At 73.6% G+C, this 94,006-nt stretch carries 85 protein-coding genes and 1 pseudogene; 39 read left to right on the top strand and 47 right to left on the bottom strand.

Annotated features, from left to right (window positions below; translation table 11 throughout):
• Positions 1–126: 126 nt before the first annotated feature.
• The 3 genes from ACIQIB_RS19685 to ACIQIB_RS19695 are packed head-to-tail and all read right to left on the bottom strand — an operon-like array spanning position 127 to position 3,508.
• A complete protein-coding gene (locus ACIQIB_RS19685; RefSeq protein ID WP_363612680.1) occupies positions 127–864 on the bottom strand; it encodes a succinate dehydrogenase/fumarate reductase iron-sulfur subunit in 738 nt (245 codons plus the stop codon).
• Positions 861–2,807, bottom strand: coding sequence for a fumarate reductase/succinate dehydrogenase flavoprotein subunit (locus tag ACIQIB_RS19690; RefSeq protein WP_363612682.1), 1,947 nt, complete (start codon positions 2,805–2,807; stop codon positions 861–863). The genes ACIQIB_RS19685 and ACIQIB_RS19690 overlap by 4 nt, the downstream gene beginning before the upstream one ends.
• Complete coding sequence (locus tag ACIQIB_RS19695; protein WP_363612684.1) at positions 2,804–3,508, bottom strand: succinate dehydrogenase cytochrome b subunit; 705 nt, start codon at positions 3,506–3,508, stop codon at positions 2,804–2,806. Before ACIQIB_RS19695 ends, ACIQIB_RS19690 begins: the two co-directional genes overlap by 4 nt.
• Positions 3,509–3,604: 96 nt before the next feature.
• Between ACIQIB_RS19695 and ACIQIB_RS19700 the strand changes: the two genes are divergently transcribed.
• Positions 3,605–4,567, top strand: coding sequence for a LysR substrate-binding domain-containing protein (locus ACIQIB_RS19700; RefSeq protein ID WP_363612686.1), 963 nt, complete (start codon positions 3,605–3,607; stop codon positions 4,565–4,567).
• Positions 4,568–4,642: 75 nt separating this feature from the next.
• Here the strand turns inward: ACIQIB_RS19700 and ACIQIB_RS19705 are convergent, their stop codons facing one another.
• From ACIQIB_RS19705 to ACIQIB_RS19720, 4 genes are all read right to left on the bottom strand, one after another.
• On the bottom strand, positions 4,643–5,131 hold the full coding sequence (locus tag ACIQIB_RS19705) for a glutathione peroxidase (protein ID WP_363612688.1): 489 nt from the start codon (positions 5,129–5,131) through the stop codon (positions 4,643–4,645).
• Positions 5,132–5,302: 171 nt separating this feature from the next.
• Positions 5,303–6,322, bottom strand: coding sequence for an acetamidase/formamidase family protein (locus ACIQIB_RS19710; RefSeq protein WP_400652775.1), 1,020 nt, complete (start codon positions 6,320–6,322; stop codon positions 5,303–5,305).
• Positions 6,319–7,770 carry an APC family permease gene (locus ACIQIB_RS19715; RefSeq protein WP_400652777.1) on the bottom strand — a complete coding sequence of 484 codons (1,452 nt, stop codon included), beginning with the start codon at positions 7,768–7,770 and terminating at the stop codon, positions 6,319–6,321. Before ACIQIB_RS19715 ends, ACIQIB_RS19710 begins: the two co-directional genes overlap by 4 nt.
• 161 nt (positions 7,771–7,931) lie before the next feature.
• The gene (locus ACIQIB_RS19720; protein ID WP_400759301.1) at positions 7,932–9,044 is read right to left on the bottom strand and encodes an ABC transporter substrate-binding protein; all 1,113 of its coding nucleotides are present in this window, start codon (positions 9,042–9,044) and stop codon (positions 7,932–7,934) included.
• Positions 9,045–9,103: 59 nt separating this feature from the next.
• Between ACIQIB_RS19720 and ACIQIB_RS19725 the strand changes: the two genes are divergently transcribed.
• A complete protein-coding gene (locus ACIQIB_RS19725; protein WP_363612696.1) occupies positions 9,104–9,565 on the top strand; it encodes a MarR family transcriptional regulator in 462 nt (153 codons plus the stop codon).
• Positions 9,566–9,629: 64 nt separating this feature from the next.
• Here the strand turns inward: ACIQIB_RS19725 and ACIQIB_RS19730 are convergent, their stop codons facing one another.
• Positions 9,630–10,118: a pyridoxamine 5'-phosphate oxidase family protein gene (locus ACIQIB_RS19730; protein ID WP_363612698.1), complete on the bottom strand. Its 489-nt coding sequence runs from the start codon at positions 10,116–10,118 to the stop codon at positions 9,630–9,632.
• Positions 10,119–11,091: 973 nt separating this feature from the next.
• On the opposite strand from ACIQIB_RS19730, the gene ACIQIB_RS19735 reads away from it, so the two are divergent.
• Positions 11,092–12,612: a SulP family inorganic anion transporter gene (locus ACIQIB_RS19735; RefSeq protein ID WP_363612760.1), complete on the top strand. Its 1,521-nt coding sequence runs from the start codon at positions 11,092–11,094 to the stop codon at positions 12,610–12,612.
• 174 nt (positions 12,613–12,786) lie between these two features.
• On the opposite strand, the gene ACIQIB_RS19740 is transcribed toward ACIQIB_RS19735, so the two are convergent.
• Positions 12,787–13,275, bottom strand: coding sequence for a DoxX family protein (locus ACIQIB_RS19740; protein WP_363612700.1), 489 nt, complete (start codon positions 13,273–13,275; stop codon positions 12,787–12,789).
• A gap of 256 nt (positions 13,276–13,531) precedes the next feature.
• Here ACIQIB_RS19740 and ACIQIB_RS19745 point away from each other — a divergent pair, with 256 nt between their 5' ends.
• The gene (locus ACIQIB_RS19745; protein ID WP_363612702.1) at positions 13,532–14,113 is read left to right on the top strand and encodes a TetR family transcriptional regulator C-terminal domain-containing protein; all 582 of its coding nucleotides are present in this window, start codon (positions 13,532–13,534) and stop codon (positions 14,111–14,113) included.
• 198 nt (positions 14,114–14,311) lie between these two features.
• Positions 14,312–15,073 carry an SDR family NAD(P)-dependent oxidoreductase gene (locus ACIQIB_RS19750; RefSeq protein WP_400759304.1) on the top strand — a complete coding sequence of 254 codons (762 nt, stop codon included), beginning with the start codon at positions 14,312–14,314 and terminating at the stop codon, positions 15,071–15,073.
• 91 nt (positions 15,074–15,164) lie between these two features.
• Here the strand turns inward: ACIQIB_RS19750 and ACIQIB_RS19755 are convergent, their stop codons facing one another.
• Positions 15,165–15,434, bottom strand: coding sequence for a helix-turn-helix transcriptional regulator (locus tag ACIQIB_RS19755; protein WP_363612706.1), 270 nt, complete (start codon positions 15,432–15,434; stop codon positions 15,165–15,167).
• Between the two features lie 126 nt (positions 15,435–15,560).
• Between ACIQIB_RS19755 and map the strand changes: the two genes are divergently transcribed.
• Positions 15,561–16,328, top strand: a complete 768-nt coding sequence (gene map / locus ACIQIB_RS19760) for a type I methionyl aminopeptidase (protein WP_400759477.1) — start codon at positions 15,561–15,563, stop codon at positions 16,326–16,328.
• 51 nt (positions 16,329–16,379) lie between these two features.
• Here map and ACIQIB_RS19765 read toward each other — a convergent pair whose 3' ends face one another.
• Positions 16,380–17,279, bottom strand: a complete 900-nt coding sequence (locus tag ACIQIB_RS19765; RefSeq protein WP_400652786.1) for a hypothetical protein — start codon at positions 17,277–17,279, stop codon at positions 16,380–16,382.
• Positions 17,276–18,325 (bottom strand): SPFH domain-containing protein, encoded by a 1,050-nt coding sequence (locus tag ACIQIB_RS19770; protein WP_400652788.1) that lies wholly within the window; start codon positions 18,323–18,325, stop codon positions 17,276–17,278. Before ACIQIB_RS19770 ends, ACIQIB_RS19765 begins: the two co-directional genes overlap by 4 nt.
• 131 nt (positions 18,326–18,456) lie before the next feature.
• Between ACIQIB_RS19770 and ACIQIB_RS19775 the strand changes: the two genes are divergently transcribed.
• From ACIQIB_RS19775 to ACIQIB_RS19785, 3 genes are all read left to right on the top strand, one after another.
• Positions 18,457–19,518, top strand: a complete 1,062-nt coding sequence (locus ACIQIB_RS19775; RefSeq protein ID WP_400759308.1) for a hypothetical protein — start codon at positions 18,457–18,459, stop codon at positions 19,516–19,518.
• A gap of 75 nt (positions 19,519–19,593) precedes the next feature.
• Positions 19,594–20,145: an alpha/beta hydrolase gene (locus ACIQIB_RS19780; protein WP_400759311.1), complete on the top strand. Its 552-nt coding sequence runs from the start codon at positions 19,594–19,596 to the stop codon at positions 20,143–20,145.
• 10 nt (positions 20,146–20,155) lie between these two features.
• A complete protein-coding gene (locus tag ACIQIB_RS19785) occupies positions 20,156–22,432 on the top strand; it encodes a transglycosylase domain-containing protein (protein ID WP_400759314.1) in 2,277 nt (758 codons plus the stop codon).
• Between the two features lie 64 nt (positions 22,433–22,496).
• Here ACIQIB_RS19785 and ACIQIB_RS19790 read toward each other — a convergent pair whose 3' ends face one another.
• The 3 genes from ACIQIB_RS19790 to ACIQIB_RS19800 form a co-directional block, all read right to left on the bottom strand.
• Positions 22,497–23,786, bottom strand: coding sequence for a glycerophosphodiester phosphodiesterase (locus ACIQIB_RS19790; protein WP_400759317.1), 1,290 nt, complete (start codon positions 23,784–23,786; stop codon positions 22,497–22,499).
• A 192-nt stretch (positions 23,787–23,978) separates the two neighbouring features.
• On the bottom strand, positions 23,979–24,566 hold the full coding sequence (locus ACIQIB_RS19795; RefSeq protein ID WP_400759320.1) for a hypothetical protein: 588 nt from the start codon (positions 24,564–24,566) through the stop codon (positions 23,979–23,981).
• Between the two features lie 33 nt (positions 24,567–24,599).
• Positions 24,600–25,148: an RBBP9/YdeN family alpha/beta hydrolase gene (locus ACIQIB_RS19800; RefSeq protein ID WP_400759323.1), complete on the bottom strand. Its 549-nt coding sequence runs from the start codon at positions 25,146–25,148 to the stop codon at positions 24,600–24,602.
• Positions 25,149–25,387: 239 nt separating this feature from the next.
• On the opposite strand from ACIQIB_RS19800, the gene ACIQIB_RS19805 reads away from it, so the two are divergent.
• Positions 25,388–25,954: a DJ-1/PfpI family protein gene (locus tag ACIQIB_RS19805; RefSeq protein WP_363612722.1), complete on the top strand. Its 567-nt coding sequence runs from the start codon at positions 25,388–25,390 to the stop codon at positions 25,952–25,954.
• A 210-nt stretch (positions 25,955–26,164) separates the two neighbouring features.
• The gene (locus tag ACIQIB_RS19810) at positions 26,165–27,523 is read left to right on the top strand and encodes a serine hydrolase domain-containing protein (protein ID WP_400759325.1); all 1,359 of its coding nucleotides are present in this window, start codon (positions 26,165–26,167) and stop codon (positions 27,521–27,523) included.
• 43 nt (positions 27,524–27,566) lie between these two features.
• Here ACIQIB_RS19810 and ACIQIB_RS19815 read toward each other — a convergent pair whose 3' ends face one another.
• Positions 27,567–28,823, bottom strand: a complete 1,257-nt coding sequence (locus tag ACIQIB_RS19815; protein WP_400759328.1) for an MFS transporter — start codon at positions 28,821–28,823, stop codon at positions 27,567–27,569.
• A gap of 197 nt (positions 28,824–29,020) precedes the next feature.
• Between ACIQIB_RS19815 and ACIQIB_RS19820 the strand changes: the two genes are divergently transcribed.
• The 4 genes from ACIQIB_RS19820 to ACIQIB_RS19835 all read left to right on the top strand — a co-directional run bounded on the left by ACIQIB_RS19820 (position 29,021) and on the right by ACIQIB_RS19835 (position 30,836).
• Complete coding sequence (locus ACIQIB_RS19820; protein ID WP_363612728.1) at positions 29,021–29,269, top strand: DUF2277 domain-containing protein; 249 nt, start codon at positions 29,021–29,023, stop codon at positions 29,267–29,269.
• 33 nt (positions 29,270–29,302) lie between these two features.
• On the top strand, positions 29,303–29,539 hold the full coding sequence (locus ACIQIB_RS19825; protein WP_363612730.1) for a DUF6296 family protein: 237 nt from the start codon (positions 29,303–29,305) through the stop codon (positions 29,537–29,539).
• Positions 29,540–29,609: 70 nt separating this feature from the next.
• Entirely contained in the window at positions 29,610–29,894 is a 285-nt protein-coding gene (locus ACIQIB_RS19830) for a DUF427 domain-containing protein (protein WP_363612732.1), read from the top strand.
• Between the two features lie 36 nt (positions 29,895–29,930).
• A complete protein-coding gene (locus ACIQIB_RS19835; RefSeq protein ID WP_363612734.1) occupies positions 29,931–30,836 on the top strand; it encodes a hypothetical protein in 906 nt (301 codons plus the stop codon).
• Between the two features lie 73 nt (positions 30,837–30,909).
• Here the strand turns inward: ACIQIB_RS19835 and ACIQIB_RS19840 are convergent, their stop codons facing one another.
• The 8 genes from ACIQIB_RS19840 to ACIQIB_RS19875 form a co-directional block, all read right to left on the bottom strand.
• Positions 30,910–31,263, bottom strand: a complete 354-nt coding sequence (locus ACIQIB_RS19840; protein ID WP_400652799.1) for a hypothetical protein — start codon at positions 31,261–31,263, stop codon at positions 30,910–30,912.
• Positions 31,264–31,371: 108 nt separating this feature from the next.
• Positions 31,372–31,524, bottom strand: coding sequence for a hypothetical protein (locus ACIQIB_RS19845; protein WP_363612738.1), 153 nt, complete (start codon positions 31,522–31,524; stop codon positions 31,372–31,374).
• A gap of 200 nt (positions 31,525–31,724) precedes the next feature.
• Positions 31,725–32,939: a cytochrome P450 gene (locus ACIQIB_RS19850; protein WP_400759331.1), complete on the bottom strand. Its 1,215-nt coding sequence runs from the start codon at positions 32,937–32,939 to the stop codon at positions 31,725–31,727.
• A 176-nt stretch (positions 32,940–33,115) separates the two neighbouring features.
• Entirely contained in the window at positions 33,116–33,352 is a 237-nt protein-coding gene (locus ACIQIB_RS19855; RefSeq protein ID WP_400759334.1) for a ferredoxin, read from the bottom strand.
• A 195-nt stretch (positions 33,353–33,547) separates the two neighbouring features.
• Positions 33,548–35,089, bottom strand: coding sequence for an ATP-dependent DNA ligase (locus tag ACIQIB_RS19860; RefSeq protein WP_400759337.1), 1,542 nt, complete (start codon positions 35,087–35,089; stop codon positions 33,548–33,550).
• Between the two features lie 387 nt (positions 35,090–35,476).
• Positions 35,477–35,731, bottom strand: a complete 255-nt coding sequence (locus ACIQIB_RS19865; protein ID WP_400759340.1) for a hypothetical protein — start codon at positions 35,729–35,731, stop codon at positions 35,477–35,479.
• A gap of 67 nt (positions 35,732–35,798) precedes the next feature.
• Positions 35,799–36,551 (bottom strand): SDR family oxidoreductase, encoded by a 753-nt coding sequence (locus ACIQIB_RS19870; RefSeq protein WP_400759342.1) that lies wholly within the window; start codon positions 36,549–36,551, stop codon positions 35,799–35,801.
• A gap of 242 nt (positions 36,552–36,793) precedes the next feature.
• A complete protein-coding gene (locus ACIQIB_RS19875; protein ID WP_400759345.1) occupies positions 36,794–37,375 on the bottom strand; it encodes a TetR/AcrR family transcriptional regulator in 582 nt (193 codons plus the stop codon).
• Positions 37,376–37,891: 516 nt separating this feature from the next.
• Between ACIQIB_RS19875 and ACIQIB_RS19880 the strand changes: the two are divergent.
• Positions 37,892–38,122: pseudogene (locus tag ACIQIB_RS19880) on the top strand (Tn3 family transposase); the annotation flags it as partial.
• A 202-nt stretch (positions 38,123–38,324) separates the two neighbouring features.
• Here the strand turns inward: ACIQIB_RS19880 and ACIQIB_RS19885 are convergent.
• The gene (locus ACIQIB_RS19885) at positions 38,325–39,017 is read right to left on the bottom strand and encodes a TetR/AcrR family transcriptional regulator (RefSeq protein WP_400759480.1); all 693 of its coding nucleotides are present in this window, start codon (positions 39,015–39,017) and stop codon (positions 38,325–38,327) included.
• A gap of 53 nt (positions 39,018–39,070) precedes the next feature.
• Here ACIQIB_RS19885 and ACIQIB_RS19890 point away from each other — a divergent pair, with 53 nt between their 5' ends.
• Positions 39,071–40,189 carry an NAD(P)/FAD-dependent oxidoreductase gene (locus ACIQIB_RS19890; protein ID WP_363612752.1) on the top strand — a complete coding sequence of 373 codons (1,119 nt, stop codon included), beginning with the start codon at positions 39,071–39,073 and terminating at the stop codon, positions 40,187–40,189.
• Positions 40,190–40,287: 98 nt separating this feature from the next.
• On the opposite strand, the gene ACIQIB_RS19895 is transcribed toward ACIQIB_RS19890, so the two are convergent.
• The 3 genes from ACIQIB_RS19895 to ACIQIB_RS19905 all read right to left on the bottom strand — a co-directional run bounded on the left by ACIQIB_RS19895 (position 40,288) and on the right by ACIQIB_RS19905 (position 42,531).
• Positions 40,288–40,827 carry a winged helix-turn-helix domain-containing protein gene (locus ACIQIB_RS19895; protein WP_400652812.1) on the bottom strand — a complete coding sequence of 180 codons (540 nt, stop codon included), beginning with the start codon at positions 40,825–40,827 and terminating at the stop codon, positions 40,288–40,290.
• 87 nt (positions 40,828–40,914) lie between these two features.
• Positions 40,915–42,255, bottom strand: coding sequence for an RICIN domain-containing protein (locus tag ACIQIB_RS19900; RefSeq protein ID WP_400759347.1), 1,341 nt, complete (start codon positions 42,253–42,255; stop codon positions 40,915–40,917).
• A 90-nt stretch (positions 42,256–42,345) separates the two neighbouring features.
• On the bottom strand, positions 42,346–42,531 hold the full coding sequence (locus ACIQIB_RS19905) for a hypothetical protein (RefSeq protein ID WP_400759348.1): 186 nt from the start codon (positions 42,529–42,531) through the stop codon (positions 42,346–42,348).
• A 533-nt stretch (positions 42,532–43,064) separates the two neighbouring features.
• Between ACIQIB_RS19905 and ACIQIB_RS19910 the strand changes: the two genes are divergently transcribed.
• The 4 genes from ACIQIB_RS19910 to ACIQIB_RS19925 are packed head-to-tail and all read left to right on the top strand — an operon-like array spanning position 43,065 to position 46,630.
• Positions 43,065–44,144, top strand: coding sequence for a tyrosine-type recombinase/integrase (locus ACIQIB_RS19910; protein WP_400759351.1), 1,080 nt, complete (start codon positions 43,065–43,067; stop codon positions 44,142–44,144).
• Positions 44,141–44,467, top strand: coding sequence for a helix-turn-helix domain-containing protein (locus tag ACIQIB_RS19915; RefSeq protein ID WP_400759354.1), 327 nt, complete (start codon positions 44,141–44,143; stop codon positions 44,465–44,467). The genes ACIQIB_RS19910 and ACIQIB_RS19915 overlap by 4 nt, the downstream gene beginning before the upstream one ends.
• Positions 44,467–46,035: a hypothetical protein gene (locus tag ACIQIB_RS19920; protein WP_400759357.1), complete on the top strand. Its 1,569-nt coding sequence runs from the start codon at positions 44,467–44,469 to the stop codon at positions 46,033–46,035. Before ACIQIB_RS19915 ends, ACIQIB_RS19920 begins: the two co-directional genes overlap by 1 nt.
• A gap of 43 nt (positions 46,036–46,078) precedes the next feature.
• On the top strand, positions 46,079–46,630 hold the full coding sequence (locus tag ACIQIB_RS19925) for a YciI family protein (protein WP_400759359.1): 552 nt from the start codon (positions 46,079–46,081) through the stop codon (positions 46,628–46,630).
• On the opposite strand, the gene ACIQIB_RS19930 is transcribed toward ACIQIB_RS19925, so the two are convergent.
• Positions 46,625–47,209, bottom strand: a complete 585-nt coding sequence (locus ACIQIB_RS19930; protein WP_400759483.1) for a recombinase family protein — start codon at positions 47,207–47,209, stop codon at positions 46,625–46,627. The two genes, ACIQIB_RS19925 and ACIQIB_RS19930, sit on opposite strands and share 6 nt — an antisense overlap.
• 352 nt (positions 47,210–47,561) lie before the next feature.
• On the opposite strand from ACIQIB_RS19930, the gene ACIQIB_RS19935 reads away from it, so the two are divergent.
• The gene (locus ACIQIB_RS19935) at positions 47,562–48,812 is read left to right on the top strand and encodes an MFS transporter (RefSeq protein ID WP_400652813.1); all 1,251 of its coding nucleotides are present in this window, start codon (positions 47,562–47,564) and stop codon (positions 48,810–48,812) included.
• 90 nt (positions 48,813–48,902) lie between these two features.
• Here ACIQIB_RS19935 and ACIQIB_RS19940 read toward each other — a convergent pair whose 3' ends face one another.
• Positions 48,903–49,922: a DUF4158 domain-containing protein gene (locus ACIQIB_RS19940; RefSeq protein ID WP_400759361.1), complete on the bottom strand. Its 1,020-nt coding sequence runs from the start codon at positions 49,920–49,922 to the stop codon at positions 48,903–48,905.
• Positions 49,923–50,290: 368 nt separating this feature from the next.
• Here ACIQIB_RS19940 and ACIQIB_RS19945 point away from each other — a divergent pair, with 368 nt between their 5' ends.
• The 4 genes from ACIQIB_RS19945 to ACIQIB_RS19960 all read left to right on the top strand — a co-directional run bounded on the left by ACIQIB_RS19945 (position 50,291) and on the right by ACIQIB_RS19960 (position 54,457).
• Positions 50,291–51,025: a hypothetical protein gene (locus tag ACIQIB_RS19945; RefSeq protein WP_400759363.1), complete on the top strand. Its 735-nt coding sequence runs from the start codon at positions 50,291–50,293 to the stop codon at positions 51,023–51,025.
• Between the two features lie 152 nt (positions 51,026–51,177).
• Complete coding sequence (locus ACIQIB_RS19950; RefSeq protein WP_400759365.1) at positions 51,178–51,345, top strand: hypothetical protein; 168 nt, start codon at positions 51,178–51,180, stop codon at positions 51,343–51,345.
• A 430-nt stretch (positions 51,346–51,775) separates the two neighbouring features.
• Positions 51,776–52,771 (top strand): CAP domain-containing protein, encoded by a 996-nt coding sequence (locus tag ACIQIB_RS19955; protein WP_400759367.1) that lies wholly within the window; start codon positions 51,776–51,778, stop codon positions 52,769–52,771.
• Positions 52,772–52,921: 150 nt separating this feature from the next.
• On the top strand, positions 52,922–54,457 hold the full coding sequence (locus ACIQIB_RS19960; protein ID WP_400759370.1) for a sigma-70 family RNA polymerase sigma factor: 1,536 nt from the start codon (positions 52,922–52,924) through the stop codon (positions 54,455–54,457).
• Positions 54,458–54,491: 34 nt separating this feature from the next.
• Here ACIQIB_RS19960 and ACIQIB_RS19965 read toward each other — a convergent pair whose 3' ends face one another.
• Complete coding sequence (locus ACIQIB_RS19965; RefSeq protein WP_363614401.1) at positions 54,492–54,746, bottom strand: hypothetical protein; 255 nt, start codon at positions 54,744–54,746, stop codon at positions 54,492–54,494.
• A gap of 215 nt (positions 54,747–54,961) precedes the next feature.
• Between ACIQIB_RS19965 and ACIQIB_RS19970 the strand changes: the two genes are divergently transcribed.
• Together ACIQIB_RS19970 and ACIQIB_RS19975 are read left to right on the top strand one after the other, a co-directional pair.
• Positions 54,962–56,062, top strand: coding sequence for a chemotaxis protein (locus ACIQIB_RS19970; protein ID WP_363614399.1), 1,101 nt, complete (start codon positions 54,962–54,964; stop codon positions 56,060–56,062).
• Positions 56,063–56,262: 200 nt separating this feature from the next.
• Positions 56,263–57,525 (top strand): hypothetical protein, encoded by a 1,263-nt coding sequence (locus ACIQIB_RS19975; protein WP_400759373.1) that lies wholly within the window; start codon positions 56,263–56,265, stop codon positions 57,523–57,525.
• A 249-nt stretch (positions 57,526–57,774) separates the two neighbouring features.
• On the opposite strand, the gene ACIQIB_RS19980 is transcribed toward ACIQIB_RS19975, so the two are convergent.
• The 3 genes from ACIQIB_RS19980 to ACIQIB_RS19990 all read right to left on the bottom strand — a co-directional run bounded on the left by ACIQIB_RS19980 (position 57,775) and on the right by ACIQIB_RS19990 (position 61,052).
• Positions 57,775–58,710 carry a hypothetical protein gene (locus tag ACIQIB_RS19980; RefSeq protein ID WP_400759375.1) on the bottom strand — a complete coding sequence of 312 codons (936 nt, stop codon included), beginning with the start codon at positions 58,708–58,710 and terminating at the stop codon, positions 57,775–57,777.
• The gene (locus ACIQIB_RS19985; RefSeq protein ID WP_400759377.1) at positions 58,697–59,218 is read right to left on the bottom strand and encodes a SigE family RNA polymerase sigma factor; all 522 of its coding nucleotides are present in this window, start codon (positions 59,216–59,218) and stop codon (positions 58,697–58,699) included. The genes ACIQIB_RS19980 and ACIQIB_RS19985 overlap by 14 nt, the downstream gene beginning before the upstream one ends.
• 319 nt (positions 59,219–59,537) lie before the next feature.
• A complete protein-coding gene (locus ACIQIB_RS19990) occupies positions 59,538–61,052 on the bottom strand; it encodes a M1 family metallopeptidase (protein WP_400759379.1) in 1,515 nt (504 codons plus the stop codon).
• Between the two features lie 326 nt (positions 61,053–61,378).
• Between ACIQIB_RS19990 and ACIQIB_RS19995 the strand changes: the two genes are divergently transcribed.
• Positions 61,379–62,287: a carbohydrate kinase gene (locus ACIQIB_RS19995; protein ID WP_400759382.1), complete on the top strand. Its 909-nt coding sequence runs from the start codon at positions 61,379–61,381 to the stop codon at positions 62,285–62,287.
• Between the two features lie 9 nt (positions 62,288–62,296).
• Here the strand turns inward: ACIQIB_RS19995 and ACIQIB_RS20000 are convergent, their stop codons facing one another.
• Positions 62,297–62,860 (bottom strand): 2'-5' RNA ligase family protein, encoded by a 564-nt coding sequence (locus ACIQIB_RS20000; RefSeq protein WP_400759384.1) that lies wholly within the window; start codon positions 62,858–62,860, stop codon positions 62,297–62,299.
• Positions 62,847–63,386, bottom strand: coding sequence for a GNAT family N-acetyltransferase (locus ACIQIB_RS20005; RefSeq protein WP_400652833.1), 540 nt, complete (start codon positions 63,384–63,386; stop codon positions 62,847–62,849). Before ACIQIB_RS20005 ends, ACIQIB_RS20000 begins: the two co-directional genes overlap by 14 nt.
• Positions 63,387–63,477: 91 nt before the next feature.
• Here ACIQIB_RS20005 and ACIQIB_RS20010 point away from each other — a divergent pair, with 91 nt between their 5' ends.
• Both ACIQIB_RS20010 and ACIQIB_RS20015 read left to right on the top strand, forming a co-directional pair.
• The gene (locus ACIQIB_RS20010) at positions 63,478–64,008 is read left to right on the top strand and encodes a hypothetical protein (protein ID WP_400759386.1); all 531 of its coding nucleotides are present in this window, start codon (positions 63,478–63,480) and stop codon (positions 64,006–64,008) included.
• 55 nt (positions 64,009–64,063) lie between these two features.
• On the top strand, positions 64,064–65,080 hold the full coding sequence (locus ACIQIB_RS20015; RefSeq protein ID WP_400759387.1) for a polysaccharide deacetylase family protein: 1,017 nt from the start codon (positions 64,064–64,066) through the stop codon (positions 65,078–65,080).
• Positions 65,081–65,096: 16 nt separating this feature from the next.
• On the opposite strand, the gene ACIQIB_RS20020 is transcribed toward ACIQIB_RS20015, so the two are convergent.
• On the bottom strand, positions 65,097–65,540 hold the full coding sequence (locus ACIQIB_RS20020; RefSeq protein ID WP_363614384.1) for a YchJ family metal-binding protein: 444 nt from the start codon (positions 65,538–65,540) through the stop codon (positions 65,097–65,099).
• Positions 65,541–66,219: 679 nt separating this feature from the next.
• Here ACIQIB_RS20020 and ACIQIB_RS20025 point away from each other — a divergent pair.
• Complete coding sequence (locus ACIQIB_RS20025) at positions 66,220–71,232, top strand: amino acid adenylation domain-containing protein (protein ID WP_400759389.1); 5,013 nt, start codon at positions 66,220–66,222, stop codon at positions 71,230–71,232.
• Positions 71,229–76,784 carry an amino acid adenylation domain-containing protein gene (locus ACIQIB_RS20030; RefSeq protein ID WP_400759391.1) on the top strand — a complete coding sequence of 1,852 codons (5,556 nt, stop codon included), beginning with the start codon at positions 71,229–71,231 and terminating at the stop codon, positions 76,782–76,784. The genes ACIQIB_RS20025 and ACIQIB_RS20030 overlap by 4 nt, the downstream gene beginning before the upstream one ends.
• A gap of 168 nt (positions 76,785–76,952) precedes the next feature.
• On the opposite strand, the gene ACIQIB_RS20035 is transcribed toward ACIQIB_RS20030, so the two are convergent.
• The 7 genes from ACIQIB_RS20035 to ACIQIB_RS20065 form a co-directional block, all read right to left on the bottom strand.
• The gene (locus tag ACIQIB_RS20035; protein ID WP_400759393.1) at positions 76,953–77,306 is read right to left on the bottom strand and encodes a hypothetical protein; all 354 of its coding nucleotides are present in this window, start codon (positions 77,304–77,306) and stop codon (positions 76,953–76,955) included.
• 112 nt (positions 77,307–77,418) lie between these two features.
• Positions 77,419–78,768 (bottom strand): aldehyde dehydrogenase family protein, encoded by a 1,350-nt coding sequence (locus ACIQIB_RS20040; protein WP_363613633.1) that lies wholly within the window; start codon positions 78,766–78,768, stop codon positions 77,419–77,421.
• 21 nt (positions 78,769–78,789) lie between these two features.
• On the bottom strand, positions 78,790–80,544 hold the full coding sequence (locus ACIQIB_RS20045) for an asparagine synthetase B family protein (RefSeq protein ID WP_400759395.1): 1,755 nt from the start codon (positions 80,542–80,544) through the stop codon (positions 78,790–78,792).
• 60 nt (positions 80,545–80,604) lie between these two features.
• Positions 80,605–81,192, bottom strand: coding sequence for a hypothetical protein (locus ACIQIB_RS20050; RefSeq protein ID WP_400759397.1), 588 nt, complete (start codon positions 81,190–81,192; stop codon positions 80,605–80,607).
• Positions 81,193–81,233: 41 nt separating this feature from the next.
• On the bottom strand, positions 81,234–82,139 hold the full coding sequence (locus tag ACIQIB_RS20055) for a hypothetical protein (RefSeq protein ID WP_400759399.1): 906 nt from the start codon (positions 82,137–82,139) through the stop codon (positions 81,234–81,236).
• Positions 82,136–83,239 carry a hypothetical protein gene (locus tag ACIQIB_RS20060; RefSeq protein ID WP_363613641.1) on the bottom strand — a complete coding sequence of 368 codons (1,104 nt, stop codon included), beginning with the start codon at positions 83,237–83,239 and terminating at the stop codon, positions 82,136–82,138. The genes ACIQIB_RS20055 and ACIQIB_RS20060 overlap by 4 nt, the downstream gene beginning before the upstream one ends.
• Entirely contained in the window at positions 83,236–83,904 is a 669-nt protein-coding gene (locus ACIQIB_RS20065) for a cupin domain-containing protein (protein WP_400759402.1), read from the bottom strand. Before ACIQIB_RS20065 ends, ACIQIB_RS20060 begins: the two co-directional genes overlap by 4 nt.
• 464 nt (positions 83,905–84,368) lie before the next feature.
• On the opposite strand from ACIQIB_RS20065, the gene ACIQIB_RS20070 reads away from it, so the two are divergent.
• Positions 84,369–85,340: a polysaccharide deacetylase family protein gene (locus ACIQIB_RS20070; protein WP_400652854.1), complete on the top strand. Its 972-nt coding sequence runs from the start codon at positions 84,369–84,371 to the stop codon at positions 85,338–85,340.
• Positions 85,341–85,381: 41 nt separating this feature from the next.
• On the opposite strand, the gene ACIQIB_RS20075 is transcribed toward ACIQIB_RS20070, so the two are convergent.
• Together ACIQIB_RS20075 and ACIQIB_RS20080 are read right to left on the bottom strand one after the other, a co-directional pair.
• Positions 85,382–85,828, bottom strand: a complete 447-nt coding sequence (locus tag ACIQIB_RS20075; RefSeq protein ID WP_363613647.1) for a nitroreductase family deazaflavin-dependent oxidoreductase — start codon at positions 85,826–85,828, stop codon at positions 85,382–85,384.
• Between the two features lie 157 nt (positions 85,829–85,985).
• Complete coding sequence (locus ACIQIB_RS20080; RefSeq protein WP_363613649.1) at positions 85,986–87,092, bottom strand: hypothetical protein; 1,107 nt, start codon at positions 87,090–87,092, stop codon at positions 85,986–85,988.
• Positions 87,093–87,624: 532 nt separating this feature from the next.
• Between ACIQIB_RS20080 and ACIQIB_RS20085 the strand changes: the two genes are divergently transcribed.
• From ACIQIB_RS20085 to ACIQIB_RS20100, 4 genes are all read left to right on the top strand, one after another.
• Positions 87,625–88,095 (top strand): hypothetical protein, encoded by a 471-nt coding sequence (locus ACIQIB_RS20085; protein ID WP_400652859.1) that lies wholly within the window; start codon positions 87,625–87,627, stop codon positions 88,093–88,095.
• A gap of 107 nt (positions 88,096–88,202) precedes the next feature.
• Positions 88,203–89,621 carry a hypothetical protein gene (locus tag ACIQIB_RS20090; protein WP_400652861.1) on the top strand — a complete coding sequence of 473 codons (1,419 nt, stop codon included), beginning with the start codon at positions 88,203–88,205 and terminating at the stop codon, positions 89,619–89,621.
• 183 nt (positions 89,622–89,804) lie between these two features.
• Positions 89,805–91,001: an MFS transporter gene (locus ACIQIB_RS20095; protein WP_400759404.1), complete on the top strand. Its 1,197-nt coding sequence runs from the start codon at positions 89,805–89,807 to the stop codon at positions 90,999–91,001.
• A 175-nt stretch (positions 91,002–91,176) separates the two neighbouring features.
• A complete protein-coding gene (locus ACIQIB_RS20100) occupies positions 91,177–92,640 on the top strand; it encodes a glutamate synthase subunit beta (RefSeq protein ID WP_363613655.1) in 1,464 nt (487 codons plus the stop codon).
• Between the two features lie 84 nt (positions 92,641–92,724).
• On the opposite strand, the gene ACIQIB_RS20105 is transcribed toward ACIQIB_RS20100, so the two are convergent.
• On the bottom strand, positions 92,725–93,099 hold the full coding sequence (locus ACIQIB_RS20105; RefSeq protein ID WP_363613657.1) for a hypothetical protein: 375 nt from the start codon (positions 93,097–93,099) through the stop codon (positions 92,725–92,727).
• A 356-nt stretch (positions 93,100–93,455) separates the two neighbouring features.
• On the opposite strand from ACIQIB_RS20105, the gene ACIQIB_RS20110 reads away from it, so the two are divergent.
• Positions 93,456–93,857 carry a hypothetical protein gene (locus tag ACIQIB_RS20110; RefSeq protein ID WP_363613659.1) on the top strand — a complete coding sequence of 134 codons (402 nt, stop codon included), beginning with the start codon at positions 93,456–93,458 and terminating at the stop codon, positions 93,855–93,857.
• Positions 93,858–94,006: the final 149 nt, after the last annotated feature.

Here is a 94,006-nt window from a genome sequence, read left to right on the forward strand (position 1 = left end):
GCAAGACGCTCGGCTGGAATACCCCAGCCGAGCGTCTACGTGATCTACTCACCACCTAAAACCAAGTGGTGTTGCGACGACCCCTTGAACCCAAGCACCCGGTGGCGAGGGCCCTCGGCCGGCCGGTCAGCCCGTCGCGCTGCGGAGGAACTCGCGGTTCATCGCCGCGATGCTGGGCAGCGGGATGCCCTTCGGGCAGGCGGTGGCGCACTCGCCGGTGTTGGTGCAGCCGCCGAAGCCCTCGGCGTCCATCGCGGCGACCATGGACCGCACCCGGGACTTCCGCTCGGGCGCGCCCTGCGGCAGGACGTTGAGGTGGACGACCTTGGCGGAGGTGAAGAGCATCGCCGAGCCGTTGGGGCAGGCGGCGACACAGGCGCCGCAGCCGATGCACTCGGCGTGCTCGAAGGCCGTGTCGGCGGCCGCCTTGGGCACGGGGGTGGCGTGGGCGTCGGGGGCGCTGCCGGTGGGGGCGGTGATGTAGCCGCCGGAGCCGATGATGCGGTCGAACGCCGAGCGGTCCACCACGAGGTCCCTGACCACCGGGAAGGCGGAGGCCCGCCACGGCTCGATGTCGATGGTGTCGCCGTCGGTGAAGTGCCGCATGTGGAGCTGGCAGGTGGTGGTCCGCTCGGGGCCGTGGGCCTGGCCGTTGATGACCATGCCGCAGGCGCCGCAGATGCCCTCGCGGCAGTCGTGGTCGAAGGCCACCGGGGTGTCGCCCCGGGTGATCAGCTCCTCGTTGAGGGTGTCGAGCATCTCCAGGAAGGACATGTCGGGACTGATCCCGCTGACCTGGTAGGTGGTCATCGAGCCCGGTGCCTCCGGGCCCGCCTGGCGCCAGATGCGCAGGGTGAGGTTCACGCGTAGCTCCGCTGGGTGGGGTGGACGTGCTCGAAGTCGAGGTGTTCGCGGTGCAGGACGGGGGCCGTGCCGGTGCCGGTGAACTCCCAGGCGGCGGCGTAGGAGAACTCCTCGTCGCGGCGGGCCGCCTCGCCGTCCTCGGTCTGGCTCTCGACCCGGAAGTGACCGCCGCAGGACTCCGCACGGTGCAGGGCGTCCAGGCACATCAGCTCGGCCAGCTCGAAGTAGTCGACCAGGCGGTTGGCCTTCTCCAGCGACTGGTTGAGCTCCTGCCCGGTGCCGGGGACCTTGATCCGACGCCAGAACTCCTCGCGCAGCAGCGGGATCCGGGCGAGGGCGCGACGCAGGCCGGCCTCGTCGCGGGCCATCCCGCACTCGTCCCAGAGGAGTTCGCCCAGTTCGCGGTGGAAGGAGTCGGGCGTCCGGTCGCCGTCCACCGCCAGGATCAGGTTCAGACGGTCCGTCACATCGGCCTCGGCCGTGGCGATTTCCGGGTGGTCGTCCGGAACGGCCGGCAGCGGGTTGCGGGCGAGGTAGTCGTTGACGGTCGGCGGGAGGACGAAGTAGCCGTCCGCGAGCCCCTGCATCAGCGCGCTGGCGCCGAGCCGGTTGGCGCCGTGGTCGGAGAAGTTGGCCTCGCCGACCGCGAACAGGCCGGGGACGGTGGTCTGCAGGTCGTAGTCGACCCAGAGCCCGCCCATGGTGTAGTGGATCGCGGGGTAGATCCGCATCGGCACCCGGTACGGGTCCTCGGCGGTGATCCGCTCGTACATCTCGAACAGGTTGCCGTACTTGGCGGCCACGGCGTCCCGGCCCAGCCGGCGGATGGCGTCACCGAAGTCCAGGTAGACGCCCTGCCCGCCGGGGCCGACACCGCGGCCCTCGTCGCAGACGTTCTTGGCGGCCCGGGAGGCGATGTCGCGCGGGACGAGGTTGCCGAACGACGGGTAGATCCGCTCCAGGTAGTAGTCGCGCTCGGCCTCGGGGATCTCGGCCGGCGGCCGGGTGTCGCCCTTGGCCGAGGGCACCCAGATCCGGCCGTCGTTGCGCAGCGACTCGCTCATCAGGGTCAGCTTCGACTGGTGCTCGCCGGAGCGCGGGATGCAGGTAGGGTGGATCTGGGTGAAGCACGGGTTGGCGAAGTAGGCGCCGCGCCGGTGGGCCCGCCAGACGGCCGTGGCGTTGGAGTTCTTGGCGTTGGTGGAGAGGTAGAAGACGTTGCCGTAGCCGCCGCTGGCCAGCACCACCGCGTCGGCGGTGTAGGTCGAGACCGCGCCGGTCACCAGGTCCCGGGCGACGATGCCGCGCGCCCGTCCGTCGATCACCAGCAGGTCGAGCATCTCGGTGCGCGGGTGCATCTCGACGTTCCCGGCCGCGATCTGGCGCGACAGCGCCTGGTAGGCGCCGAGCAGCAGCTGCTGGCCGGTCTGGCCGCGGGCGTAGAAGGTGCGGGACACCTGGACGCCGCCGAAGGAGCGGGTGTCCAGCAGGCCGCCGTACTCGCGGGCGAACGGGACGCCCTGGGCCACGCACTGGTCGATGATCTCCACCGACACCTGGGCGAGCCGGTGCACGTTGGACTCGCGGGCGCGGAAGTCGCCGCCCTTGACGGTGTCGTAGAAGAGCCGGCGGATCGAGTCGCCGTCGTTGCGGTAGTTCTTGGCGGCGTTGATGCCGCCCTGGGCGGCGATCGAGTGGGCCCGTCGGGGGGAGTCCTGGAAGCAGAACTGCACCACGTGGTAGCCCTGTTCGGCGAGGGTGGCACCGGCCGCGCCGCCGGCCAGGCCGGTGCCGACCACGATCACGGTGTGCTTGCGCCGGTTGGCCGGGTTGACCAGCTTGGCGTCGAACCGCCGCTGGTCCCAGCGCTGTTCGATCGGCCCGGCGGGGGCCCTGGTGTCGGCGATCGGCTCGCCGACGCGGTAGTCGCTGTAGGCGCTCAACTCACCACTCCGGTCATCACGGCCACGGGGACGGACAGGAAGCCGACGGTCAGCACCAGGGCCAGGCCGTTGGCGGTCAGCTTCAACGCCCGGTCCCGGCGGGCGTTGTTGGCACCGAGGGTCTGCGCGGCGCTCCAGAAGCCGTGCCGGATGTGCAGACCGACGGCCAGCATCGCGACGACGTAGATCACGCAGCTGTACCAGTTCGAGAAGGAGGCCACGATGTTCTGGTACGGGTGGCCGTGTTCGGCGGCCGGGTTCACGGTGAGCGTGGTGAGGTCCAGGATGTGCCAGACGATGAACAGCGCCAGGATCACCCCGCCCCAGCGCATCGTGCGGGTCGCGTAACTGGCCCGCCGCCGCTGGTGCACGTACTTGCTCGGCCGGGCCGCGAGGTCGCGCCGGCTGAGCTGGTACGCGGCCACGCCGTGCAGCAGGACGGCGGCGAGCAGGCCGGCCCGGGCGATCCAGAGGAACCACTCGTGGCCGAGGAAGGGCTGGCCGAGGGTGCGCAGCCACGCCGCGTAGCCGTTGATGTCGTCCGGGCCGAAGAAGACCTTGAGGTTGCCCAGCATGTGTGCGACCAGGTACAGCAGCATGACCAGTCCGCTGACGGCCATGACCGCCTTCTTGCCGACGGTCGACCGCCAGAGGGTCGCCAGGGTGGACGGATGCCGGCCCGTCCGAGTCGCGGTTGTCATGGCGACAACGGTAGGGACGGCCGGGTGGGTGCGTCCAAGACATGATGCGGCTCGCGACGATAGCCAGTGCCTATCGAGTGTGCCTATCCTGGCCGGGTGCAGCTCCAGCAACTCCGCTACTTCCTCGCCGTCGCCGAGACCCGCCACTTCACCCGGGCGGCCGAGGCGGCCCATGTCGCCCAGCCCTCGCTCTCGCAGCAGATCCGCGCACTGGAGCGGGAGCTGGGTGCCGAACTGTTCCATCGCACCCGCGGCAACATCGCCCTCACCGACGCCGGCGACGCGCTGCTGCCACTCGCCCGGCGCATCCTCGCGGACACCGAGAGCGCCCGGCTGGCCGTCCAGGAGACGGTGCAGCTGCGCCGCGGCCGGGTCCGGCTGGGGGCGCCGCCGAGCCTCTGCACCAGCCTGGTGCCGGATGTCCTGCGGCTCTTCCGGGACCGCTACCCGGGGGTGGCACTGGTGGTCCGGGAGGGCGGCTCGCGGGACCTGGTCCGGACCCTGGCGGCGGGGGAACTGGACGTCGCGTTGATCATCACACCGCCGAGCGGTGAGGCGGCGCCCGCGCTGGCGGTCACCGAGCTGCTGCACGAGGAGCTGGTGCTGGTCTCCGCCGAAGCCGAAGCCGAAGCCGAAGCCGAAGCCGAAGCCGAAGCCGGGCCGCGCCGCCGGGCGCGGGTGGCGGAGCTGCGCGGGCGGCCGCTGGTGATGTTCCGCGAGGGCTACGACCTCCGGGAGGCGACGCTGGCGGCCTGCCGGGAGGCCGGGTTCGAGCCGGAGTTCGCGGTGGAGGGCGGCGAGATGGACGCGGTGCTCGGCTTCGTCCGGGCGGGGCTGGGGCCCGCCGTGCTGCCGGGCATGGTCGCGGCCCGCTCGGGGCTCGTCGTCACCCCGTTCGCCGGCCCGGGCCTCGGGCGGACCATCGCCGTCGCGCACGGCCACGAGGTCCCGCTGACCAGGGCGGCGGCCGCCCTGCGCGAGACACTGCTCTCCCATCTGCGCGGCGCGGCCCGCGACGGTGAGCTGCCGCCGGGGACTCGGCTGCTGCTGGGGCCGTGACAGGCGAGGGGCCCGGGACCACCGCGTGGTCCCGGGCCCCTCGCCCCGCCGTCGGACGGGCCGTTCGACGGGCCGTCAGGCCGGCAGCACGGCCTCGATCGCGGCGGTCACCTCGTCCGACTCCGGCTCGGTGCGCGGCCGGATCCGGGCGGCGACGGTGCCGTCCGGCGCGATGACGAACTTCTCGAAGTTCCAGGTGATGTCCCCGGCCTGGCCCTCGGCGTCGGCGCTCCGGGTCAGCTCGGCGTAGAGCGGGTGGCGGTCCTCACCGTTGACGTCGGTCTTCTCGAACAGCGGGAAGGTGACGCCGTAGGTGGTGGAGCAGAAGGTCCGGATCTCCCCGGCGCTGCCCGGCTCCTGACCGGCGAACTGGTTGGACGGGAAGCCCAGCACGGTGAAACCGCGCCCGGCGTACCGCTCCTGGAGCCGCTCCAGGCCCGCGTACTGCGGCGTCAGACCGCACTTGGAGGCGACGTTGACGATCAGCAGGGCCTTGCCCCGGTAGTCGCCCAGCGAGGCGGCCTCGCCGGACAGCGTGCGCAGCGGGATGTCGTACAGGCTCACGTAGGTCCCCTTCGGGATGGTCGGGTGTCGGGACGGGACTCGTCTCGGTACGGTAGCCGCCCCCGAGGCCGTCGCCCACGACCGGGTGGGCCCGGTCCGGGCGGTGTCCTGCCCGGTGGCCCGGTGACCACGGGCCACCGGGCAGGGCGCCCGGCGGTCCCGGCGCCGCCGTCAGCGGTGCCGCAGGTAGGCGGTGGCCGTCGCGCGCAGCCGCTCGTGCAGGCCGTCGTACGCGTGGGCGCGGCCCAGCAGGGACTTGGGCAGCTTGGCGGCCATCGTGTAGTTGGTGTCGCAGACGTTGGCCGCCGGGGCCAGCCCGGCCTGGCTGACCAGCTGGTAGGCGTCCAGCTCGTCCAGGCCCAGCAGGGCGCGCGTCCAGCCGACCAGGTCGTGCTGGCTGATCCGGAAGGCGTCCTCCAGCGGCCGCGCCGAGCCGGTGGAGATCAGGTACCGGTCGTTCTCCAGCCGGGGCCAGGCCGGTCCGCCGCCCTTGACCAGGTCGATCACCACCGTGGTGCGCATCGCCGTCTCCACCGCCGTCCCGCACACCTCGCCCTCGCCCTGGCGGGCGTGGCCGTCGCCGAGGGCCAGCAGTCCGCCGGGCACGTTGACGCCGAAGTAGGCGGTGGTGCCGGCCCGCATCTCCGGGGTGTCGAGGTTGCCGCCGTGCGCGCCCGGGGTGATCGACATCAGGGTCTCGCCGGCCGCCGGGGCGACGCCCACCGTGCCGTGCATCGGGTCCAGCGGCAGCTCGGCGGTGAAGTCGCTGTTCCGGGCCCGGAACCGGCAGACCCCGGCCGCCGTGTCCAGCTCGTAGATCCAGACCCGTTCCTCCAGCGGCGGGTGCAGCAGCGCGGTGGTGTGGGTGCCGGTCAGCGCGCCGAAGTGCGGGAAGGTGCTGGAGACGCCCCAGTCCCGGGCGGGGGTGATCTCCACGAAGTGCACCGCGAGGGTGTCGCCCGGTTCGGCGCCGGCCACCGCGATCGGGCCGGTCACGGGGTTCAGGTAGGGGAAGTCGCAGACCTGGCTGGGCAGGTCGCCGAAGCCGCGTACCCGCCCGCCGAAGCAGTCCTCGGTGGTGAGTTCGACGACGGTGCCGGGCTGGACGGTCACCAGCGGCGCACGGCCGCCGAAGGTGTACGCGTACTCCTCCGGGCCGGGCGTGAGGGAGACGATGTCGGGCAGGTTCACTGGTTCTCCTTCGGGAGGGGGCCGGCGGCGGTCCTGGGAGTGGTATCGGCATCGGCGCCGGTGCCCGGGTCGGCGACCGCCAGACGCGGGCGGCGTCCGGTGGCGACCAGCCCGGTCAGCACCAGCAGGCCGAGCGCCAGCCAGACGAAGCCCAGCCGCTGGGCGGCGATGTCGGCGTTGACGACCACGTACGCCAGGATCACGAAGCCGATGGCCGGGGCGACGAGGTGGCGCCAGTAGTCGCGGCTGCGCGAGCGGATCAGGTAGTGCACCACCACCGACACGTGCAGCACCAGGAAGGTGGTCAGCGCCCCGAAGTTCACCAGGGTGCTGAGCAGTGTGATGCCGTCCTCGCGGGAGGCCGTGTAGAGGCCGAGCAGCAGCGAGACCCCGGCGGTCAGCAGGGTGGCGTTGACCGGGACGCGGTGGCGCGGGTGGACCTTGGCGAGGAAGGCGGGCAACTGCCGGTCGCGGGCCATCGCGTACAGCAGCCGCGAGGTGGCCGCCTGGGCCACCAGGGAGTTGGCGAAGCCCCAGGCGACGGCGGTGGCGGCGGCCGTCAGGGTGGCGAGCCAGCCGCCGGCGGCGGTGCGGGCCGCGTCGTAGAAGGCGGTGCCGTTCGGGTCGCCCTGGCCGATCAGTGCCTCCGGGTCTGGCACCAGCAGGGAGGCGATCCAGGTCTGGGCGATGAACAGCGACCCGGCCAGCAGCAGTGCGGCGATCATCGAGCGGCCGATCGCGCGGGCGGAGTCCCGGTTCTCCTCCGAGAGGGTGGAGATCCCGTCGAAGCCGAGGAAGCTCAGCACCGCGATCGACACCGCCCCGAACACCAGGCTCCAGGAGAAGGTGTGCGGGTTGTACAGCGGGGTGAGGTCGAAGCCCCGGCCCTTGCCGGAGGCGAGGGCGGCCAGGCCGACGGCGATGAAGACGGCCAGCACCACCAGTTCGCCGATCAGCATCGCCTTGTTGACCCGGGCGGTCATCTCGACGCCCAGGTAGTTGACGGCGGTGTTGAGCAGCACGAAGCCGACCAGCCAGAGCCAGACCGGCACCGCGGGCACCAGCGAGTTCATCGCCACGCCGGCGATCAGGTAGAGCAGGCCGGGCACCAGCACGTAGTCCAGCAGGATCATCCACCCGGACAGGAACCCGATCGGCGCCGCGATGCCCCGGCCCGCGTAGGTGTACACCGAGCCTGCCATCGGGAAGGCCCGCGACATCTGCGCGTACGAGAGGGCGGTGAACATCATCGCCACCATCCCGAGCACGTAGGCCAGGGCGACCATGCCGCCCGAGCCCTGGAAGACGCTGCCGAAGATGCCGAACGGGGCGATCGGCACCATGAACACCAGACCGTAGACCAGCAGGTCGGTGAAGCGGAGTGAGCGGCGCAGCTCCTGTCGGTAGCCGTAGTTCTCGATGTTCTGGGGCGCGGGTGCTTCGGACATGGGGGCTCTCTCCCGTGACGACCCTGGGGTGGTGGGGGAGAGAGTAGAGGCAGTTATTTCCAAATGGAAGAGTTTCGGCCCGGGTGAGGTGCCGGGCGTGGCGCCGGGCGGGCGGGCGCCCCCCGGGCCGCCGGACCCGCCGGGGCCTCCGCGGACGCCCGTCAGGACAGCACGGTGAAGCCCAGCCCCTCCGCCCGCGCCAGGTGCACCCGCTCCCGCGCCGGGCCCAGCGGTGCCCGTGCCCAGGCCCGCCGGGTCGCCGCGTCCTCCCCGTGCAGCAGCCGCAGCGCCGCCCCCGCGAGCCCGTCCGGCACCAGCTCGCCGCGCGCCGCGAGCGCCGCCAGCAGGTGCAGTCCGTCGTAGAGGCCCACCGCGTACGCGTCCAGCACCGGCGCGTACGGTCCGAACACCGCCCGGTGCTGCTCCGCCAGCCGCAGCCGCCGCTCCTCCGTGAGGTTCGCGAACGACGGCATCGACGCGTACAGCGTCCCGGTGTCGTCGCCGCCGTACGCCAGCAGGCTGTTCTCCTCCAGCGCGCCGGAGAGCCGCACCAGCCGGCGGTCCAGGCCGCTGCGGCGCAGCGCCCGGTTGAACCGCACCAGGTCCCGGCCGATCAGGCTCAGCAGCAGCGCGTCGGCCCGGGCGGCGCGGACCGCGTCGAGCAGTGGCTCCAGCGCCCGTTCCGTCGCCCCGAACGGCAGGTGACGCGCCAGCACCACCCGGGCCGGGGTGCGGGCGATCGCCGCCCCGGCCGCCCGGTGCACCGCGCGCGGCCAGATGTAGTCGTTGCCGACCAGCGCCCAGCGGCGAATCTGGTGACTGGTAGTCAACTGCTCGATGGTCGCGTGCAGTTGATGGTCCGGGGTGGCGCCGGTGCAGACCACCCCGGCCAGCCGGGTGCCGCCCTCGTGTGGCGGGGTGAACACGTACGCGGTCCGCCCGGCCGTCACCGTCTCCACAGCCCGGTGCACGTCGCTGGAGTGGCAGCCGGCCGCCGCGTCCACCGCGCCCGCGGCCAGCAGCAGCGCCACTTCGCCCGCCACCGCGGCCGGCTCCGCCCCGCCGTCCACCAGCACCAGCTCCAGTGGCACCCCGCGTACCCCGCCGCCCGCGTTCACCTCGTGCGCGGCCAGCAGGGCACCGTCCAGCGCGGACGGGCCGGTCAGCCCGAGCGGCCCGGACTGCGGCACGACCAGGCCCACCCGAAGCGCCGGTGCCTCCCGGGGGGAGTACAGCGCGTCGAGCGATTCGAACAACTTCACGTCGGCGCTCATCGCTTGCGAGTATGGTCATGGCAGCGATTCCGGCAAGCGGTGGGGAAAGAGGCAAGGCGATGACGACAGACACCTCCGCCGCCGCCGAGACCCTTTCCGCCGCTCCGGCCGGTCCTGCCGCCGGTGAGCCGCTGCTGATCGAACTCCTCACCGTCGCCCAGCGCCGTCTCGCCCGCGGCCTCGCCGCCCAGCTGGAGGCGGAGGGCTGCACCCTCGACCAGTGGCGGGTCATGCGCGCCCTCGCCGACGGCGACGGCCACTCCATGGGCGACCTCGCCCACGCCCTGCTCATCCCGCAGGCCAGCCTCAGCCGCGTGGTCGACGCCCTCGCCGACGCCGGCTGGGTCTACCGCCGCCAGGACGACCGCGACCGCCGCCGCATCACCGCCCACCTCTCCCGCCGCGGCCACACCCGGCTCACCCGCCTCGACGCGCTCGCCGCCGCCCACGACGCCGCCGTCCGCACCGCCTGCGGCTCCGCCGACCCGGGGCCCCTGCTGCGCCACCTCACCGGCGCCTGAGCGGTCACGGCCGCCCCGGGACCGACCCGGGCGCCCTCTCCGGGAGTCCTCGTGCGGACAAGCCCTACCGGTGTTCCACCGGTGGCGTGCCACTCCCGTCCAGGCGCGCGGCGACGGCGGCGAAGTCGGCGCTGTACCAGTGCTCGGGGCGCATCCGGATGGCTATGTCGGCGGTCAGCTGCTCGGTGGTGGCGGCCAGGTAGGCGCGGGCGGTGGCGGGCGGCATGTAGCGGTGGGCCAGGGCGGCGCGCTCGGCGGGATCGAGCCGGTCCTCGATCTCCACCACCGGGCCCTCCACGCTGACGTAGCGGCACGGCGGCTCCTCCTGCTGGGCACAGAGCGCGAACCGGCCGGCGGCCCTGATCCGGCGGGCCTTGGCGGAGTGGCGGCCGGTGAGGATGGTGAGTACGCCACCGGGTCGGTAGGAGTACCAGATCGGGACGGCGAGGACGCCCCGGTCCGGTTCGATGCCCTCGTCGGCGATGGCGAGGACGCCGACGTGGACGGCGGCCAGAAAGCTCTCGCGCTCGGTGGCGCTCATGCTGAAGGACATGGCGTGGGCCTCCCGGGGTGCGGAAGCCCCGCGCGCAGCGGGCGCGCGCGGGCGGCTCCTGCTACGTACCCGCACAGTCGCCGCCCCGAACGCGTACCCCGAACTCCGGCCTGACCCGGAAGCCGATGCCGAAGTTCCGCCGCGCCCGGTGGGTCGGGCCCAGGTGCGGTGTGTCGACCGGCACGTGCACAGGCGGGATCCGGTGCCGCGCGCCGGCGATCCGGGTGGGGCCGGTGCGGGGCGGCTCGGTGCGGGCTCTGTTCGTGCACCTGTCCGGCCGCCGAACTGGCGTGCCCAGCCGGAGGTCCGATCCGGGCCGGAAAGCGCGTCCGGTGTGTGGCGGGCGTGAAGGGACGGTGTGCGAGGTTGGCCCGCTCCGGCTTCCTGGGTACCGTCGGTGGCACGCCGGGCCTGTCATGGTTGCCATGTTCAACTTGGGCTTCTCCCAAGGGTGTTGCCGCATGCGAGGCAGGAGCCTCACACGCGGCGGGACCGGGGGAACCGCCCCGGGGTTGCGGCAGGGGGGATGGGGGTCGGCCCGGGGGCGGGGGAAGCCCCGGCCGTCGTGTCCCGTTCAGGACCAGCGCGCCCGGTACGCCCTTACCCGATCGAGGGACGCCCTCCCCTGACCGCAGCCGACCCGACTCGACCCGACACGACGCCCACCGCCGCCACCCGGCCCGCCCGGTCGGCCGCCGCACCGATGTCGTCTCCGCCGTCCGGTCCACCACCGCGCCCCCTGGTCCGCCACGCCGCGACCAGCAGCAGCGCGCCCGCAGCGGCGGGCGCGCGGAAGGAACGTACCCATGACCCGCCACGCCTGCTGTCTCCCTGCCCGCCCCACCCCCGGCCTCGCCCGCACCGCCCGCCTTCGGGCGGTGGCCCGGTGAGCGCGCTGCCCCGCCGGCCCAAGAGCCCGCCGGGCCGCCCCCGCAAGAACGCCCCGCCGGGCAGCGCCCGCCCCCGCCGCTCGCTGCGCCACCGCACCCCCGTCCGCGCGCTGCGGGCCGTCCCCTGGCGGTACGACCTGCCTGCCTCGCTGGTGGTCTTCCTGGTCGCCCTGCCGCTCTGCGTCGGCGTCGCGGTGGCCTCCGGCGTCCCGGCCGAACTCGGGCTGGTCACCGGGATCGTCGGCGGCCTGGTGGTCGGCGCGCTGCCCGGCAGCAGCCTCCAGGTCAGCGGACCGGCCGCCGGGCTGACCGTCCTGGTCTACGAGGCGGTCAGGGAGTACGGCGCCGGTGCGCTCGGTGTGCTGGTGCTCGCCACCGGGCTGCTCCAACTGGCCATGGGCGCCTTACGCCTGGGCCGCTGGTTCCGCGCCATGTCCGCCTCCGTGGTGCACGGCATGCTGGCCGGCATCGGCCTGACCCTGCTCTTCGGCCAGCTGTACGCGCTCGCCGACCGCAGGGCGCCCGCGACCGGGCCCGAGAAGATCGCCGGCCTGCCCGCGCTGCTGCGCGACGCCGTCACCGGCGCGGCCACCCCGAGCGCGGTCGCCCTCGGCGTGGCGACCCTGCTGGTCCTGTCCTTCTGGAAGTACCTGCCGGCCCGGGTGGCCCAGGCCGTGCCGGCGCCGCTGGCCGCCGTCGGCCTCGCCGCCGCCGTCACGGCCGCCGCCGACCTGCCGGTGGCCCGGGTCCGGGTCTCCGGCCTGCTCGACGTGGTCCATCTGCCGGGGCGCGGGGCGCTCGGCGCACTGGCCGGCACGGCGGGCCTCGGCACCGTCCTCGCCTTCACCCTGATCGCCTCCGCCGAGACCCTGTTCAGCGCGGCCGCCGTCGACCGGATGCACCACGGCCCGCGCACCGACTACGACCGGGAGCTGACCGCCCAGGGCGTCGGCAACACGCTCTGCGGGCTGCTCGGCGCGCTCCCGATGACGGCGGTGATCGTGCGCAGCGCGGCCAACGTCCAGGCGGGCGCCCGGACCAAGGTCTCGCGCACCCTGCACGGGCTCTGGCTGCTGCTGTTCACCGCGTTCCTGCCCGGCGTGCTCGGCCTCGTCCCGCTGACGGCGCTGGCCGCCGTGCTGGTACACGCGGGTGCCAAGCTCGTCCCGGTCCGCCGGATCGTCGGGCTCTGCCGGGAGCACCGGGGGGAGGCGGTGGTCCTGGGGGTGACGGCGGTGGCGATCATCACCACGGATCTGTTCGAGGGGGTGCTGATCGGGATCGGCCTGGCGGTGGTCAAATCGGCCTGGCAGACCTCCCACCTGCAGATCGGCGTCGAGGACCTGCCCGGGGGGCCCGGGGAGGAACCGGGGGAGCGCCCGTTGCGGGTGCGGCTGAGCGGCAATGCCACCTTCCTGCGGCTGCCCCGGCTGCTGGACACGCTGGAGAAGCTGCCGGCGGACCGCCCGGTCGAACTCGACTGGTCGGGGCTGCGCCATCTCGACCACGCCTGTGCGGTGGCGCTCGCCGCCTGGGCCGCGCAGCACCGGGCGCGCAGCTCCGCGCCGCTGGCGGTGGAGCCGCCGTTGCCCACCGTGGTCTGACGGGCGGCGACGGAGCCGAGCCGGCCGCCCTTCGGAAGATCCGTCGGGCGGCCGGGGCGGTTGGGCGTTCGTCGGTCCGGTTCGGTTCCGCCCGGTTCGGTTTCGACCGGGCGGGTTTCAGCCTGGCCGGCCGGTCAGCCGGTCAGCCGGTCAGCCGGTCAGCCGGTCAGCCGGTCAGCCGGTCGGCGTCGGCTGCGAGCCGTGCCGGGTGCGATCGGTCCCTTCCCCGGCTCGGGCTCCCCGGCCGCCGACCCGTCGGGGCAGCAGGCGGTCCAGCGCGAACGGACCCGGGCCGAGCACGGCGATCGCGAGGAACGCCCAGCAGAACATCACCGAGGCCTCGCCGCCGTTCTGGATCGGGAGCAGGGCGTGCTCCTGGTGGACGGTGAAGTAGGCGTAGGCCATGGAGCCGGAGCAGAGCAGCGCGGCGGCCCTGGTGCCGAGACCGGCCAGGACCAGTCCGCCACCGACGAGTTGGATCAGCGCGGCCCACCAGCCGGGCCACTGGCCGGCCGGGACGGAGCCGCCGCCCTTGACACCGCCGAGCACGCCGAACAGCGAGGCGGCTCCGTGGCAGGCGAAGAGCAGTCCGACGACGATCCGGAAGGCCGTCAGAACGAGGGGTCGGGCGGTGTCCACCGCGTGTCGGGGGTGTACTGACATGGGGAAGCGCCTCCTGTGGGGGGAGGAGGAATGGTGGAGCAAAGCTAGCGGTGGTCTAGTCCATTTGACAATGTGTCGTCAATTAACTGTTGCTTATGCCGGGCTGTCGCGAGCCCGGGGCGGATCGGGGTCCGAAGCGGTGCGCCGGGGCGCGCCGGTGGGTGCCGGGGAGCGTCGGATCGCGCGGGGCGCGAAGAGCGGTGAGTGGCTGCGGCCTTTCTTGACCGATCGATCTAGATAGGGATAGCGTTCAGGCATGGCGCGTACCAAGGAATTCGACCCCGACGCGGTGCTCCAGTCGGCTCTTGAGCTGTTCTGGCGGCGCGGCTACGAGGCCACCTCGATGGCCGACCTGGTCGAGGAGCTCGGGATCGCCCGTGCCAGCATCTACGCCACCTTCGGCAGCAAGTGCGAGCTCTATCTGCGCGCGCTGGAGCGCTACGGCGAGCAGAACGAGCCGGTGCTGCTGGCCGAGCTGTCCCAGCCCGGGCCGGTGCTGCCGGCCGTCCGCGCGCTGGTCCGCCGCTATGCGCGGGAGGCCGCCGAGGACGATCTCAGGCGTGGCTGTTTCGTCACCAACACGGCGGTCGAACTCGCCCCGCACGAACCGGCCGCGGCTCGCCGGGTGGAGGCGAGCCTCGGCCACCTGGAGACGGTGCTCGCTGCCGCCCTGGTTCGCGCGCAGGCGCAGGGGGAGCTGCCCGGCGGCCGTGATCCGCGGGCGCTGGCGCGGATGCTGCTGGTGCTGATGCAGGGCATGCGCGTGATCGGCAAGGTCGGCGACGGCGCGGCCCGGCTGCACGACGCGGCCGAGCTGGCGCTGGCGCTGCTGGACTGAGGGTTTCGCGGTGCCGGCCGGGGTGTGCCCGGTCGGCGTCCCGTCGCCGGTCCTCTTCGTGGACCGGCCATTTTTCTGGCTCAATATTGGACCGAACGATCAATATAGATGGGGTCTGTGCGACCTCCTGGGCGGGCGTCGCCGCCGTTCCCGGATCCGCACCCGCCCCTTCCCCGGGGTTGCCAAGGAGCACTTCTCATGACCACGCGATTCGCCGACCAGTCCGTCCTCGTCACCGGTGGCGGCAGCGGAATCGGCCGCGCCATCGCCCTCGCCTTCGCCCGGGAGGGCGCCCGGGTCGCCGTCGCGGGCCGCACCGGGAGCTCGCTCGCCGAGACGGTCGGCCTGGTCGAGCGGGAGGGCGGCAAGGCCGTCGCCCTGGTCGCCGATGTGACGAACAGTCAGGACGCCGCCCGTCTGGTCCGGGAGACCGTCGAGCACTTCGGCGGTCTGGACGTCGCCGTCAACAACGCTGGGATCCTCGGTACCCCCGCACCCGTCGCGGACCTGGAGGAGGACGAATGGCGGCGCGTCCTGGACACCAACCTGACCGGCACCTGGCTCGCCATGAAGTACGAGATAGCCCACATGCGGGCCAACGGTGGCGGCGCCATCGTCAACATCGCCTCCAGCCTCGGCGTTCACCTGCGGCTGCCCGGCCTCGGTGCCTACGCCGTCTCCAAGGCGGCCATCGGCACCCTCACCCGCAGCGCGGCCCGTGACCACATCGGCGACGGCGTGCGGATCAACTCGGTCAGCCCCGGCCCGGTCGAGACCGCCATGTCCACCCGCCCCGGCGAGGGCACCGCCGAGAAGGCCGACCGGATGAAGGTCCAGGTCCCCGTCGGCCGCTCCGGCGCCGTCGAGGAGATCGCCGCCGCCGTCCTCCATCTCGCCTCCCCCGAGGCGGGCTTCACCGTCGGCGCCGACCTCGTCCTGGACGGCGGCATCACGGCCTGAGCCCTGAGCCCTGAGTCCTGAGCCCCGGCCCCGAACGGCCCCGGACGGTCGAGTGGCGGAATCTGTCGCTGCCCGACCGTCCGGCCGTGCTCTACGCGGACAGCGCCTGCCCGTCGTCGGTGAGGGCACAGGCGGCGGCGAGTTCGTCGAGGGAGAGGTCGAGGGCGAAGGCCAGGGCGGCGATGGTGAAGAAGGCGGGAGTGGGGGCGCGGCCCGTCTCGATCTTGCGCAGGGTCTCCGCGGAGACGCCGGCGGCCGCCGCGACCTCGACCATGCTGCGCTCGCCGCGCGCCTCGCGCAGCAGCGCGCCGAAGCGCTCGCCGCGCTCGCGCTCCCAGGGTGTCAGTGGAGTCCTCACCATGGTTTCGATAGTAGGGGGTGCGGCGGGGGAGACGGAGCGAGGTGCTGGCGGGCCGGAGTGGGGAGGGCCGGGGAGCGTGATACAAATACCGGTATAAGAATTGGGTTGATGAGGGGAGTCGAAACCATGGTGGAGCTCAAGTCGGATCCGGCGCTCGCCGCGATGCGCGAGGCCGGGCGGGTGGTGGCCGACGCCCTGGCCGCCGTGGAGGGCGCGGCGGCGGTGGGCGTCAGCCTGCTGGAGCTGGACGAGGTGGCGCGCGGGGTGCTGCGCGACGCCGGGGCGACCTCGCCCTTCCTCGGGTACCGGCCGTCGTTCGCGCCGGTGCCGTTCCCCGCGGTGATCTGCGCCTCCGTCAACGACGCCGTGGTGCACGGAATCCCGGACGGCTACCGGTTGCGCGACGGCGACCTGGTCAGCATCGACTGCGGCGCGGTGCTGGACGGCTGGGCGGGCGACGCCGCCGTCAGCTTCACCGTCGGCCTCCCGAGGCCGGGCGACCGGGAGCTGATCGACGCCACCCGGCGGGCACTGGAGGCCGGGATCGCCGCGGCCGTCGTCGGCAACCGGACCGGCGACATCGCGCACGCGATCGCCGGCGTCGCGCGCGGTGCCCGTTACGGCCTGCCGGAGGGCTTCGGCGGCCACGGGATCGGGCGGCGGATGCACGAGGACCCGCACGTGCCCAACGAGGGCCGCCCGGGCCGGGGTTACCCGCTCAGGCCCGGGCTGGTGCTCGCCATCGAGCCGATGCTCACGGCCGGCGGCCGGGACGACTACTGCACCGCCCCGGACGGCTGGACGCTGCGCACCACCGACGGCAGCCGGGCCGCGCACATCGAGCACACCGTGGCGATCACCGAGGACGGCCCGCGCGTCCTGACCCTGCCGTAGGGCCGCCCCGGCGCCGGGAGCCCCGGTGCCGAGCGGCCGCAGCCGACGCCGTCACACCAGCAGCCGCAGCCGGGACGCGGCGACGCCCACCCGGATGCTCTGGCCCCAGGTCAGCTCCAGCGCGTCCGCCTCGATGCCGTCCCCGAAGGCGACCAGCCGCTCGGACTCGACCGTCAGCACCAGCTCCCGGCCGCCGTCGAGCACCCCGTGCACCCGGCTGGTGCCGGTCGCGGGGGAGGGCCACGCCTCGCGGACGAACCAGGCGAGCGCCGGCGCGACCGCCTCCGGCAGCTGGACCGGGCCGCCGCGCTCCAGCCAGGCCGAGCGGCACCAGCCGGTGGCGCCGGTCCCGGTGCCGACCAACACGCCCGACGAGGCCTGCGGCTCCGCCTCGCCGCCGCTCACCGCCAGGCGGTAGCGCGCCGTCTGATGGCCCGGCTGCCCGAGGTACACCTCGTTCAGGGCCAGCAGCCGCTGGGTGTCGTCCGCGACCGCCTCGACCATGGTGCGCTCCTCCAGGTGCCGGGCGCCGGTGCGGCTGACGGCGGCCGGGAGCAGGGCGGAGAGCGCGGAGGCGCGGTGCCGGACCAGCACGCCGGGGTTGCGGCCGGGGTCGCCGTCCACCCCGATCACCGGCTGCCCGTCCAGGTACTTGGCGACGTTGGCGACCAGTCCGTCCTGGCCGACCACGACCACCACGTCCTCCGGCTCGAACAGGAAGCGCGGCAGGTCGGTCCGCTCCACTCGGGTGCGCCGCCAGTCCAGCGGCACGGCGGCCGCGGCCCTGCCCAGCGCCTCGGTCTGCCGGCGGTGGCGCTGTTCCACCTCCTCGACGGACCGGCCCCGGGAGGACAGGAAGAACGCGGCCTGGCCGGGCGTGCCGTGGTGGGCGAGCAGTTCGTCGTACTCGGTGCGGCGGTGCACCAGGACCGCCCTCGGTGCGAGGCTCACCGTCCGGCCCCGCCGCCGTTGCCCCCGCTGGGACCGCCGCCCTGGGCGCCCGCCGGTGCGCCGAGCCTGGCCAGCAGCCCGGTGAGCACGTCCGGGGTGAGGGTGACGCTGTCGATCCGGGGCAGGTGCTCCGCGAGCCGCATCAGGGCGAGCGCCCGCAGGACGCCCGGGTCGGCCTGCTGGTGGGCGGTCAGCCAGGCCGCCTCGGCGGCGGCGCGGGCGTCGCCGAGGGCACGGGCGGCGTCGGCCTCGGCGGTGGCGAGCCGGGTGCGGCGCTCGGCCTCGGCCTCGGTGCGGACTTTGTCGGCGACCGCCTCCTCCTCCGCCTGGAGCCGGCTGTTGGCGCCCTGCTGGGCGAGCAACTGTTCCTCCCGGCGGGCCAGTTCGATCCGGTTGGCGAGTTCGTTCTCGGCGATGCCGCGCTCGTGCTCCACGGCGACGGCCCGCCGCTCGAAGGTGGCCCGGTCGGCCTCCTGCTGGACCAGTTCGCGGGCGGGGGTGCGCAGCGCGCGCTCCACCTCCGGCTCGGGGCGCAGCGCGACCACCCGGACGGCGATCACGGCGAGCCCGGTCTCGGTGATCCGGGGCTCGGCGGCGAGCCCGGCGGCCATCCGCTCGCGGACCGCGCTGACACCGTCGACCAGCGCGGTGGCGAGCGGGGTGCGGGCGAGCAGGCCGAGGGCGTGCTGCTGGGCGGTCTCGGTGAGCAGGGTGGCGAGCTGGTCGAGCGGGGCGGCGCGCCAGGCGCCGGTGTCCGGGTCGATGCCGAAGTCCACGCGGGTGGCCGCGGTGGCCGGTTCGGTGATCCGGTAGGTGAGCGTGGCCTGGACGGTGACGTCCTGGAAGTCGGAGGTGCGGGCGTGGAAGAGCATGGCGAGTTCGCGGTCGTCCACCGGCACCTCGGAGAGGGCGGCGGTGAGCGGGCGGAACCAGAAGGCCAGCCCGGTGCCCTCGTGGGCGATCTCCCCTCGGTTCAGGTGGCGGATGTGGGCGGTGGGGACGGCGCGCAGATGGCGCAGTCCGAAGCGCTTGCTGATGTCGGCCATGAGTTACTCCCTCTTTTCGTCACTAGGACGATATTGCGGAGTCCGCAATCTCGTCAAGGTGACGAAAAGGGGTGGGCGGAGCCCGAGCCCCCCGGCGCGGGCCCTCGTGGGAGGATCGCCGGGTGCTGAGGATGCGAACGGACACGGCGCGGGAGCGGTACCGGGGGGCGGTGCGCGCCTCGGCGGTGCTGCTCGCGGCCGCCTGCGCGGTCGGGGCGGGTGGCGGGCCCGCCCGCGCGGCCGACGGCGCCGGCGAGCTGTTCACCCTCACCGACCCGCGCATCACCGAGTCCAGCGGCCTCGCCGCCAGCCAGGCCCACCCGGGCGTCTACTGGACGCACAACGACAGCGACGACGGCCCCTACGTCTACGCCGTCGACAGCGAGGGCCGCACCGTCGCCACCGTCACCCTGCGCGGCGTCAAGCCGCGCGACGTCGAGGCGATCTCGCTCGGCCCCGACGGACGGCTCTACCTCGGCGACATCGGGGACAACCTCGGCGGCACCTGGCCCGAGGTCTGGATCTACGCCTTCGCCGAACCCGCCGAGCTGCGCGACCAGACCGTGGACGCCGTCCGCTACCGGGTGCGCTACGAGGACGGGCCGCGCGACGCCGAGGCACTGATGGTCCACCCGGTGACCGGCCGGGCCTACATCGCCAGCAAGAAGCAGGGCGGCGGCGGCCTCTACCAGGGCCCCGAGAAGCTGTCGGCCACCGGCGTCAACACCTTCCGCCGGATCGGCGACGCCCCCTGGACCACGGACGGCGCCTTCTCGCCGGACGGCACCCGGCTCGTCCTGCGCGGCTACTTCTCCGCCACCCTCTACCGCTGGCAGGACGGTGCACCCGGTCAGCCCACGCCGCTCAGTGCGCCGTTGCAGCGCCAGGGCGAGTCGGTCACCTTCACCGCGGACGGCCGGGCGCTGCTCTACGGCAGCGAGGGAAAGGGCAGTCCGGTCTGGCGCTCACCGCTCGGCGACGGCCAACTCCCGGACACCGTCCAGCCGGTACCGTCCACCTCGCCGTCCTCGCCCCCTGCGACCGCACCCGCCCCGCCGCCCTCCGGGGCGCCCGCCGCCGCCTCCGCCGGCGACTCGTCCGGCGGGCCGTCGAACGGCGCCCTCGGCCTGCTGGTGGTGATCGCCGCCGTGGCCGCCGCGGCCGGCCTGCGCAGGAAACGCCGCTCCGGCTGAGGCGGTGTCGGGGCAGGGAACTCCCCACCCCGCAAAGGCCGGTTGACCGGATGGGGCGGGCGGCCCGCCGGCATCATGCCCTGTGCCTTCCGGCCGTACGCGCCCGCCGAGCCGCCGGTGCGGGGCACCGACCGGGGCCCGTCCACCATCCTGCTCGCCCGGAACCTGCGGGATCCGGCCACGCCCTACCAGGGCGCCCTCCGCCTCCGCGAGGCGCTCGGCACGCGGGCCCGGATGGTGGTCGTCGGCTCGGGCGGCCACGATGCCCACGTCGCCAACGGGAGCGCCTGCGGGGGGTGCGGTGGTGACGGACTTCCTGGTCACCGGCCACCGCACCGCCGGGGACACCCGCCGCCCGGCCGTCCGGCCGGGGCCCCGGACCGGCCCGCCGTCCGTGCCCCGGGTCTCCGTCCGCCCCGCGTCACCGCGGCCGGCGCGGGGCCGGGCAGGGCGGTCGCCGCCGGAGCCGAACCGCCCGCGGTGGGACGGGCCGTGGGCGAACGGCCCGCTCGGCGCGGGGCCTCCCCGGCGGGCCTGCGCCGAGCGATCCGAACGTGGCGAATCTGTCGCAGATTTGTAACCTGGCTTGGCGAACACCCGCCCCACGCACGGTTTTCGTGGACGTAGTGTTCCAGCTATGCCACCGAAGAGCCGCATACCTTCCCCGGACCCGGGCGACACGTGGGTGCCGCGACCCCGGCGCCGCGCCACCCCGCTCGCCCTGGCCGGCCACGCGGCGAAGTTCCTCGGCTACAGCACGCTGGGCGGCGTCCTGCTGGCGGGTCTGGTGCTGCCCGCGGCGGGGGCGCTCGGCCTCGGTGCGAAGAGCGGTGTCGAGAGCTTCGAGAACATTCCGGACGACTTCAAGGCCCCGCCGCTCACCCAGGCCACCCAGATCTTCGACGCCAAGGGCGGCCTGATCGCCAAGGTCTTCGAGCGTGACCGCACGGTGATCACCGCCGACCGGATGTCCCCCCTGATACGCCAGGCCCAGGTGGACATCGAGGACGCCCGCTTCTACGAGCACGGCGCGGTCGACCTCAAGGGTGTCCTCCGGGCCATCACCAAGAACGCGGAGAGCGGCGCCACCGTGCAGGGCGCCTCGACCCTGACCCAGCAGTACGTGAAGAACGTCAACGTCGAGAAGGCCGGCGACGACCAGGCCGCCGTCCTGGAGGCGCAGCGCAAGACGCTGGGCCGCAAGATCCAGGAGCTCAAGTACGCCATCAAGCTGGAAGAGGACCTGACGAAGGATCAGATCCTCACCAACTACCTGAACATCACCTTCTACGGGCACCAGGCGTACGGCATCCAGGCGGCCTCCCAGCGGTACTTCAGCAAGGACGCCATCGACCTGACGCTCCCCGAGGCGGCCACGCTCGCGGGCCTGGTGCAGAACCCCTCCCAGTACGACCCGAAGCTGCACCCGGTGGCCGCGCAGAAGCGCCGGGACACCGTCATCGACAAGATGGTGGAGAACAAGCACATCACCGCCGAGCAGGCGCGGGAGGCCAAGGCCGCCCCGCTCGGCCTCCGCTACAAGGACCCGCAGAGCGGCTGCATCATGGCCAACGCGGGCATGGGCTTCTTCTGCGACTACGTCCGGCACGTGGTCAGGCAGGACCCGGTGTTCGGCAAGACCGCCGCCGAGCGCAAGAAGCTGTGGGACCAGGGCGGGCTGAACATCTACACCACCCTGGACCCGGACAAGCAGGCCGCCGCCCAGAACGCGGTGACCAAGCGGGTCTACGTCACCGACCCGGTCTCGGCGGCCGTGACCATGGTCGAGCCGGGCAGCGGCAAGATCCTGGCGATGGCCCAGACCCGCCCCTACGGGCTGGACCCGAACAAGAACGAGACCGTCGTCAACTACAACGTGGACGCGGCGATGGGCGGCGGCAACGGCTTCCAGCCCGGCTCCAACTTCAAGCCGATCGTGGCCGCCGCCGCCCTGGAGGCCGGGCTGCCGGCCACCCAGTCGTACCCGTCGCCGAACCGGATGGACTGGCCGACGATCAAGACCTGCGACGGCACCTGGAAGAACCTGGAGAAGGGCAAGAAGGGCGGCTCGATCCCCAACGAGTCCTCCAGTGAGGAGGGTCCGTACGACCTGAAGCAGGCGATGGCCCTCTCGGTGAACACCTACTTCGTGCAGATGGAGCAGGAGATCGGCCTCTGCGCGGTCAAGCAGATGGCCAACAAGCTGGGTGTCGCGGGCAAGGCGAGCGGTGATCCGCTCCAGGAGCTGCCCGCGCTGGGCCTCGGCACCCAGGAGGTGAGCCCGCTGGTGATGGCGAACGTCTACGCCACCTTCGCCGCCGGGGGCACCCACTGCGCGCCGCTGGCGATCAGCGGGATCACCACGATGGACGGCAAGGACGTGCCGGTGAGCCCCGCCAAGTGCGAGCGGGTGATGTCCGAGAACACCGCGGACGTCATCAACACCGTCCTGCTCGGGGTGACCGAGAAGGGCGGCACCGCGCGCGACCTCGGCCTGGACGACGGCCGGCAGATCGCGGGCAAGACCGGCACCACCGACGAGAAGAAGTCGGCCTGGTTCAGCGGCTACACCGCCAACCTGGCCGCCTCGGTCTGGCTCGGCGGCCCGTCCAAGGGCGTGCCGATGAAGAACATCCGGATCGGCGGCAGGTACTACCCGGAGATCTTCGGCGCCACCGGCCCGGGCCCGATCTGGCAGCTGGCCATGAACCAGGCGCTGAGGAACATGCCGGAGGAGACCTTCGACACCGTCTACATCCCGGACCCGCCGCCCAAGCGCGACCCGTCCACGAGCCCGACCGGCTCCGGCACCAACGCGCCCGGCAGCGGCCAGCCGTCGTCCGGGGGCGGTAGCGCGGGATCAGGCCGGCCGCACACCACGCGCCCGAGCCAGCCGCCCGCCGACGACCAGTGACACCGCCGTGCCCCGGACCGCGTCGAACGGTCCGGGGCACGGGTGTGTCACCGTGCGGGCGGGGTCAGTTGACGCCCTTGGCGGCCCAGAAGTCCTGCCGGGCCAGCACGGTGGTGTCGGTCTGGTCGGTGAAGAAGCCGTTCACGCCCAGCTCGTACAGGTACCGGGCCCAGCCGATCGCGTCCCCGTACGCGTTGGGGTCGGTGCCGCGCCGGTAGTCCACCGGCAGGAAGCTGTTCTCGTTGCGCACCGTGTACGGGTGCAGCAGCAGGTCGGCCGCGTGCGCGTCGCGGACCAGGGTGGTCGGCGGCAGCAGCTTCCCGGCCGCGTCCACCGGGGCGATCAGCTGGGTGGTCGGGCCGATGCCGTGCGCGAAGGAGGCGATCCAGCGCAGGCCCGCCGGGGTGACCAGATCGGCCACCGTGCGCTTGTCGCCGGAGAGCACGAAGTCGTACGGCTGGCTGGTCAGGCCGCTCAGCAGCTGGATTCGCGGGTTGTCGACCAGCTTGGCCAGCCGCTGCAGGCTGCTCGGTTCGAAGGACTGCAGGATCGCCCGCCCGCGCTTGCCGGCCAGGCCCGCCCGGCGCAGCTCGTCCGCCAGCCGCTCCTCCAGCGGCAGGCCGATCGAGCGGAAGTAGCTCGGGTGCTTGGTCTCCGGGTAGAGCCAGACCTCGCGGCCGAGCTCGCGCGAGCGCTTGCGGGCGAAGTCGGCCAGCTCACGGAAGGTGAGGATCTGCCACCGGCCGTCGTACAGGGTGTTGCGCTGGCGCTGCTGCGGCAGGCGCTCCTTGGCACGCAGGGTGCGCAGCTCGGCGAGCGTGAAGTCCTCGGTGAACCAGCCGGTGAGCGGCTGGCCGTCGATGTTCTTGGTCGCCTTGCGGCTCGCGAACTCGGGGTGGTCGGCGACGTCGGTGGTCTCCGCGATGTTGTTCTCGTGCCGGACGACCAGGTGGCCGTCCCTGGTCGGGACGAGGTCCGGCTCGATGGCGTCCGCGCCGAGCTCCAGGGCCAGCTCGTACGAGCCCAGGGTCTCCTCGGGCCGGTAGCCGGGGGCGCCCCGGTGGCCGATGATCAGCGGGTGCGGCAGCCGGTCCAGGCCGGTGCCGGTGCGCACCGGCGTGCGGGTGCCGGTGGGGCGGGCGGCGGCGGCACCGCGCTCGTCGGAGGCGTCGGGCTGGTCGTCGGCCGGGGCCGCGAGCGCCTCACCGGCGCCGGCGGCGGCGAAGGCGGTGCCGAGACCGACCACGCCGGTCGCGCGCAGGAACCGGCGCCGTGAGGAGGCGGCCCCCGCCTCGCCGCCCGCGTCCTGGGCGTCGTGAGCCGGGCTGCTGCCGTCGAGCGGACGGTACGTCATGGATGCTCCTTGCTCGCACTGTTGTCATGGCGGTGCTGGTCGTCGCCCGCAGACTAGGAGCAGCGGCGCCCCGCCGGGTGGCCGTCGGGCGAACTGCGGGCGAATCTCCGCCCGCGCGCCGGGCGGTGTGGGTACCCGTACTCAGGTGCCCGGCCGCCGTCGGGCGGACGACGGCCCGGGTGCGCCGGGCGGCTACCGCGCCTCCACCGGCTCGCCGGTGTCCGGATCCACGTTGAAGACGCGGCGGTGCGTGTCGGTGACCACGGTGACCTGGTCGGGGCCGGTCCAGGTGGCCGCCAGGAAGGCGCCCTCGCCGGGGAACCTCCCGTCGACGGTGCCGAGCGACCAGCGCCGTCCGGACCAGCCGGAGCCGGTCTCCAGCAGGATCTGCCAGCTGTTGGCCTCGGTCTCCGAGCCGTACGAGCGGTGCACCACGACCAGCGTCCGCTCCGGCCGGGTCGGGGCGTCCTGACGGCTGCGCGTCTCGTCCGCCGCGGACACGTGGACGGCGAGCACCCCGATCAGGAAGAGCACGCCGGCGGTCACCGCGACGGCCCGGACCGCGGTCCGGGCGGCCGTGCGGCGCCCGCCGAGCCAGGCGGCGGTGATCAGCGCGGCGAGCGCCGAGCCGAGCAGCGGCTCGGGCCGGTTCAGCAGGTCCGCCACCAGCATCCGGCCGCCGGAACGGCTCTCCCACTGGCCCTCGGTGTAGAGGACCACGGACAGCAGCCCGGCGACGGTCAGCAGCCGCCGCACCGCCCCGCGATGCGTTGCCGGCATTGTCGTACCCCCCTGCCTCCTGGCGTGGATGTCTCAGAGCTCCAGGAGCAGCTTCCGCCCCGCCGGCCAGTCGCCCAGGCCGGATTCGGCGTTGAGGTGACCGTACGCGCCGGGCTCGACGTACCGGGCGCCCCACGCCCGGGCGAACGCCCGGGCGCGGTCCGGGGCGACCCAGGGGTCGTCGGTGCTGAACACCACCACCGACGGGAACGGGAACGGCCGCAGGGCCACCGGGCGGAAACCCGTCAGCTCCTGGACGTCCGCGTGGTCGACGTCGGCGGGCGCGACCAGCAGCGCGCCCCGGACGGCGGCGGTCCGGCCGGCCGGAGCGGCGGCGACCCAGCGGGCCACCGTCACACAGCCCAGACTGTGGGCCACCAGGACCACCGGACCGTCGGCGGCCGCGTCCACGACCGCCGCGTCCAGCCGGGCCACCCAGGACTCCGGATCCGGGTGGTCCCAGTCCTCCTGCCGGACCCGCCGGAACGCCGCCGGCTCCGCGGCCTCCCAGCGGCTCTGCCAGTGCTCGGGCCCCGAGTTCTGGTAGCCGGGCAGGACGAGGTAGGTGGTGCGGTCCGACATCGGAACGGAGTCCCTCCGGGAGAGCGGGCGCGGGCAGCAGGAGTCTAGGGGGCGCCCAGCCCCGGAGCCCCGCCCGGTCCGAGGGGGGCGCGCGCGACCGCTCACGCGCTGTTCTGCACCCGGTGCGCCCTGTTGCGCCGGAGACGCCCGGTGCGGGAGGTTGTTCCAGGCCCTGCCGGACACCACCGGCCCGGGCCCGCACCATGTCTGACGGTCGATCATATGGAGGGATGTCCGCGATGGCATCGAAGATCCTGCTCGTCACCGGTGATGCCGCGGAGTCGCTGGAGGTGTTCTACCCCTACCAGCGGCTGCGCGAGGAGGGCTACCAGGTCGACATCGCGGCGCCGACCAGGAAGCGGCTCCAGTTCGTCGTCCACGACTTCGTCGACGGTTTCGACACCTACACCGAGAAGCCCGGCTACACCTGGCCGGCCGATCTCGCCCTCGCCGACGTGGACCCGGCCGACTACGTCGCGCTGGTCGTCCCCGGCGGCCGCGCCCCCGAGTACCTGCGCAACAACGCCGACGTGAAGCGGATCGTCCGGCACTTCTTCGAGGCCGACAAGCCCGTCGCGCAGATCTGCCACGGCCCGCTGATCACCGCCGCCGCCGGGGTGCTCACCGGCCGCCGCAGCGCCGCCTACCCGGCGCTGGAGCCCGATGTGGCCGCCGCCGGCGCCGAGTACGTGGACGGCGAGGCGGTCGTGGACGGAGTGGTCGTCTCGGCCCGCGCCTGGCCCGACCACCCGGCGTGGATCCGGGCGTTCGTCGAGGTGCTGCGGGTCAAGGCGCCGCTCGCCTGACCTCGGCCGCCGGACGTGCCCCCGAGGGGGTGTCAGGGTCGGTGCCCGACCTGAGGCGTAGCGACTCGGCCGGAGAAGATGGGACCTGGGTCGGATGCGCACCAGGCCCTGGGGCTGACGACCGGGGTGCGGGCAAGCTGTCAGAGTGTCAGCTGTCGTGACCGGGGCGGGTGTTGTGCGGATCCGCCCGTTCGAACGCGGGAGGCTGGCATGGCAGGGGCACTGAACAGCGGGGCGAACGACCGGGCGGACCGGGCGGACGGCGTGGACGTCGCCGGGCGGGGGCGGCAGCGACGACGGAGCGCGCTGGCCGCCCGGGCGGCGGTCGTCGTGATCGCGGGCGCGGGTCTGCTGGGCACCCTCGCCCCGGCCGCCGGCGCGCAGGGCACCTCGCCCTACCGGCCGGCGGCCCCCGGTACCGGTCCGGCCGCCGCCGGGCCCGCGCTGCGCGTGGACCGGTCGGCGCTCGACGACGCCGTGCGCGGCATGGTGAAGGCGGGCGGCGCCTCGGCCACACTCGCGGCGGTGCGCGAGGACTACCGCATCACCTGGCAGCGCGCGGCCGGCACCGCCGACCTCGCCACCGGCGCGCCCGCCACCGCCGACGGCCGGTTCCGGATCGGCAGCGTGACCAAGACCTTCGTCTCGACGGTGATCCTCCAACTCGCCGCCGAGCACCGGATCCGGCTGGACGACTCCGTCGAGACGATCCTGCCCGGCGCGGTGCCGAACGGCTCGGGGATCACCGTCCGCCAGCTGCTCAACCACACCAGCGGCCTCTTCAACTACACCGAGGACGCCTCCTTCGACCTCTCGGACCCCGCCAGGCTCCAGGCGTGGCTCAGCGGCGGCCGCTACACGTCGTACCAGCCGCAGCAGCTCGTCGACCTCGCCAACACCCACCCGCCGTACTTCGCCCCCGGCCAGGGCTGGCACTACTCCAACACCAACTACATCCTGGCCGGGATGATGATCGAGCGGGTCACCGGCCGGAGCTGGGCCGACGAGGTCGAGCGCCGGATCATCCAGCCCCTCGGCCTGACCGGCACCTCGATGCCGATCAACTCGCCCGTCATTCCCGGCCCGCACGCCAACGGTTACTACCAGGTCGCCGGCGGCCCGGAGGACGTCACCTCGCTCGACCCGTCCATGGCCGGCTCGGCCGGGGCCGGTATCTCCACCACCGCCGACCTCACCACGTTCATCTCCGCCCTGCTCGGCGGGCGGCTGCTCGGCCCGGCCGAACTCCGCGAGATGAAGCGGACCAGCGCCTACGGCGAGGGCACCACCTACGGCCTGGGCCTCCAGCGGAAGGACGGCCCCTGTGGCGAGTACTGGGGCCACGGCGGAGGCATCCCCGGCTACAGCACCATGATGCTCGGCGAGGTCCACGGACAGCGCCAGTTCGCCGCCTCCATCAACCCCTATGACGTCTCCAACGGACCCGCCGCCAACGCCGCCTTCGACAACCTGGTCGCCACCGGGATGTGCGGCGGCCGCCCGCCGGCCGCGGCGGCAGCCGCCCCGCCGGCGGCCGGGCTCCCGGAGAGCGCCGGGCGGATCGGCTGACCGGCCCGGCCCGCCGTGGAGTGGTCCGGGCGTCCGGGGCCGCTCAGCCGGGCAGCCCCGCCCCGGTGCACGGCCCGCCGTCCGGCACCGGGGCACGCCCGCCCGGCACCGGGGAAGCCGCGGGAAGCTCCGTCGCCCCCGGCACCGGCCGGTGCCGGGGGCGACGGTCGGCGGCCCAGGCGATCACCGCGATCACCGCGCCCGAGGCGGCCAGCCCGGCGCCGACCAGCGTGGGCGAGGTCCAGCCGAGCCCGGCGTCCAGGGCAAGGCCGCCGAAGTACGCCCCCTGGGCGTTGGCCAGGTTGAACGCGCCCTGCACGGTCGCCGAGGCCAGGGTCGGCGCGCTGCGCGCCTTCTGCATCACCAGGGTCTGCACGGCGGGCACGATCGCGAAGCCGAACATCCCCACCAGCACCACCGTGACGGCGGCCGACCACTCGGTGCGGGCGGTCACCGCGAACAGGGCGAGGGTCGCGGCGAGCAGCAGGAAGGCGACGCAGACGGTCGGGCGCAGCGCCCGGTCGGCCGCGAAGCCGCCCAGCACGTTGCCGATCGTCATCCCGACGCCGAACAGCGCCAGCACCAGGGTCACCGACCCGGTGGCGTATCCGGAGACCTCGGTGAGCAGCGGCGCGATGTAGCTGTAGCAGGCGAAGAAGCCGCCGCAGCCGAACACCACGGTGGCCAGCGCCAGCCAGAGCTGCCCGTCGCGGAACGTGCGCAGCTCGTGCCGCAGCCCGGACTGCGCGGGGGAGGGCAGTTGGGGTACCAGACGGGCGATGGCGAGCGTTCCGGCGGCCCCGATCACGACCACCACCAGCATGGTCGCCCGCCAGCCGAGGTGCTGGCCGAGCAGGGTGGCGACCGGCACGCCGACGATGTTGGCGACGGTCAGACCAGAGAACATCACGGCGACCGCCCTGGCCCGTCGCTGCGGGGCGACCAGCTCGGCGGCGGCCACCGCCCCGGCGCCGAAGAACGCGCCGTGCGGCAGCCCGGTGACCAGCCGCGCCGCGGCCAGCGACCAGAAGTCGGGGGCGAGCGCGCAGAGCAGGTTGCCGGTCGCGAACAGGCCGGCCAGGGCGACCAGGACCGCCTTGCGCGGCCGCCCGGCCGCGAGGGCGGTGAGCAGCGGGGCGCCGATCACCACTCCGATGGCGTACGCGGAGATCAGCCAGCCGGCCTGCGGGATGGAGACGTCGAGGCTGTCGGCCACCTGGGGGAGCAGCCCCATGGCGGCGAATTCGGTGGTGCCGATGGCGAACGCGGTGACGGCCAGGGCAACCAGCGCGAGTGGCAAGGGGGTACTCCGGAGTGACGCCCGCACGCGGGGGCGGCGGGAGGAAGGGGCCGCGCGAGGACAGCACGGGACACGGCGGGGGTGACGGGTTCGTGCGGAATCCTAGCCGGGCCGGATGGCGCCCCCGTGTGGAGCTCATGGCAAGACGGTGACGCACGGGGGTCGCCAGGCGGGCGCCCAGGCGCGAGACTGGGGTCATGTGCCGCAATATCAAGACACTGCGACCGCCCGTGACGCCCGACGCCGGAACGGAGGACTTCCACGCGGCCGCCCTGCAGTACGTGCGGAAGGTGTCCGGTTTCCGAGCCCCGGCGGCCCACAACCAGGAGGCCTTCGACCGGGCCGTCGAGGCGGTCGCCGAGGCCACCGCCCGGCTGCTCGCCGAGCTCGAGGTACGCGGCGCCCCCGCCCGTGCCGACCACGCCACCGCCGACGCGACCGTCTAGACCGGCGGCGGAACAGGGACCAGGAGGCCGGTGATGAACCCCGCCCATCGTTATGTGCTCACGTTCCCGGGCACCCCCGGCACCCAGGCCCCGCAGGATGTCGTGGTGGTCAGCCGCACGGCGACGGTCGGTCCCGGCGGGCACCCCGTGTACGAGGACGACAGCGGCATCGTCCGGGCCGAGATCAGTGAGGCGGGGGAGGTCCGGATCCTCGCCAGCGGGGGCCACCAGTCCGTGCATCTCCCCGTCCACGCCGAGCCGCTGCCGTAGTCGGCGACCGCCTGCCGCGGGCCGGCCGACCCGGCGGTTGTCGGCCCGCGGAGCCGGGCAGAATCGACACATGACCACAGCGCGCTGGCAGGGCCAGGTCATCGCCGAGAGCGATGACACCACCGTCGTCGAGGGCAACCACTACTTCCCGGCCGATTCGGTCCGCGCGGAGTACCTGAGCCCGTCCGACACCACCACCGTCTGTAGCTGGAAGGGCACCGCGGAGTACTACACGCTGACCGTGGACGGCCGGACCAACCCGGACGCGGCCTGGTACTACGCCGACCCGAAGCCCGAGGCGGAGCACGTCCGGGGCCGGGTGGCCTTCTGGCGCGGGGTGGAGATCACCGAGTAGCGCGTACCGCCGCGCCGCACCGGGTACCGGCAGAGCATGGCACTCTTCAGGAAACCGGGGCTCAGGAAACCGGGGCGCCGCGGGCCTGCCGAGCCCACCCCGGAACACGTCGCCGACGAGCTGGCCGGACTGGTCGAGGAACTGGAGCGGCCCACCCCCGGGGCGCCCGCGGGCGCCCCGGCCCGGCGGGTCACCGGGGACCGGGCCGAGCGCGCCCGGCGCCGGGGCGCGGCTCTGGTCGCCTCCGTCGCCCGGCTGCTCGGCAGCGGCGGCCGGGTCGCCGCCAAGGGCGCCGCGTACGGCGGCCGGGCCCTCGCCGACCAACTGGTGCAGGCCGCACCGCGAATCCCGGTGCGTGATCTGGCCACCCTGCGGGCCCAGCATCCCGGTGCCGCCGACCCGGACCGGCTGGCCGACCTGCTGATCACCGGCGCCTGCCGCGCCTCGGGCGCGCTCGGCGCCGGGGTCGGCGCGGCGGCGATGCTGCCCGTACCGCCCGCGATGCCGGTGGAGATCGCCGCCGAGACGCTCGCCGTGGCGGCCGTGGAGATCAAGCTGATCGCGGAGCTGCACGAGGTGTACGGCGTCCCGGCCCAGGGGACGGCCACCCAGCGGGCCTTCGCCTACCTCGGGGCCTGGGCCAACCGCCGGGGCGTCGACGGGGCGGCCCTGGTCAGACCGGCCGGGTTCGCCGCGATGGCCCTCGGCTCCGAGGTGCGCCAGCAGGTCCGCAAACGGCTCACCCGCAGCTCGCTGCGCCGCCTGCCCTCGCTGACCCCGCTGCTGGTCGGCGCCGGCATCGGCGCGAACGTGAACCGGCGCGACACCCGCAGGCTCGCCCGTGAGGTGCGCGCGGACCTGCGCTCCCGCGGCCCGGCCGTCCCCGCCTACTGGTCCGCCGCGGCCCCGGCGGTCCCGGGCGAGGCCGAGCCGCAGGACTGACGGAGGCCCGGGCCCGGGACCGGGCGGCCGCAGGGCCTCCACCGCGGCCGTCCGGTGATGCCGGACGGAGCCCCTACGTGCCCGGTGCCTCCGGGGCGCTCGCGCCCCGTCCGGCCTTGACGCCGTTGACCATCGCCTGGTGGACCGCCCGGGCGACGGCCTCGTCCGGGGCCGGCACGGGACTGCCCGCCACCGTGTACCAGTCCAACGCGCCCGTGTACTGCACGGTCAGCCGGGCCTCGCCGTCCGCCCAGGTGGTGTGCAGGGTCAGGTCGCCGGATATCGGGCCCACTTCGGCGGTGGTGACCCCGCCGGGCCCGCTGATGATCGACTGGGTGGTCCAGGTCGCCCAGGATGCCTGCGGATCCCCGGGCGGGTCCGCCTGCTGCCCGCGCTGCGCCTCCGTGCCGTGCTGCTGTTCGCTCATGCGTCGATCCTTCCTCGCCGGTCTGCCGCCGCTGCGGCAGCGACATCGCGGTCGCTGAGGCCGCCCGTACGCCGGGCGGCCTCGTGGCAACTCGTTCGTCGTGGACGGTCAGCTACCCGCCACGGGCTCTTCCATGGGGGCGCCTTCCGCCTGCGAGGTGTCCTGCGCGTGCTGGTTCTGCATCGAGGTGATGCCCTCCTCGGGGTCGGCCGCGCGGATGTCCTCCTCGCGGTCGGCGCTCACCTCGGACCGTGCGCTCATGTCGGTCATCGTGGGCTCCGTCTCCTCGGCCGACCGGGGCGTGCCGCAGGTCGCAGGTCGCGGGACGCCGGGGCGCCCCGCGGCGCCGGGCGGCCGCCGGGCCGGGTTTCTCTGCCCCTCAAGCCTGCCTCCGCAGCCGCCGTACGGCCAACCGGGGCCCGCGCCGGGGCCGACCGGGCCGCCCGGCCGCCCGCGCGGTGTCACCAGGTGACCGGCACCGACTCCACTCCGAAGACGACCGCGTCCGTGCGGAAGGACAGCTCGCTCTCGGGTACCGCGAGCCGCAGCCCGGGCAGCCGGCGGAACAGCGTGGCCAGGGCGATCTGCAGCTCGGCCCGGGCCAGCGGCTGGCCCAGGCACTGGTGCACGCCGAAGCCGAAGGCGACGTGGCGGCGGGCGTCCCGGTCCAGGTCCAGCTCGTCCGCGGGCAGGTGGCCGGGGGTGGCGAACACCGCGTCGTCCCGGTTGGCGGTGGAGAGCATCGCGATCACCCCGTCGCCGGCCCGGACCAGGGTGCCGCCCAGCTCGACGTCCTCCAGGGCCAGCCGGGGCAGGCCGGTGTGGACGATGCTGAGGTGGCGCAGCAGCTCCTCCACCGCGCCGGGTACCGCCGAGGGGTCGGCCAGCCGGGCGGCCTGTTCGGGGCGGCGGAGCAGGAGAACGGTGGAGAGGGCCGTCATGTTGGCGGTGGTCTCGTGCCCGGCGACCAGCAGCAACAGGCCGGTCGAGGCGATCTCCCGGAGGGAGAGGTCGTCGCGGGCGGCGAGCCGGCTGAGGATGTCCTGGCCGGGGCTGCGGCGCTTCCGGGCGGCCAGGCCGCCGAGGTAGTCCAGCAGCTCGGCCTGGGCCCGGGCGACCTCCGCCTCCTCGGCGGTGGTGCTGATGATCACGCGGCTGAGGGCCTGGAACAGCTCGCGGTCCTCGTACGGGACGCCGAGCAGCAGGCAGATCACCAGCGAGGGCACCGGCAGCGCGAAGCCGGTGACCAGGTCGGCGGGGGAGCCGCTCGCGATCATCCGGTCGATCGCCTCGTCGACGATCTGCTGGATCTCCGGGCGCAGCGCCTCGACCCGCTTGACCAGGAAGTCCTCGGTGACCATGCGGCGCAGTCGGGAGTGCTCGGGGTCGTCGAGGCGGATGAAGCTGGGATCGGCAGCGGCGATCTCGCGCCGGCCGGGGGTGACGAAGGGGAACTCGGGCCGACGGGCGTCCGCGCTGAACCGGCGGTCGGAGAGCACGGTACGGACTTCGCGGTAGCCGGTCACCAGCCAGCAGGAGGAGCCGTCCAGCAGCTCGGCGCGGGTGACGGAGCCCTCGCGGGCGGCCTCGGTGTAGGCGGGCGGCGGGCTGAACGGGCACCCGCCGACGCGCGGGGCGGGCAACAGGCGGGCGGGGGCGGTGGGCGTGCTCGTCAAGGTGGATTCTCCTCGCGTGGCAGGTGACGGAAAGCGGGTGGCGAGTGGACGGTGGCGGCCGGCCGGCGGTGTGCCGCCCGGGTACCCGCGGCGCGCACCCGGTATGGGGCGCCGGGCAGGGGCGCCGGGCCTCGACGGGGCGCAGGGGACGGGGGACCCCGCGCCCCACCCGTCGGTCACGACGCCCGGTCGTCCCCGGCGTCTCCCGTCTCTCCCGCGTCCTCGGTGACGGTGATCGCACCGCCCGGGCAGAGCTCCGAGGCGAGTCTCACATCGTCGAACAGCGTTGGTGTCACAAGAATCTGACGAAGTATCACCAGTCCGTCCAGGTCGCCCTGCTCGAAGATCTCCGGCGCGGTCAGAACGCACTGGCCGGAGCTGCAGCAGCGGTCCTGGTCGATGCTCACCTGCATGTACGGACACCTCTCGGTGGTGTGGCGCCGGATCATCCGGGCCGGCTGCCCCCGCTGTCTGTGTCAACCTAACCGTCGCTCTGTCGCACACGAAGAGTGCGTAGGCGGTATCGCACAGAATGGCCGAATCTGTTTCCGAATCGAACAGCCGTGACACGGAAGGAATTTGAGTGAACGTCACATCTGAGGCGGGTGTCAGAGCCCCTCGGTCGCGGCGATCCGGCGGACGGTGGCGACGGTGTCCGCCTCGTCGGCGCTCTTGTCCGTCCGGTAGCGCAGTACCCGGGCGAACCGGAGGGCCAGCCCGGCGGGGTAGCGGGGGCTGCGCTGGACGCCGTCGAAGGCGATCTCCACGACGAGTTCCGGCCGTACCCGCACGATGTACGCATCTCGTTCGACCTCGCGGGCGAGCAGTTCGCCGGTCTGCCAGGCGAGGATTTCGTCGGTCAGGCCCTTGAAGGTCTTGCCGAGCATCACCCACGGCCCGAGGCCGGGCTCGCCCGCGGCCCGGGCCCCCAGATGCAGATTGCTGAGGAAGCCGCGCCGCCGGCCGCTGCCCCATTCGGCGGCCAGCACCACGAGGTCCAGGGTGTGCCGGGGCTTCACCTTGATCCAGCCCGCGCCGCGCCGCCCGGCCGCGTAGCCGGCCGCCGGGTCCTTGACCAGGACGCCCTCGTGGCCGAGCGCCAGGGTCTCGCGGAAGAACGCCAGTGCCCGCGCGCGGTCCCCGGTCTCGACGCGCGCCACCCGCAGCCCGGCCGGCGCGGACTCGGCCAGGGCGGACCAGCGTTCCCGCGCCGGACGGTCCACCAGGTCGTCGCCGTCCCGGTGCAGCAGGTCGAAGAAGTAGGCGCTGAGCGGGACTTCGGTGCGCAGCCGGCCCGGATCCCGGCGGGAGGCGGTCCGCGCGGCGGTCTCCTGGAACGGGCGCGGACGGCCGTCGGGGGTGAGCGCGATCGCCTCGCCGTCCAGCACCGCCGAACGGACGGGCAGGCTGAGCGCGGCCTCCGCCACCTCGGGCACCCGGGCGGTGATGTCCTCCAGACCGCGGGTGAACACCGCGACGTCCTGGCCGTCCCGGTGCACCTGCACCCGGATGCCGTCCAGCTTCCACTCCAGCGCGGCCGGTCCGGTCCGGTCGAGCGCCGAGGCCACGTCCGGTGCGGAGGCGGCCAGCATCGGCCGTACCGGGCGGCCCACCTCCAGCCGGAAGGCGTCCAGGGCCGGCACCCCGCCGGTGAGCGCCGCCTCGGCGACCGCGCGGGCCGAGCCCCGGAACATCAGCGCCCGGCGCACCGCTGCCGCCGGTACTCCGGTGGCCTGCGCCACCGCGTCCGCGACGACGGCGTCCAGCGCGCCCTGGCGCAGTTCGCCGATCAGGACCGCGCGCAGGAACCCCTGCTCGGCCTCGGTGGCCCGCTCGAACAGCCCGGCCAGCAGCCGGCGACGCTCGGCCTGCGCGCCCGCGCCGTGCACCTCGGCGATCCGTTCCAGGGCCCGTTCGGTCTCCCGGACGCCGAGCGAAGGCCCGGCGGCGGCCGGCGGGAGATCCCGGAGACTCGCGGGCCCGATGCCGGTGCGCAGCCGGTGCGACTCGCCGGAGAGCAGCGAGACCGCCGCCGGGGCCTCGGCCGGACCGAGCTCGCGAAGGAGGTCCGCCAGCAGGGCGGTCTTGGCCCGGCGACCGGGCTCGTCCGCCACGGCACGGGAGACCAGGGCCAGGTGTCGGAGCAGCATACGGGGCTCCTCGGGTGCGGGTGCGGGTGTCGGCCGGGAGGTCCAGGATCGGCGACCGGGCCCGGCCCGGGCCGCAGGACACGCTTCGGCGGTCTCGCCGGCGGCGCGATGGACGGCGGGTGGACGCACTGCCCGCCCGGGGGCCGCTCGCCGCCGGGCGCGGCCGGAACGCGATCGGGGGTTGATACTGGTGTGCTCTCGTAATCAACTGTCGCCAGTTCCTTGTGGAACCCAGCCTGCTGGTGACCGTGTGTGGTCTCCAGTGGCGTATCGGCTCCAGGTCCCGCCGGTCTCCTTGAGCAGGTGGGTGGTGGTCTTGTCGTGGTAGCCGAGAGCGTCCGCGACGACGGGGGCGGGCACCTCCAGGAGTTGCTGTCGGATGGCGGCTCAGCCGGGGAGTTCTTCGCTGTCCGGCAGAAGTCGTCGGAGTCCATCGACGGTCTGACGTCGGTGGAACGGGTTCTCTGGAACTGAGGGGAGCACGCTGACCGGCATCTTGAGCGTCGCCAGCTCGGTGTCGGTGACGGCTCGCAGGGTCTGCCCGTCCGGCAAGTCACGAATGATCTGGTCGGAGGCGCCGAGGTTGGTCAGGCCGATGCGGGTGCGGAGTCCGCTGCGGGGTCTCCGGCGGTTGCGGGCCATGCCAGCGCCAGTCTTGCGATCCAGAGGCCGCCATGGATCAGGAGGACTGCGGAGTTGTCCGTGTCCATCAGCGCCAATGGAGATCTCCGATCATCGCAACTTCCGCGCCTCCGTCGGCGAATACGACCTGACCGGTAACGAAACGGTTGTCCGCGCCGGCAAGCCAGCAGATGAGCTCGCCAACCCACTCCGGCCGCCCAGGAAAGCCGCCGAACGGTTGCGGTGAGGCGGTCTCGACGGCGGTGCGGACGTCTTCGCTCGCGAAGATCCAGGAGGCGGCAGGTGTGTCGACGACGCCGGGTGCGACGGCGTTGAGGGCGATGCCGGCTCCCGCCCATTCTGGTGTTGAGGCAACCCTGCGCACCCAACGATTCAGCGCACGCTTGGCGGCGCCGTAGGCGCCCGCGGCACCAACGAGAGATGGCTCAGCGTTGGCAAGAGCCACGGCAGCGGCTTCGTCGCCGTCGAGGCATGCCTGCAGGACGCGCTCGTCCGCGGGCGCCAGCGAAGAGGTCGACGACACGGCCACAGCTCGAGGCGCATCGCTCTGCGCCAGCAGCGGCCGCAAGCCTTCGAGCGTCGCGACGGCACCGAAGTAGTTCGTCTCGAGGAGCCCGGTCCTGCCACCACCCGCGACGGCGAGCACTGCGTCGATGGGCCCACGCTCGGCCACCTGGTCGACCAGTGCCTGTCGGCCCCGGGGCGTGGACAAGTCTGCCTGGATGTCGGCGTCGTTGAGGTCACACCCGATGACCTGGGCGCCGCGCTCGCGAAGCAGCGTCGCGGTGGCAGCGCCGATGCCGGACGCCGAGCCGGTCACGACGTACGTCCGCCCGACGATTCCTGTATATGGCATTGCTTCCTTCCGTGTTCCCGTCCTGGACGGCGGTGGCGTTTCAGGACCGCAGAATCTGCGTTCCCTCACACTGCTTCCTGCGATTTCAGGCACTCGACGCCCGCCTCAAGGGGAGGCCGGGACCCCGCGCCGTCGGTAGTGACAAGGGCTGCCTGCGACCGAGGTCCGGCTTGGCGCGGCTGGTTCACCGGGGACCTGCGGAGCATCTATGGCTGCTCACGCGTGCCGCGGTCGAAGAGTTCGATGAGCTCGTTTGCGCACAGGTCGGGGTCGAGGCCGGCGGACAGGAGCGGGGCCGCGTTGTCGATCGAGGCTCGCAGCGCCGCCGCCATGACCTGAGGATCGAAGGGGCGGAAGGCTCCGGTGCGCTGCCCGGTGGCGAACAGGCGGGCCAGCCGGTTCTGCGATTCGATGTGGTGTCGTTCCCAGCCGCCCAGACCGCCGTTGAGAAGGATCTGTTGGAGCGCCCGCATGTGCGCCGAGTGGCCGGCGATGAACCCCACGTTCGCCCGGATGGCGGCGGCGAGCAGTTCGCGAGTGCCCGTCGCGGCCTCAAGGGCGGGCCGCATGTAGGTGTCAACGTCGGCGACGATCTGGTCGGCGACGGCTGCAAACAGTTCGTCTTTGCTGGAGAAGTGGTAGGTGATCAGCCGCTTGCTGCTGAGCCCGGCCTCCTTGCAGATGGCCTCGAAGGTGGTGGCCTGGTAGCCGCGCTCGCCCAGCAAGGCGATTGCGGCACGAGTGATCTGTTCCTTGCGGGCCGCAGTCGCTGCATGACGGGTAGTCATGATGGTGCGCTTACTTGTCTGATTGGGGGTAGGCCCACGGGGACGGCCTTGCGGCCCGCCACGACCGCCACCACGGCCAGAGATTTATCCATACGGATAAAGTTATCCGCACGGATAACGTATGGCAAGTCGTATCGGATCGCCACTGGAAGATCTCGGGCCTGACGGCTTCCCAGCGCGATGGTGAGCTGTCATCAGTGTTCCCGTCTTGCGGTGCGTTGGCTGATGTCAGCGGCGTAGGTGGTCCAGTCGCCGGCTGCGGCTCGCTGCCATTGGACGGCGACGCTGATGTGGATGCCGAGCATGCGTGCCAGTGGTGCGGCTGGGAGTTCCTCGGCGAGTTGGAACAGGGCCGCAGTGCGGGATCGGCCGGGGAGGACGCCGATGGCGCGGAGTCGCTCGGAGAGCCGGAACGAACTGATCGGGTGTCCTGGTCGTCCGCCAGGGAACAGCCACGGCGACGTGTCGGGGGGCTCCGAGTGACGCGTGCCCCTGGCGATCCGCGACCACGTGGTGCAGGCCAACCTCCAGGAGGGCCGCCACGCGCTCGCCCGGAAGATCTTCCACGGTCGGGCCGGACAGCTCTACCAGCGCTACCAGGACGGCATGGAGGATCAGACCGGCGCTCTCGGACTGGTCCTCAACGCCCTGGTGTTCTTCGACACCAGGCACATGGACGCCGCCGTCACGCAGCTGCGCGAGGACGGGTTCGACGTCCGCGACGAGGACGTGGCCCGCCGCTCCCCCCGGCGACGGTCGTCAGCGGCGCAGGACGCCGACGACCCGCTCCCTGCCGGGGATGGGAGCGTCCTCGCACGCGGCGGGCGTGACCAGGCAGGGGCCCACCCACTTGAGGGCAGCACCAACGTTATGAAGTGGTGGCGGCGCAAGCCCGCACGGCCCGGGGACACCGGCCCCGACCTCGCTCACACTCGGCAAGAGCTGAGCGTCACGCCGGCGGCCGGGTGAGTTTGGCGGCCACGGCGTCGAGGACCCAGTCCAGGCCGGTCGCGAAGGATGCCTCGGCGTCCACGTCCGTGCCGTCGTACACGGCCTTGGTCAGCGCCGGGAAGCGGCCCGTGGCCAGCATTCTCATCACATGCAGGCCGGAGGCGCGCTGCCAGTCGTGCTTGGACAGCCCCGTGGCGCGTTCGGCCCGAAGGTTCGCGATCTCGCGTCTGATCGCGCCGGTGAAGTAGGCGCTGACAGTCTCCACGGCGCGCATGACGGTGTCGATGTCGGCGAGGCCGTCGAGGGCGGCCAGCATGGCCTCGGTCACGGCGAGGCCGTTCGGGCCCAGGGTCGGGCGGCCGCCGAGCAGGTCGGCCAGCCATTCGTGACGGAGAGCGGCCTGCCTGGTGCGGTGGGCGAGGATGCGCAGGGCCTCCCGCCAGTCACCGGACTGCTCCTCGGGGAGAATCTCGGCGTGGACCTCGTCCACCATGAGGTCGAACAGCTCCTCCTTGGTGGAGATGTATCCGTACAGCCGCATCGGGCCGGCGTCCAGCCGTGCGGCGACCTTGCGCAACGACACCGCCCCCAGCCCGCCCTCGTCGGCCAGCGCGATGGCGGCGGCGACGATCCGCTCCCGGTCGAGCGGCACGGGGCGAGTCGGCGGCTCCGGCCGGTCCCACACAGTCATGGTCACGCCGTTCTGTTGCGATGCGTCGTCATGGGGAAATACAGTGTATCGACATGAGACATCGTATCGCTGTGGTCGGGAGCGGCCCTGCCGGCCTTGCCTTCGCCCGTGTCCTGCACCGCCATGACTACCCCGTCGCCGTCCTCGAACGCGATCCCGCCCCCGACGCCCGCCCCCCGGGCGGCACACTGGACCTGCACGAAGGGCTGGGCCAGCTCGCGCTGGACAAGGCGGGGCTGCTGGCGGAATTCCGGGCGCTGTCTCGTCCCGAGGGGCAGGCCATGCGCATCCTGGACCCGGACGGGACCGTCCTGCGCGACTGGCGACCCCGTTCAGATGACCGGGCCAATCCCGAGATCGACCGCGGGCAACTCCGTGACCTGCTGCTCGGCCCTCTCGACGTCCGGTGGGGGCGGGGCGTGACGCAGGTGGTGCCGGGGACCCGGGATGGCGTACTGGTCCATTTCGCGGACGGGCGCCAGGAGACGTTCGACCTCGTGGTCGGCGCGGACGGCGCCTGGTCCCGGATCCGCCCGGCAGTCTCGTCGGTGACGCCGCACTACACCGGCGTCACCTCGGTCGAGACCTCCCTCGACGACGTCGACACCCGCCACCCCGACCTCGCCCGGTTGATCGGCGACGGCTCCGTGGCTGTGTACGGCGTGAACCGAGCTCTCGTCGCCCAGCGCAACAGCGGCGGCCACGTCAAGGTGTACGCCCAGTTCCGCGCGCCGCTGGACTGGCACACGAACCTGGACCTGGCCGACGTCGAGGCCGTGCGATCGAGTCTGCTGGCTCTGTTCGACGGCTGGGCCGCTCCCGTCCTCGACCTCCTCCGCCACGGCACCGCTTTCGTCCACCGCCCCCTCTACGTCCTGCCCGTGTCCCACACCTGGACCCACGTCTCCGGGGTGACGCTACTGGGCGACGCCGCCCATCTGATGCCCCCGTTGGGGGCGGGCGCGAACCTCGCGATGCTGGAAGGCGCCGAACTCGCCGAGTCCATCGCCACCGGCCCTGGAGATCTGGACGAGGCCGTCCGTGCCTTCGAGGAACAGATGTGGGCACGGGCCGGCAGGTGGGCGAAGATCACGATGGCCGGGCTGGAACGCCTCGTGAGCCCGGACCCCGCCGAAGCCCTCGCCCTCTTCGACCAAGTCCAGCCATCCTGACCGCCAAGCGCGAGAGCACCAGCACTGACAGCTCGCCACGGCTTCACGGACCACCGGCGTGCACCCGATGCGGCCCCAGGTCCTGGCGCGCGGCGGTCTCATGGTCTGCCCGGCTTCGTCCTCGAAGACGAGCCAGGCTCCCCGAGCCGCCGCGGCGCTTTTACCCGGGGCCACACCTCCTTCTTCCACAACTCGACCGCCTGGTCGTCCCGTTCGATGGCCCGGCGGGTCGGCTGCTGCCAGGACCAGCCGTGGCGCTTGAGCAGTGCCCAGGTCCCCTCGACGGTATAGCCGACGTGGAACAGCCGGCCGATCAGCGTCTTCACCCGCGCGAGCGTCCACCGCTGGTCCTCCCAGCCATGGGCGAGCGGACCTCGCTCCAACTCGTGCTCCAGTCTGGCGATTTGCTTCTCGCCGAGCCTCGGGCGACCGGGTGAGCCCTTCGAGAGGACCCCGGCCTCGCCGCGCTCACGCCACTGCCGGCGCCATCTCTCCACCGACCGCTCGCTCACCCGCAGCGCGGTGGCGATCTCCCGGTTCTTCTCCCCGCCCTCGAAGCGTTCCATGGCCTGCAGCCGGATCCGCTCCCGCGCGGCCCTCTCGGTGTCGGTCAACCCGCCGCCCTGCGCGTATCTCACAGGCTCAGGGCTACCGGACCCACCCGACAGCTGTCAGGCGAACCGCCCCGACATCACGCTTTCAGGTTCAGTAGCGGTCCGACGAGGTCAGACCATGCGCCAGTCGAAGTACTGCGAGGGGCTGCCGTTGCAGTCCCAGAGCTGCAGCTTCGTCCCTGACGCGATGATCACATTGGTGACGTCCAGGCACATGTTCGTCCCCAGGTTGCGCAGCCTGTTGCCGGTGCCCTCGTGGACCCAGCGCTGCGCGACCGTGCCGTTGCAGCCGTAGGTCTGGATCTTGGTGCCCTTGGCCGCGATGCCGCCCGCCACGTCGAGGCACTGGCCCAGGGCACGGAGCTCGAACCCGTCCAGGGCGTCGTCGATGGGCACGCGCCGCCATGCCTGCGAGTTGGACCAGTTGCACCCGTACAACTGGACGGGGGTGCGGTCCTCGGTACGTCCGCCCTCGACGTCGAGGCACAGGTTGGTGCTCCCGACGTTCCAGCCGACCGCCCGGTTGGTGTCGTTGACGAACCGCTCGGCATCGCGGTTGCTGTAGCCGATCCAGTCCGTCGAGATCATGTTCGGCATCCGGCCGAGCGTCTTCGGCTCGCACGCCTTCACCGAGCGGTAGAAGTCGTCGTACGAACGCGCGGAGAAGTTGTTGTTGAAGAACAGCTTCTGGAACGCGCGGGCGTTGGTGTTGGCATGGCTGTTGGGGCCGTCACCATTGGCCCAGGTCGCCTTTCCCAGCTGGGTGGAGATCCCGTCGCCCTTGCGGTCGTTGCAGGCGCCGACGCCGTCGTCGTAGTGGTTCTGTACGGTCCACTCCTTCATGGGGAAGACGTTCAGATCCTGCTTGTCGTACCTCCCCGACAGCATCAGCAGGCGCTTGTTCGTGTTCACCATGTCCTCGACCCTGGGCCAGCCCTTGTTCCAGACGTCCCACGCGTTGGGGTTGAACGCCAGGTCCTGCAGGCCCGGCACCAGATCGAACTCCCGCTGGAGCTGAGCGGTGTCGGTGTAGTCCTCGAAGGTGAGGACGAAGATCTCGTGGGGATTGTTGCGGAGGAAGTCCACGATGGTCTGCATGTGCAGGAACAGCCGCTTGCCCCCGGTCAAGTCGGGGGCTCCGTGCTCGACCCACACCCCGTTGCCGGTACCCCAGATGTCGAGCTCCGTCGCCCGTACGTTCAGGCTGTTCAGCTGGTCGCGCAGGGAGTAGCTCTGGTTCTGCGCGAAGTTGACGCCGTCGGCGCTGTTGGAGAATCCGTTGTGGCTGCCCAGCAGAGTGATCTCGTCGAGATGGCGGTTGTTCCAGCCGTCCGGCGGAGCGGCCTGGGCGGGCGTGGGAGCCAGTACGGCCCCGAAGGCGAGCAGGAACGCCACCATCGCCCAGGCCACGGCCGGCAGCCCCTGCCGTCGGCCTCTTGCAATCGTCTGCATGTGATGCGACTCCTTGTCCCCCTCGTCCGCCCCGTTTCGCCGCGGGTGCGGCGTGGGCGGCAAGGACTCGAAGAGCATGCAAAGCGGAGATCAACGTTCATTAAACGGACGCATGCCGAGCCGCGCCGGACCCGGAGCTCCGGCCGTCAGCAGGGGCTGGAAGAAGCCGGATGCCTCCGGAGCGTGCCAGGTGGGCGCCTCGAAACCGGTCTCCGTGACGAACTCCGAGAGGCGGGACTGGGAGAGGGCCCAGTAGGTGGCGCGGCGGACGGACACCCGCCAGTCCTGGGCATCGGGTACCAGCTGGAAGCGCGGGACGAGTAGCGAACGCCGCCGGCGGACGGCGAGTTGGGCCCCGGACTGGCTGGCCCCGAAATGACGAAAAGGGCCCTCGGCCTCCCGCGAAGGGAGGCCGAGGGCCCTTTTCTCATTTGCCCACTCGTCGTGGACTCTCTCTCGAACCCGAGATGTACCCCTACACGGTGCGTCCTGGTCGAGCAGATTTCACCGAAGGTGCTGTTCAGCGGCCTGTTCTAGCAGGGCTCGTGCGGAGTCCGCGTAACGCATCGCGGTCTTCTCGTCGAGCCCGAGGACCTCGGCGAGGTGGAGCGGGTCGGGCCCGTGGGTCAGGGTCTCTTGTGCGACATCCCGTGAGTTCTCCTGAGTCCCGCTGAGGTCCCGAGGCCGTGGCCAGGGGCTCCTTCCTCCTTCGGGTGTTCTACCCGGAGGTGACGTAACTTCGGGATTCCTGAAGCGTTCTCAGCTCGTGCGACCGATCTGCGGTCCGGTCGAAGGCGAGGAGGCGCGGGTTGTCGGCGCTGGCGGTGGTGCGGGACCTGCGCGAGTACCGGGATCCGGTCTCGGCGGAGGAGCTGGAGCGGTTCGAGACGGACGTGTTGGCTGGGTTCGTGCTGGCGCGGGCCTCGGCGGGGCTGACGGATGGCACGATCCGCGGGGACGTCGGGCACCTGGAGCAGGTGAGGACGTGGTTCGGCCGCCCGTTGTGGGACATGGAGCCGGCCGACGCGGATACCTATTTCGGGCGGGTGCTGCGGGGCTCGCCCAGCGGCACCCGCCTGGCCCGCTCGCAGGCGCTGAGCACGTACTTCCTGTTCCTGGAGCTGCGGCACAAGGTCGAGATCCACCGGATGACGGGGCGTGTGGTCGAGTGCCCGATCGACGAGATGAACCGCCCGCGCGGCTCCAAGGACGCCCAGCTGCGGATCCCGCCGACCGCGCCGGAGGTCGGCCGGCTGTTCACCGGCTGGGGCGGCGATCTGGCGACCTGCCGCAAGTTCGCCCCGACCGCGAGGAACTACACCGCCGCGAAGCTGATGTCGCAGGTCGGACTGCGGGTGAGCGAGGCGTGCGGGCTCGACCTGGACGACATCAAGTGGCACCTGGGCCGGTTCGGCAAGCTCCATGTTCGCCTCGGCAAGGGCGCCCGCGGCTCGGGGCCGCGCGAGCGGATGGTGCCGCTGATCAACGGCGCGGACCGGACACTGCGGTGGTTCATCGAGGACGTCTGGGGCCAGTTCGACGACGACCACACCCGCCCCGGCGCCCCGCTGTTTCCCTCCGAGCGCAAGAACACCGACGGGTCGTCGCGCCGGGTCGGCGACGACGCCGTTCGGAACGGTCTTGCCGCAGCCGTTGAGGCTCATCTGCCAGGCTGGACCGAGAAGTTGACGCCACATGTCCTGCGGCACTTCTGCGCGTCCGAGCTCTACTCGGGCGGTCTGGACCTGGTTGCAATTCAGGAGGTTTTGGGACATTCCTGGATCGCCACGACGATGCGATACGTCCACGTCCAGCAGACCAGGGTGGAAGACGCTTGGGCCGCCGGGCAGCAGCGGGCCGCGAAGCGGCTGGAAGGACTGATGGGATGAAGTGGAACCTGCGGCTGACCGCCGCCAACAAGGGCATCTGGAAGGCGTCCGAGCTGCAGCGGAGCCTGGCCGAGCACGGGCTGGTCATCTCGGCCGGGAAGATGTCCGGCCTGTGGTCCGGCCAGCCGGTCTCCCTCAAGCTGGAGGACCTGGACGTCATCTGCGTCGTGCTCGGCTGCGAGATCGGCGACCTACTGATCCCCGAGCCGGCAAAGGTCTCCCGTCCCGGGCAGCAGGAGACCGGGCAAGTTACTGTCGCCGCGGCGGCGGGGCCGGCGGTGGTGCCCCGTCGCCGTGACGGGCGCTCGCTCCCCCCGATGTAATGGCCTACGTTCTGCCGGCCGGCAAGTGCAGGCCGCCGACCAGCTGCCCGGACTGCTTCGGCTGGGGCGTGCTGCCCGGCCGCGCGTGCAGTGCGTGCCAGAGCTTCCGCCGCACGGAGGAGCCCACCGAGTGCAGCGGCTGCCACCGGGTGGTGCGGCTGAAGAAGGGCTACTGCCGCCTGTGCTGGCACCAGGCGAGTCAGGACGCCAAAGGTCAAGTCACCGCGTTGCAACCGTACTTGGAGAAGGTACGGCATCACCAGCTGTTCCTGACCAACCTCCACCGCCCTCGGTGTCCGGGCCCTCCGCGCGGCAAGCGCCGGGGACGGCCGCGGCTTCCCGACCCGGCCCCGGCACGTCCGCCGGCCTGCGGCTGGGTCCAACCAGCTCTGTTCGAGGCCCGCCGCGACTTCACCCGCTTCGACCGCCGGGAACACGCACGGCTCGACAACCTCTGGCTGGCCTGGGCCCGGCATGCCGCCCACCGCCTGGGCGAGGCCCACGGCTGGCCCCGACGCGTCCGCCTGGACGTCGACCGGGCCCTGGTCATCGTGCTGTCCGGTCACACCGGCGGCGACGTCGTCCGGCACTCCGAGATGTTCCCGGCGCTGCGGTCTCGTGGACTCAGCGTCGAACGCACGGCGGAAGTGCTCGGCCTCATCGGCGTCTTCCTTGACGACCGGCCGTCCTCCTTCGACCGCTGGCTGGAGTCCAAGCTCGACGGCCTCGCGGCCGGCATCCGGCGGGATGTCCAGGACTGGGCCCGGCTCCTGCACGACGGCGGCCCGCGGTCCCAGCCACGGGACGTGGCAACCGTCTGGGGCTACCTCAACCGGCTGCGGCCGGTGCTTCTGGAGTGGTCGAACCGCTATGACCACCTGCGCGAGGTCACCCGCGACGACGTCCTCGCCCACCTGGCCACCGTCCACGGCTCGCAGCGCAGGCACACCCTGGTCGCCCTGCGGTCCCTGTTCGCCCGGGCGAAGAAGAGCGGCACGATCTTCAAGAACCCGACCAGCCGCATCCGGGTCGGTCAGCAGGAGAGCGGCGTCATCCAGCCCCTGGAATCCGAGGACGTCCGGTCCTCCGTCGCCGCGGTGACCCGCCCGGCCGACCGGTTGATCCTCGCGCTCGCGGCTATCCACGCCGCCCGGCCCGGTGCGATCCGTCGCCTCCAGCTCGACGACCTCGACATCGGCAACCGCCGACTCGTCATCGACGGCCGCGTCCGGCCCCTGGACGAGCTCACCCTGCAGGCCGCCCTCGCCTGGCTGGAGCACCGGCGACGACGCTGGCCCGACACCGCCAACCCGCACCTGCTGATCAACAAGCAGACCGCGTTGGAGACCGGCCCCATCAGCGGCGTCTCCGTCTCCGCCGCGCTTCGCGGCCAGACCGCCACCCTGGAACGGCTCCGTGTCGACCGCCAGCTCGAAGAAGCCCTCGTCCATGGCCCCGACCCGCTCCACCTCGCCGAGGTCTTCGGCCTGGCCGAGAAGACAGCCATCCGCTACGCGGAGTCGGCACGCATGCTCCTGGGTGAAGCTGCCGAGCAGTCAGCGCAGTGAAACCCGCTCGACCTGGCTACCTTCTTGAAGAGACCCTACGGGCATGGAGTTCTTCTGTTACCACCGCGACCGGCCCGGCTCCGTAGCGTTGCGCAACGAACTGCGGGAACAGCATTGGTCCTACATGGACCGGTACGCGAAGGAGCTGATCGCCCGGGGCCCGACCCTCACCAGTGACGGCGACGCTCCCACCGGCAGCGTGCACATCATCGACCTGCCTGATCCCGTCACTGCCCGCGCGTTCGCCTTCACCGAGCCGGGATACCAGGCCGGCGTCTACCGGGACGTGCTGCTGCGGCGGTGGAGCAACACGCTGGGGCGCACCATGTGGGACTTCCCCGGCGGCCGGACTGGTGGCAACCGGTACTTGGTGCTCGGCCTCGGCACAGGGCAGGCCGCTGACCTCGCCGTGCCGACCGACCGGGACGAGCTGATCGCCTACGGGCCGCTGTTGTCCGACGACGGCACCGCCTGGCTGGGCACGGCAGCGTTGCTCCGGGCGCCGGACCCGGATACCGCAGGAACCATCCTGACCCGGGACCGATACGCCGACATCGAGGTGCACAACTGGCAGTTCGGCGGGCGGCCGTCATAACCCGAGGATGTCCAGACCGACGTCACACCGGAAGCCCTTCGGATCGCTCCATCCTCGTGTTTCATCCGAACCCACGGGTCCGTCGGCCTGACGCACACCGGTGGACCCGTGGGTTCGCGCTGAAGGACCTTCGGTTTCCCTGAACCCACGGGGATCTCGGGGCATGACCCAGATACGCCGGAAACCCGCCAAGGGATGATCTTGCAGACCGGAGGACTCGCTACAGGGTGTTGCTCGCGAGGGCGGCGACGCGGTTCTCGTACTCGCGGCGCGCCTTGCGCTGAGCTGGGATCGCTGGGGCGCCCGGGGTGCCGTCGAGGGACTGGCAGCGGATGAGGAGCTGGGGTCCATGGCGGAGAACGCGCCGTCGTGGATGCGCAGCGCGACTTGGTCGCGGTGGAGGACGTCGAGCACGTCGAGGATGTGCCCGGTGCCGCGTACGAGGCGGAACATCTCGGAGATGTGCACGGTGTCGCCCGGCCGGGCGTAGGCGAGCAGTTCGCCGAACTTCGGCCGCTCAAGGGGGTGGAGGCGGCTGGAGGTGCCGGCCTGTTCCTCGAGGACGACCGGGTCTTCGATCCCGGCCTTCGGTTAGGACGAGGTTTTGCCGGTCGGTCGACTGCTGGTCCGTCGACACCCGTTTGTAGACCAGGTTGGCCATGCCGCTCCCCGCTCTCGGTGGTCGCATTCGACCCCAGCTGTCAGCAAACCCTGTCATCATCCGCCATCGGATCTGATTGGATCGGCGCCGCCGTCGGGTCCCGGAAAGTCTGGGTTCATTGGACGCCCGGCGCGCCAGTCGTCATTCGTTCGTTTGCCGACACCGGCCTTCAGGGGATGGAACACGCGTCGGGGCCTGCGTCGCCGTTGGGGCACGCGATCTTCTTCGTACGACTGCGGCGGGTTCTGCGGTGCTGTTAGCCTGCGGTCCATGATCAAGGGCGGTTTGGCAGGTCGAATAGGCCGGATGGCGGGGGGCAGTGGGCCGGAGCGCGTGCTGGTCGCCGCCAGTTTCGTCAACCGGGTCGGCAATGGTCTGTTCAACGCGGCGTCGGCGCTCTATTTCACCTTGGTCGTGGGCCTGCCTGCGGTGCAGGTCGGCGCCGCGCTCACCATCGCCGGAGTGATCGGCTTGTGCGCGGGGATACCTGGGGGTCATCTCGCCGACCGGCGCGGCGCACGCGTGATCATGATGCTGGCCCTCGCGGTCCAGGCGGTATCGATGGCGGCCCTCGTCCTCGTCGAGAGCTGGGCCGCGCTCACGATCATCGCGACGGTCGACCAGATCGCCGCGGCGGCCGGAGGGGCGGCGTGGGGGGCTCTGGTGGCCCGGGTCGGGGGTGAGCGACCGGCCATGTTCCGGGCGAAGCTGCGCACCTTCGTCAACCTGGGCGTCGTCCTGGGAACGGCGGGTGCCGGGCTGGCGCTGGCCGCGGACACCCGCGGCGCCTATGTCACGCTGATTCTCGGCAACGCGGCGAGCTTCGCCCTGTGTGCGGTGCTTCTGCTTCTGCTGCCCCGCTATCCGGTGCTGGCAGCGCCACCGCGGCAGCGGCGCTGGCTCGTCTTCGCGGACCGTCCGTTCCTGACGTTCACCGCCCTCTACGGGGCCATGGGACTGCAGTACCCGGTGGTCTCCCTGCTCCTGCCGATCTGGATCTCCGAGCACACCGAAACGCCGCGTTGGACGGTGGCCGCGCTGTTCGCAGTCAATTCCGCCTTCTGCGTACTGATGCAGACCAAGATCGGCTCCCGTATCGAGACCCCGTACGACGGCGGCAGGGCGTTTCGCACTGCGGGGCTGCTCTTCCTCGTCAGCTGTCCGATGATGGCGCTGGCGGCGTACGCCCCTGTCTGGGCGGCAGCAGGACTGGTCCTGGCGGCGATCTTCGTCCATAGCCTGGGAGAGGTCTGGGAGTCCTCGGCGTGCTTCGCCCTGGGTTTCGGTCTTGCCCCCGACCATGCCCAGGGCCAGTACCAAGGTGTCCTCGGCCTCGGCTTCAACGCGGGCCAGGCTCTTGCCCCTGCGATCCTCACCACGGTGGTGCTAGGCCTCGGTACGGCGGGCTGGCTGCTGCTGGCGTTGTTCTTCGCAATGCTGGGTGCTGCTGGCCCATCTCTTGCCCGCTGGGGTATGCGGACCCGGCCGCAGCCGGGCGTTGCTGCGGAAGCGACGAGATGACCAGGGAGTAGGTGCCAGGAGCCTTCCGCGTGGCATGGAACAGTGCGTGTGCATCGCGTGGCCGCTGGAGTAGCGACATGACATGGGTGATCAGGCCGCCTGACCGTAGCCGTCCGGCGCGGGCGGGGCGTCACCGCGCAGCGGGCTGAAGTCGACGTCCAGATGCGGGTCGTACGCCTCGGGCACGAGGCCGAGCTCATGGGTGGAGTACTCGCCGAAGCGGCGGACGTGCTCGTTCGCGGCCAGCGACAGCTCGTGCCCGCGCACGCCGGGGGTGTGCCGGGCAGCCTCGTAGGGGCCCATGTCGGTGCCCTTCACGAAGGTGGTGATCACGTACCGGCCGAAGGGGTCTTTGAGCTTCGGCTCGTTGCCCGAGGCGGGGCCGAAGCGACGCCACCACTCCACCCAGTACGCCGTGCGGGAGATGATCCCGAGCAGGGAGCGCTCCGGCATCCGGGCCTTGATCTCCTGCTCCAGGGCCTTCGCTGACTGCTTCAGCCTGTTGTACTTCGTGGTGCCGGAAGTGTCCTTCTCCGACAGCAGCGCCAGCAGTTGTTCCCGGTGGGCCTCGCTGAGCTGGTCGTAGACGCCCATGCAGATCGCGGCGTTCACCTCGGTGCGGACCTTCGCCGCGAGCGCGTCCAGCGTGGTGAAGCCCGGCAGCTCCAGCCCGGCCTCCACGACCTTCTCCAGCGCGATGTTGATCAGGTCCGCCGGGCGGTTCTTCGACACGGCCTCGCTCCGCATTACCGCCTCGGCGATCTTCCGGGCCTTCGTCTTGTCGTACGACAAGCCCGTCCGCTGACGTACGGCGGTTCGCTGCCGCTCCGCCGTACGGTTCGCGGCCTTCGGCACCGTGCCCTCTGGCAGGTCCACCGCGCGGCGGACGAAGTCGACCACCGTCTCCGGGATCTCGTCCAGCTTCGGGAAGCACCCCATGCGCTGGTACGACTTCAGCGCGAGCAGCTGGGCCAGGAGGTGCTCGTCGCAGTCGGTCCGGCCGGCAACCCACTCGACCTCGTCACGGCTCGGCGCGAAGAACAGATGCAGCTCATGCGCGGTGATCAGCCGCTTGAACCGCGGATACGCGGTCCTCTCGATCGAGGTCACAGCCCACCCCGCCCCTGAGGGAATCCAACATCACCACCAACGACACTGGGCTCGCACAATCGGACCTGCCAGGGACGTTGCGTTGGCAGTACATGGGATCACGGTGGCGACTGCGCCGGCCTGGCGCGGCTCCTTCACTCGTCGGGCGACTGAGCTGGGAAACGCCGCCGTCTCGCATCTGATGCGAAAAACTCGCGTCCAATGCGATCGACGGAGAGTGATGGCGATGGGTGAGGACGGCCTGGCACCGGGGTCTGCTCGCCTCCACCTGGTCGATGGCCTGCCGATGCTGCGGCCGGGCGAGCAGGTCTTCGAAGCGATGCTCCAGGGCTGGCGCAACCCGTGGGAAGGCCCACTACCCTGGGGCGATGCTGCTTCCCACCGTCCCGCGCATCCGCCTGCGGGCCGCCGTTCAGTCGGCTATCGACACGCCATTCGGCCCGCTGACCTTCACCACGGCCATTGGGAACACGGGCCTTCCGCTGCTGCCCGATGAGCTGTTCGAGCTGCCGGGCGGCCGCACGGTCGCCCGCTGGGTCCGTCCCGCGGCCCGCGTAGAGCTGCTGCTGACCCCGTACGATCCCGAGCTCGACCCCGAGACCTGGGGGCCGCTGACCGACTGCCGTGCGGCGGTCTGGCGGATCGACGTCTTTGCTCCGCTCGGCTGTGTGCAGTTCTCGGCGGGGCTGTCGGCGCGGCTTCCGGAGGGTGCCGACGCGGGGTACGACGGGGGGCAGGCACTGGCCGCGATCACGGTGGAGGACGAGAAGACCCGGCTCACCGTCGGGGGTGACGACGCGGAGGCGATCTGCTGGGCGGCCGACGCGGGCGAGGTGCCCCGACGATGGGCGGCGCTGATCGACGAGGTGCACAACCACTCGTTCAGCACGTGGGGCGTGGACTTCGGCCACAACGGCATGTCCTGGACGCTGCCCCCGCTGGAGGCCGGTGACCACTGTGAACTGCCGGTGATCGCTGCCTGGGCTCCGGTCACGGACGAGAGCGCGAACACTTGGTACGCCGTCATGGCATCGCCAACGGTGCTGCTGCGTCAGGTTGCTGCCGAGTCGGCACAGCGGGCCGACGCTCCAGAAGCCGGCTGATCACGATCTGAGCCGAAGACGGATCGACGCGACGGTGACCGCGCCGTGGAAGACGTAGGCGCGCTTGTCATAGCGCGTGGCCAGGCTCGGACGCCTGGCACGCAGACCAGTACGCCACCCGGCGCCCGGCCCAGCCCTTCCTGCGCTGGTGCATGGACAACGACACCATGCCCCGAGTCTTCACGGCGGCCGTCCCCTTGACCACCGCTCAGCTGATCGAGACCGCGGAGGAAGCGGATCGACTGAGCGTGCGTGAGGACCACGGCGTGTGGCAGCCCGTTTCGCAGGGCTTTGCCGAGGAGTGCCCGGACTTCCCCTGACAGCGAGGGCTTCCTTGGCGCCTTCTGACATGGCTGGGCGCCTTCGCACGTTGTCCGCGCCAGACAGCGATAGCCATGGCGATCGACGTCCGCCGAGCTCGCGTTGATCACTCAGCGCGAGCTCCATTCGGACTCGGCTGCGAACAGACGACGCCTGAACAAGCGAGCTCACCAGTCTCAACCCCCGGTTCCGTGGACCACCGCGGACGACGGCCACCGGGCCCGGAGCACGGGCACCCGGGTCACCCCGCCCGGCCCACGCCCGTCACCCGCGCGATGGCCCCGGACGCCGCTGTGCCGCGCGCGGGCGGCCGGGCCCGTGCGGTGGGGATCGGAAATTCGTTCGGACTTTCTGTTATCGGCGCGCCGCCGGGAGGTCTCCCAGGTGTCGGCACCCGTACCCGCCGACCCGAACAGGAAGCGTGCTCAGGTGAACAGCGAAGACAGGACGACGATTCTCCCGGCGGCCGGGCGCCCCGGTGGCCGGGCCGAGCGGCGCGCCGCCGCCGTGCGGCGGGGGCGTGGGCGGCGGGCCCGTCGGCGGAGCGGGGTCGGTCCGGTGGTGGCCGTGATCGCCGCCGTGGCCGGTACCGGGGTGATCGCCGCGCTCGCCGGCGCCGGGTACGCGGCGTACGACGGGGCGGACGGCGACCGGGACGACCGGCGTGTGGTGGCGCTCGACCCGCAGATCGCGGCGGAGGCGGGGAACCACGACGGCGTCCAGGTGCCCGGCGCGGGCGGCGTCGACTCCGCTCTCCTCGCCGGCCCGGCCGGCTCCCCGTCCGCCGCCGACCCGGCGCAGGCCGCGTCCGCGTCCCCTGCGACCACCGGCCCCGCGACCACCGGCCCCGTGGCCCCTACCGGCGTGACTCCGCCGTCCACCCCTGCCGCGCCGGCCGTGCCGACCCCGTCCGCGTCCGTCAAGCCCGGCCCGGGCGCCACCGCCAGGCCGACCGCGGACACCGCGGCCACCGGGGCCGCCTCCGCCGCGGCGACGTCCGCCGCCCCGAAGAACGCCGGGGCGCCCGCGAGCGGTACCTCGGCGCAGTTCGCCCAGCAGGTGGTGGACCTGGTCAACGCCCAGCGCGCCCAGCAGGGTTGCGGTCCGCTCACCGCCGAACCCCGGCTGGCCGCGGCCGCGCAGGGGCACAGCGAGGACATGGCGGCGCGTAACTTCTTCGACCACGCCAGCCCCGAGGGCTACCACGCGGACCACCGGATAGACGCGACCGGTTACCGCTGGAGCACCTGGGGCGAGAACATAGCGCGCGGTCAGAAGGACCCGGCCGCCGTGATGGAGTCCTGGATGAACAGCCCGGGCCACCGCGCCAACATCCTCAACTGCGCGTTCAAGCAGATCGGCGTCGGCGTGCGGACCGGCTCCGGCGGCCCCTGGTGGACGCAGGTCTTCGCGGCTCCGTCCTGACCGGCCGGCCTCACGCGCGCGCCCGCTCCAGTGCACCGTGCAGGGTCCCCGTTTTCCGAATCCGCGCAAATTGTTGTTATCTGATCACTCCCCAGAGGTCTCCGAGGAGGCAGCGGCGGACGGAAGAACGGCAAGACGGAGTGCGGACCCATGAACGTTGACGTGCAGAACAGGACCGGGACGACCCTGGTGCTCGCGGCCCAGGCGGGCGACCCGCAGGCCCGGGAGGCGCTGGTCGCCACCTGGCTGCCGTTGGTCTACAACGTCGCCGGGCGCGCGCTGAACGGCCACGCCGACGTCGACGACATCGCGCAGGAGACCATGATCCGCGCGCTGGACGGCCTGGACGGGCTGCGCGACCCGGAGTCCTTCCGGTCCTGGCTGGTCGCGATCACCATGAACCAGGTCCGCCGCCGGTCCGCGAGCCAGCAGCAGACGGCCGTCGGCGGCCTTGACGAGACCTGGGAACTGCCCGACCCCGAAGGCGACTTCACCGACCTCACCATCCTGCGCCTGGGCCTGTCCGGCCAGCGCAGGGAGGTCGCCGAGGCCACCCGCTGGCTGGACCCGGACGACCGCGAACTGCTCGCCCTGTGGTGGCTGGAGGCCTGCGGCGAACTCACCCGCGCCGAACTCACCGAGGCGCTCGACCTGACGCCGCAGCACACGGCCGTCCGGATCCAGCGGATGAAGAAGCAACTGGAGGCGGGGCGCCTGGTGGTCCGGGCGCTCACCGCCTACCCGCGCTGCCCGGAGCTGGCCGACCTCACCGCGGGCTGGGACGGCGCCCCGGGTTCGGTGTGGCGCAAGCGCATCGTCCGGCACATCCGGGCCTGCCCCGCCTGCGACCGGCTGGGGCGCGACCTCTTCCCGGCCGAGGGGCTGCTGGCCGGCCTGGTCCTGGTGCCCTTCCCGTCGGGTTCGCCGACCGCCCTTCCGGTGCAGCCCACCGCGGCCGCGGGCCTGGCCGACCCGAGCGGGGGGCCCGGTGGCCGGGGCGGTCCCACCCGGCGGAGGGCGGCGGTCGCGGGCGGCGCGGCCGCGGTGCTGGCGGTGGCGACCCTCGCGCTGGTCTGGCCGCACCACGCCGCCCCCGAGTCGCCCGCGACCGAACCGACCACCCCGGCGGGCGCACCGGACACACCGGTGGCGGCGATACCGACCCCGCCCACGACGACGCCCCCGACCCCGCCGACGACGGCCGAGCCGGTGACGGCCCCGGCCGCTCCGCTGCCCACCCGGGCGCCCGAGCCCGCGCCGACGACGCCAACGCCCGTCAGTGCCAGGCCGACCGCCCCGCCGAGCCCGGAGCGCCAGCTCGTCGACCTGGTCAACGCCGAGCGCGCCAGGGCCGGTTGCGGCCCGCTGCGGATCGACCCCAAGCTGCACGCGGCCGCCCAGAAGCACGCCGAGGACATGGTGACCCGCGCCTTCTTCGACCACGTCAACCCGGACGGCGCGCGGGCGGACGCGCGGCTCGCCGCCGCCGGTTACCGCTGGTCCCAGTGGGGCGAGAACCTCGACCGGGGACCGGGATCGGCCGCCGCCGTCTTCTCCCGCTGGATGGACGGCGGAATTCACCAGTCCAACATGCTGGACTGCGGCTTCAAGGACGTCGGCGTCGGCGTCGCGACCGGCCCCGGTGGCCCCTACTGGACCCAGGACCTCGGTACCGCGCTCGGCTGAGGGTGCGGCCGGACCTGCCGCGCGGGGGCCGGCGTCAGGCGGGAATCAGCCGGATCAGACCGGGTGCCTGCCCGGTCACATAGCCCGTCCCCTCGCCGACCACACCGCCGGCGTCCCCGACCGGGCCCTGGAGGCCGTCCGGCACCGCGTCGAGCGCTCCGCCGTGCTGGAGCGGGCCGGTCAGATTCCCCTGGCCGCCGATCGCGCTGGCGTGTGCGCTGGGAGCGGTCAGGGAGGCCACGACGCCCACGGCGAGCGAGGCGACGGCGAGCATGCTGCGCTTCTTCATGCCCCGCCCAACGATGCTCCGCCACCCGGGTTACGGGTGCCGGCGGGAGTCCACTCGTTCTTGTCCGGCCACCCCGGCGCGAGCGGCCCGCGGGCACCTTTCCGGTGGCGCGGAGCACAGGACGGCGGTGGGATGGGGAAGGGTCGGAGATTAAACCCGACAAAACAGCACATTGACTGACCAAATCGAGGCAACCGCGACAAGAAGGGCACCTGATGTACGCAGCCGAGCTCACGCCAGCCGTCCTCGCCGAGCTGCGCCGCCCCCGGCGCTACCCGGCCGTCTCCGTTCTGCTGCCCACCCACCGCAGCGAGCCGGACAACGCCCAGGACCCGGTGCGCCTGCGCAATCTGATCGCCGAGGCGAAGAACCGGCTGCACGCCGACGAGGCGGTCTCCCGGGCCGACCGGATCGACGTGGTCGAGCAGTTGGACCGGGCCCTGACCGAGGTCGACCTGGTGCACGCCGAGGACGGCCTGGTGATCTTCGCAGCGCCCGGTGAGCACCAGGTGTGGTCGCTGCCGCGCACCGTGCCCGCCCGCGTGGTGCTCTCCGAGACCTTCCTGACCCGCAACCTGGTCTCCGCCTACACGGCCGGCGCCCCGTACTGGGTGCTGACCGTCGCCGCCGACCGGGTCGCCCTGTTCAGCGGGGCCGGGCCGCGGCTGGTCGAGCACGCCGCGGACGGCTTCCCGCTGGACCAGGTCCCGCCGGACTGGGACGTGGAGCGGAAGGAGCGGATCGGCGACGTGCCCAGCACCTTCCGCGACGAGGAGACCCGCCGGTTCCTGCGTGAGGCCGACACGGCGCTCGCCACCCTGCTGGAGGCCGACCCGCGCCCGCTGTACGTGCTCGGCGAGGCCGCCGCGCTCGCCCTGCTGGACGAGGTGGGCGCCGCCGCCAAGCGCGCCGCCGCCCAGGTGCCCAGGGGCGGCCTCGGCCACGCCCAGCCCGCCGCCGTCGCCGAGGCCGTCCGGGCCACCGTCGCCCAGCAGGAGCAGAAGGCCGTCGCCGAACTGCACAAGCGCCTCGACCAGGCCCAGAGCGACAAGGGACTCGCCGCCGGGATCGACGAGGTCTGGCAGAGCGTCGCCGAGGGCCGGGCCGCCGTGGTGGCGGTCGAGGAGGACTACTGGGAGCCGGTCAGGGTGACCGACAACCACCTGGTGCCCGCCCCCGCCGGCGAGCCCGACGTCCGCGAGGACATGGTCGACGAGATCGTCGAACGGGCGCTGGACACGGGGGCCAAGGTCCTCTTCGTCCCCGCCGACGAACTCGCCGGCCGAGGCCGGATCGCCGCCGCCCTGCGGTACTGACCGACGCCCCGCCCGCCCCGCCCGTCGGCCCCGGCCTTGCCAGACCGGGGCCGACGGCATGTCCGCCGTCGTGGGGCCGGGGTCGGTGTGGCCGGCGCCGGTGCCGCTGACCGTCGGTGATTGCGGTGGACCGGCTGCCGGGCGTGCGCGGCGACGCTAGGGTGCTGCACGGATCGGGGCGTGGAGAGGGTGGGGGCGGCATGCGATTCCTGTTCGTGCACGGCACCGGGGTACGGCGCGAGGGGTACGACCCGCTGTTCGAGCTGGTCGCCCGCGAGCTGGGTGCCCGGTTCCCGGACGCCGGGGTGGAGCCCTGCTACTGGGGGGACGAGTACGGCGCGACGCTGAGCGCGGGCGGCGCCTCGATCCCGGGCTTCGTCGGCCTGTCCGGCGGCGGCCGGCCGGAGCCCGTCGAGCCCGCGGGGCTGGTCGGCCGGGCGGACGGCGGCTGGACGCTGCTGTTCGTCGATCCGCTCTGCGAGCTGCGTGTCCTGGCCGAACCGCCCGGCGAGGACGACGGGTTCGGCGCGCCCGGCACCCGGACGCCCGGGCAGGCCGTCGGCGAGCACCTGGCCGCGCTCGCCGCCGACACCGTCGATGCCGACGCCGTTTCCGCCGCCGCCGACCAGCTGACCGCCGTCCTGGCCGCCACCGGTCTGGCCCGGCACCTCCCCGGCGCCCTCCAACGGCTCGCCGCCGCCGAGGAGTTCACCGGGGCCTGCGAACAGGCCGCCGACCCGGCGGCGGCCGCCGAACTCACCGCCGTCACCGCCCGCGCGCTCACGGCCGAACTGCTCACCGCCGCCGGCTCCGAGGCGCTCTGCACCGCCGAGGAGCGCGACCGGCTGGTCGAACTCCTCGCCGACCGCCTCGGCGGCGCCGCCCGCGGACCGCTCGGCCGGACGGCGGGCGTCCTCGGCAAGCTCGGGATGCGCCTCGGCGGCCAGCGGCTGCTGGACCGTCATCGCGGCGCCCTGACCGTCGGCGCCACCCCCGCGCTCGGCGACATCCTGCGCTACCAGGCGCGCGGCGGCCCGCTGCGCGCCTACCTGGCGGAGCGGATCGCCGCCGCCCCGGGCCCGACCGTCGTCATCGGGCACAGCCTCGGCGGCATCGCCCTGGTGGACTCGCTGGCCCTCGCCGCCGCCCGCCGGGAGGCACCGGAGGGGCTGCGCCTGCTGGTCACCGTCGGCTCGCAGGCCCCCTTCCTGCACGAACTCGGCGCGCTCAACGGCCTTGAGCCCGGCGCCGCCCTGCCGCCCGGCTTCCCCGCCTGGCTGAACGTCTACGACCCCGCGGACCTCCTCGGCTACCGGGCCGCCCCGGTCTTCCCCGGCGATGCCAGGGTCACCGACCACGAGGTGACCAGTCGGCAGCCGTTCCCGTACTGCCACAGCGCCTACTTCAAGCTCCCCGCCCTGTACGACCGGATCGCCGCCGCCGTGGCCGGCGCCGCTTCCTGAGCCGGGGTCGCTCCGTCGGCCGGCACGTCGCCTGACACGTCGTCCGCCGGAGTCGCCGGGTGACCCTCGCCGCCGACGTCCCTCGTCCGCTGCCCGACCGGGTGTTCGCCGTCGGCACCGAGGCGTGCCGGGCGGGCTCCGAGCCCCCTTACCGACCCGCTCACGAGCGGCAGCACCGGCCCCGGCGAGGGCATGACGGGGTGGGGCATGGCGGTACCGCCTCGGTGAGGAGCGTGGCGGGGGAGCGGGTCAGCCGCGGCGGCTGCCCGGGGCGGCGGGGGCGTTCCCGGTGACGCGGACCGAGCTGAGGATCTGCTGCACCGACTGCAGGGTCCGCTCGGACGGCTTGTTCAGACAGGCCTTCAGTTCGACCACCGTCACCTGGTCGGCCTCGGCGACCGTCCGGTGGCCGAGGAGGGCGAGGGTGCCGCCGAGGCCGAAGCAGTCCTTGTCGAGCCCGGCTTCGGCCGCCGGCTCGCTGGTTCCGGACAGCTTGGCGGCGAGGGTCTGGTCGTCGATCAGTCCGATGGCGATCAGCGCGCCGTCTTCGCCCAGTTCGTCGGCCGGTGCCGTGGCGCACGCGCTCTGCTTCGCCGTGCAGGACGGCCTCACCGTGAGCGGCTGGGAGGCCAGGTAGCCGGTGCTCCGGCGCGGGTCGGCGGACGGGATGAGCAGGGTGGACCAGCCGATCGGCATGTAGACGACCAGTCCGCCGAGCTCCGGGAAGCCGACGGGCCGCACGGGGTATCCGAAGGCGCCGCCGGGCCCGGCGGAGGTCGGGGCCGGCGAAGCGGTGACGGTCGGGGAAGCGGCGGCGGTCGGCGCCGGCGGCGTGGCCGCCGGACGGATGACCCCGGCCGGCGGCGCGGGCGCGATGGCCGGGGCGGCGGCCAGTGCGGCGGCGACCAGACCGGTGGTCAGCCCGGCCGCGAGCCCGGCGGTCCGCCTGCGGCGACGGGTCCGGGCGGCGCGTTCGAGGACCCGGTCCAGCAGGTCGGCCGGAGGCGGGAGGTGGGGAGCGGCCTGCCGCAGCAGGTACCGCAGCTCCTGCTCCTCCTCCGTGTCGGCGGCCGAAGACCCGCCGGAGCGGCCGGAGCCGGGCCGCTCGAAGCCCGAGCGGTCGAACTCCGAGCGGTCGAACTCCAGGGGGCCGGACTCCGGATGGGTGCCATCAGATCCCGTCACGGCGTCCCCCGTTCAGCATCAGTTCCCGGGAGGGCAGCTTGCCGCGCAGCGCCTGCAAGGCGCGATGGGTCTGGCTCTTGACCGTCCCCGGATTGCAGCCCAGCGCCTCGGCCGTGTCCTCGACGCTGAGGTCCTCGAAGTACCGCAGCACCACCACGGCCCGCTGGCGCGGTGGCAGCGCCCGCACGGCCGCGGCCACCACCTGGCCGACCACCACGTCCTCGAACGGGTCCGTGTGCACCGGGGACTCCGGCAGTTCGCCGTGCGGCAGCTCCCCGTGCCAGCGCCGCCGCCACCAGGAGACGTGCGAGTTCACCAGCACCCGGCGCACGTACGCCTCCGGCCGGTCGATGGAGATCTTCTCCCAGCGGGGCCAGACCTTGGCCAGCGCCGTCTGCAGCAGATCCTCGGCCAGATGCGGATCGCCGGTCAGCAGCCAGGCCATGCGCAGCAGGCGTGGGCTGCGGGCGGCGACGAACTCCTCGAAGTCCGGTGTCGCGTCCCTCATCGTGCCGCCCCCGCCATGGTGTTCCCGTCGTTCCTGTCAGCAGTGCCGGCCGTGCCGGCGGTCGTGGTGTTCGTCTCACGGCTGCATGAACGCGATGGGAGTCCGTACGGGTTGCCTGCCGAAGGCGGCCATTTTTCCGGACGTGTTGGACGGCCCGCGAGCCGGCCGGAACTCGGCCGGGCGGCGGGCGGGCCGTGGGCACCACGATGCGCCCGCCGGTCCCCACCGCACAGGGGCGCGTGGACGGCGCCCTGGCGCACCGCCCCGGCGCGCCGGGGCAGCACGGCGTACCCGCCCACGACGGACGGGCCCGGCCGGGTCAGAGCGTCCCGGTGCCGCGCGGCGTGCCCGCCGGCCCGCGGACGGCGGGTCCGGCCGGATCGACCGGCGTCACCGTCCAGTCCGGGTGGCCCGGCATCGGCGGGGTGCGCCGCCCGTAGAGCCAGTCGGTGAGGAAGCCCGTCAGGTCCTCGCCGGAGACCTCGGAGGCCGTCCGCAGGTAGTCGGCGGTGGTGGCGGTGGCGTACCGGTGCCGTCGGAGGAAGGCCCGCTCGATCCGGTCGAAGGCGGTCGCCCCGACCCGCTCGCGCAGCGCGAACAGCACCAGCGCGCCGCCGGTGTAGCGCTGGCTGTCGAAGAGGTTCACGGCGTTCGGCGCGGCGACCGGCCCGGAGTCGTGGCGCCACTGGTCGCCCCTGGCGTAGAGGTCGCGCATCCGGTCCGTCAGAGCGGTGAAACCGCCCGGGTCCGGCCAGCCGCGCTCGTAGCGGTACATCAGGCCGTAGAAGTCGGCGTGGCCCTCGTTCAGCCAGAGGTCCGCCCAGCTGCGCGGCGAGACGCTGTCACCGAACCACGAGTGGATCAGCTCGTGCATCATGTGCGAGCCGATCGCGGGCTCGGGCCGGCGCAGGAAGTCCGGTTTGTAGAGGGTGAGGGTCTGCGTCTCCAGACCGGTGAAGCCGAAGGCGGCCGGGTCGTCGCTGTTGACGGGCAGCAGCCCGTACGTCTCGAACGGGAAGCGTCCGAGACGCTGTTCGGCCCACTCCAGCTGGGCGGGGGTGAGCGCGAGGGCCGGCTCCAGACCGGCGGCGCGGGCGGTCGGGACGACGTCCCGCAGCGGGAGCCCGTGCGGGCCGGAACGCTCGCGCACGGTGTAGTCGCCGACCGCCACCTGCAGCAGCTCCGTCGCCATCGGCTCACGCGACACGTACCGCCGGGTGGTCCGCCCGTCGCCGGCCGGTTCGGTGGCGGCGAGCCGCCCGTTGGCGACGCCGAGCACGTCGTCCGGCGCGGTGACACTGATCGTGAAGCGGGCCTTGTCGCTCGGGTGGTCGTTGCAGGGGAAGACGGTGTGGGCGCTGTCGGGCTGTCCGGCGACGGCGAAGCCGTCGGGCGTGGGCACCCAGCCGGTGTGCGGCAGCCGGGCCCCCGGGTCGGCCGTGTAGTCGACGGACACCCGCAGCAGGGCGCCCCGCGGCACCGCCCTGGCCGGAACGACGGTCAGCTTCTCGTCGTGCGTGCGGAACGCCGCAGGGCGGCCGTCGACCCGGACGCTTCGGACGTCCAGCCCGAGCGCGTCCAGCTCCAGGCCCGGCAGCGCGGTGAGCGCGCGGGCGGTGAGCACGGTGCGGCCGTCCACGGTGCGGGTGTCGGGCCGGTAGTCGAACGAGAGGTCGTAGGCGAGCGCGTCGTAGCCCGGGTTGCCGAGCGCGGGGAAGACCGGGTCGCCGAGGCCGTCCGCCGCCGCGGCGGACGGCACGGTGGCGCAGAGCACCGCCGAGGCGAGCGCGAGGGCGACGGCGAGGCTGGAACGGGTCCTGGGGATGGTGACCACCGCTTTCGTGTCCTGCTGTTCGGGCCTTGGGCCGGGTCCTGGGCGACCGGCGCCGTTGAGTGACCTTCCGGACACGGATCGTAGTGGAGGGGCTGGGCGGTCCGGGACGCCTCCGAGGCCTGCGGCGTCCCCCGAACGGGTCAGTCCGGTAGCCGGTCGGCAGCGGACTGTCATAACGTTCGAAGTGCTCCGCCCCCTGACGGACGGGGCCACGGCCGTCGGAGAACCTGGCCAGGTCCGGCGGCCGTCCTTCATGTCCGGGCCCGCCTGCCCGTAGGCTGGGCGGCTGCAACCCACGCTGACGTTCCGGACCGGCAGGAGCAGCCTTGACCAGCCCCGCCCCGAGCTTCCTGGTGATCGGTGAGTGCGTCGCCGACATCGTCCGTACGGACGGCGCGCCCGACCGGGTCCACCCCGGCGGCAGCCCCGCCAACGTCGCGTACGGGCTGGCGCGGCTCGGGCTGCCGACCGCGCTGCTCACCCAGCTCGGCGCCGACCCCAACGGCCGGCTGATCCGGGCACACCTGGAGTCCGCGGGTGTCACCGTCCTCGCGGACGCCGAGGAGGGTGCCCGGACGCCGTCCGCGGTGGTCGAGCTGGACGAGCAGGGCCGGGCGCGCTACACCTTCGACATCGGCTGGACGCTGACGCCGCGCGATCTCCCGTACACGCCGGGCCACTTGCACATCGGGTCCATCGCGGCCGTCGGAGAACCCGGGGCGTCGGCCGTGCTCGCCCTGGTGGAACGCTTCCGCTCCCGGGCCACCGTCAGCTACGACCCGAATGTGCGGCCCGCGCTGATGGGCGAACGGGAGCAGGCCGTCCGGCGGGTCGAACGCTGCGTGGCGCTCAGTGACCTGGTCAAGGCCAGCGACGAGGACCTGGCCTGGCTCTACCCGGGGCAGGACCCGGAGCAGGTGGCCCGGCGCTGGCTCGGCCTCGGCCCGGCCGTGGTCGCCGTCACCCGGGGCGGTGACGGCGCCTTCGCCCTCACCGCGGACGGGCGGCGGGTGGAGGCGGCCGCGGTACCCGTGACGGTCGCCGACACGGTGGGCGCCGGTGACGCCTTCATGGCCGCCCTGTTGCGCGCCCGCCACTCCGGTGCCGCCCTCGCCGAGGCGCTCGTCGAGGCGGTCACGGCCGCCGCCCTCACCGTCGCCCGGGCCGGCGCCAACCCGCCCGACGCCGGCGAACTGCGCGCCGCTCTGCGCGCCGGTACGCCGGGCGTCGGCTGAGCCGGGCGCCTACTGGTCCGCCGGTGCCGCCGGTGCCGTTCGCGGCTCCGGTGCGCCCAGCCAACGGGACTGCTGCGCCTTGGAGTCGAAACTGCGGGCGGCGGTGAGGACGCCGGTGAGGTCGGGGTGGCGGCCGAGGAGGGCGTGGGCCCGGGTCAGGGCGTCCGGCGTGAGCCGGCGGGTGAGACCGAGGTGCGGGGACCAGCGGCCGGGGACGTAGTGCGGGTCGGGTTCCTCGGCGTCGGCGAGGATCTGCCAGACCCGGTGGTGGAGCAGGATCAGGTCCACGGTGGGCACGACCGACCAGGAGAGCACCCGGCGCCTGCTGCGTGCGGCGAAGGAGAGCAGGCCGGTCAGCCGGACGGTCAACGGCAGTGCGTCGGCGAGGAGTTCGTCGAGCCGCGCCGGGGCGTCGGCCGGCATCCGGGCGCAGGAGGCCAGGGTGAGGTGCGGGCGGTGGTCGGGGTGGGTGTTGTGGGCGAGGCTGTCCACGCCGCCGTCGGCGAGCGTCTGCCAGACCGCGCGTACGGCGCGGTCGAAGGAGGCGTCGCAGACCAGCTCAACGGTCTGCATGGGCGGGCGCCGTGATGTCCTTGCCGTACCAGACCTGGGCGTACGGCCCGCTGCTGTACGCCGGGATCTCGCGGTATCCGTGTCGCGAGTAGAGCGCGCGGGCCTCGACCAGGTCGAGCCGGGTGTCCAGCACGATCCGCTCGGCGCCGAGCGCGCGGGCGGCCTCGTCCACGGCGGCCAGCAGCCGGGCGCCGCCGCCGGTGCCGCGCAGACCGGGCCGGACGAAGACCCTGGTCAGCTCGACCGTGCGGGCGTCCCGCACCCGCAGACCGGCACAGGACTGGGCCTCGCCGCGGTAGCGGCCGAGCAGGAAGAGCCCGGTGGGCCCGGCGAGGTCGTCACTCGGCGAGCCGGCCAGGCCGGCCTCGATCTCCTCGGGCGTGCCCTCGCGGCCGAGGTGCAACCGGTAGTACCGGTTGGCGACATCGGTGTAGTACTCGCGCAGCAGCGCCAGCGCCTCCTCGGAGCCGACATCGGCCCGGGCGACGGCCCAGGGATCGGTGGTACGCGGCGCACTGTTCGTCATGCGCGCATTATCGGTGGCGGCCCACCCCGCCCGCGAACCGTTTTCCCAGACGGACGGGGGTGCGCCCGACGCCCGGGCTAGGCTGCCGAGCGTGAACCCGAGCCCGGATCCCCGCCCGCTGCTCCTGCTCGACGTCGACGGTCCGCTCAACCCGTACTACGCCGACGCGGGCGAGCGCCCGGCCGCCTACCGCGCGCACCGGACCGAACCCGGCTGGGCACGGGGGCCGGTGGAGATCTGGCTGGACCGGGCGCACGGGCCGAAGCTGCGGGGGCTGCCGTACGAGCTGGTATGGGCGAGTACGTGGCAGGCCTGCGCCAATACCTGGATCGCGCCGGTCCTGGGGCTGCCGCCGCTGCCGCACGTCGAGCTGCCCGGCCCGGCGGAGTGGCGGCCGGACGACACCTGTCCGAAGACCTGGCCGATCGTCAGCTGGGTGGCCGGACGCCCGTTCGCCTGGGTGGACGACGACATCGGGGAGACCGATCGGGCGTACGTGGCGGCGCACCACGCGGGGCCCGCGCTGCTGCACCGGGTGCACCCCGGACGGGGGCTGGTGGACGCGGACTTCGCCGTGCTGGCCGCGTGGGCGGAGGGTCTGCGGGGCGGCTCCCGTGCTTAGCCCGCGGGGGTGACGAGGGGGTTGGCCGAGGGGTGGCACGGGGGAGCAGTGCTGCATGGACAAAATGGCAGATAATCAGATTAATGGGGGATCGAAGGGCCGTCACCGAGCAGGCCGCCGGGCCGGGGCCGGTCTGGTGGCGGCCGTCTGCCTGACGGCCGTGATGGCGGGCTGCGCCGCACCGTCCGGGCAGGGCGGGAGGCCCTCCCGCACCGCCGCGAGCACCGCCGCCGCAGCGGACGAGAGCGAGGCGGCCGACCGCGGCGGGCCCCGGCCCCCGGCCGCGCCGCTGGGGATGCCGGGCCTGGCCCGGCAGGAGGAGGAGCGCGGCGGTGAGGCGCTCGCCCGCCGGGAGGCCGCCGTCCGGGCCAGGCTGGAGGCCGTCCACCGCTGGGGTCTGGAGCGGGTGCCGCTGCCCGCGCCGCAGCGTCCGGCGAGCAGGCCGGAACTGCGGCCGGCCCAGGGCGTGAAGCTCAGCGACGGGCGGCCACCGGTGGTCTACCGCGTCCCGACCGACGAGAAGATCGTCTTCCTGACCGTCGACGACGGCGCCGAGAAGGATCCCGCCTTCTCCCGGATGGCGAAGGAACTGGGGATCCCGCTCAGCACCTTCGTCGCCGACTACCTGGCCCGCTCCGACTACGGCTACTTCCGCAACCTCGCCGCCCAGGGCGCCGCCGTCAACAACCACACCATCAACCACCGCAACCTCAAGGTGCTCGGCTACGACGTGCAGCACGACGAGATCTGCCGCCAGCAGGACCAGCTGGAGCAGCAGATCGGCGCCCGCCCCCGGCTGTTCCGGCCGCCGTACGGCGAGTACAACGACGACACGCTGCGCGCCGCCGCCTCCTGCGGCATCGAGGCGGTGCCGCTCTGGAACGAGGAGGCCTTCCCCGACCGCATGGAGTACCGCTACGCCGACCAGCGCCTGCACCCGGGCGACATCATCCTCACCCACTTCCGGGGCACCGACCTCTGGCGCGGCACCATGCCCGACCTGCTCCGCAAGGTCGTGAACGACGTCACCGCGCAGGGCTTCGCGCTCGCCCGCCTGGACGACTACCTGTAGGCCCGTCGGCGGGGCGTCACTGGAGCGAGAGGGCGTCGAGGTAGACCCAGGCGCCCTCGTGGCGGACGAAGCGGCTGTGCTCGGTGAGGACGCCCTCCTCGCGGCCCTCGGTGTAGTGGGCGCGGAAGGCGACCGTGCCCTCGCTGTGGAAGGGGCCGCCGTCGGTGCTGGAGAGCACCTCCAGCCGGACCCAGCGCAGCGCGGGGTCGAAGTCGACGGTGGCGGGCCGGGTGTCGGGGTGCCAGCTGCGCAGCAGGTACGCCTCGTCCTGGGCGGCGAAGGCGCTGAACCGGGAGCGCATCAGGGCCTCGGCGGTGGCGGCCGCGGCCTGGCCCCGGTGCAGCCGGCCGCAGCACTCGGCGTAGGCGGCGGGCAGCCCGCACGGGCAGGGCGAGGAGGGCAGCAGCCGGGGGGCGGTGGCTCGGGGCGTGGCGCGGGCGGCGGAGCGGCGTCGGGACATGGCGTCCATTCTCGCCCCTCGCCGGAGTGCCCCGCGCCCTGGCCCGCTCACGCCCCGCTCCCCGCCCCGTTCCGGCGGTCAGCGGGCCCGGTCGAGGAAGCGCCGCAGGCGGTCCGCGAGGCCGTCGGACGGGACGGTCGCCGCGAACCAGGCGGCCTCGACGGCCAGGCCCTCGTCGATCGGCAGGCTGATGCCGCGGGTGACGGCGGCCGTGGACCGGCTGACGGTGGGCTGGGAGGAGCACTCCCGCAGGCTCGCGGCCGGCCCGGCCTGAGGCCTGTCCGAAGGAGGCCGACCCGTCGGTCCCGCGCGCCGACACCTGAACCCGGACAGCCCGGGCAGGCCCGCGCGAGGACATGGCAGAGGGAAAAGAGCAGGTCAAGGCGGAGACGCCAAAGACGCCGCGCGACCGAGAGCTGACGCCTCGTCCGTTGCTGCGACGACCGTAGCGTCAGAAGACCCGGATGTCACGGGCACTGACAATCTGTACGAAATCGTCAACGAACCGTCACACCTCGGCACCGTTGAGTGGTGAAGAGAAAGTGATCTTTCCGGCATATCGAACGAGTGACGGAAATGTGCTGGTCATCCGGAGATCTTTACCCCACCATCTCCGAGGGCACACCGCCCATTTCTCGCCGACCACAAGTCGGCGCAGGGCCATCCCTCAGGAGAGTTGATGAGTTCGACGGGACTTCCTCCACTGGACCCGGCAGCCTCGCTGGCCGATCTGGTCGACGCGCAGGTCAGACGGACCCCCGATGCCATCGCCGTGATCGACGGCGAGCGGCGTCTGACCTACCGCGAACTGGCCGCGGCCGTGGACACGGTGGCGGGCCGGCTGGCCGGCGCCGGGGTGGGCGCCGAGACCCTGGTGGGGGTCTGCCTACCGCGAACGGCGGACCTGGTGGTCACGCTGCTGGCGGTGCTGCGCGCGGGCGGCGCCTACGTACCGCTGGACCCGGCGTACCCGCGCGACCGGCTGGAACTGGTGATCGGCGACGCCCAGGCACCCGTCGTGGTCACCGACCGGACGCACGAACACCTGCTGTCCGCCGCCGGTGCCGCGCTGCTCCACGTCGACGGGGACGGCCCCGCCGCGCCCCTCGCGCCGGCGGGCGGCGCCGACGCGCTGGCGTACGTCCTGTACACCTCCGGCTCCACCGGCCGGCCGAAGGGCGTCTCGGTCACCCAGCGCGGCGTCAACGCCATGCTGCGCTGGGCCGCGCGCACCTACACGCCGTCCGACCTGGCCGGGGTGCTGTTCGGCACCTCGGTCTGCTTCGACATCTCGGTGTACGAGTTGTTCCTCCCGCTCGCGGTCGGCGGCACCGTCGTGGTGGCCGAGAACGTCCTTGCGCTGCCGGAGCTGCCCGCCCGCGACGAGGTCACCCTGGTCAACACCGTGCCCAGCGCCATGGCGGCGCTGCTGCGCGGCGGCGGCCTTCCCGGCGGCGGGGGTCTGCCGGGCGGCGTACGGGTCGTCAACCTGGCGGGCGAGGCGCTACCACGCCATCTGGCCGACCAGGTCTACGCCCAGCCCCAGGTCGAACGCCTGTACAACCTCTACGGGCCGACCGAGGACACCGTCTACTCCACCTGGTCGCTGGTCGGCCGGGACGAGCCCGGCGAGCCCCTGATCGGCCGCCCGCTCGACGGCACCACCGGCCATGTGCTCGACGAGCGGCGGACCGCCGTCCCGGACGGCGGGATCGGCGAGCTCTACCTCTCCGGCGAGGGCCTGGCCCGCGGCTACCACGGCCGCCCGGACCTCACCGAGGAGCGCTTCGTCACCGTCGGCGGCGAACGCTGCTACCGCACCGGCGACCTGGTGCGCCGCCTGCCGAACGGCGAGCTGGAGTACCACGGCCGGGTCGACCACCAGGTCAAGGTGCGCGGCTTCCGGGTCGAACTCGGCGAGATCGAAGCCGTGCTCGCCGCCCACCCCGCGGTCGAGGCCGCCGCCGCCGTCGTCCAGCAGGACGAGGCCGGCGACTACCTGGCCGCCTTCGTCCAGCCCGCCCCGGGCACGGCCGAGCCGACCCCCGCCGAGCTGCGGGCCCACTGCGCCGCCGCGCTGCCCGGCTACATGGTGCCGCTGGCCGTCGGCGTGCTGGCGCGGCTGCCGCTCACCCCCAACGGCAAGACCGACCGCAAGGCGCTGCCGCCCGCCGCCCGCAGCCGCGCCGGGCAGGAGCTGTTCGTCGCCCCCCGCACGCCCGTCGAGGAGCGCATCGCCGAACTCTGGCGCGGCGTCCTCGGCGTCCCCCAGGTCGGTGTGCACGACGTCTTCCTCGACCTCGGCGGCCACTCGCTGCTCGCCGCCGGGGTGCTCGCCCGGATCGAGCGCGAGTACGGCACCCGGGTGCCGCTCGGCGAGTTCTTCGCCGCGCCGACCGTCGCCGCGCTCGCCGTCCGGGTCGCGAACGGCGGCGGCGGACGTCCGTCCGTCGCACCCCCCAAGCGTGAGGCCGAACTGCCCGCCCGCGCCACCGGTTTTCAGCGCGAGCTCTGGCTGCACGAGTCCGTCCAGCCCGGCAGCTCGCTCTACAACGTTCCGCTGCGGATCCACGCCGCCGGCGCCCTCGACCGGACCGCCCTCGGCCGCGCGCTGACCGAGGTGGTCCGCCGGCACGAGGTGCTGCGCACCGCGCTGACCGGCCGCGACGGCGACCCGGTCGCCGAGATCCGCCCGCCGTACGCCGTCGAGGTGCCGCTGCTCGACCTCACCGGCGCCGACGAGGAGAAGCTCGACGCCGCGCTGCGCGCCGAGGCCGCCCGGCCGCTGGACCTCACCGGGGGCCGGCTGCTGCGCGCCCTCGCCCTGCGCACCGGCGCGGACGCGCACGAACTGCTGATCACCGTCCACCACGCCGCGATGGACGGCTGGGCCGCCGGCCTGCTGCTCGCCGAGCTCGGCCGCGCCTACCAGGACGGCGAACTCGCCGAGCCCGACCTGCAGTTCTCCGACGTCGCCCGCTGGGAGGAACGCGCCGACGAGGCCGCCCGCGAGGACGCGCTGCGCTGGGGCGAGCACCTGCTCGGAGTCGAGGTCGAACAGCACCTGCCCGGCGACCGGCCGCACCCCAACCCGCACGACACCGCGGGGCGCCGGATCGCCCGCCGGCTCGACACCGGCCTGGTCCACTCGGCCGAGCGCTGGGCCGCCCAGGAGGGCGCCAGCCTCTACATGGCGGTGCTGGCCGCCCTCGGCGGGGTGCTGCACCGCTACACCGGCCGCACCGATGTCGCCGTGCTCAGCCCGTTCGCGGTCCGCCCGGTCCCCGAGCTGGAGCAGGTGCTCGGGTCGCTGATCAACACGGTGGCGCTCCGCTTCGGCGTGGCCGGCACCGACACCTTCCGCGACCTGGTCGCCCGGGTCCGCCCGGTGGTGCTGGACGCCGCCGAGCACAGCGGATTCCCGTTCCTGGAGCACGCCCGCCGGGTGGGCACCCCGGCCGGGCTGACCGCCTCGCCGATCGCCCAGGTCATGCTCGCGGTCCAGAACCACCCCGTGGCCGGGGTCGAACTGCCGGGGCTCAGCCTGCGGTTCGTCGCCGAGGTGTGCAACGGCACGGCCAAGACCGACCTCTCGCTGTTCCTGGAGTTCCCGGCCGAGGGCCCGCTGCTCTCGGCCGAGTACCGCACCTCGCGCTACGACGAGCGGTCCGTCCTGGCCGCGCTCGACCACCTGACCGCGCTGCTCGGTGCGGCCGTCGCCGAACCCGACCGCCCGCTCGGCGAGCTGGCGATGCTCACGCCCGCCGAACTGGCCGCCGCCACCGAGCAGGTCAACCGCACCGAGGCGGCGGTGCCCGACGCCGGGCTGCACGAGCTGGTCGCCGCCCAGGCCGCCCGCACCCCGCAGGCCGTCGCCGTCTCCGCCGCCGACGGCACCCTCGACTACGCCGGACTCGACGCCGCCGCGGGCCGGCTGGCCCATCTGCTCGGCGAGCACGGCGCCGGCCCCGGGGCCCTGGTCGCGGTCGCCGTCCGGCGTGGCCGGCTGCTCCCCGCAGCCCTCCTCGGCGTCCTGCGCAGCGGCGCCGCGTACCTGCCGCTCGACATCGACCAGCCGCTCGCCCGCAACCGCGCGGTGCTCGACGACGCCGGGATCACCCTGCTGGTCGCCGAACAGGCCACCGCAGGCGACGAGCTGTTCGCCGGACGCACCGTCGTCCTGGCCGACGGCCCGGAGGCCGCCGCGGCCCCCGAGGCGCGGGCGGCCGCGGTCGGCCCGGAGGACCCGGCCTACCTGCTCTACACCTCCGGCTCCACCGGCCGCCCCAAGGGCGTCTCCGTGCCGCACCGCGCCATCGTCAACTTCCTCGCCTCGATGGGCCGCGAACCCGGCCTCACCGAGCGGGACGTGATGGCCGCCGTCACCACCGTCACCTTCGACATCGCCGGCCTGGAACTCTGGCTGCCCCTGGTCACCGGCGCCCGGGTCGAGATCGCCGACCGCGCCACCGCCACCGACGGGCACGCGCTCGCCGACTGGCTGGACCGGTGCGGCATCACCCACCTCCAGGCCACCCCCGCCACCTGGCGGATGCTGCTGGAGGCCGGCTGGGCCGGCCGCCCCGCCCTGACCGCCCTGTGCGGCGGCGAGGCGCTCACCGCCGACCTCGCCGAGGCCCTGCTCGGCCGCACCGAAACGCTGTGGAACCTGTACGGGCCGACCGAGACCACCGTCTGGTCCACCGCTCAGCGGGTCACCGCCGAACTCGCCTCCCACGGCGGCGTGGTGGCGCTCGGTAAGCCCATCGCCAACACCCGGCTGCACCTCCTGGACGTCAACGGGCAGCCCGTCCCGGCCAACGGCATCGGCGAACTCTGCATCGCCGGCGCCGGCGTCGCCCTCGGCTACCACGGCCGGCCCGACCTCACCGCCGAACGCTTCGTCCCGGAGCCCGGCGGCCCCGAGGACGCGCTGATGTACCGCACCGGCGACCTCGCCTGCCGCCGCCACGACGGACGGCTGGAGTACCACGGCCGCACCGACGCCCAGGTCAAGCTGCGCGGCTTCCGGATCGAACTCGGCGAGATCGAGGCCGCGCTCACCGCCGTCCCCGGCGTCACCGCGGGTGCGGCCCGGCTGGTCGAGACCCCCGCCGGACCGGCCCTCGCCGGCTACGCCGTCACCGACGGCACCCTCACCGAGGACACGCTGCGCACCGTCCTCACCGACCGGCTGCCCGACTACATGGTGCCCGCCGCGCTCGTCCTGCTCGACGCGCTGCCGGTGACCCCCAGCGGCAAGGTGGACCGGGCGGCCCTGCCCGTCCCGCAGCTCGGCGGCGCCGGCGCACCGCCCGAGGGCGACTGCGAGGAACTGCTCGCCGACATCTGGCAGGAGGTCCTCGGCATCGAACGGGTCTCCCGGCACGACGACTTCTTCTCGGTCGGCGGCCACTCGCTGCTCGCCACCCGGCTGGCCGCCCGGGTCCGTGACACCTTCGACCTCGACCTGCCGCTGCGCACCGTCTTCGAGGCCCGCACCCTGGCCGCGATGGCCCGCCGAATAGAGGACCTCCTGCTCGACCAGATCGACGGCCTGGACGACTTTGACGATGTCGACGATCTCGACGGACTCGACGGACTAGCCAGAGCCCACGGCACCGACGCACCTGAAGACCCGGGCACCGAGCCGAACCCGGCCGTCGGCGCCCTGACGGGGGAGAACGCATGACCGACCAGACCACCAGCGGCGCCCGTCCGGACCCGGACGCCAGACGCCAGGAACTCCTGCGCCGCCGCCTCGCCCAGGCCAAGGCCGCCAAGGCCGCCGCCAGACCCGCCCAGCAGGGCATCGCGCCCCGCCCCGACGGCACCCCGGCACCGCTCTCGTCCGCCCAGCGCCGGATGTGGTTCCTCGCGCAGTACGAACCGGACAGCGCCGCCTACCACATCCCCCTCGCCCTGCACCTCGACGGCGAGCCCGACCCCGCCGCCCTCGGCGCCGCCCTCACGGACGTGCTCGCCCGGCACGAGGTGCTGCGCACCGTCTACCCGACGGTCGACGGCGACGTCCGGCCCGAACTGCTGGACGCCACCCGCTTCACCCTCGCCACCGCCGACGTCCCCGCCGGCCAGGTGGCGGCGCGGCTGGACGAGGAGGCCCGGCGCCCGTTCGACCTCGCCGCCGACCTGCCGCTGCGCGCCGCCCTGCTGCGCACCGGCGACGGCGCCGTGCTCAGCCTGGTGCTGCACCACATCGCCGCCGACGGCTGGTCCATCGGCGTGCTCTTCGACGACCTCGGCACCGCCTACACGGCCCGCCGCGAGGGCCGGGCGCCCGCCTTCGAACCGCTGCCCGTCCAGTACGCCGACGTCGCGCACTGGCAGCAGACCGAACTGGCCGGCGAACTGGCCCGCCAGGAGGCCTGGTGGCAGGAGCGCCTGCGCGGCGCCACCGCCACCGTCACCGTGCCCACCGACCGCCCCCGGCCCGCCGTGGCCGGCACCCGCGGCGAGCGGATCACCGTCGAACTCGGCGCCGACCGCACCCGCCGCATCCGGGCGCTCGCCGAAGGGACCGGCGGCACCGCCTACATGGTGCTGCTCGCCGCGCTGCAGACCGTCCTCGCCCGCTACACCGGCGCGGAGGACGTGGTCGTCGGCACGCCCGTCGCCGGACGCACCCGCAGCGAGACCGAGCCGCTGGTCGGCTGCTTCGTCAATACCCTGGCGATGCGCACCGACCTCTCCGGCGACCCGACCGTCCGGCAGCTGCTGGAGCGCGTCCGGGAGGGCACCCTCGGCGCCTTCGGCCACCAGGACCTGCCGTTCGAGCGCCTGATCGACGCGCTCGGCCTGGACCGCGAACTCGCCCACACCCCGCTGTTCCAGGTCATGCTCAACGTCCACAACCAGGCCGAGGCCAAGCCCACGCTGCCCGGCCTGGAGGTGGACTGGCAGCCCATCGGCACCGACACCGCCAAGTTCGACCTCTCCGTCGCGGTCGTCGACAACGGCGGCGAACTCGTCGCCGACCTGGTCTGGCGGACCGAGCTGTACGACGAGCCGACCATCCGGCGGGTCTTCGGCCACCTCACCACCGTGCTCGACGCGATGGCCGCCGGCCCGGACCGCCCGGTCGCCGAACTGCCCCTGCTCACCCCCGCCGAAGAGCGCCGGCTCGCCGAGTGGGACGACACCCGGCGCGACTGGGACCTCGGCGGCACCCTGCACGGCCTGGTCGAGGAACAGGTGCGCCGCACCCCCGACGCGCCCGCCGTCCGCGGCGCCGACGGCGTGCTCGGCTACGCCGAACTCGACCACCGGGCCAACGCCCTGGCCCACCGGCTGCGCGAACTCGGGGTCGGCCCGGACCGCCCGGTCGGCCTGCTGGTGGAGCGCTCGGCCGCGCTGGTCGTCGGCATGCTCGGCATCCTCAAGGCCGGCGGCGCCTACCTGCCGCTCGACCCGGTCTACCCGGACGAGCGGATCCGCGCGCTGCTCACCGCCGCGGGGGCCGCCGCCGTCGTCACCACCGACGACCTGCTCGCCCGGCTCGACGGCACGCCCGTACCGGCCGCCGTGCTGGACCCGCTCTCCACCCCCGCCGCCCCCTGCGCGGCACCCGAGGTGGACGTCCGCCCGGACCACCTCTGCTACGTCGTCTTCACCTCCGGCTCCACCGGCGCACCCAAGGGCGTCGCCGTCGAGCACCGCAACTACCGCAACTACCTGCACGGTCTGCGCGAACGCGTCGGCGCCGGCACCGAGGGCTGGAACTGGGCGCTGGTCTCCACCTTCGCCGCCGACCTCGGCACCACCAACGTGTTCGGCGCGCTCACCGGCGGCGGCTGCCTCCACCTGCTCACCCGTGACCAGGCCACCGACCCGGACGCCTTCGCCGCCTACACGGCCGCCCACCGGATCGACGCCATGAAGCTGGTCCCGAGCCACCTGGAGGGCCTGGCCGCGCACGGCGGAGCCCTCGGCGGCATCCTGCCCGCCCGGCTGCTGATCTGCGCGGGCGAGGCGCTGCGGCCCGACCTGGTCGCCCGGATCCGCGTGGCCCGGCCCGACCTGCTGCTGCACAACCACTACGGCCCGACCGAGACCACGGTGTCGATGCTCGGCACCCCCGTCCCGGCGGACCTCGGGGACGCCGTCACCGCACCGCTCGGACTGCCCTTCGGCAATGTCGGCGCCCATCTGCTCGACGCCCGGCAGCGGCCGGTGCCGGTCGGCGTCCCCGGTGAGCTGTACGTCTCCGGCGGCGGCGTCGCCCGCGGCTACCTCGGCCGGGACGACCTCACCGCCGAGCGCTTCGCCGTCGTCGGAGGCCGGCGCACCTACCGCACCGGCGACCTGGTCCGGCGGCGCGCCGACGGAGCCATCGAGTTCCTCGGCCGGGTCGACCACCAGGTCAAGATCCGCGGCTACCGGGTCGAGATCGGCGAGGTCGAGGCCGAACTGACGCTCCGTCCCGAGGTCCGCGAGACCGTGGTGGTCGCCCGCGGCGAGGGCGCCGCCCGGAACCTCGTCGGGTACGTCGTGCCCGCGGACCCGGCCGCCGCCCCCGACCCCGGCGAGCTGCGCGCCGCGCTGCGCACCCGGCTGCCCGACTACATGGTGCCCGCCGCCCTGGTCGTGCTGGACGCCCTGCCGCTGAACGCCAACGGCAAGGTGGACCGGGCCGCCCTGCCGGAGCCGGTCGCGGTCCAGCCGGTCTCCGGTGGAGGCGAGTTGGTGACGGAGAGCGAGCACGAGGTGGCCGCCGCCTACCGTCAGGTGCTGGCCGTCGAGGAGATCGGCGCGGCGGACGACTTCTTCGCGCTCGGCGGTGACTCCTTCTCCGCCGTGCACACCGTCCGCCTGATCGGCCGCGGCCTCTCCGTCATCGACCTGTTCCAGCAGCCCACCGTGCGTGAACTCGCGGCCCTGCTCGACGCCCGGGCCGGCGGCGCGGTGGACCAGGGCCCGCGCAGCCTGCTGCACAAGCTCACCCGGGGCAACGCGCCGGCCGAGGTCAGCGTGGTCTGCGTCCCCTACGGCGGCGGCAGCCCGATCACCTTCCAGCCGCTCGCCGACGCCCTGCCGGCCGGCCACCGGCTGTACGCCGTCGAGCTGCCCGGCCACGATCCGAGCCGTCCCGACGACGAGCTCACCGAACTCGAACTCCTCGCCGACCGGCTGACCGAGCAGATCACCGAGCGGATCGACGGCCCGGTGGTGCTGTACGGCCACTGCCTCGGCGGCGCGCTCGCCACCGCCCTGGGCTCCCGGCTGGAGGCGGCCGGGATGGACCTGCGCGGGGTCGCGCTCGGCGGGACGTTCCCGGCGGCCCGGCTGCCCGGCCGGTTCGCCGAGTGGATGGCCAAGCGGCTGCCGGGCGACCGGATGCTCTCCAACCGCTCCTACCTCGACTACCTGCGCGCCATGGGCGGCTTCACCGACGTCTACGACCAGGCCGAACAGGACTTCCTGGTCCGGGCGTTGCGCCACGACGTCCGGCAGGCCGAGGACTTCTACACCCGGGCGTACGGGGACGGGCGGCCGCCGAAGGTCACGGCGCCGATCCTGTGCGTGGTCGGCGAGAAGGACCGCGCCACCCAGCTGTACCAGGAGCGGTACGCCGAGTGGGAGCACTTCGGCGACACCGTCGACCTGGCCGTCATCCCGCGCGCCGGGCACTACTTCCTCAAGCACCAGGCCGACGACCTCGCCCGGGTGATCTCCGAGTTCACCGCCACCGGCGGGGTGGCCGCGGAGGTCGACGCCAAGCGGCCGCCGGCCAAGGTCGAGCTGGGCACCTTCGCCAAGGTCGCGATCGGGCAGTTCGTCTCGATGGTCGGCACCAGTCTCTCGACCTTCGCCCTCGGTGTCTGGGTCTACCAGCAGACCGGTTCCGCCTTCGACTTCGCGATGATCTCGGTGGTCGCGGTGCTGCCCGCGGTGCTGCTGCTGCCGATCGCGGGCGCGCTCGCCGACCGGGTGGACCGCCGGAAGATCATGATCGTCACGGACACCGTGGCGGCGGCCGGCATGCTCTCCCTCGGGGGGCTGCTCTGGGCCGATCTGCTGGAGGTCTGGCACATCTATCTGGTGGCCTGCACCGGGGCGGTCTGCTCGGCCTTCCAGCGCCCGGCCTATCTGGCCGCGATCACCCAACTGGTGCCCAAGCGCTACCTCGGGCAGGCCAACGGCCTCGCCCAGCTCGGCACCGGTGCGGGCGACATGATGGCCGTTCTGGCCGGTGGTGTGCTGGTCTCGCTGATCGGCCTGCACGGCGTGGTGCTGTTCGACATGGTGACCTTCCTGACCGGTGTCACCTGCCTGCTCATGGTCCGCTTCCCGGACGCGATGTTCGACAAGCAGGAGGAGCCGCTGCTGCGCGAGGTGGTCACCGGCTGGCGCTACATCGTGCGGCGGCACAGCCTGGTCGCCCTGGTGGTCTTCTTCGTGGTGTTCAACTACCTGTTCGCCGTCGCCACCGTGCTGATCACCCCGATGGTCCTGGCCAGCGGCACGGCCGTCCAGCTCGGCGTCATCACGGCCATCGGCGGTGTGGGCGCGCTGACCGGCGGGCTGGTGATGGCCCTGTGGGGCGGTACCCGGCGCCGGGCGATCGGCATGATCGGCTTCACCTCGGTGGTCGGCCTGGCGGCGATCGTGGCCGGCAGCCGCCCGCAGGCCGCGCTGACCGCGTGCGGACTCTTCGTCCTCTGGGCGTCGATGATGATCCTCAACTCGCACTGGATGGCGCTGATCCAGACCAAGGTCGGCATGGAGCTCCAGGGCCGCGTCCTGGCCACCAACCAGATGCTGGCGATGTCGATGATGCCGCTCGGCTTCCTCACCGCCGGGCCGCTCTCCGACCACGTCTTCGAGCCGCTGATGCGGCCCGGCGGCGCGCTCGCCGACTCGGTCGGCATGGTGCTCGGCACCGGTCCCGGCCGCGGCGCCGGACTGCTGCTCGTCCTGGTCGGCGCGGCCCTCGGGCTCTGGGGCCTGGTGGGCCTCGCCTACCGCCCGTTGCGGCTGATCGAGGACCTGCTGCCCGACGCCCTGCCGGACGCCGAGATCGGCGACAAGGACGCCATCCAGGCCGAGGCCGACCGCCAGCTCGCGCTGGCGAAGGCAGGCCGCGCCGGCCGGGCCGGTCGCGCGGGCCGGGCGACGCCGCCCCGTCCGGCCGGTGGTGCCCCCGAGCCGGTGGAGGACGAGTCGGGCGAGGACGAGCCCGGGGACCGCGTCCCCGCCGGAGCCGGCCGCCCCGGCCCCCGGTAGTCCGCGTCCGAAAGCGGAGCCCTGAACGCGGCGCCCCCGCACCCGGCCCGGGTGCGGGGGCGCCGCGTCTCGCGTTCGTCCTGCGCGTTCGTCGTCATCGCGGCACGCCCGGGACGGCGCGTGCCGCGATGACGACGGATCAGCGCGGGCGCCCCGCCCGGGAGGCGGTCACGCGCCCGGGTTGATGCTGAAGACGGCGCCGAGGACGACCAGCAGCGCCGCCGCCGGCGCCAGCGAGACCAGCGCGCGCCCCTGGCGCAGCAGATAGGCGGCCGGCCACTGGAGCAGGATCAGCACCGGGGCGGCGAGCAGGGCGTAGTCGGCCACGGCCAGATGGGTCATCGTCGACGGGCAGGCGCCGGGCCCGTAGCACGGGTCCGTGGACATCTCCGCGAGACCTCGCAGAGCGGTGACGAGCGGCAGGCAGAGCCCGGTCGCCAGAGTGGAGATCAGCGGGCCCTTCCACCAGTTGCCCCGGGCGGACGCGCTGGAAGGGGCCGACCGGATCGCGGATTCGTTCATGGCCCGATCCTCCCCGCCCCGGCCACCTCGCGGACAGTGGACGGATACTCAACCGTGAGTGTCCGGCGTACTCGGCCCCGGCCGGTGACGTGCGCCGACCGCCGGGAAGCCGTCAGAGCCGGGCGGTCACCGTCTTGGGGCGCTGGTACTCCTGGAGGGCGAGGGCACTGAGGTCGGTGCCGTGGCCGGAGGCGCCGCGACCGCCGTGCGGGAGTTCGGCGGTCTGGGCGAGATGGCAGTTGATCCAGGTCTCACCGGCGTCGAGGCGGGCGGTGAGGTCGAGGGCGGTGCCGAGGTCCCGGGTCCAGACGCTGGCGCCGAGGGCCTGCGGGACGCCGTTGGCGAGGGCGAGCGCCTCGTCGGGGGTGGCGGCGCGCTGGACGGTCAGGAGCGGTCCGAAGACCTCCGCCAGTACGGCGGGGTCGTCCTGCGGCAGGTCGGCGAGCAGGCGGGCGGGGCGCCAGAGGCCGTCGGTGCGGCCGGGGGCGGCGATCGAGCGCCCGGCGGCGGTGGCGGCCAGCAGCCGGTCGTAACGGGCGGCCTGGTCGGGGTTGTTGAGCGGGCCGAAGTCGCGGCCGGACCGGCGCCCGGCCAGGGCGGTGGTGAGCGCGGCGATCACCTGCTCGTGGTTCTCGTCCAGGGTGATCACCCGGGCCGGGGCGGCGCAGCTCTGGCCGGCGTTGTAGGTGCAGGCCTCGGCGAGGGCGGACCAGGTGTGCGCGGGGGCGTCGGGCAGGACGAGGACGGGGCTGTTGCCGCCGAGCTCCAGGCTGATCCGGCGGTGGCCGGCCCGGGCGGCGATGTCGGCGCCGGCGGCCGCGCTGCCGGTGAAGGCGATCATGTCGATGTCGCTGGTGACCAGCAGCCGCCCGGTCTCCCGGTCGCCCGCGAGCGCGGTCAGGACGCCGTCGCCGAGGGCCTGCGCGGCGTGCTCGGCGAGCAGGGCGACGGAGTCGGGGGTGGTCTCGGCGGGCTTGACGACCACGGTGTTCCCGGCGGCCAGGGCCGGGGCGCAGCGCCAGGCGGCCATCAGCAGCGGGTAGTTCCAGGGGACGATCGCGCCCACCACGCCGATCGGCTCCCACCGCACCCAGCTCTCGTGACCGGGCAGGTAGCGGCCGGCGGCGGGTGCGGTGCCCGTCCTGGCGGCGCCGGCGGAGAACCGCAGAAGGTCCGCGACCTGCCGGATCTCCCCGCTGGCCTCGGCGGCCGGCTTGCCGGTGCCGGCCTGTTCCAGCGCGGTGTACTCGGCGAGGTGGTGTTCGACGAGGTCGGCGAGCGCGTCGAGCCGGCGCTCGCGCTCGCGCGGGGTGAGCGCGCGCCAGCGCGTCGCGGCGGCCCGCGCGGTGGCGGCGGCCCCGGCGACGCGTTCGGCGCGGGCGGGGCTCAGCGTGCCGCGGGTGCGGCCGGTCCGGGGGTCGATCAGGTCGAGGCCGGCCGGGGCCGGGTCGAGCGGGTCCATGGGGGGCCTTTCACGAGGGGTTCAGAGGTCGTAGGAGCGCAGCCAGAGTTCGAGGGTGAGGACGAGCCAGAGCTTGCCGCCCTGGCGCGGCAGCAGGGTGCCCTCGCGGCGCATCCAGGTACGGACGGTGTCGGGTCGGACGAGGCCGCGCTCGCGGGCCTGGCGGCCGAGCAACAGCTCGCCGGAGAGGTCGCGCAGCGGGCCGCGCAGCCACTGCTGGACGGGCACCCGCATCCCGCTCTTGGGGCGGTCGGTGACGGTGTCCGGCAGCAGGTCGCGGACGGCCTCCTTGAGTACCCACTTCTCCACCGTGCCGTGCAGTTTGAGCGTCGGCGGGGTGGCGAAGGCATGGTCGATCACCTGCCGGTCGAAGAGCGGGGAGCGGCCCTGGACGCCCTGGGAGGCGGTGAGCCGCTCGACCTTGGTGAGGATGTGGTGGGCGCCCTTGGTCCGCAGGTTGCAGTGGAGCAGCTGGTTGAGCAGCGCGTGCATCGGACCGGGCGTCAGATAGGGCGCGATGAAGCGGCGGGGCGCGGGCTCGGCCTCCAGTGCCCGCAGCGCGGCCGGGGTGAGCAGCCGGGGCAGGTCCTCGTAGCACTTGCGGTAGGAGCGCAGGTACGCCTCGGCCCGTGCCTCGGGCGCGGGGTCGTCGCGGTGCATCTCGTGGACCAGCATCGGCAGGTTCTTCGGCCCGCCGAAGACGGGGTCGCCGCCCTCGCCGTTGAGCGAGACCCGGATGCCGTCGCCGGCGACCGCCTCGGCGAGCATCAGGTTGGGGACGGTCAGCGGGTCCCCGACCGGGCTGTCCAGCAGGGCGACGGTGTCGGCGAGCCGGGCGGCGACCTCGGCGCCGGAGACGGTGAGCACCCGGTGGTCCGTCCCGCAGTGCCGGGCGACCAGGCCGGAGTAGCCCAGCTCGTCGGGGAGTTCGTCGCCGAAGCTGATCGAGTAGGTGCGTACGGGGTGGCTGTGCAGCCGGGCGGCCAGGGCGGTGACGAGCGAGCTGTCGACGCCGCCGGAGAGCAGCACCGCCACGTCCTCGCCGCCCGGCAGCCGGCGCGCGGTGGCCTGTTCCAGGAGAAGGCGCAGCTGCCGGGCGTACTCGGCGGGCGGCGGGGTGTCGCCCGGCGCGGGGAGGAGTTCGGCGGGTTCCCAGTATTCCTCCTGGTGGACCGAGCCGTCCGCGGTGAGCCGCAGGATCCGCCCGGGCAGCGCCTCGTGGACGCCGCGCAGCAGGGTCTCCTCGCCGGGCAGGTAGGCGAAGGTGAGGAAGGAGCGGACGGCGGCCAGGTTGACGCCGGTCCCGAGCGCCGGCCAGTGCCGCAGCGAGCGCAGCGAGGTGGACGCGGCCCAGCAGCCGTCGGCGCGGGCGTAGAAGACCGTCCGGGCGCCGACGTGGTCGCGGATCAGCACCAGGTCGGCGCCGTCCACCACGGCCAGGACGAACAGGCCGTCGGCCTGCCGGACACCGTCGGCGCCGAGCCGCCGCCAGAGCCGGAGCAGCAGTTCGCCGTCCGGGCAGCCGTCGGGTGCGGGGGCGCCGGCGTCGGCGAGGGCGGTGAGCAGCCCGGTCCGGTTGTGCAGGGTGACCTCGCCGACGGCGGTGACGCCGTCGAGGGTGAACGGGCCGGTGGCGAAGCCGGGTTCGCCCGGGATCAGGGCGGTCAGGGCCGACGGGTCCGGTGCGGTGCCGGCGAGTGCGGTGCCGGCGAGTGCGGCGAGCTGGGCGCGGGCCCGGTCGGCGTCCGGTCCGGCGCAGGCGCAGCAGCGAGCCATGGTGGGGTGCCTTTCGATGGAGGGGTTCGGCGGGGCGCGGCCGGTTCAGCCGAAGCCGGTTCAGCCGAAGTCGTCGCCGTCCCAGGCGTCGTCGCCGGAGCCGTCCCAGTCGCCCCCGAAATCACCGTCGGGGCCGTCGCCGTTCCCACCGTCCCCGCCGTCGCCGGAGCCGTCGGCACCGTGGTCCGAACCGTACGACGCGCTGCCGCCGCTGCCTCCACCGGAGTCGGCGGACTGGGCGCGGGCCTGCTGCCGCAACTGCTCCTCCTCGTCCTTGCCCAGCTCCAGCGGCGGGAACTGCGAGACGGCGACGGCGGCGGCACCGGCCACACCGAGCGCGCCGAGCACCACGCCGAGCCGGCCGCGGAACGCGGTGCGGTTGACGGTGACCAGTTCGCCGCGGGCCCAGACGGTGCGGCCGTAGCCGATGTCCCGGCCGTAGGAGACGGTGTCGTCGACGTGGGTGCGCTTGACCAGGTCCGTGCCGAGGCGTTCGTCGGTGCCGGCGTCGCCCCGGTTGTCGTGCCAGTGCACGAGGCCGCCGGCGCCGCGCCGACGCCACTCGTTGCGGCCGTCCTCGTAGCGGCGGTGCACCGTGCCGTCGGCCAGCAGTTCGTCGCGGTAGCCGATGTGGCGTGGCTGCGTCATCGTCGGGAGTCCTCAAGCATCGGGGGCCTTCGGGCGGAGGGTCAGGCGGTCGGCCAGGTCAGGAAGCCGGTGTCGCGCACGGTGCGCACGCGCCGGTGGAGCGGGGCCCGGTGGGGGCGGCCGTGGTTGCCCCGGACCTGGCGGATCACGGTGTGCAGCAGCCGGGCGGGGCCGACGGCGGCCAGCTCGACGGTCCGGCCGCTGCCGAGCCAGGCGCGTTCCTCCGGCCGCAGCCCGGCGGGCAGCGGGCCCCGGTACGGGTGCGGGCCGCGTCCGGAGGTGAGGTGGAGGGTGGTGGCGTGCCGGGGGACCAGACCCATCGACCGCACCCGCGGACCGGAGCGGGTGCCGCCGTACGCCTGGCTGATCCGCTCGAAGCAGGCGAGCCCGGCCGGGCTGGCGTCGTGCAGGACGTGCAGCACGGCGCCGCCGGCCCGTTCCAGGCCGGCCACCAGCCGTGGGTCGAGCGGGAGTTCGGCGGCGGCGACGATCGGGCAGGCGGCCTCCAGATGCAGGTCGTTGGCGATCAGCATCGCGGTGATCTCCCGGCTCTGGCAGACCAGCAGCCGTGGCAGCCCGTAGTCGTAGAGGTCGCTCTCCGCGGCCGGGCGCGCGTCCGGGGCCGCCGGGGCAGCCGGTGGCAGGGGCGGCAGCAGGCCAGGGAGTTCGTCGCGCCGCCCCGCCAGCGCCTCGGCGAAGCGCGCGTAGCGGACCGGGGGCGCGAGGGTGTACGGGATCCGGCGCGGCCCGGCGTGCAGCGGCTGGAGCACCCGGCACACCTCGTAGTACAGCTGACGCTCGGTGTACCGCAGCCCGCCGGGCGCCTCGGCCCGGGCGGCGGCGACGGTGAGCGCGCCGTCGAGCAGCGGCCGTCGGCGCGGTGACCGGGGCGCCCCGGACGGTGCCGGAACGGACGGTGCCGGGACGGACGACGGCGGGGTGGTCACGCGGTGGTCTCCTGGTGGGGTTCGGGCCAGGTGAGGAAGCCGACGGCGAGGGCACGGCGCCGGGTCTCGGCCGGCTCCTCCGGGCGCTCCGGTACCGCCGGCCGCTTCACCAGCGCGACGGGGACGGGCGGTTCGAGCACCCGCTCGGCGGCCCGGACGGCGAGGGACATCAGCCGCTTGGGCGGGACGGCCACCAGCGGGCTCCACCAGCCCTCGGCGAACCAGGCCAGCTCCGCCGGGGTCAGACCGGGCACCTGCGCGGCCGGCCCGGCCTGGAGTTCGGCGGACCGGTCCGGGTCGCGCAGGTGCAGGAACCGGCTCTCGGCGGCCAGGACCGCCCGGACCGGGATGCCCGCGTCCAGGACCCGGCGGCCGGGCCGGGCGGCGCGGACACCGGCGACCAGCAGGCAGCCCTGGGGCGAGGCGTCGTGCAGGACGACGACGGGCAGGCCGTCGGGTATCGCGCGCGGGTCGGCGACCAGCAGCGCGCGGTGGCGGCGCGGGTAGTCGTTGGCGTGCAGGAAGGTGGTGACGGTGCGGTCCGGGCAGAGCAGGGCGAACGCCGGGTCGGCCACCTGTGGGCCGGGCCGGACGGCGTTGTCCTCGACCAGCCCGGCGGGCAGCACCCCGTAGACCGTCTTCCACCGCAGGACCACGGTGGCGGCGAAGCCCCCGGGGCGCCAGCGCGGGGTGATCGGGCGCGGCGGTGCGGGGACGTCGGAGAGCACCACCTGGCGCAGCGCGAGCCCCAGCAGGCCGACCCCCACCAGGGCGGCCGGCGCGATCAGCGCGCCGTTCAGCGCGAGGGCGGCGACCAGCGCCCCGACCCCGAGCACGCCGAGGCAGCCCGCGCCGCCCTTCGAGCCCCGGTGCTCCTGCTCCGGTCGGCCGCGGCGTTCGATCGCGTATCCCAGCTGCTCGACGGTGCAGAACAGCCTGCCCCCGTCGGTCAGTCTGTCGGCCACGCGGCGGATCCGGACGTCGTGCAGGCCCGGGCCCTCCTCCTTGGGGTCCAGCGCGAAGTCCTTGTTGCAGTACGAGCAGCGGTGCCGGGAGCGTTGCCGCTGCAGCAGGTTCCGGTCGCAGTGCGGGCAGATCATCTCGGGGTCTCCAGCGTGGCGGCGAAACGGCGCAGCCGGGCGGCCAGCCGCTCTCTCGCGCTGACCGTACCCACGCTCTGGTTCCGCTCCACTTCCCTGAGCGCGCCGGCCAGTTGGGCGTCCTCGCGGCGTTCGGCCTCGGCCGCGGTGATCGCGTAGTCCTCGTGGTCGATGCCGAACCCGGTGTTGGCGGCCAGGATGTTGAGCGGCCCGGCGCCCCGGTTGGCGAAGGAGTGCGGCATCAGTTCGGGGATCCGGATGAGCAGCCCGGGCGTCAGCGGGACGTCCACCACCCGGCGGCGCTCGGCGTCGTACAGCCCGCAGGAGGCGTGGCCGAGGCTGAGCACCAGGTGCTCGCCGCCGTGGGCGTGCGGGGTGAACGCGCTGTGCGGGGCGACGATACCGAGCTTGTAGGTGGCGTTGGACGGCCGCTCGGGCGAGGTCTTGGCGTCACCGACCAGGTAGTGGGCGAACTGGCCGTCGTCGATGAACCGCAACAGCTCCTCGCCCGCCGGGCCGTGCCGTCCGTCCGGGCCCAGCTCCCGGGCGCCGTCCCGGTCGGCGATCAGCACCCGGCCGTCCGGCCGCAGCTGGTAGAGGTCCACTCCGGCCGGCAGCGGCCGGGCGAGCCGTTCCAGCCCGCGCAGCCCGGATCGTATGGACATCGGCCACCCCGTCCCGCCTCGTGTTCACGTGGCATCATCCCCGGTGACGCCCACCGCCAGGTACGCGGTTCCCTTGCCCGCAGGCGGTGTTGTGGATCTTAGGCGGGTGAGATGAACGGCAGGGGGCGGGCGGGTTCGGCCCAGGTGGCCGGCTCGGCGGGCCCCTCTTCCGACCGCATGCGGACGGCCCCGTTCACCACGGGCGGCGTCAGGCACTTGGCCGCGGCCGAGTGCGGGGGGCGGCGGCCCGTTCTAGGTTGACGGCCATGGGCAGAAGCAGGAGGTCGTGGCCGCTGGTCCTGGGGGTGTGCGCGGCGCTCCTGCCGCCCGCCTCCGGGCCGGCCTCCACCGGTGCGGGAGGGCCGCCGAACCGTGAGGGCGCTTCGCGGGTGGCGGGGCCACCGGCCGCGGAGCCGGCTCCCACCGGAGCGGAGGGGCCGCCGGAGCACGAGACCGTGCCGCCGGTGCCGCCCGCGCCGGAGATGGAGCCGGACTGCGCACGGCTGGCCTGTGTGGCGCTGACCTTCGACGACGGTCCGTCACCGGCCAGCGAGGCCCTGCTCGACGACCTCGACGCCGCCCAGGTGAAAGCGACCTTCTTCGTGGTGGGTGAGCAGGTGGGCTCGTGGCCCGGGTCGTTGCGGCGCGCGGCGGCCGAAGGCCATGCCATCGGCAACCACAGCTTCACCCATCCCGCCCTCGGCACGGCGACGCCCGCGCAGGTGCGGGACGAGCTCACCGGCGGTGAGGACGCGATCGAGGAGGTCACCGGCGTACGTCCGGCCCTGGTGCGGCCTCCGTTCGGCTCCTACAACGCCGCGGTCCGGTCCTTCGGCCGGGCGCTCGTGCTCTGGGACGTCGACACGGGGGACTGGGACCATCACGACCCCGCCCAGGTCCTCGACCGTGTCGAGGACGGCGTGCGGCCGGGATCGATCGTCCTGATGCACGACGCCGAGGAGCAGCGGCAGACGCTCGCGGTGGTTCCACAGCTCATCCGGAACCTGCGCGACGCCGGCTACACCCTCGTCACCGTCCCCGAACTCCTCGCCCCGGCCGTGCCCACCCCCGGCACCGCCTACCGCAACCGGGACTCCGCCATCCGCCCCGTCGACCACCCCCGGCCCTGGGACACCGAGCCGCCGAGCGCCGACGAGGACACCGACACCGCCGTTGCCGGCACCGTCCTGTGGCGCTACCCCACGGGCACTCCCACCGGGCCGGCCGAGGCCGAGAACGTGGAGGAGGGACTGCGTCCCGGCGAGTGCCGCAACACCTTGCCGCCACTCGCCGAGGACACACCCGCCTTCGCCCTGCGCAACGTCACCGGCCACGCCGTCGAGATCCACGACCGGCCCGACTGCGGTCACCTGACAGTCGTCCTCACCCCGGGCGGCGAAGGCCACGACGTGCTGCGCAGCTTCAGGGTCCGCTGAGAACCGTGCGGGCGACGGCCCGGGAGTCCCGCGGGCCCCGGTCAGTGCTCGCCGGGAGTCCGCTCCAGGACGAAGAGCGGGATCACCCGGTCGGTCTTCTCCTGGTAGGCGGCGTAGTCGGGAAACGCCTGTACGGCACGGTCCCACCAGAGCGACTTCTCGTCTCCGGTGACCTCCCGTGCCGTCATGTCGAGCCGCACCCGCCCGTCCTGGAGTTCCACCCGGGGGTCGGCCACGACGTTGTGGTACCAGAGCGGGTGCCTGGGCGCACCGCCCAGCGAGGCGACCACCGCGTAGGCGCCCTGGTGCTCGACCCTCATGAGCGGGGTCTTGCGGAGCTTTCCGGACTTCGCACCCCGGGTCGTGAGGATGATGACGGGCATGCCCCGCATCGTCGCTCCGTCCACACCCCCGGAGGACTCGTACTGCTCGACCTGCTCACGTACCCACGATTCGGGGCTCGGCTCGTACTCACCCTGAAGAGGCATGTCATTCCATCCCGTCGTCAACTCGCGGCGTGCTGAACGCAGCCGGCACCGTCAGGCACCATGATTGACCACCGACAGCCCGGTCGACGGTATCTACGGGAATCCCGGCGGAGTCGGCCGCCTCGGGGGACGGCCGACGGCCGCCGTTCGCCGGGGATCAGAACGCCGAGGTGTACGCCGTGAGGAACGGAGCCGCGACGGGGGCGCCGCCGGGGTCGAAGCAGATGGGGTTGAGCCGCACGGTGCTGCCGCTGCGCGCCCAGGGCAGGGCCAGTCCGCACCAGCCGGGGCCGGGTCCGTAGGCCGTGGTCTGCGCGGTGTCCGGGGGAACGGCCACCGACGGCATGGTGACGGTGAACGGGACCGAGCCGGTGAGCGTGTTGGTGGCGCCGCTGGAGTTGAAGTCGGTCAGCGGCGGCACCGACCCGTTGAACCAGAGGTGGCCGAACGACTTCGGCGGGAACACCGGCCCGTGCAGCGCCCGCTGGACGGAGTAGCTCAGCGTCCACTGGGTGTCGTAGGGGGCGTTGGCCGCGTCGAAGCAGGTGACCACGAAGGTCTGGCCCGTCGCGGCCGGTGCCCAGTCGGCCACCTTGCAGCGTGCCCCCTGGACCGCGTCCACCGCCGTGACCTGGACGTTCCCGGCGTTGGTGGACAGCCCCAGACCGGGCAGCCAGGCCTTCCACACACCGGTCGAGCCGTGGCCCACCGTGTTCGCGGCCCCGGTGGAGTTGTACTGGCTGATCAGGGCGCCGCTGACGGCCGAGTAGAGGTAGCCGTAGCCGCCACCGGACGGCGAGGGCGTCCCGCTGCTGGTGGTGTAGAGCACCGTGAACGGGGAGTTGTCCGGTGTGCCGGTGGGCTTGTAGCAGGCCACCGAGACGTCCTGCCGGCTGCCCACGGTGGCCCAGCCGGTGATCTGGCACCAGGTGCCCGTCCGGTTGACGGCGGTGGCGTGGGCGATCCCGCCGGGCCCGCCGATCAGCGGGAAGTGCACGGTGTACGCGCCGAGACCGACCTGGTCGACCTTGACCGGGTTGGTGGACGGCGAGGTCCAGCTGCCCCACTGGCGGGTGGGATCGGGGACGTACCCGGGCGGCGGGGTCGGGTTGTCGAGGAACGCGAAGCCCCAGCGGTCGGGCACGGCGGCCTGGGCCGGTGCCGCCGTCGGCACGGCGGCGGCCAGCAGAGCCGCCAGCATGGCCAGGACGGCGAGGACGGTACGGACGGGTCTGATCCGCGGTGCGGCGGTGCGAGCGTGCATGGGCGTACCCCCTGGTGGTGAGGACGGGTGCCTGCGCGGTTCGGAGTGCGCTGCGAGGCCCGTTCCGAGGCCTCGGGGCGGACCGGTGGCCGGTCGGACGGTCGGGTGCGGTGAGGCCCCCGGTGGTGTCCGACGGCGGTCGGCCGCTGCGGCGGGGGTCAGGCCCGACGGTGCCTCACATGGGAGGAGGGCGCCGCCCGGCGGCACAGACCTCCGGCATGAACCGGCGGGTGCGTTGTCGGCCGATCGTGGCACCGCCCCACCGGTCTCCGGAGGCACGGCACCACGCCCGTCCCCGTCCGCGGTCGAGCCGGATCCGCTCCCGCGCCGACGGACGGTGCCCCGCCGCCACACCTCTCCTCCGCCGTCCCAGCCGTGCCCGGGCGACGGTCGGCGGCCGATGGCCGGAAGAGCCCTTGCCGCCGCGACAGCCCCGACGCCCGCCACGTCCACCCGGCTCAGCCCGGCCCGGCGGAGGTCGCGGTCGAGGACCGGTGCGTGCGGTCCGGGCCGGTGGATCGTTGGTCAGGGCATGGTGAGCGGAGCGGGCGGTGGCGCGGAACGGGCGCCGATGGTGTGGGCGTTGGCGGTGCACCCGGCGGAGGTGGGGCCGCCGTTCGCGGAGGCGATCGTGGAGGTCGGTCCGCAGCTGTACGGAGACCTGGTGGAGGACGTGGTGAACAGCGGGTTCGTGCTCGCGGCGGGGGATCCACCGGCGACCACCGGGACGGTGGAGGTCGGCGGCGACCGCCTGGTGCGGCTGGTGCTGGTGGGAGGCCGTCAGGTGTGGGAGCCGGCCTCGCCGGTCCTGGTCTCGTCCGGCTGGCTGTCGGCCGCGCGGGGCCGGGCCGGGGTGGTCGTGATCGTGGTGCCGCCCGGCACCTGGCCGGCCGGCCTGATGGATCTGCCCCTACAGGACCGGATCGACGCCTTCACCCGGAGCCTGGAGGAGGCCCGCGCGGCGGGCCGGTTGCTGCACGGACTGGTCGGCCTCGAAGTCTGACCAGCTGCGGAGCGTTCCGGGCGGCCCGCGCGGACGCCGGGTCAGCAGCCGGAGCCGGCCGCCCTACGGCTCCGCCCGTGGGGCGGCCACCGCCGCGTGCCCGGGCCATGCACGGAAACCGGCTTGCAGACAAGGCCCACGACACGATTTGCTGTACCTCTGACCTGACCTGGTCCTCTTGCCGCTCCGGTCCGACCCGGACGCGCTGTTCTCGGGAGAGTCGCATCAACACCGTCATACGCCGTCGTACCCGCCGCGCCGTACTCGCTGCCTCGGTCACCGCCACGGTCCTGGCCGGGGGCCTCACCGCCTGTGGCACCGTCAAGGAGCTCAACGCCGCGGACAAGGTCTCCAAGGCGTTCCAGAAGATCGGGGACCGCAAGGCCTTCAAGGCCGAGCTGTCCGTCCAGGCCAGCGCCGATCAGCTGATCGCCTTCGGCAAGGCGGTCGAGGACCCGATCGAGCCAGACACCGCCCGCGCGGTGTCCGACCTGACTCTCTCCGTGTCGATGAGCGCCGACAAGCCGCTCAAGGATGTCGGAGCGCTCAAGAAGGGTTCCGCGGAGACCAACTCGACGGCCGACTTCCAGGGCCTCGACCTCGCCTACGTGCTGGCTTCGAAGAAGGGCCAGACGTACGCCGACGTCCGCGTCGTCGACTCCAAGTTCTACCTCAAGGTCGACATCAAGGGCATCGCGGAGCTGGCCGGTGAGGACGCGACGGCGGTCACCCGGTTCGCCGCCGAACTGCCGCCCGAGGCCAAGGTCATCAAGGACGTGGTCGACGGCAAGTGGGTGTCCCTCGACACCAAGCAGCTGGAGCAGTTCGGCAAGGACGCCCAGAAGGGCGCCGGTTCGGCGGCCCGGCCCTCGGCCGCGCCGACGCTGGACGAGCAGACCTCCCGCAACCTGATCAACTCCGTGAAGGACGTGCTGACCAAGAACGTCTCCTTCGAGGACAAGGGCAAGCAGGACGGCGCCGACCTGATCCGCGTCTCCGCCCCGACCCGCGGCCTGCTCGACGGCCTGCTCCAGGCCGTGCGACCGCTCGCCAAGGACCTGCCGCAGCTCTCGCCGCTGCCCTCCACGCTCCCCTCCGACGTGCCCGACCGGCAGATCGGCGTCGACCTCGCGATCAAGAACGGCGCGATCTCCTCGGCCACCTTCGACCTGGCCCAGCTGACGGAGAAGGCCGGCCCCGACGTCCACCTCCCGGTGCGGCTCTCGCTGAGTGACGACGTCGAAGCTCTCAAGGCGCCTTCCGGGGCCACCGAGATCACCGACGCGGACTTCAAGTCCTTCGGTGAGCTGCTGACCGCCCAGGTCCTCGGAGCGGGTGCCGGGGCGGGTGCCGGAACTGGCGCCGGTGCCGGGGCCGGGGCCGGGGCCGGCTCCACGCCGGCCGCCCCGCTCACCGACGCTCAGCTGGGCGAGCTCGCCGCGGCGGGCATGGACGCCGAGCAGGCCAAGGCGATGAACAAGCTCGGCTTCAGCTTCGAGGAGCTCAAGGAGCTGGCCGCCGTCTGACGGCCCACCACTCGACCGGCGCGGCCCCGTGCTTCTCCTTCCGGAGGGCGCGGGGCCGCGCCGCTTGGTGTGAGCACCCGGGAGGCGCGTTCCGGCTCGGGCGGGGACCGCTCCCGGACGCCCGGTCACCTGGCTGCCACGGGCGGGTCGCCCCGTCCGCGCGGGCCTGCCTACCGTGGGCGGATGAGCGAGCGTCAGGCGGGCAGGCCGGTTCTCCGGCGGGCGGGCTGTCTCGGGGCCGCCGGCGCCTTCGCCGTCTGCATGGCCGGTACCACGCTGCCGACCCCTCTCTACGGCCTCTACCAGCAGCAGCTGGGCTTCTCCGAGCTGATCGTCACGGTCGTGTTCGCGATCTACGCCCTCGGTGTGATCGGTGTGCTGCTGTCGCTGGGCAGCGTCTCCGACAGCGTCGGGCGCCGGCCGGTGCTGCTGTGCGGCCTCGGCCTGGCGGCGCTCAGCGCGCTCTGCTTCCTGTTCGAGGGCGGGCTGCCGCTGCTCTGTCTGGGCCGGCTGCTGTCCGGCCTGTCGGCCGGGCTGTTCACCGGCACCGCCACCGCGTACGTGCTGGAACTCGCCCCGCCGGGCCACGAGGGCCGGGCCGCGTTCGCCTCGACCGCGGCGAACATGGGCGGGCTCGGCTGCGGCCCACTGCTGGCGGGGCTGCTCGCCCAGTACGCGCCGGAGCCGCTGCGGCTTCCCTTCGTGGTGCACCTGGTGCTCGTCGCCGTGTCGTTCGCGGTGACCTGGTGCCTGCCGGAGACGGTGCGCCCGGCGCGGCCGCTCGCCGCCGCGCGGCCCCGGCTGCTTCGTCTGCCCCCGGAGACGCGCGGGGTGTTCGTCCCGGCCGGGATCGCCGGGTTCGTCGGCTTCTCCCTGCTGGGCGTCTTCACCTCCGTCACACCGGCCTTTCTGGCGGAGCGCCTCGGTGTGCACAACCACGCGGTGGTCGGGCTGGTGGTCTTCCTGGCGTTCTTCGGTTCCACGATCGGTCAGTTGCTGGGCGCCCGGCTGGATCCGGTCCGGGCGCTCCCGCTGGGCTGTCTGGTCCTGGTCGTCGGGCTGGCGCTGATGGCCGGTTCGCTGGCCTGGACGTCGCTGCCGGCGCTGGTACTGAGCGCGCTGATCGGCGGCGCCGGCCAGGGTCTGGCACTGCGTGGCGCGGTGGCCGTGGTCGCCCGCGCGGCTCCTGTGGCGCACCGCGGTGCCGTGCTGTCCTCGCTCTTCGTGGTCGCCTATCTCGGCATCTCCATCCCGGTCATCGGCATCGGTGTGCTGACCGGCCCGCTCGGCCTGGCGGAGGCCGGGCTGGTCTTCATCGCCTGCGCGGTGCCGCTGGCCGGAGCCGCCGGCCTCCACCTGTCCCGCCACCCGGCCCGGTGACCGGGAGGCCGCGGCCCGGCCGCCCGCTGCGCCGCTCCGCCATGCCGTTGCCGCCGTACGATCCGTAGGCGTACGGTGGCCACACGGTGGCGTTCAGGCCGACGGCGCGCCCGCCAACGCGCGACATGACGGCGGTGCCACCGCCTCGCGTTGGCACGCACTGCCGGAGAGCGCGATGGCAGATCCGATGGCTTTTTTCACCACCCCCCGCCGGCCCCGTGAGCGGAGGGCTCCGCAGGAGCGGCTGGGAGACTGGCGCGAGGTCCACCAGGTGGGAGCGAAGCTCCCGGTGGTGGGCGAGCAGGCCGCCCGTTGCATGGACTGCGGCCTGCCCTTCTGCCACGCCGCCTGCCCGTTGGGCAACCTCATCCCGGACTGGAACACGCTGGTCTCCCACGACGACTGGCAGGCCGCCGCCGAGCGCCTGCTGGCGACCAACAACTTCCCCGAGTTCACCGGCCGGCTCTGCCCCGCCCCCTGCGAGAGCGCCTGCGTCCTGGCCATCGACACCGAGGCCGTGACGATCAAGAACGTGGAGCTGGAGATCGCCGACCGGGCCTGGGCGCTGGGGTACGACCAGCCGTGCCCGCCGGATCGGCCGACCGGCCGGCGGGTGGCCGTCATCGGCTCGGGCCCGGCCGGCCTGGCCGCCGCCCAGCAGCTGACCCGCGCGGGGCACGCCACCACGGTGTACGAACGCGCCGACCGGATCGGCGGGCTGTTGCGCTACGGCATCCCCCCGTTCCGGCTGGAGAAGCACCGGCTGGACCGGCGGATCGACCAGATGCGGGCGGAGGGCACCAGCTTCCGCGCCGGGGTCGAGGTGGGCCGCGACCTGGCCGCGGACGAACTGCGCGCCCAGTACGACGCGCTGGTGGTCGCGGTCGGTGCCACGGCCTTCCGGGATCTTCCGGTGCCCGGCTGCCGACTGGCCGGCGTGCACCAGGCGATGACCTATCTGACCCTCGCCAACCGGGTCGACGAGGGCGACTTCCCGGCGTCCCCGGTGTCCGCCGAGGGCCGCAGCGTGGTGATCGTCGGGGGCGGCGACACCGCCGCCGACTGCCTGGGGACGGCCCTGCGGCAGCGTGCGGCGGCCGTCACCCAATTCGACATCAACCCCCGGCCGCCCGAGCGACGGTCCGCCGACCAGCCCTGGCCGGTGCACCCCAAGGTGTACCGGGTGACCAGCTCGCACGAGGAGGCCGGCGGAGCGGCCACCGAACCCAGGGTGTTCGCGGCGACCGCGGTCGGGTTCGAGGCGGGCGCGGGCGGGAGCCTGGCGGCCGTCCGGTTCGCGGAGGCGCGGCCGGGTGACCGCAGCCCCCGGCCGGGGACCGAGCGGATCGTCCCGGCCGAGCTGGCACTGCTGGCCCTGGGTTTCTCGGGCCCGGAGCGGGACGCGGCGCTGACCGGACAGCTCGGCCTCGCGGTCGATCCACGGGGAAACCTCGCCCGGGACGACGGTTTCGCGACCGCGGTGGACGGGGTGTTCGTCGCGGGGGACGCGGGGCGCGGGCAGTCCCTGATCGTCTGGGCGATCGCCGAGGGCCGGGCCGTGGCCGCCGCGGTGGACCGCTACCTGCGCGGCGGCACCGAGCTGCCCGCACCGGTCGCGCCGTCCGACCGCAGCTGGTAGAGCTCGCGCCCCGGGCGAACAGTGTGCCCGCTCGGCCGGAGGCACCCCCCGCTGGTCTGCCACGCCCTCACCGTCATCCCGCCCTCACCTCTCGGGCCGGCCGTCCCGGCCCGCCGCCGGCGTGCGCTGCGGGCCGACGGCGCTCTGCCCCTCCCGGTCGGCGAAGGCCGGGGCGAGCGTGCTCAGGTCGAGCAGCAGGCCGAGGACGTCGTGCGCGTTGGCGGCGAGCCGCCGGGACTGGTCGGCCGCTTCGCCGGTGGTCCTGCCGAGCACCCGGGCGCTGACGGCGTCGATCAGCTGGTGGGTGCTCTCCGCCACCCGGCGTACCAGCCGGTCGAACTCCTCGTGATCGGCCGGCCGCTCGACCGGCGGCCCGCACACCGACACCGCGGCCGCCGCCTCTGCGACCGCGGGCGGGCGTTGCTCGCCCGCCTCACTGAACCGACCGGTGTCGGACATGACTGACCTCCTGCTTCGCACCCGGACGAACCGGCCCGGCGACCGGATGGAGCGCCGCCGCGGTTGCCGATGGTACACGGCCGTGCGCGGAGCGTGTCCAGTGGTTTTCGCCGAACCGCTCCGCCCCGAAGGGGTGGTCCCGCGGTGCCGCCCCCGGTCGGTCAGTCGCCGTCCGCCCGGTCCGCCCGCCCGGCGAGTCGGCCACCCTCCCCACTCGGTCACTGGTAGTAGTTGCGTGGTTGCGGTGTGAACTCCCGTCGGGGTGTCCGGCGGGAGCGTCGGCCGCCCCGACTCGACAGATGCGCACCGCCGCGCAGTGCTCGCCGCGGTGCCCGGGTGTTGGACAAGGAGCGGTCATGGGTGGCAGACAGCGTCCGCCGAGAGCGCGGAGCCCTCGGCCGGGCAAGGAGGCCGGGGCCGGTGCCCGGGTCGACTCGCGGGTGGAGATCGCGCGACTCGAGGGCTATCTGGCCTGGGAGGCGGAGGTGGCGGCGGCCGAACGGGACGCGCAGGCCTTCGCGGCCCGGTTCCCCTGGCTGTCGCCCGGCGAACGGGAGAGCCTCGAACAGGCCTACGCGGCCGACCGGCTGCGCTATGCCGAGGAGGTGGTCGACCGGGCGGTCGAACGGTGCCGTCAGCTCGCGGCCCGTTACCGCAGTGAGTGCCGGCGGATCTGTTCGCGCTGGGCGGCCGTCTGCCTCTCGGTGGCGCTCGCGGCGGCCCTGCTCGCCGTCGTCCCCGCCGCCCTGCGCGGCTGATCCGCGCCGACGCGGCAGCGAAGGGGCCCGCCACACGCCGGAGCGTGTGGCGGGCCCCATCGCCGTGGGGGGGGCGGGGGGGGGGGGGCCGGCGGGGGGGGGGGGGGGGCGCCGGAAAACAAGTCGGTCGCGCGGCGGGGGGGGTGGGG

Origin of the sequence: Kitasatospora sp. NPDC092286 (genome assembly GCF_044755565.1) — a bacterium.
Lineage (GTDB): Bacteria > Actinomycetota > Actinomycetes > Streptomycetales > Streptomycetaceae > Kitasatospora.

Bases quoted from the DNA above. Each gene is read 5' to 3' on its own strand.
- ACIQIB_RS20025 (WP_400759389.1), top strand. From the start codon at position 66,220: ATGAGTTCGACGGGACTTCCTCCACTGGACCCGGCAGCCTCGCTGGCC.
- ACIQIB_RS20005 (WP_400652833.1), bottom strand. From the start codon at position 63,386: ATGACGAACAGTGCGCCGCGTACCACCGATCCCTGGGCCGTCGCCCGG.
- ACIQIB_RS19725 (WP_363612696.1), top strand. From the start codon at position 9,104: ATGACGACAGACACCTCCGCCGCCGCCGAGACCCTTTCCGCCGCTCCG.
- ACIQIB_RS20050 (WP_400759397.1), bottom strand. From the start codon at position 81,192: ATGACGCAGCCACGCCACATCGGCTACCGCGACGAACTGCTGGCCGAC.
- ACIQIB_RS19920 (WP_400759357.1), top strand. From the start codon at position 44,467: ATGGCCTACGTTCTGCCGGCCGGCAAGTGCAGGCCGCCGACCAGCTGC.
- ACIQIB_RS19740 (WP_363612700.1), bottom strand. From the start codon at position 13,275: ATGTCAGTACACCCCCGACACGCGGTGGACACCGCCCGACCCCTCGTT.
- ACIQIB_RS20085 (WP_400652859.1), top strand. From the start codon at position 87,625: ATGGTGAGCGGAGCGGGCGGTGGCGCGGAACGGGCGCCGATGGTGTGG.
- ACIQIB_RS19945 (WP_400759363.1), top strand. From the start codon at position 50,291: ATGCTGCTTCCCACCGTCCCGCGCATCCGCCTGCGGGCCGCCGTTCAG.
- ACIQIB_RS20020 (WP_363614384.1), bottom strand. From the start codon at position 65,540: ATGTCCCGACGCCGCTCCGCCGCCCGCGCCACGCCCCGAGCCACCGCC.
- ACIQIB_RS20040 (WP_363613633.1), bottom strand. From the start codon at position 78,768: ATGGACCCGCTCGACCCGGCCCCGGCCGGCCTCGACCTGATCGACCCC.
- ACIQIB_RS20075 (WP_363613647.1), bottom strand. From the start codon at position 85,828: ATGCCTCTTCAGGGTGAGTACGAGCCGAGCCCCGAATCGTGGGTACGT.
- ACIQIB_RS20030 (WP_400759391.1), top strand. From the start codon at position 71,229: ATGACCGACCAGACCACCAGCGGCGCCCGTCCGGACCCGGACGCCAGA.
- ACIQIB_RS20045 (WP_400759395.1), bottom strand. From the start codon at position 80,544: ATGGCTCGCTGCTGCGCCTGCGCCGGACCGGACGCCGACCGGGCCCGC.
- ACIQIB_RS19965 (WP_363614401.1), bottom strand. From the start codon at position 54,746: ATGAAGAAGCGCAGCATGCTCGCCGTCGCCTCGCTCGCCGTGGGCGTC.
- ACIQIB_RS19825 (WP_363612730.1), top strand. From the start codon at position 29,303: ATGAACCCCGCCCATCGTTATGTGCTCACGTTCCCGGGCACCCCCGGC.
- ACIQIB_RS19875 (WP_400759345.1), bottom strand. From the start codon at position 37,375: ATGACTACCCGTCATGCAGCGACTGCGGCCCGCAAGGAACAGATCACT.
- ACIQIB_RS20095 (WP_400759404.1), top strand. From the start codon at position 89,805: ATGAGCGAGCGTCAGGCGGGCAGGCCGGTTCTCCGGCGGGCGGGCTGT.
- ACIQIB_RS19960 (WP_400759370.1), top strand. From the start codon at position 52,922: ATGAACGTTGACGTGCAGAACAGGACCGGGACGACCCTGGTGCTCGCG.
- ACIQIB_RS19970 (WP_363614399.1), top strand. From the start codon at position 54,962: ATGTACGCAGCCGAGCTCACGCCAGCCGTCCTCGCCGAGCTGCGCCGC.
- ACIQIB_RS19780 (WP_400759311.1), top strand. From the start codon at position 19,594: ATGCCCTGTGCCTTCCGGCCGTACGCGCCCGCCGAGCCGCCGGTGCGG.
- ACIQIB_RS19885 (WP_400759480.1), bottom strand. From the start codon at position 39,017: ATGACTGTGTGGGACCGGCCGGAGCCGCCGACTCGCCCCGTGCCGCTC.
- ACIQIB_RS19915 (WP_400759354.1), top strand. From the start codon at position 44,141: ATGAAGTGGAACCTGCGGCTGACCGCCGCCAACAAGGGCATCTGGAAG.
- ACIQIB_RS19795 (WP_400759320.1), bottom strand. From the start codon at position 24,566: ATGCCGGCAACGCATCGCGGGGCGGTGCGGCGGCTGCTGACCGTCGCC.
- ACIQIB_RS19805 (WP_363612722.1), top strand. From the start codon at position 25,388: ATGGCATCGAAGATCCTGCTCGTCACCGGTGATGCCGCGGAGTCGCTG.
- ACIQIB_RS19790 (WP_400759317.1), bottom strand. From the start codon at position 23,786: ATGACGTACCGTCCGCTCGACGGCAGCAGCCCGGCTCACGACGCCCAG.
- ACIQIB_RS19925 (WP_400759359.1), top strand. From the start codon at position 46,079: ATGGAGTTCTTCTGTTACCACCGCGACCGGCCCGGCTCCGTAGCGTTG.
- ACIQIB_RS20090 (WP_400652861.1), top strand. From the start codon at position 88,203: ATGCACGGAAACCGGCTTGCAGACAAGGCCCACGACACGATTTGCTGT.
- ACIQIB_RS20015 (WP_400759387.1), top strand. From the start codon at position 64,064: ATGGACAAAATGGCAGATAATCAGATTAATGGGGGATCGAAGGGCCGT.
- ACIQIB_RS19755 (WP_363612706.1), bottom strand. From the start codon at position 15,434: ATGGTGAGGACTCCACTGACACCCTGGGAGCGCGAGCGCGGCGAGCGC.
- ACIQIB_RS19820 (WP_363612728.1), top strand. From the start codon at position 29,021: ATGTGCCGCAATATCAAGACACTGCGACCGCCCGTGACGCCCGACGCC.
- ACIQIB_RS19730 (WP_363612698.1), bottom strand. From the start codon at position 10,118: ATGTCCTTCAGCATGAGCGCCACCGAGCGCGAGAGCTTTCTGGCCGCC.
- ACIQIB_RS20080 (WP_363613649.1), bottom strand. From the start codon at position 87,092: ATGCACGCTCGCACCGCCGCACCGCGGATCAGACCCGTCCGTACCGTC.
- ACIQIB_RS19865 (WP_400759340.1), bottom strand. From the start codon at position 35,731: ATGGCCCGCAACCGCCGGAGACCCCGCAGCGGACTCCGCACCCGCATC.
- ACIQIB_RS20000 (WP_400759384.1), bottom strand. From the start codon at position 62,860: ATGCAGACCGTTGAGCTGGTCTGCGACGCCTCCTTCGACCGCGCCGTA.
- ACIQIB_RS19770 (WP_400652788.1), bottom strand. From the start codon at position 18,325: ATGGCCGACATCAGCAAGCGCTTCGGACTGCGCCATCTGCGCGCCGTC.
- ACIQIB_RS19975 (WP_400759373.1), top strand. From the start codon at position 56,263: ATGCGATTCCTGTTCGTGCACGGCACCGGGGTACGGCGCGAGGGGTAC.
- ACIQIB_RS19775 (WP_400759308.1), top strand. From the start codon at position 18,457: ATGCGAACGGACACGGCGCGGGAGCGGTACCGGGGGGCGGTGCGCGCC.
- ACIQIB_RS19830 (WP_363612732.1), top strand. From the start codon at position 29,610: ATGACCACAGCGCGCTGGCAGGGCCAGGTCATCGCCGAGAGCGATGAC.
- ACIQIB_RS19985 (WP_400759377.1), bottom strand. From the start codon at position 59,218: ATGAGGGACGCGACACCGGACTTCGAGGAGTTCGTCGCCGCCCGCAGC.
- ACIQIB_RS19800 (WP_400759323.1), bottom strand. From the start codon at position 25,148: ATGTCGGACCGCACCACCTACCTCGTCCTGCCCGGCTACCAGAACTCG.
- ACIQIB_RS19750 (WP_400759304.1), top strand. From the start codon at position 14,312: ATGACCACGCGATTCGCCGACCAGTCCGTCCTCGTCACCGGTGGCGGC.
- ACIQIB_RS19890 (WP_363612752.1), top strand. From the start codon at position 39,071: ATGAGACATCGTATCGCTGTGGTCGGGAGCGGCCCTGCCGGCCTTGCC.
- ACIQIB_RS19810 (WP_400759325.1), top strand. From the start codon at position 26,165: ATGGCAGGGGCACTGAACAGCGGGGCGAACGACCGGGCGGACCGGGCG.
- ACIQIB_RS19845 (WP_363612738.1), bottom strand. From the start codon at position 31,524: ATGAGCGCACGGTCCGAGGTGAGCGCCGACCGCGAGGAGGACATCCGC.
- ACIQIB_RS20065 (WP_400759402.1), bottom strand. From the start codon at position 83,904: ATGTCCATACGATCCGGGCTGCGCGGGCTGGAACGGCTCGCCCGGCCG.
- ACIQIB_RS19785 (WP_400759314.1), top strand. From the start codon at position 20,156: ATGCCACCGAAGAGCCGCATACCTTCCCCGGACCCGGGCGACACGTGG.
- ACIQIB_RS19900 (WP_400759347.1), bottom strand. From the start codon at position 42,255: ATGCAGACGATTGCAAGAGGCCGACGGCAGGGGCTGCCGGCCGTGGCC.
- ACIQIB_RS19695 (WP_363612684.1), bottom strand. From the start codon at position 3,508: ATGACAACCGCGACTCGGACGGGCCGGCATCCGTCCACCCTGGCGACC.
- ACIQIB_RS20110 (WP_363613659.1), top strand. From the start codon at position 93,456: ATGGGTGGCAGACAGCGTCCGCCGAGAGCGCGGAGCCCTCGGCCGGGC.
- ACIQIB_RS20035 (WP_400759393.1), bottom strand. From the start codon at position 77,306: ATGAACGAATCCGCGATCCGGTCGGCCCCTTCCAGCGCGTCCGCCCGG.
- map (WP_400759477.1), top strand. From the start codon at position 15,561: ATGGTGGAGCTCAAGTCGGATCCGGCGCTCGCCGCGATGCGCGAGGCC.
- ACIQIB_RS20100 (WP_363613655.1), top strand. From the start codon at position 91,177: ATGGCAGATCCGATGGCTTTTTTCACCACCCCCCGCCGGCCCCGTGAG.
- ACIQIB_RS19720 (WP_400759301.1), bottom strand. From the start codon at position 9,044: ATGAGCGCCGACGTGAAGTTGTTCGAATCGCTCGACGCGCTGTACTCC.
- ACIQIB_RS19840 (WP_400652799.1), bottom strand. From the start codon at position 31,263: ATGAGCGAACAGCAGCACGGCACGGAGGCGCAGCGCGGGCAGCAGGCG.
- ACIQIB_RS19715 (WP_400652777.1), bottom strand. From the start codon at position 7,770: ATGTCCGAAGCACCCGCGCCCCAGAACATCGAGAACTACGGCTACCGA.
- ACIQIB_RS19860 (WP_400759337.1), bottom strand. From the start codon at position 35,089: ATGCTGCTCCGACACCTGGCCCTGGTCTCCCGTGCCGTGGCGGACGAG.
- ACIQIB_RS19745 (WP_363612702.1), top strand. From the start codon at position 13,532: ATGGCGCGTACCAAGGAATTCGACCCCGACGCGGTGCTCCAGTCGGCT.
- ACIQIB_RS20060 (WP_363613641.1), bottom strand. From the start codon at position 83,239: ATGATCTGCCCGCACTGCGACCGGAACCTGCTGCAGCGGCAACGCTCC.
- ACIQIB_RS19855 (WP_400759334.1), bottom strand. From the start codon at position 33,352: ATGCAGGTGAGCATCGACCAGGACCGCTGCTGCAGCTCCGGCCAGTGC.
- ACIQIB_RS19835 (WP_363612734.1), top strand. From the start codon at position 29,931: ATGGCACTCTTCAGGAAACCGGGGCTCAGGAAACCGGGGCGCCGCGGG.
- ACIQIB_RS20105 (WP_363613657.1), bottom strand. From the start codon at position 93,099: ATGTCCGACACCGGTCGGTTCAGTGAGGCGGGCGAGCAACGCCCGCCC.
- ACIQIB_RS19950 (WP_400759365.1), top strand. From the start codon at position 51,178: ATGGACAACGACACCATGCCCCGAGTCTTCACGGCGGCCGTCCCCTTG.
- ACIQIB_RS19935 (WP_400652813.1), top strand. From the start codon at position 47,562: ATGATCAAGGGCGGTTTGGCAGGTCGAATAGGCCGGATGGCGGGGGGC.